110 protein-coding genes and 1 riboswitch (2 of these 111 running past the window's edge) are annotated in these 111821 nt (G+C 61.2%); of the genes, 55 read left to right on the top strand and 55 right to left on the bottom strand.

Going from position 1 to position 111821, the window contains the following annotated elements; all coding sequences use genetic code 11:
* Positions 1 to 1136, top strand: the 3' portion of a protein-coding gene (locus QRN61_RS00735) for a BaiN/RdsA family NAD(P)/FAD-dependent oxidoreductase (protein ID WP_115988727.1). It extends 43 nt beyond the left edge of the window; the window shows 1136 of its 1179 coding nt (coding positions 44-1179); its start codon lies off the left edge, out of view; its stop codon occupies positions 1134 to 1136.
* 229 nt (positions 1137 to 1365) lie between these two features.
* Entirely contained in the window at positions 1366 to 3558 is a 2193-nt protein-coding gene (yccS, locus tag QRN61_RS00740) for a YccS family putative transporter (RefSeq protein ID WP_103369178.1), read from the top strand.
* A 121-nt stretch (positions 3559 to 3679) separates the two neighbouring features.
* On the opposite strand, the gene QRN61_RS00745 is transcribed toward yccS, so the two are convergent.
* Positions 3680 to 4417: a substrate-binding periplasmic protein gene (locus QRN61_RS00745; RefSeq protein ID WP_027610632.1), complete on the bottom strand. Its 738-nt coding sequence runs from the start codon at positions 4415 to 4417 to the stop codon at positions 3680 to 3682.
* 256 nt (positions 4418 to 4673) lie between these two features.
* Here QRN61_RS00745 and QRN61_RS00750 point away from each other — a divergent pair, with 256 nt between their 5' ends.
* Positions 4674 to 5126, top strand: coding sequence for a GNAT family N-acetyltransferase (locus tag QRN61_RS00750; RefSeq protein ID WP_115988726.1), 453 nt, complete (start codon positions 4674 to 4676; stop codon positions 5124 to 5126).
* A gap of 96 nt (positions 5127 to 5222) precedes the next feature.
* On the opposite strand, the gene QRN61_RS00755 is transcribed toward QRN61_RS00750, so the two are convergent.
* The 3 genes from QRN61_RS00755 to QRN61_RS00765 are packed head-to-tail and all read right to left on the bottom strand — an operon-like array spanning position 5223 to position 8198.
* On the bottom strand, positions 5223 to 5519 hold the full coding sequence (locus QRN61_RS00755) for a winged helix-turn-helix domain-containing protein (RefSeq protein WP_027610630.1): 297 nt from the start codon (positions 5517 to 5519) through the stop codon (positions 5223 to 5225).
* A 20-nt stretch (positions 5520 to 5539) separates the two neighbouring features.
* Positions 5540 to 6031 carry a M48 metallopeptidase family protein gene (locus QRN61_RS00760; protein ID WP_285373006.1) on the bottom strand — a complete coding sequence of 164 codons (492 nt, stop codon included), beginning with the start codon at positions 6029 to 6031 and terminating at the stop codon, positions 5540 to 5542.
* A gap of 43 nt (positions 6032 to 6074) precedes the next feature.
* The gene (locus QRN61_RS00765; protein ID WP_285373007.1) at positions 6075 to 8198 is read right to left on the bottom strand and encodes a putative bifunctional diguanylate cyclase/phosphodiesterase; all 2124 of its coding nucleotides are present in this window, start codon (positions 8196 to 8198) and stop codon (positions 6075 to 6077) included.
* A gap of 333 nt (positions 8199 to 8531) precedes the next feature.
* Here QRN61_RS00765 and QRN61_RS00770 point away from each other — a divergent pair, with 333 nt between their 5' ends.
* Positions 8532 to 9200: a polysaccharide lyase family 7 protein gene (locus tag QRN61_RS00770; RefSeq protein WP_096795728.1), complete on the top strand. Its 669-nt coding sequence runs from the start codon at positions 8532 to 8534 to the stop codon at positions 9198 to 9200.
* 92 nt (positions 9201 to 9292) lie between these two features.
* Here the strand turns inward: QRN61_RS00770 and QRN61_RS00775 are convergent, their stop codons facing one another.
* The 8 genes from QRN61_RS00775 to tkt form a co-directional block, all read right to left on the bottom strand.
* Entirely contained in the window at positions 9293 to 9682 is a 390-nt protein-coding gene (locus tag QRN61_RS00775) for a hypothetical protein (RefSeq protein WP_285373008.1), read from the bottom strand.
* A gap of 319 nt (positions 9683 to 10001) precedes the next feature.
* Entirely contained in the window at positions 10002 to 10427 is a 426-nt protein-coding gene (locus tag QRN61_RS00780) for a hypothetical protein (RefSeq protein WP_183784874.1), read from the bottom strand.
* Positions 10428 to 11049: 622 nt separating this feature from the next.
* Positions 11050 to 12114, bottom strand: coding sequence for a class II fructose-bisphosphate aldolase (gene fba / locus QRN61_RS00785; RefSeq protein WP_003229012.1), 1065 nt, complete (start codon positions 12112 to 12114; stop codon positions 11050 to 11052).
* Between the two features lie 252 nt (positions 12115 to 12366).
* A complete protein-coding gene (locus tag QRN61_RS00790) occupies positions 12367 to 12699 on the bottom strand; it encodes an MliC family protein (protein WP_098966020.1) in 333 nt (110 codons plus the stop codon).
* 57 nt (positions 12700 to 12756) lie between these two features.
* On the bottom strand, positions 12757 to 12978 hold the full coding sequence (locus QRN61_RS00795) for a hypothetical protein (RefSeq protein WP_115988725.1): 222 nt from the start codon (positions 12976 to 12978) through the stop codon (positions 12757 to 12759).
* Between the two features lie 34 nt (positions 12979 to 13012).
* Positions 13013 to 14176, bottom strand: coding sequence for a phosphoglycerate kinase (locus tag QRN61_RS00800; RefSeq protein WP_027610625.1), 1164 nt, complete (start codon positions 14174 to 14176; stop codon positions 13013 to 13015).
* 26 nt (positions 14177 to 14202) lie between these two features.
* Positions 14203 to 15261: an erythrose-4-phosphate dehydrogenase gene (gene epd / locus QRN61_RS00805; protein ID WP_027610624.1), complete on the bottom strand. Its 1059-nt coding sequence runs from the start codon at positions 15259 to 15261 to the stop codon at positions 14203 to 14205.
* Positions 15262 to 15411: 150 nt separating this feature from the next.
* Entirely contained in the window at positions 15412 to 17409 is a 1998-nt protein-coding gene (tkt, locus tag QRN61_RS00810) for a transketolase (protein ID WP_285373011.1), read from the bottom strand.
* Positions 17410 to 17668: 259 nt separating this feature from the next.
* Here tkt and QRN61_RS00815 point away from each other — a divergent pair, with 259 nt between their 5' ends.
* The 4 genes from QRN61_RS00815 to QRN61_RS00830 all read left to right on the top strand — a co-directional run bounded on the left by QRN61_RS00815 (position 17669) and on the right by QRN61_RS00830 (position 22275).
* A complete protein-coding gene (locus tag QRN61_RS00815) occupies positions 17669 to 18664 on the top strand; it encodes an ArsR/SmtB family transcription factor (RefSeq protein ID WP_027610622.1) in 996 nt (331 codons plus the stop codon).
* A gap of 18 nt (positions 18665 to 18682) precedes the next feature.
* Positions 18683 to 19873, top strand: a complete 1191-nt coding sequence (gene metK / locus QRN61_RS00820; protein ID WP_003229025.1) for a methionine adenosyltransferase — start codon at positions 18683 to 18685, stop codon at positions 19871 to 19873.
* Positions 19874 to 20108: 235 nt separating this feature from the next.
* The gene (gene ligB / locus QRN61_RS00825; protein ID WP_285373012.1) at positions 20109 to 21785 is read left to right on the top strand and encodes an NAD-dependent DNA ligase LigB; all 1677 of its coding nucleotides are present in this window, start codon (positions 20109 to 20111) and stop codon (positions 21783 to 21785) included.
* 94 nt (positions 21786 to 21879) lie between these two features.
* Entirely contained in the window at positions 21880 to 22275 is a 396-nt protein-coding gene (locus tag QRN61_RS00830) for a DUF1090 domain-containing protein (protein ID WP_007961884.1), read from the top strand.
* A gap of 126 nt (positions 22276 to 22401) precedes the next feature.
* On the opposite strand, the gene QRN61_RS00835 is transcribed toward QRN61_RS00830, so the two are convergent.
* Positions 22402 to 22851, bottom strand: coding sequence for a c-type cytochrome (locus tag QRN61_RS00835; RefSeq protein WP_027610619.1), 450 nt, complete (start codon positions 22849 to 22851; stop codon positions 22402 to 22404).
* Between the two features lie 128 nt (positions 22852 to 22979).
* Here QRN61_RS00835 and mltA point away from each other — a divergent pair, with 128 nt between their 5' ends.
* Positions 22980 to 24164 (top strand): murein transglycosylase A, encoded by a 1185-nt coding sequence (gene mltA / locus QRN61_RS00840; protein WP_027610618.1) that lies wholly within the window; start codon positions 22980 to 22982, stop codon positions 24162 to 24164.
* 140 nt (positions 24165 to 24304) lie between these two features.
* On the opposite strand, the gene QRN61_RS00845 is transcribed toward mltA, so the two are convergent.
* Positions 24305 to 24688: an MAPEG family protein gene (locus QRN61_RS00845; RefSeq protein WP_027610617.1), complete on the bottom strand. Its 384-nt coding sequence runs from the start codon at positions 24686 to 24688 to the stop codon at positions 24305 to 24307.
* Positions 24689 to 24727: 39 nt separating this feature from the next.
* Positions 24728 to 25561, bottom strand: coding sequence for an EamA family transporter (locus tag QRN61_RS00850; RefSeq protein ID WP_285373014.1), 834 nt, complete (start codon positions 25559 to 25561; stop codon positions 24728 to 24730).
* Between the two features lie 155 nt (positions 25562 to 25716).
* Between QRN61_RS00850 and QRN61_RS00855 the strand changes: the two genes are divergently transcribed.
* Positions 25717 to 26979 carry a cation:proton antiporter gene (locus QRN61_RS00855; protein ID WP_027610615.1) on the top strand — a complete coding sequence of 421 codons (1263 nt, stop codon included), beginning with the start codon at positions 25717 to 25719 and terminating at the stop codon, positions 26977 to 26979.
* A 30-nt stretch (positions 26980 to 27009) separates the two neighbouring features.
* Here the strand turns inward: QRN61_RS00855 and QRN61_RS00860 are convergent, their stop codons facing one another.
* Complete coding sequence (locus QRN61_RS00860; RefSeq protein ID WP_285373017.1) at positions 27010 to 27873, bottom strand: LysR family transcriptional regulator; 864 nt, start codon at positions 27871 to 27873, stop codon at positions 27010 to 27012.
* Between the two features lie 91 nt (positions 27874 to 27964).
* On the opposite strand from QRN61_RS00860, the gene QRN61_RS00865 reads away from it, so the two are divergent.
* A complete protein-coding gene (locus QRN61_RS00865; protein WP_027610613.1) occupies positions 27965 to 28378 on the top strand; it encodes a VOC family protein in 414 nt (137 codons plus the stop codon).
* 39 nt (positions 28379 to 28417) lie between these two features.
* Positions 28418 to 29707 (top strand): cation:dicarboxylate symporter family transporter, encoded by a 1290-nt coding sequence (locus QRN61_RS00870; protein ID WP_256578457.1) that lies wholly within the window; start codon positions 28418 to 28420, stop codon positions 29705 to 29707.
* Between the two features lie 2 nt (positions 29708 to 29709).
* Here the strand turns inward: QRN61_RS00870 and QRN61_RS00875 are convergent, their stop codons facing one another.
* Together QRN61_RS00875 and QRN61_RS00880 are read right to left on the bottom strand one after the other, a co-directional pair.
* On the bottom strand, positions 29710 to 30606 hold the full coding sequence (locus tag QRN61_RS00875) for a formate/nitrite transporter family protein (protein WP_115988718.1): 897 nt from the start codon (positions 30604 to 30606) through the stop codon (positions 29710 to 29712).
* Positions 30607 to 30780: 174 nt separating this feature from the next.
* Positions 30781 to 31188 (bottom strand): acyl-CoA thioesterase, encoded by a 408-nt coding sequence (locus QRN61_RS00880; protein WP_003229043.1) that lies wholly within the window; start codon positions 31186 to 31188, stop codon positions 30781 to 30783.
* A 196-nt stretch (positions 31189 to 31384) separates the two neighbouring features.
* Positions 31385 to 31483, top strand: a riboswitch (S-adenosyl-L-homocysteine riboswitch).
* A 23-nt stretch (positions 31484 to 31506) separates the two neighbouring features.
* Here QRN61_RS00880 and ahcY point away from each other — a divergent pair.
* The 4 genes from ahcY to rhlE2 all read left to right on the top strand — a co-directional run bounded on the left by ahcY (position 31507) and on the right by rhlE2 (position 36968).
* Positions 31507 to 32916 carry an adenosylhomocysteinase gene (gene ahcY / locus QRN61_RS00885; protein WP_096795737.1) on the top strand — a complete coding sequence of 470 codons (1410 nt, stop codon included), beginning with the start codon at positions 31507 to 31509 and terminating at the stop codon, positions 32914 to 32916.
* Positions 32917 to 33076: 160 nt separating this feature from the next.
* Entirely contained in the window at positions 33077 to 33922 is an 846-nt protein-coding gene (gene metF / locus QRN61_RS00890) for a methylenetetrahydrofolate reductase [NAD(P)H] (protein WP_003229047.1), read from the top strand.
* Positions 33923 to 34068: 146 nt separating this feature from the next.
* Positions 34069 to 34881: a substrate-binding periplasmic protein gene (locus QRN61_RS00895; protein WP_115988717.1), complete on the top strand. Its 813-nt coding sequence runs from the start codon at positions 34069 to 34071 to the stop codon at positions 34879 to 34881.
* A 221-nt stretch (positions 34882 to 35102) separates the two neighbouring features.
* Entirely contained in the window at positions 35103 to 36968 is a 1866-nt protein-coding gene (rhlE2, locus tag QRN61_RS00900) for an RNA helicase RhlE2 (RefSeq protein ID WP_108591838.1), read from the top strand.
* Positions 36969 to 37219: 251 nt separating this feature from the next.
* Here rhlE2 and QRN61_RS00905 read toward each other — a convergent pair whose 3' ends face one another.
* From QRN61_RS00905 to QRN61_RS00915, 3 genes are all read right to left on the bottom strand, one after another.
* On the bottom strand, positions 37220 to 37813 hold the full coding sequence (locus QRN61_RS00905) for a YceI family protein (RefSeq protein ID WP_096795740.1): 594 nt from the start codon (positions 37811 to 37813) through the stop codon (positions 37220 to 37222).
* A 31-nt stretch (positions 37814 to 37844) separates the two neighbouring features.
* The gene (locus QRN61_RS00910) at positions 37845 to 38396 is read right to left on the bottom strand and encodes a cytochrome b (RefSeq protein ID WP_047596555.1); all 552 of its coding nucleotides are present in this window, start codon (positions 38394 to 38396) and stop codon (positions 37845 to 37847) included.
* Between the two features lie 339 nt (positions 38397 to 38735).
* The gene (locus QRN61_RS00915) at positions 38736 to 40517 is read right to left on the bottom strand and encodes a flavin monoamine oxidase family protein (protein WP_285373019.1); all 1782 of its coding nucleotides are present in this window, start codon (positions 40515 to 40517) and stop codon (positions 38736 to 38738) included.
* Between the two features lie 224 nt (positions 40518 to 40741).
* On the opposite strand from QRN61_RS00915, the gene QRN61_RS00920 reads away from it, so the two are divergent.
* Positions 40742 to 42148 (top strand): adenosylmethionine--8-amino-7-oxononanoate transaminase, encoded by a 1407-nt coding sequence (locus tag QRN61_RS00920; protein WP_096795743.1) that lies wholly within the window; start codon positions 40742 to 40744, stop codon positions 42146 to 42148.
* A 142-nt stretch (positions 42149 to 42290) separates the two neighbouring features.
* Positions 42291 to 43010: a 16S rRNA (uracil(1498)-N(3))-methyltransferase gene (locus QRN61_RS00925; protein WP_096795744.1), complete on the top strand. Its 720-nt coding sequence runs from the start codon at positions 42291 to 42293 to the stop codon at positions 43008 to 43010.
* Between the two features lie 121 nt (positions 43011 to 43131).
* Here QRN61_RS00925 and QRN61_RS00930 read toward each other — a convergent pair whose 3' ends face one another.
* Entirely contained in the window at positions 43132 to 44034 is a 903-nt protein-coding gene (locus QRN61_RS00930; RefSeq protein WP_027610600.1) for a transporter substrate-binding domain-containing protein, read from the bottom strand.
* Positions 44035 to 44075: 41 nt separating this feature from the next.
* Positions 44076 to 45317: a D-amino acid dehydrogenase gene (locus QRN61_RS00935; RefSeq protein WP_096795745.1), complete on the bottom strand. Its 1242-nt coding sequence runs from the start codon at positions 45315 to 45317 to the stop codon at positions 44076 to 44078.
* A 108-nt stretch (positions 45318 to 45425) separates the two neighbouring features.
* Between QRN61_RS00935 and QRN61_RS00940 the strand changes: the two genes are divergently transcribed.
* A complete protein-coding gene (locus QRN61_RS00940) occupies positions 45426 to 46343 on the top strand; it encodes a LysR family transcriptional regulator (RefSeq protein WP_027610598.1) in 918 nt (305 codons plus the stop codon).
* A gap of 43 nt (positions 46344 to 46386) precedes the next feature.
* Here QRN61_RS00940 and trhA read toward each other — a convergent pair whose 3' ends face one another.
* The gene (gene trhA, locus QRN61_RS00945; RefSeq protein ID WP_007964065.1) at positions 46387 to 47004 is read right to left on the bottom strand and encodes a PAQR family membrane homeostasis protein TrhA; all 618 of its coding nucleotides are present in this window, start codon (positions 47002 to 47004) and stop codon (positions 46387 to 46389) included.
* 142 nt (positions 47005 to 47146) lie between these two features.
* Here trhA and QRN61_RS00950 point away from each other — a divergent pair, with 142 nt between their 5' ends.
* A complete protein-coding gene (locus QRN61_RS00950; protein ID WP_285373020.1) occupies positions 47147 to 48061 on the top strand; it encodes a LysR family transcriptional regulator in 915 nt (304 codons plus the stop codon).
* Positions 48062 to 48171: 110 nt separating this feature from the next.
* On the opposite strand, the gene madM is transcribed toward QRN61_RS00950, so the two are convergent.
* From madM to pilG, 16 genes are all read right to left on the bottom strand, one after another.
* Positions 48172 to 48936 (bottom strand): malonate transporter subunit MadM, encoded by a 765-nt coding sequence (gene madM / locus QRN61_RS00955; protein ID WP_115988712.1) that lies wholly within the window; start codon positions 48934 to 48936, stop codon positions 48172 to 48174.
* A 1-nt stretch (position 48937) separates the two neighbouring features.
* Entirely contained in the window at positions 48938 to 49354 is a 417-nt protein-coding gene (madL, locus tag QRN61_RS00960) for a malonate transporter subunit MadL (protein ID WP_027610595.1), read from the bottom strand.
* Between the two features lie 66 nt (positions 49355 to 49420).
* Positions 49421 to 50341 carry a malonate decarboxylase subunit epsilon gene (mdcH, locus tag QRN61_RS00965; RefSeq protein ID WP_285373021.1) on the bottom strand — a complete coding sequence of 307 codons (921 nt, stop codon included), beginning with the start codon at positions 50339 to 50341 and terminating at the stop codon, positions 49421 to 49423.
* Entirely contained in the window at positions 50338 to 50958 is a 621-nt protein-coding gene (locus QRN61_RS00970; protein ID WP_285373022.1) for a malonate decarboxylase holo-ACP synthase, read from the bottom strand. Before QRN61_RS00970 ends, mdcH begins: the two co-directional genes overlap by 4 nt.
* Positions 50952 to 51737, bottom strand: a complete 786-nt coding sequence (gene mdcE / locus QRN61_RS00975; protein WP_285373023.1) for a biotin-independent malonate decarboxylase subunit gamma — start codon at positions 51735 to 51737, stop codon at positions 50952 to 50954. Before mdcE ends, QRN61_RS00970 begins: the two co-directional genes overlap by 7 nt.
* On the bottom strand, positions 51734 to 52585 hold the full coding sequence (locus QRN61_RS00980) for a biotin-independent malonate decarboxylase subunit beta (RefSeq protein WP_285373024.1): 852 nt from the start codon (positions 52583 to 52585) through the stop codon (positions 51734 to 51736). Before QRN61_RS00980 ends, mdcE begins: the two co-directional genes overlap by 4 nt.
* A complete protein-coding gene (locus QRN61_RS00985) occupies positions 52578 to 52877 on the bottom strand; it encodes a malonate decarboxylase subunit delta (protein WP_003229075.1) in 300 nt (99 codons plus the stop codon). The genes QRN61_RS00980 and QRN61_RS00985 overlap by 8 nt, the downstream gene beginning before the upstream one ends.
* Entirely contained in the window at positions 52877 to 53749 is an 873-nt protein-coding gene (locus tag QRN61_RS00990) for a triphosphoribosyl-dephospho-CoA synthase (protein WP_285373025.1), read from the bottom strand. The genes QRN61_RS00985 and QRN61_RS00990 overlap by 1 nt, the downstream gene beginning before the upstream one ends.
* The gene (gene mdcA, locus QRN61_RS00995; RefSeq protein ID WP_095137524.1) at positions 53749 to 55419 is read right to left on the bottom strand and encodes a malonate decarboxylase subunit alpha; all 1671 of its coding nucleotides are present in this window, start codon (positions 55417 to 55419) and stop codon (positions 53749 to 53751) included. The genes QRN61_RS00990 and mdcA overlap by 1 nt, the downstream gene beginning before the upstream one ends.
* Positions 55420 to 55647: 228 nt before the next feature.
* Positions 55648 to 56013 carry a DUF6124 family protein gene (locus tag QRN61_RS01000; protein ID WP_027610588.1) on the bottom strand — a complete coding sequence of 122 codons (366 nt, stop codon included), beginning with the start codon at positions 56011 to 56013 and terminating at the stop codon, positions 55648 to 55650.
* A 534-nt stretch (positions 56014 to 56547) separates the two neighbouring features.
* Positions 56548 to 57018: a chemotaxis protein CheW gene (locus QRN61_RS01005; protein ID WP_027610587.1), complete on the bottom strand. Its 471-nt coding sequence runs from the start codon at positions 57016 to 57018 to the stop codon at positions 56548 to 56550.
* Complete coding sequence (locus QRN61_RS01010) at positions 57011 to 62911, bottom strand: Hpt domain-containing protein (RefSeq protein ID WP_285373026.1); 5901 nt, start codon at positions 62909 to 62911, stop codon at positions 57011 to 57013. The genes QRN61_RS01005 and QRN61_RS01010 overlap by 8 nt, the downstream gene beginning before the upstream one ends.
* An 11-nt stretch (positions 62912 to 62922) precedes the next feature.
* On the bottom strand, positions 62923 to 64977 hold the full coding sequence (locus QRN61_RS01015) for a methyl-accepting chemotaxis protein (protein ID WP_027610585.1): 2055 nt from the start codon (positions 64975 to 64977) through the stop codon (positions 62923 to 62925).
* Between the two features lie 154 nt (positions 64978 to 65131).
* Positions 65132 to 65671 (bottom strand): chemotaxis protein CheW, encoded by a 540-nt coding sequence (locus QRN61_RS01020; RefSeq protein WP_007964098.1) that lies wholly within the window; start codon positions 65669 to 65671, stop codon positions 65132 to 65134.
* Positions 65672 to 65681: 10 nt separating this feature from the next.
* Positions 65682 to 66047, bottom strand: a complete 366-nt coding sequence (gene pilH / locus QRN61_RS01025; RefSeq protein ID WP_025109154.1) for a twitching motility response regulator PilH — start codon at positions 66045 to 66047, stop codon at positions 65682 to 65684.
* Positions 66048 to 66107: 60 nt separating this feature from the next.
* The gene (pilG, locus tag QRN61_RS01030) at positions 66108 to 66512 is read right to left on the bottom strand and encodes a twitching motility response regulator PilG (protein WP_003229093.1); all 405 of its coding nucleotides are present in this window, start codon (positions 66510 to 66512) and stop codon (positions 66108 to 66110) included.
* Positions 66513 to 66737: 225 nt separating this feature from the next.
* Here pilG and gshB point away from each other — a divergent pair, with 225 nt between their 5' ends.
* The 7 genes from gshB (at position 66738) to QRN61_RS01065 (ending at position 72787) form a co-directional block, all read left to right on the top strand.
* Positions 66738 to 67709, top strand: a complete 972-nt coding sequence (gshB, locus tag QRN61_RS01035) for a glutathione synthase (protein WP_027610584.1) — start codon at positions 66738 to 66740, stop codon at positions 67707 to 67709.
* A gap of 107 nt (positions 67710 to 67816) precedes the next feature.
* A complete protein-coding gene (locus QRN61_RS01040; protein ID WP_007964106.1) occupies positions 67817 to 68716 on the top strand; it encodes an energy transducer TonB in 900 nt (299 codons plus the stop codon).
* 172 nt (positions 68717 to 68888) lie between these two features.
* A complete protein-coding gene (locus tag QRN61_RS01045) occupies positions 68889 to 69461 on the top strand; it encodes a YqgE/AlgH family protein (protein ID WP_041063515.1) in 573 nt (190 codons plus the stop codon).
* Positions 69461 to 69898: a Holliday junction resolvase RuvX gene (ruvX, locus tag QRN61_RS01050; protein WP_096795757.1), complete on the top strand. Its 438-nt coding sequence runs from the start codon at positions 69461 to 69463 to the stop codon at positions 69896 to 69898. The genes QRN61_RS01045 and ruvX overlap by 1 nt, the downstream gene beginning before the upstream one ends.
* A gap of 81 nt (positions 69899 to 69979) precedes the next feature.
* The gene (pyrR, locus tag QRN61_RS01055; RefSeq protein WP_027610583.1) at positions 69980 to 70486 is read left to right on the top strand and encodes a bifunctional pyr operon transcriptional regulator/uracil phosphoribosyltransferase PyrR; all 507 of its coding nucleotides are present in this window, start codon (positions 69980 to 69982) and stop codon (positions 70484 to 70486) included.
* A gap of 28 nt (positions 70487 to 70514) precedes the next feature.
* Positions 70515 to 71519, top strand: a complete 1005-nt coding sequence (locus QRN61_RS01060) for an aspartate carbamoyltransferase catalytic subunit (RefSeq protein ID WP_003229107.1) — start codon at positions 70515 to 70517, stop codon at positions 71517 to 71519.
* A complete protein-coding gene (locus QRN61_RS01065; protein WP_258676952.1) occupies positions 71516 to 72787 on the top strand; it encodes a dihydroorotase in 1272 nt (423 codons plus the stop codon). Before QRN61_RS01060 ends, QRN61_RS01065 begins: the two co-directional genes overlap by 4 nt.
* Before the next feature lie 152 nt (positions 72788 to 72939).
* Here QRN61_RS01065 and QRN61_RS01070 read toward each other — a convergent pair whose 3' ends face one another.
* Positions 72940 to 73371 (bottom strand): NINE protein, encoded by a 432-nt coding sequence (locus tag QRN61_RS01070; protein ID WP_007964113.1) that lies wholly within the window; start codon positions 73369 to 73371, stop codon positions 72940 to 72942.
* Positions 73372 to 73619: 248 nt separating this feature from the next.
* Here QRN61_RS01070 and QRN61_RS01075 point away from each other — a divergent pair, with 248 nt between their 5' ends.
* Positions 73620 to 74246 (top strand): C40 family peptidase, encoded by a 627-nt coding sequence (locus QRN61_RS01075; protein ID WP_285373027.1) that lies wholly within the window; start codon positions 73620 to 73622, stop codon positions 74244 to 74246.
* Between the two features lie 143 nt (positions 74247 to 74389).
* On the opposite strand, the gene QRN61_RS01080 is transcribed toward QRN61_RS01075, so the two are convergent.
* Entirely contained in the window at positions 74390 to 75424 is a 1035-nt protein-coding gene (locus tag QRN61_RS01080; protein ID WP_003229114.1) for a type IV pilus twitching motility protein PilT, read from the bottom strand.
* A gap of 56 nt (positions 75425 to 75480) precedes the next feature.
* Between QRN61_RS01080 and QRN61_RS01085 the strand changes: the two genes are divergently transcribed.
* From QRN61_RS01085 to QRN61_RS01130, 10 genes are all read left to right on the top strand, one after another.
* Complete coding sequence (locus tag QRN61_RS01085; protein ID WP_096795759.1) at positions 75481 to 76167, top strand: YggS family pyridoxal phosphate-dependent enzyme; 687 nt, start codon at positions 75481 to 75483, stop codon at positions 76165 to 76167.
* A 28-nt stretch (positions 76168 to 76195) separates the two neighbouring features.
* Positions 76196 to 77014, top strand: coding sequence for a pyrroline-5-carboxylate reductase (gene proC, locus QRN61_RS01090; protein WP_183784819.1), 819 nt, complete (start codon positions 76196 to 76198; stop codon positions 77012 to 77014).
* A gap of 10 nt (positions 77015 to 77024) precedes the next feature.
* A complete protein-coding gene (locus QRN61_RS01095) occupies positions 77025 to 77615 on the top strand; it encodes a YggT family protein (RefSeq protein WP_027610578.1) in 591 nt (196 codons plus the stop codon).
* Positions 77612 to 77905 carry a DUF167 domain-containing protein gene (locus QRN61_RS01100; RefSeq protein ID WP_095137544.1) on the top strand — a complete coding sequence of 98 codons (294 nt, stop codon included), beginning with the start codon at positions 77612 to 77614 and terminating at the stop codon, positions 77903 to 77905. Before QRN61_RS01095 ends, QRN61_RS01100 begins: the two co-directional genes overlap by 4 nt.
* 187 nt (positions 77906 to 78092) lie before the next feature.
* Positions 78093 to 79232: a homoserine O-succinyltransferase MetX gene (metX, locus tag QRN61_RS01105; RefSeq protein WP_027610576.1), complete on the top strand. Its 1140-nt coding sequence runs from the start codon at positions 78093 to 78095 to the stop codon at positions 79230 to 79232.
* A gap of 7 nt (positions 79233 to 79239) precedes the next feature.
* A complete protein-coding gene (gene metW, locus QRN61_RS01110; RefSeq protein WP_003229126.1) occupies positions 79240 to 79860 on the top strand; it encodes a methionine biosynthesis protein MetW in 621 nt (206 codons plus the stop codon).
* A 26-nt stretch (positions 79861 to 79886) separates the two neighbouring features.
* Entirely contained in the window at positions 79887 to 80321 is a 435-nt protein-coding gene (locus QRN61_RS01115) for a DUF4426 domain-containing protein (protein ID WP_027610575.1), read from the top strand.
* A complete protein-coding gene (gene rdgB / locus QRN61_RS01120; protein WP_097088966.1) occupies positions 80318 to 80914 on the top strand; it encodes an RdgB/HAM1 family non-canonical purine NTP pyrophosphatase in 597 nt (198 codons plus the stop codon). The genes QRN61_RS01115 and rdgB overlap by 4 nt, the downstream gene beginning before the upstream one ends.
* A complete protein-coding gene (hemW, locus tag QRN61_RS01125; protein ID WP_285373028.1) occupies positions 80911 to 82116 on the top strand; it encodes a radical SAM family heme chaperone HemW in 1206 nt (401 codons plus the stop codon). Before rdgB ends, hemW begins: the two co-directional genes overlap by 4 nt.
* 29 nt (positions 82117 to 82145) lie before the next feature.
* The gene (locus QRN61_RS01130; RefSeq protein ID WP_003229134.1) at positions 82146 to 82469 is read left to right on the top strand and encodes a DUF3392 domain-containing protein; all 324 of its coding nucleotides are present in this window, start codon (positions 82146 to 82148) and stop codon (positions 82467 to 82469) included.
* A 238-nt stretch (positions 82470 to 82707) separates the two neighbouring features.
* Here QRN61_RS01130 and trmB read toward each other — a convergent pair whose 3' ends face one another.
* From trmB to QRN61_RS01150, 4 genes are all read right to left on the bottom strand, one after another.
* A complete protein-coding gene (gene trmB / locus QRN61_RS01135) occupies positions 82708 to 83433 on the bottom strand; it encodes a tRNA (guanosine(46)-N7)-methyltransferase TrmB (protein WP_027610572.1) in 726 nt (241 codons plus the stop codon).
* Between the two features lie 9 nt (positions 83434 to 83442).
* Positions 83443 to 84237 (bottom strand): thiazole synthase, encoded by a 795-nt coding sequence (locus tag QRN61_RS01140; RefSeq protein WP_007964131.1) that lies wholly within the window; start codon positions 84235 to 84237, stop codon positions 83443 to 83445.
* A 59-nt stretch (positions 84238 to 84296) separates the two neighbouring features.
* The gene (gene thiS / locus QRN61_RS01145) at positions 84297 to 84497 is read right to left on the bottom strand and encodes a sulfur carrier protein ThiS (RefSeq protein WP_027610571.1); all 201 of its coding nucleotides are present in this window, start codon (positions 84495 to 84497) and stop codon (positions 84297 to 84299) included.
* Between the two features lie 80 nt (positions 84498 to 84577).
* Entirely contained in the window at positions 84578 to 84949 is a 372-nt protein-coding gene (locus QRN61_RS01150; RefSeq protein ID WP_003229144.1) for a DUF423 domain-containing protein, read from the bottom strand.
* A 74-nt stretch (positions 84950 to 85023) separates the two neighbouring features.
* Between QRN61_RS01150 and mtgA the strand changes: the two genes are divergently transcribed.
* Entirely contained in the window at positions 85024 to 85746 is a 723-nt protein-coding gene (mtgA, locus tag QRN61_RS01155) for a monofunctional biosynthetic peptidoglycan transglycosylase (protein WP_096795764.1), read from the top strand.
* A gap of 206 nt (positions 85747 to 85952) precedes the next feature.
* Here the strand turns inward: mtgA and rpoH are convergent, their stop codons facing one another.
* The 4 genes from rpoH to ftsY form a co-directional block, all read right to left on the bottom strand.
* The gene (rpoH, locus tag QRN61_RS01160; protein ID WP_003229146.1) at positions 85953 to 86807 is read right to left on the bottom strand and encodes an RNA polymerase sigma factor RpoH; all 855 of its coding nucleotides are present in this window, start codon (positions 86805 to 86807) and stop codon (positions 85953 to 85955) included.
* Between the two features lie 115 nt (positions 86808 to 86922).
* The gene (gene ftsX / locus QRN61_RS01165) at positions 86923 to 87948 is read right to left on the bottom strand and encodes a permease-like cell division protein FtsX (protein WP_007964135.1); all 1026 of its coding nucleotides are present in this window, start codon (positions 87946 to 87948) and stop codon (positions 86923 to 86925) included.
* Complete coding sequence (ftsE, locus tag QRN61_RS01170) at positions 87945 to 88616, bottom strand: cell division ATP-binding protein FtsE (protein ID WP_003229148.1); 672 nt, start codon at positions 88614 to 88616, stop codon at positions 87945 to 87947. The genes ftsX and ftsE overlap by 4 nt, the downstream gene beginning before the upstream one ends.
* A complete protein-coding gene (ftsY, locus tag QRN61_RS01175) occupies positions 88613 to 90145 on the bottom strand; it encodes a signal recognition particle-docking protein FtsY (RefSeq protein ID WP_285373029.1) in 1533 nt (510 codons plus the stop codon). Before ftsY ends, ftsE begins: the two co-directional genes overlap by 4 nt.
* A 344-nt stretch (positions 90146 to 90489) precedes the next feature.
* Between ftsY and QRN61_RS01180 the strand changes: the two genes are divergently transcribed.
* The 5 genes from QRN61_RS01180 (at position 90490) to QRN61_RS01200 (ending at position 95877) form a co-directional block, all read left to right on the top strand.
* Entirely contained in the window at positions 90490 to 91845 is a 1356-nt protein-coding gene (locus QRN61_RS01180) for a M16 family metallopeptidase (RefSeq protein ID WP_025112091.1), read from the top strand.
* Positions 91838 to 93325 (top strand): M16 family metallopeptidase, encoded by a 1488-nt coding sequence (locus QRN61_RS01185; protein WP_285373030.1) that lies wholly within the window; start codon positions 91838 to 91840, stop codon positions 93323 to 93325. Before QRN61_RS01180 ends, QRN61_RS01185 begins: the two co-directional genes overlap by 8 nt.
* Positions 93325 to 93930 (top strand): 16S rRNA (guanine(966)-N(2))-methyltransferase RsmD, encoded by a 606-nt coding sequence (rsmD, locus tag QRN61_RS01190; RefSeq protein WP_097088957.1) that lies wholly within the window; start codon positions 93325 to 93327, stop codon positions 93928 to 93930. The genes QRN61_RS01185 and rsmD overlap by 1 nt, the downstream gene beginning before the upstream one ends.
* A gap of 112 nt (positions 93931 to 94042) precedes the next feature.
* Positions 94043 to 95041, top strand: a complete 999-nt coding sequence (locus QRN61_RS01195; RefSeq protein ID WP_285373031.1) for a hydrolase — start codon at positions 94043 to 94045, stop codon at positions 95039 to 95041.
* Positions 95038 to 95877 (top strand): AraC family transcriptional regulator, encoded by an 840-nt coding sequence (locus QRN61_RS01200; RefSeq protein ID WP_183784904.1) that lies wholly within the window; start codon positions 95038 to 95040, stop codon positions 95875 to 95877. Before QRN61_RS01195 ends, QRN61_RS01200 begins: the two co-directional genes overlap by 4 nt.
* A gap of 111 nt (positions 95878 to 95988) precedes the next feature.
* Here the strand turns inward: QRN61_RS01200 and QRN61_RS01205 are convergent, their stop codons facing one another.
* Positions 95989 to 96843: a sulfurtransferase gene (locus QRN61_RS01205; protein ID WP_285373032.1), complete on the bottom strand. Its 855-nt coding sequence runs from the start codon at positions 96841 to 96843 to the stop codon at positions 95989 to 95991.
* Between the two features lie 32 nt (positions 96844 to 96875).
* Positions 96876 to 97547, bottom strand: a complete 672-nt coding sequence (locus QRN61_RS01210) for a TetR/AcrR family transcriptional regulator (protein WP_027610562.1) — start codon at positions 97545 to 97547, stop codon at positions 96876 to 96878.
* Between the two features lie 145 nt (positions 97548 to 97692).
* Between QRN61_RS01210 and QRN61_RS01215 the strand changes: the two genes are divergently transcribed.
* From QRN61_RS01215 to QRN61_RS01235, 5 genes are all read left to right on the top strand, one after another.
* A complete protein-coding gene (locus tag QRN61_RS01215; protein WP_285373033.1) occupies positions 97693 to 99123 on the top strand; it encodes a coniferyl aldehyde dehydrogenase in 1431 nt (476 codons plus the stop codon).
* Positions 99124 to 99150: 27 nt separating this feature from the next.
* Positions 99151 to 99696, top strand: a complete 546-nt coding sequence (locus QRN61_RS01220) for a twin-arginine translocation pathway signal protein (RefSeq protein WP_285373034.1) — start codon at positions 99151 to 99153, stop codon at positions 99694 to 99696.
* 119 nt (positions 99697 to 99815) lie between these two features.
* Positions 99816 to 101411 (top strand): GMC family oxidoreductase, encoded by a 1596-nt coding sequence (locus QRN61_RS01225; RefSeq protein WP_285373035.1) that lies wholly within the window; start codon positions 99816 to 99818, stop codon positions 101409 to 101411.
* 115 nt (positions 101412 to 101526) lie between these two features.
* A complete protein-coding gene (gene coaD / locus QRN61_RS01230) occupies positions 101527 to 102006 on the top strand; it encodes a pantetheine-phosphate adenylyltransferase (protein ID WP_003229157.1) in 480 nt (159 codons plus the stop codon).
* Positions 102007 to 102108: 102 nt separating this feature from the next.
* On the top strand, positions 102109 to 102360 hold the full coding sequence (locus QRN61_RS01235; protein WP_003195146.1) for a YfhL family 4Fe-4S dicluster ferredoxin: 252 nt from the start codon (positions 102109 to 102111) through the stop codon (positions 102358 to 102360).
* A gap of 151 nt (positions 102361 to 102511) precedes the next feature.
* Here QRN61_RS01235 and QRN61_RS01240 read toward each other — a convergent pair whose 3' ends face one another.
* The 3 genes from QRN61_RS01240 to QRN61_RS01250 all read right to left on the bottom strand — a co-directional run bounded on the left by QRN61_RS01240 (position 102512) and on the right by QRN61_RS01250 (position 104542).
* Positions 102512 to 102835 (bottom strand): multidrug transporter, encoded by a 324-nt coding sequence (locus QRN61_RS01240; protein ID WP_115985931.1) that lies wholly within the window; start codon positions 102833 to 102835, stop codon positions 102512 to 102514.
* A gap of 69 nt (positions 102836 to 102904) precedes the next feature.
* Positions 102905 to 103717, bottom strand: coding sequence for a bifunctional DNA-formamidopyrimidine glycosylase/DNA-(apurinic or apyrimidinic site) lyase (gene mutM, locus QRN61_RS01245; protein WP_003229159.1), 813 nt, complete (start codon positions 103715 to 103717; stop codon positions 102905 to 102907).
* A 12-nt stretch (positions 103718 to 103729) separates the two neighbouring features.
* Positions 103730 to 104542: an HDOD domain-containing protein gene (locus tag QRN61_RS01250; protein WP_171061892.1), complete on the bottom strand. Its 813-nt coding sequence runs from the start codon at positions 104540 to 104542 to the stop codon at positions 103730 to 103732.
* Between the two features lie 228 nt (positions 104543 to 104770).
* Between QRN61_RS01250 and QRN61_RS01255 the strand changes: the two genes are divergently transcribed.
* The 6 genes from QRN61_RS01255 to ilvD all read left to right on the top strand — a co-directional run.
* Entirely contained in the window at positions 104771 to 105310 is a 540-nt protein-coding gene (locus QRN61_RS01255; RefSeq protein ID WP_095137562.1) for a type 1 glutamine amidotransferase domain-containing protein, read from the top strand.
* Positions 105311 to 105579: 269 nt separating this feature from the next.
* Positions 105580 to 106776 carry a class I SAM-dependent rRNA methyltransferase gene (locus tag QRN61_RS01260; RefSeq protein WP_047596614.1) on the top strand — a complete coding sequence of 399 codons (1197 nt, stop codon included), beginning with the start codon at positions 105580 to 105582 and terminating at the stop codon, positions 106774 to 106776.
* A 438-nt stretch (positions 106777 to 107214) separates the two neighbouring features.
* Positions 107215 to 108288, top strand: a complete 1074-nt coding sequence (locus QRN61_RS01265) for a SagB family peptide dehydrogenase (protein ID WP_115988692.1) — start codon at positions 107215 to 107217, stop codon at positions 108286 to 108288.
* The gene (locus QRN61_RS01270; protein WP_285373036.1) at positions 108285 to 109262 is read left to right on the top strand and encodes a diiron oxygenase; all 978 of its coding nucleotides are present in this window, start codon (positions 108285 to 108287) and stop codon (positions 109260 to 109262) included. Before QRN61_RS01265 ends, QRN61_RS01270 begins: the two co-directional genes overlap by 4 nt.
* Positions 109255 to 110487 carry an MFS transporter gene (locus tag QRN61_RS01275; protein ID WP_285373038.1) on the top strand — a complete coding sequence of 411 codons (1233 nt, stop codon included), beginning with the start codon at positions 109255 to 109257 and terminating at the stop codon, positions 110485 to 110487. Before QRN61_RS01270 ends, QRN61_RS01275 begins: the two co-directional genes overlap by 8 nt.
* A gap of 257 nt (positions 110488 to 110744) precedes the next feature.
* Positions 110745 to 111821 carry the 5' portion of a dihydroxy-acid dehydratase gene (gene ilvD, locus QRN61_RS01280; protein WP_007964170.1) on the top strand. Its footprint extends 765 nt past the window's final position, so the window shows 1077 of its 1842 coding nt (coding positions 1-1077); the start codon lies at positions 110745 to 110747; the stop codon falls past the right edge of the window.

Below are 111821 nucleotides of genomic sequence, written 5' to 3' on the forward strand. Positions count from 1 at the left end.
GGTTGATGTGTGCACTGACCGCCGCCGGGCGTGGGCGTCAGGTGTTGCTGCTCGATCATGCGAACAAGGCCGGCAAGAAAATCCTGATGTCCGGTGGTGGCCGCTGCAATTTCACCAACATGTACACCGAGCCGGGCAATTTCCTCTCGGGTAACCCGCATTTCTGCAAATCGGCTCTGGCGCGCTACACCCAGTGGGATTTCATCGGCATGGTCGCCAAGCACGGCGTGCCGTACCACGAGAAGAAACTCGGTCAGCTGTTCTGCGATAACAAATCCAGCGACATCCTCGGCATGCTGCTCGACGAGTGCGATCAGGTCGGCGTCGAGCTGCACCTCGACACCTCGATCCAGACCATCGAAAAGGTCGAAAGCGGCTACCTGCTCGACACCACCCTCGGCCAGGTTCAGTGCCAGTCGCTGGTGATCGCCACCGGCGGGCTGTCGATCCCGACGCTGGGGGCCACCGGTTTCGGTTACCAGGTCGCCAAGCAATTCGGCCATGAACTGCTGCCGACTCGCGCCGGACTGGTGCCGTTCACCATCACCGATCAGCTCAAGGAACTGTGTACCGAGCTGTCCGGGACCTCGGTGGATTGCCTGGTCAGCTGCAACGACCAGAGCTTTCGCGAAAACATCCTGTTCACCCATCGTGGCCTCAGCGGCCCGGCGATTCTGCAGATCTCGTCGTTCTGGGAGCCGGGCGACACCGTGGAGATCAACCTGCTGCCGGATCACGACACCGCGGCATGGCTGCAACAGCAAGTGGCCGAACGCCCGAACAGTGAACTGAAAACATTGCTCGGCGAGATCTTCACCAAGAAGATGGCCAACCTGCTGGCGGACAACTGGTTCGTGTCCAAACCGATGAAGCAATACACCCACGCCGAACTGGCGCAGATCGCCGACAAGCTCGGCAGTTGGAAAGTCGTCCCGGCCGGCACCGAAGGCTATCGCACCGCCGAGGTCACGCTGGGTGGCGTCGATACCCGCGAAGTGTCGTCCAAGACCATGGAGTCGCTGAAAAGCCCGGGGCTGTATTTCGTCGGCGAAGTGCTCGACGTCACCGGGCATCTGGGCGGTTTCAACTTCCAGTGGGCCTGGGCCTCGGGGTACGCGGCCGCGCAGTACGTCTGATCCAAAATCAAACGCAAGACCTGTGGGAGCGAGCCTGCTCGCGAATGCGGTGTATCAGTCGACATCAATGTTGAATGACGCTCCGCTTTCGCGAGCAGGCTCGCTCCCACAGTGGTTTGTGGTGTAAGTAAAAGGAACACTTTTTGCTGTCAGATGTGATCGGCGCCATTGCGTCGGCGTCATTACTGGCTCAATTTAGCGGCATCGCCTCGGAAGGCCTTCGCACTTCATGTCCTCGACCTCGTTTCGTCAGTCTTTGCGGCGCCTGTGGGCGCTGGATAAATTCAGCTACAGCGTGCGGGTGTTCATCGCCCTGACCGGCAGCATGGCGCTGTGTTGGTATCAGGATGAAATGGGCCTGCTGATCCCATTGTTCCTCGGGATCATCGCCAGCGCCCTGGCCGAGACCGACGACAGTTGGCAGGGGCGCCTCAACGCCCTCGCCGTGACGCTGGTATGTTTCAGTATCGCCGCGCTGTCGGTGGAACTGCTCTTCCCCTACCCCATCGTGTTCGCCATCGCCCTGGCCTTGGCCAGCTTCGGCCTGACCATGCTCGGCGCACTCGGCGAGCGTTATGGCGCGATTGCCTCGGCGACCTTGATTCTGTCGGTCTACACCATGATCGGCGTGGATCAGCGCGGCGGCGCGGTCACCGATTTCTGGCACGAACCGATGCTGCTGGTGGCCGGTGCCGCGTGGTACGGCCTGCTCTCGGTGCTGTGGCAAGCGATGTTTTCCAACCAGCCGGTCCAGCAGAGTCTGGCGCGGCTGTTCCGTGAACTGGGTTTCTACCTGAAGCTGAAAGCCTCGCTGTTCGAGCCGATCCGCCAACTGGATGTCGAAGGACGGCGGTTGGAACTGGCGCAGCAAAACGGTCGCGTGGTCGCCGCGCTGAACAGTGCCAAGGAAATCATTCTGCACCGGGTCGGCAACGGTCGCCCGGGGTCGAAAGTCAGCCGTTATCTGAAGCTGTATTTCCTCGCCCAGGACATCCACGAGCGCGCCAGCTCTTCGCACTATCCGTACAACGCGCTGGCCGATGCGTTCTTCCACAGCGACGTGCTGTTCCGCTGCCAGCGTTTGTTGCGCCAGCAGGGCAAGGCCTGCCGCGCGCTGGCCGAATCGATCCAGATGCGCCAGCCGTTCGTCTACGACGCCAGTTTTGCCGAAGCACTGACAGACCTCGATGCCTCCCTTGAACACCTGCGCATCCAGAGCAATCCGGCGTGGCGCGGCCTCCTGCGCTCGCTGCGTGCCTTGGCAGCCAACCTCGGCACCCTCGACCGTTTGCTCAGCGATGCGAGCAACCCCGACGCCCTGGCGGACGCCACCGACAGCAGCCTGCTCGACCGCTCGCCGCGCAACCTCAAGGACGTGTGGGTTCGCCTGCGTACGCAACTGACACCGACGTCCTTGCTGTTCCGTCACGCCCTGCGCCTGCCGCTGGCGCTGAGTATCGGCTATGGCATGGTGCACCTGATTCACCCGTCGCAGGGTTACTGGATCATCCTCACCACGCTGTTCGTCTGCCAACCGAACTACGGCGCGACCCGGCGCAAGCTCGGTCAGCGGATTCTCGGCACCGCCATCGGCCTGACCGTGGCGTGGGCGCTGTTCGATCTGTTCCCCAGCCCGCTGGTGCAGTCGTGCTTCGCGATCGCCGCCGGGGTGGTGTTCTTTACCAACCGCACCACGCGCTACACCCTGGCGACCGCCGCCATCACGATCATGGTGCTGTTCTGCTTCAACCAGATCGGCGATGGCTACGGGCTGTTCCTGCCGCGCCTGTTCGATACCCTGCTCGGCAGCCTGATCGCCGGCCTGACGGTGTTCCTGTTCCTGCCGGACTGGCAGGGCCGACGCCTGAACAAGGTGCTGGCCAACACCCTGACCTGCAACAGCATCTACCTGCGCCAGATCATGCAGCAATACGCCGCCGGCAAGAGCGACGACCTCGCCTATCGCCTGGCCCGACGCAACGCGCACAACGCCGATGCGGCGCTGTCGACAACGCTGGCGAACATGCTCATGGAGCCGGGGCATTTCCGAAAGGAAGCGGATGTCGGGTTCCGCTTTCTGGTGCTGTCGCACACCCTGCTCAGCTACCTCTCCGGGTTGGGCGCGCATCGCGAAACGCAGCTACCGGCAGACGTGCGTGAACAACTGATCGACGGCGCCGGAGTGAAACTGGCCGCGAGCATCGACGACATTGCCCAGGGCCTGGCGAACAAGCAACCGGTGGCGATTCAGAGTGACGAAGAAGAAGCGCTGGCCAATGAGCTGGAGCAGATGCCGGACGAGATCGATGAAGGACAGCGACTGGTGCAGACGCAACTGGCGCTGATCTGCCGGCAGTTGGGGCCATTGCGCACGTTGGCGGCGCATTTGATCAAAGACACTAATGAGATTAGCGCTGGCTGAAAGGACGCCTTCGCGAGCAGGCTCGCTCCCACAGTGAATGTGTGTACGAAGCAGAACCCATGTGGGAGCGAGCCTGCTCGCGAAGAGGCCATCAACCACACAAAAGATTCTGGATCAGCTCTCACATCCCATGCTGGCGCAGCAACTTGTCATAACTGCCATCCGCCTTCATCGCCGCAATCGCCTTATCAAACCCGGCCACAATCTGCTCATGCTGCGGATTCTTCAGGCTTACCAGAATATGCAGGCTGTTCTCGCTCAACGGCTTGGGCAGAAACTCCACGGCGTTGCGCACTTTGGCTGATTCGCGGGCCAGGTAATAGCGCGCGACGTACTCATCCTCCAGGGTCAGCTTGACCCGGTCCGCCGCCAGCATGCGCACGGCCATGGCGAAGTTATGCACAGGGACTTTCTCCAGTGCGGTATCGGCATCGAAGGCCTGCGAGTAGGCATAACCGCGCACCACCGCCACCGGGTAGGTGTGCAGTTGTTCCAGGCTGCCGTACTCCAGCGGCGTGTCCTTGCGCTTGAGAAAGCGGATGCGGTTGAGCAGGTATTCGCCAGAGAACTGGCCGATTTTGGTCCGTTCGTCGTTGTACCAGGCGTTGACCAGCACGTCGTATCGTCCTTCGCCCACCCCCAGCAGTGCCCGCGCCCACGGCACCTGCTCGTAGTCGCTGGCATAACCGGCCCGCGCCAGCGCGGTGCTGACAATGTCGGTGGCCAGACCACCGTTGACCAGCGTGTCGTCGGTAAAGGGCGGCCAGATATCAAACACCAGTCGCAACTTCTCCGCTGAGGCGGTTTGGGCCAGCAAGAGCAATCCGATCAAAGCAAAGGCTCGATGCAGTCGCGGCATGCTTGAAAATCCTTAGCGGGCGGGCTGCCCAGCGTGTTTTCAGTCAAAACCCCAAGGCCCCTTACCGGCGAAACCCAGGCCCTAACAGTAGCTCATTGAAGCCAGTGCACAGCGCTTTCCAGCAGATTACACAAAGCAGCCGCTATCGCGAGAAAGGAATGATGGCATTTTGACCTTTTTCACAGACTGTTCCGCCATACAGACATCCAGGGCCTGTGCGCTTAGTATCGGGCGACGGAGTTCAAGGAGTCGGAAGATGACAATCGAGTGGGTCTGCAAGCATCACAGTGATCTGGGCAAAGAAGAGTTGTACGCACTGCTGAAGCTACGCTCGGAAGTGTTCGTGGTCGAACAGAAATGCGCCTACCCGGACCTCGACGGCCAGGATCTGGGCGGCGACACCCATCACCTCATGGGTTGGGAAGATGATCAGTTGATGGCCTATCTGCGCCTGCTTGATCCCGAGTCCCAGAGCGGTGACGTGGTGATTGGCCGCGTGATCATCGCGCCGCAGGGCCGCGGCAAAGGGCTGGGGCATGTGATGATGGAACACGCGCTGAAACAGGCCGGGAAGCATTGGCCGCAGGTGCCGATCTATCTGTCGGCGCAGGCGCATTTGCAGGGGTATTACGGCAGGTACGGGTTTGTCGTGGCGGGTGAGGAGTATCTGGAGGATGACATTCCGCATATCGGGATGCGTCGCTCCTGAAGCCCTATCGCGAGCAGGCTCGCTCCCACATTTGGAATGCATGCCTCTGTGGGAGCGAGCCTGCTCGCGAAAGCGTCAGCTCAAACAACGCAAGACTCAGGGATACTCCAGCACAGCCTTGATCTGCCGCAGATTACGCTCGATCCACCCGCGATCTATCGCTCCCCACTCGCGAATCCGATAGCGCCCGGCATGATTGCGCGCGCCCTCTTCCTGCTCGAATTCACAGATGATATCCAGATCCGCCAGCGCGGCGATCGTGTCCTGCGCCGTGCGCCGGGGCATGCCGGTCACTTCGGTCAGCGCCGGGACGCTTGGGGCCAGGCCGCTGTCGATCAGGTAGGCCACGTACAGGCGCCGGTAAAAGCTGCTTTTGGTCTTGCTGACGTCCATCTACCCGCTCCTTGTTGCGGCTATTGCAGATCCCGCCACGTCAGGTATACCCGCAGATCGAACTCGATCTGGTGATACCCCGGCAGCATGTGTTCGCACAATTTATAGAAGGCCTTGTTGTGGTCCGATTCCTTGAAGTGCGCCAGTTCGTGCACGACGATCATCTTCAGGAACTCGGGGGCCGCCTCCTTGAACAACGAGGCGATGCGAATCTCTTTCTTGGCCTTGAGCTTGCCGCCCTGCACCCTTGAGACCGTGGTGTGCAGGCCCAGTGCGCGGTGCGTCAGATCGAGGCGGTTGTCGAACAGCACCTTGTCGATGGCCGGTGCGTTGCGCAGGTATTCCTGCTTCAGGTCCAGCGCGTAGCTGTACAGCGCCTTGTCGCTCTGCACATCGTGACGCCCCGGATAGCGTTGGCTCAGGTAGTCACCCAGACGCTGTTCGGCGAGCAGTTGGCGCACCTGATCCTGCAATTGCGCGGGATAGGCCTGGAGGTATTTCAACGCAGTCATGGGCACGGCAATACGGTTCGAAAAGAGCGCCAGTGTAACGAATTCAAACCGGCAGCGCGCTCCAGTCGAAGGGCTCGGCGAAGCTGGCGGCGTCTTCGGAGGTCAGCGGACGCGCCACCAGGAAACCCTGCACGTATTCGCAGCCATGCGCTTGCAGCCATTGATACTGTTCGATGGTTTCCACACCTTCGGCGATCACCAGCAAGCCGTACTGTTTACACAGATTGATCACGTTGCTGACCAGCGCCGCGTCGCGCGTCGAATCCGGCAGCCGCGCAATCAGGTGTCGATCAAGCTTGAGCGTGTCCAGCTCCAGATCACGCAGATGCGCCAGCGAACACGGCCCCGAACCAAAATCATCCAGCGCCACCCGCACCCCGAGATTGCGCAGCAGGCGCAGCTGTTTGCGGGTCTCGTCGGGGTTGTGCATCAGCGCGTCTTCGGTGATTTCCACCTCCAGTTGCCGTGGCTGCAGCGCGTGCCGCTCAAGCACCTGACGCAATTCGGTGACCAGGTTCGGCAGACCGAACTGGGTGTTGCTCAAACTCACGCCGAGCACCAGATCTTCGGCAAACAACGTTTCCCAGGCTTTGCGCTGGCCGGCGCCGCGATGATAGATCCAGCTGCCGAGCCGACTGATCAGCCGTGCCTCTTCCAGTAATGGCAGGAACAACCCCGGCGGCACATCGCCGACGCTCGGATGCTGCCAGCGCAGCAGCGCCTCGAAACCGCGGATCTGCCCGCTGTCGATCGCCACTTGCGGCTGATACACCAGATTGAAATCACGGTTCTCGATAGCGTTGCGCACGCTCTCTTCGAGCATCAGTCGCGAGCGGGCGCGGCCGTTCATTTCGTGATCATAAAAACGATATTGCTGCCGCCCGGCGCGCTTGGCTTCATACATGGCGATGTCGGAGGCGCGCAGCAAACCGTCGAGGTTCGCGCCGCAGTCCGGGTAAGTGGCGATGCCGATACTCGCGCCGAGGGCAATATCCAATCCCTCGATCTGCTGACAGATCGACACCCGCTCGATGAGCTTCTCGGCAATCTTCGCCGCCTGCTCGGGGAACTCCAGATCGAGCAACGCCGTGAACTCGTCACCGCCCATGCGCGCGAGAATATCGAACGGCCTTAAGCACGCCTTCAACTGCTCGGAGACCCAGCGCAGCACCCGGTCGCCGGCATCGTGGCCAAGGGAATCGTTGACCCGTTTAAAGCCATCGAGATCCAGATACAGCAGCACCCAACTGCTGTCGCTGCGTTCACCGCGCAGCAGCAGGTTTTCCACCGTCTGATAAAAGCCCCGGCGATTGAGCAGTCCGGTCAACGGATCGGTGACCGCTTGAAATTCCAGCTGCTGATGCAGGTGACGCACCACTGACATGTCCAGCACCGTCACCACCATCGCCCGCTGCTCGGCCGGCAACGGCGCGCAGGACAACGCCACCGGCACCTGTTGCCCCGGCGCCGTGCGTAACAACGCATCGTGCAGACGCAAGGTCTCACCGCGTTTATAGCCGGCCAACAGCTCGGAATCAGCCCACAGCGGGATGTGCGGTTTCTGCAGATAATCGAGAAATTCCTTGCCCTCCAGCTCTTTCACCGGCGCATTCAGCAGCCGCGAAATCGCCGGGTTGGCGAAGCGGATCAAGCCGTCCTCGCCGAGCACCAATATTCCTTCCGCCGCGTTATCCAGCACCGAGGCATTAAAGGCCCGCGCGACCTCCAGATCATGACTCAGGCGCTGCAAGGCGCGGCGGTTGCGCTGGTGTTCGAGCAACGCCTGGACTTTCGGTTTGAGGATCTGCGGATCGAACGGCTTGAACAGGTAATCCACCGCGCCACTGGCATAGCCCTTGATCACCGCGTCCTGGGACTGTTCGTTGGCGGTAAGGAAAATGATCGGCGTGAGGCGTGTGCGCTGGCTGCCGCGCATCAATCGCGCGACTTCAAAGCCGTCCATGCCCGGCATCTGCACATCCAGCAGCACCAGATCGACGTCGTGTTCAAGCAGCAAATTGAGCGCCTCGAAGCCGGAGGCGGCGGTCATGACGTGCCAATCCTGACGCTGCAGCAACGCGCGCATGCTGATCAGGTTTTCAGGGTAATCATCAACGATCAAAAGGACAGAGCTGCCTTCACCTGGCTGGGGTTGCGCGCATTCCATGCTGCTTCTCTTGTCGGGACATCTCTTGACGGACTATCGGCCGGTTCTTGGGAAAACCGTACAGTTACTGAGCCATCACTCTAGTCGCGGATCTGTGAAAGCAGAAGCTGTCACGCCGCCATCATTTAGCCAAAGCGGCGACTTACCGACTAACGGTCACCCCTGCAGCCCCCGAAAACCGGCACAGATGGCATTTCGACAGGATGTTGACGCCAATCATCTGCCAAACGGGCGTTAACAAAAAACTCCTCTACGCTTATAACTGCCGCCCGAAAAGGCGCGGGCTAGAGCTTCTGGCACTCGCGTTCAGGATGAATTGAGTGGAAAACCGACATGATCGATCTCGCAACCTGGAACCTCAGCGTTCCCGTCGGCAGTCCGCCGTACACCGTCGAAACCTCCAAACTGGTGAATGGCTTCAAGGATCAGTACTTCCATTCCGACACCGGCACCCTGTTTTTCTGGTCACCGGTGACCGGGTCAAAAACCGAAAACGCCATCTACCCGCGCACCGAACTGCGCGAAACCTTCAGCAACGGCACCCTGCGCAACTGGTATTACCCGGACGCCGACAACACCTTGCGCGCAACCCTCGCGGTGAACAAGGTGCCCAGCTCGGGCAAGATCGTCATCGGCCAGATCCACGCGTATGAAAGCCAGAAGCCGATGGTCAAGCTCGAATACCAGTACAAGACCAAGACCGAAACCGGCAACCTGGTGATCAAGGTGCGCATGCACCCCGATGACGACGAAAGCCGCGTCATCACCCTCGCCACCGGCATCAAACTCGACCGCGAATTCAACTACCTGATCCACCTCAGCCCCGGCGGTGCACTGGGTGTGAGCGCAGCGGGTTATCAGTGGGATTCACAAATCAGCGCGACGTGGCGCAACAAGCCGCTGTACTTCAAGGCTGGGGTGTATGTGCAGGACAACACCGGGTATACCAGTGAGGGTGGGCAGGTGACGTTTACCAAGCTGGATATTGATCACGATAAATAGTACTAACATCGCTCAACCATCGGACAATGCAAAGATCAATAAACCGGCAGACTCCAAGAGTCTGCCGTATTACTTAAGGCCAGTATCAAAAACTAACGCCTGAACGTAAACGTCCCCTTAGCTGACAACTTTCCTTCAACGAGGTCGAACTCGCCTACAGGATACGGGCTTACCTGTGTCAATCTCAACATACCGCTTGCATACTTATCATTTTCAATGCCATCAAATTCTAAATGCCCTCTCACGGGCTCATCTTTTCCGTCCAGCGTGTACACGTCAACCGCAAGATTATCTCTGAATTTAAGGTTCATATAATAACTATGTCCACCTAGCTCCCTTTGCTTCGTATTAATATAAAAAAACCCATCCCTGTGGGTTAGGTGGCCTCCGCCCTCAAATTTTTGCTCATCATGACCTTCATGCTTGAATGTAACCTCCATGAATTCAGGAATTTCTATTTTGATGCTTTTATTAGTGCTCATATTTTTCATCCGAAAAGTAAGTAAAACGGAAGAATAATCACCTACCAGCGGCAGTACACCTGTAATATCTGACAGGCGCTTATATCCGTTCGCATTTGGTAGCTGGCCTTGAACTACAAAAACCAAGCAAAGCCCTAACTTTCCATACTACCGACATCAACTATACGAGTGCTGGCGACTCAAACAGATCCGCCCCCGCTTCCTGCGTTTACCAAGCTGGATATTTATCACGATAAATAGAACTTACAGCCCTCAACTATCGGACAATGCAAAGCTTAATAAACCAGCAGACCGTCGGTACAGCTTTAACCGGTATCAACTAAGGCCACTTCTTGTACTCAAATTTACCTACTGCTGAAAAGACGCCTTCTTCAGAGATATCAAAGGTTCCCTCCGGATATTCGCCACTTCTTGACAAATTGAACTTACCGCTAGCGTACTGATCACCTTTTATATCATCAATCTCCAAGTGCGCGCGAACGGGTGCATCTTTTCCACCTAGCTCATAATTCTTTTGAACATCAAGGCCTGCCTTAAAGGACAATGACAAATAATACTTGTGACCTTCAAACTCTCGGTACTTTGGAGAAAGTTGAAAAGACTTTTCCCCCTTATATAAAAAACCATAATCTATAAATTTCATCGAATGCTCACCATATTTTTGATGCTTGTAGGTGATTTTCATAGAACCAAATAAGGAGTCGTCAACGCCAGCGTCACCTTTTATTTCTTTTTCGTTTTTCATTTCTATCTTTCCGAGGGACAAGTGAAACCCGATAGTAGGCGGCTCCATATTTCCGCACACCTGTAATATCTGACAGGTACTTATATCCCTTTGAAATAACAAATCCGCCTTTAACAAAGAAACCACTGGACAACCCGGACGTGCGACTTACCAATCACTCACCCATAAAAAACCCGCCTCTCGGCGGGTTTCTTATATGGACAGCTATTGCCTCAATCCATCACGAAGTAAAAAAGAAGTCACATGTCTGTGGATTTTAAAGCCAGGGGGCTTACTCTGGTTGCTTAGGGCGTGTGAAAGGAGCTGGCCCCTTGGAGTTTTTGAGGTCTTCCGTTTTTGGCTCAACTGGCTGGGTAGCCGGGGCCGGGCCTTTGGGGTTAACGTCCTTTGTAGTCATTGCTGTGTACTCCATTACGAGGTGGAGTCTTATCTTGTGAGTATCGCTTGAGATTGCCTACTGTCAGATCTGACAGTCATTGAGATCTATTGGAAATAAGCAGAACTCAGTTAGATCAACTTATCAGGCACTCCTCATGAACAGTGTCGCTACGCGAAAAAATTACCACCCACAAAAAACCCGCCTCTCGGCGGGTTTTTTATCAGCGCAGCTTAACGTTCAGGCTTAGTTCACCTTAGCGTTCAACTCACCCTTCAGATAACGCTGGAACATCGCTTCCAACGAGATCGGCTTGATCTTCGAAGCATTACCGGCAGTACCGAACGCTTCATAACGAGCGATACACACATCACGCATCGCAGTCACGGTTGCGCCGAAGAATTTACGTGGGTCGAATTCGCTCGGGTTGGTGGCCATCAGGCGACGCATCGCACCGGTGGATGCCAGGCGCAGGTCGGTGTCGATGTTGACCTTGCGCACGCCGTACTTGATGCCTTCGACGATTTCTTCAACCGGTACGCCGTAGGTTTCTTTGATGTCGCCGCCGTACTGGTTAATGATCGCCAGCCACTCTTGTGGCACGGACGAGGAACCGTGCATCACCAAGTGGGTGTTCGGGATGCGCTTGTGGATTTCCTTGATGCGGTCGATCGCCAGCACGTCGCCGGTAGGTGGCTTGGTGAACTTGTAGGCGCCGTGGCTGGTGCCGATGGCGATGGCCAGGGCATCCACCTGGGTCTTCTTGACGAAGTCAGCGGCTTCTTCCGGGTCGGTCAGCATCTGGCTGTGATCCAGAACGCCTTCGGCGCCGATGCCGTCTTCTTCACCGGCCATACCGGTTTCCAGCGAACCCAGGCAGCCCAGCTCGCCTTCTACCGAAACGCCGCAGGCGTGAGCCATGGCGACGGTTTGTTGGGTAACGCGGACGTTGTATTCGTAGTCGGTCGGGGTCTTGCCGTCTTCGCCCAGGGAGCCGTCCATCATCACCGAGCTGAAGCCCAGTTGAATGGAGCGCTGGCAGACGTCAGGGCTGGTGCCGTGGTCCTGGTGCATGCACACCGGGATGTGCGGGAATTCTTCGATCGCGGCCAGGATCAGGTGACGCAGGAACGGCGCGCCGGCGTATTTGCGAGCGCCGGCCGAAGCCTGGACGATCACCGGGGAGTCAGTCTTGTCAGCGGCTTCCATGATGGCGCGCATCTGCTCAAGGTTGTTGACGTTGAAGGCTGGAACGCCGTAGCCGAACTCGGCTGCGTGGTCCAGCATCTGGCGCATGCTGATAAGTGCCATTGTGTGTGTCTCTCCCGGTTGAGGGTCGTTAATCGTGCCAGCCTGCCGGAGCGGCGGCGGCTATTCAAGTGATTGCAGATCGGGGGTCGAAGCCCGGTCTGGTGATTCGATAAAGCAAAATCCTGAGAACTGCACAGATCCCCTGTAGGAGCGAGCCTGCTCGCGAAAGCAATCTCGCAGTCACTGATGCAATGCCTGTCAAACCGCTTTCGCGAGCAGGCTCGCTCCCACATTAGAATCGCAGTGCTTCAATTACTCGGCTTTGCAGCCGCGGCCAATCAGGTCATTGGTGGCGACCCAGTACACCAGGCCTTCGTCACCCTTGACGTGAAACGCCAGCATGCCGTCGCTGTACAGCACGCCCGAGGCGCCCGGCTCTTCTTTCAGGCGATAGACCTGATCACCGCCACCCAGCCGAACATCGACTTCCTTCTGGCCGGCATTGGCGTAGCGCCATAGCACTTTGGCCTGGCTGTCGCAGGTCCAGGTGGTCCAGCTGTCCGCAGGTGCGGACGACTGAAACAGGTTCAACTGCGCGCAACCGCCCAACAATGCCAACGCCGCAATGGCGATCAAGCCTTTCATCCGTGTTCCTCGACTGACAGCCAACGCCGCCAGCCCTGAGTTAAAGAGTCAGACCGGTCAAGGACAACCATGTTCCTTGGCCGGGGTTTGCGTCTCGTATTTGTCCAGACCGTCCGGCCCCGAGCGCTTGTTCAGCACCGGGTTGGTTTCGGCCTGCCAGTCGGCCTGATAGCAGCCTTTCTGTGCCGCATTCGGCGCAGGCGTCGCCTCGGCCTTCGGGTTACTCCCGCAGGCCGCCAGCGTACCGGTCAGCAACAACAGCGCTAACGACTTGACCATCTGAACACTCCTTTGCCTGGCCAAACGGGCGGCCTCAGGCCTTGGCCCGACTTTCCAGGACTTCAACGGCCGGCAGCACCTTGCCTTCGACGAATTCGAGGAACGCGCCGCCACCGGTGGAAATGTAGGAGATTTGCTCGGCCACGCCATATTTATCGATGGCCGCCAGGGTGTCGCCACCGCCGGCGATGGAGAACGCGGCGCTGTCAGCGATGGCCTGGGCCAGCACCTTGGTGCCGTTGCCGAACTGGTCGAATTCAAACACGCCGACCGGGCCGTTCCACAGAATGGTTTTCGACGATTTCAGCAGTTCGGCGAAGTTGGCCGCGGTTTGCGGGCCGATGTCCAGAATCATGTCGTCAGCGGCAACGTCAGCGATCAGCTTGACGGTGGCTTCGGCGCTTTCCGCGAACTCCTTGGCAACCACCACGTCCACCGGCAGCGGTACGCTGACCTTGGCGGCGATGGCGCGCGCGGTGTCCAGCAGGTCCGGCTCGTACAGCGACTTGCCGACCGGGTGACCGGCGGCAGCCAGGAAAGTGTTGGCGATGCCGCCACCGACGATCAGCTGATCGCAGATCTGGCTCAGGCTGTTGAGTACGTCGAGTTTGGTCGACACCTTGGAGCCGGCAACGATCGCAGCCATTGGCTTGGCCGGTGCGCCCAGTGCCTTGCCCAGTGCGTCCAGCTCAGCGGCCAGCAACGGGCCGGCAGCGGCGACTTTGGCGAACTTGGCCACGCCGTGGGTCGAACCCTCTGCGCGGTGCGCGGTGCCGAAGGCGTCCATCACGAACACGTCGCACAGGGCGGCGTATTGCTGGGCCAGCTCGTCAGCGTTCTTTTTCTCGCCCTTGTTGAAGCGCACGTTTTCGAACAGCACGATGTCGCCGGCCTTGACGTCAACGCCGCCCAGGTAATCGGCCACCAGCGGCACGTCGCGGCCCAGGGCCTTGCTCAGGTAGTCAGCGACTGGCTTGAGGCTGTTCTCGGCGGAGAACTCGCCTTCGGTCGGACGGCCCAGGTGTGAGCACACCATCACCGCCGCACCTTTTTCCAGGGCCAGCTTGATGGTCGGCAGCGAAGCCAGGATACGCGCATCGCTGGTGACAACACCGTCCTTGACTGGGACGTTGAGGTCTTCGCGAATCAATACGCGCTTACCTTGCAGATCGAGGTCGGACATCTTCAACACGGTCATGGGTCGCACTTCCTGAGTAGCTGTTCTTAGAGAGCAGGTTTTTTTGAAATCGCTGTTTGCAGATAGTGGTCTGCAACGTCCAGCATTCGGTTGGCAAAACCCCATTCGTTGTCGAACCAGGCCAGGATGTTCACCAGTTTGGGGCCGGAAACACGGGTCTGACTGGCATCGACGATGGCCGAATGTGGGTCATGGTTGAAATCACAACTGGCGTGCGGCAACTCGGTATAGGCCAACAGGCCTTTGAGCGGGCCGTTGGTGGCGGCCTCGCGCAGGATCCGGTTGACCTCGTTGGCATCGGTCGCGGTGGCGGTCTGCATCGTGATGTCGAGGCAGGACACGTTGACCGTCGGCACGCGTACGGCTTTGGCCTGAATTCGCCCGGCAAGTTCCGGCAGCAGACGCTCGATGCCACGTGCCAGACCAGTGGACACCGGGATCACCGACTGAAACGCCGAACGGGTGCGGCGCAGGTCTTCGTGGTGATAGGCGTCGATCACCGGCTGATCGTTCATCGCCGAGTGAATCGTGGTGATCGACACGTAATCCAGGCCGATCGCCTTGTCCAGCAGACGCAACAGCGGCACACCGCAGTTGGTGGTGCAGGAGGCGTTGGACACCAGCAGTTCATCGCCAGTCAGGCAATCCTGATTGACGCCGAAGACAATGGTGGCGTCGACATCCGCCTCGCTGGCCATCGGTTGCGAGAACAGCACGCGTGGCGCGCCGGCGTCGAGGAAACGCTGGCCGTCTTCGCGGGTGTGGTAGGCGCCGGAGCACTCCAGCACCAGGTCGACGCCCAGCGCCGCCCAGTCGATGCCTTCGGGGGTGGCACTGCGCAGGACCTTCACGCAGTCGCCATTAATATGCAGACAATCGCCGTCTACTCGCACTTCGCCGGGAAAGCGGCCGTGGGTGGAGTCGAAGCGTGTCAGGTATTCGATGCTGGCCATGTCCGCCAGATCGTTGATCGCGACAATTTCAAACCCGGCCTTCTCGCCACGCTCGAACAACGCACGCAAGACGCAACGACCAATCCGGCCGTAGCCGTTGAGTGCAACTTTGTAGGGACGCGGTTGAGGCATGGGGTTCTCGATTACCGTGTTGAATCGGGTAGTGCGATGTTGCCTGAACCAACGCCTTCGCGAGCAGGCTCGCTCCCACAGGGAAATACATTCCAATGTGGGAGCGAGCCTGCTCGCGAAGGCGTCAGCTCAGACGACATCTTTTCCAGATCAGTCTTCCAGCAGCTCTTCAGCCTGACCCAGGATGTTTTCCAGGGTGAAGCCGAACTCTTCGAACAGTGCCGAAGCCGGAGCCGATTCGCCGTAAGTGGTCATGCCGATCACGCGACCTTCCAGACCCACGTACTTGAACCAGAAGTCGGCGTGAGCCGCTTCGATCGCAATACGTGCGCTGACCTGCAGCGGCAGAACCGATTGCTTGTAGCCGGCGTCCTGCGCATCGAACACGCTGGTGCAAGGCATGGAAACCACGCGCACCTTGCGGCCTTGCTCGGTCAGCTTGTCGTAGGCCTGAACGGCCAGACCGACTTCCGAACCGGTGGAAATCAGGATCAGCTCAGGCTCGCCTGCGCAGTCCTTCAACACGTAACCACCGCGGCTGATGTCGGCGATCTGACCGGCATCGCGTTCCTGGTGCTGCAGGTTCTGACGCGAGAAGATCAGCGCCGAAGGGCCGTCCTTACGCTCCAGCGCGTTTTTCCAGGCCACTGCCGATTCAACGGCATCGGCTGGACGCCAGGTGTCGAGGTTCGGCGTGGTCCGCAGGCTGGTCAGTTGCTCGATCGGCTGGTGCGTCGGGCCGTCTTCGCCCAGACCGATGGAGTCGTGGGTGTAGACGTGGATCACACGCTTCTTCATCAGCGCCGACATGCGCACCGCGTTGCGCGCATATTCCATGAACATCAGGAAGGTCGCGCCGTAAGGCACCAGGCCACCGTGCAGGGACACGCCGTTCATGATCGCGGTCATGCCAAATTCGCGCACGCCGTAGTACATGTAGTTGCCGCTGGCGTCTTCAGCGCTGACGCCTTTGCAACCTTTCCACAGGGTCAGGTTGGAACCGGCCAGGTCAGCCGAACCGCCGAGCAGTTCCGGCAGCAGCGGGCCGAACGCGTTCAGGGTGTTCTGGCTGGCTTTACGGCTGGCGATGGTTTCGCCTTTGGCCGCCACTTCAGCAATGTAGGCCGAGGCTTTTTCCGCGAAGTCAGCCGGCAGTTCGCCGCTCAGACGACGGATCAGCTCGTTGGCTTCGGTCGGGAACGCCGCGGAGTAGGCAGCGAAACGCTGATCCCACTCGGCTTCGGCAGCGCGACCTTTTTCCTTGGCATCCCACTCGGCATAAATGTCTGCAGGGATTTCGAACGGGCCGTAGTTCCAGTTCAGCGCCTGGCGGGTCAGAGCGATTTCCGCGTCACCCAGTGGGGCGCCGTGGCAGTCTTCCTTGCCCTGCTTGTTCGGCGAACCGAAACCGATGGTGGTCTTGCAGCAGATCAGGGTCGGCAGCGGGCTCTTGCGCGCGGTTTCGATGGCGGTCTTGATCTCTTCCGGATCGTGACCGTCGACGTTGCGGATCACCTGCCAGTTGTAGGATTCGAAACGCTTCGGGGTGTCATCGGTGAACCAGCCTTCGACTTCACCGTCGATGGAGATGCCGTTGTCATCGTAGAAGGCGATCAGCTTGCCCAGGCCCAGCGTACCGGCCAGGGAAGCGACTTCGTGGGAAATGCCTTCCATCATGCAGCCATCACCGAGGAACACGTAGGTGTGGTGATCAACGATGTTGTGGCCAGGACGGTTGAACTGCGCGCCCAGGACTTTTTCAGCCAGGGCGAAGCCGACGGCGTTGGCCAGACCCTGACCCAGCGGGCCGGTGGTGGTCTCGACGCCCGGGGTGTAACCGAATTCCGGGTGACCTGGGGTGCGGCTGTGCAGTTGACGGAACTGCTTGAGGTCGTCGATCGACAGGTCGTAACCGGTCAGGTGCAGCAGCGAGTAGATCAACATCGAGCCGTGGCCGTTGGACAGCACGAAGCGGTCACGGTCGGCGAACGATGGATTGCTCGGGTTGTGCTTGAGGTAGTCGCGCCAAAGTACTTCGGCGATATCTGCCATACCCATAGGGGCACCGGGATGGCCGCTGTTGGCTTTTTGCACGGCATCCATGCTGAGGGCACGAATGGCGCTGGCACGCTCACGACGGCTAGGCATCGCTGATCTCCTGGGTGTGAATAGATTGAAACGGAAAAAAGGAGGGCATTTTCCCTCACCGGAGCGCCTCGGGGCAATGACAGATAGTCATCCGAGGGCGTTTTTCCCGTGCTGGACGGCGGTTTCGTCTGGTGAAACCTTTCCGCTGTTCGTTTGTAGAGTTAACCAGCCAGTGAGAAGTGCCATCTATCGAGCAATATCAAAACTTTTTGATATTGCCCTTGCAGCGATTTCCCACCGTCACTAGACTGCTGGCCCTATGAACTTACGCGTGCCTTCCATTCGCCATGACGATTGCGACGAGCTGGCGGCCCTGTGCAAGGCCGGTGGCGATCCGCTGCGCCTGAATGTATTGCGCGCGCTGGCCAACGACTCGTTCGGCGTACTGGAGCTGGCGCAGATTTTCGGCATCGGTCAGTCCGGCATGAGCCACCACCTCAAGGTGCTGGCCCAGGCCGACCTGGTGGCGACACGCCGCGAAGGCAACGCGATTTTCTATCGCCGCGCCCTGCCCCACACCGAATTGCTGGGCGGCAAGTTGCACGCCGCATTGTTAGAAGAAGTCGACAATCTGGCGCTGCCGGACGACGTGCAGGCACGCATCGCCCAGGTCCACGGACAACGCGAAGCCGCCAGTCAGGACTTTTTCACCCGGGTTGCGGAGAAATTCCGCGCCCAGCAAGACTTGATCGCAGGCCTGCCGCAGTACCGTGACAGTGTGCTGGCCCTGCTCGACAAACTGAACTTCAATGGTGCTGCCACGGCCATTGAAGTCGGCCCCGGCGATGGTGCTTTCCTGCCGGAACTGGCCCGCCGCTTCGGCACCGTAACCGCGCTGGACAACAGCCCGGCGATGCTCGAACTGGCGCGTCAGGTATGTGAACGTGAACGGCTGGCTAACGTCAGCCTGCAATTGGCCGATGCATTGAATGGCACCAGCCTTCAGGCCGATTGCGTGGTACTGAACATGGTGTTGCACCATTTCGCCGCGCCGGCCGAAGCGCTCAAGCACATGGCCGGCCTGCTGCAACCGGGCGGTAGCCTGCTCGTGACAGAGTTATGTAGCCACAACCAGAGTTGGGCCAGGGAGGCCTGCGGTGATCTGTGGTTGGGGTTTGAACAGGACGATTTGGCCCGTTGGGCCACCGCTGCGGGACTCGTTCCCGGGGACAGCCTCTATGTAGGCTTACGTAATGGTTTCCAGATCCAGGTTCGCCACTTTCAGCGACCGGCTGGCGACACTCACCATCGGTAAATTCAGGAAAACATCGAGATGAGCGAATACTCCCTCTTCACCTCCGAGTCCGTGTCTGAAGGACATCCGGACAAAATCGCCGACCAGATTTCCGATGCGGTGCTGGACGCCATTATCGCCCAGGACAAACACGCACGCGTTGCCGTGGAAACCCTGGTCAAGACCGGCGTGGCTATCGTTGCCGGTGAAGTGACCACCAGCGCCTGGGTCGACCTGGAGCAGATCGTTCGTGACGTGATCTGCGACATCGGCTACACCAGCTCCGAAGTCGGCTTCGACGGCGCGACCTGCGGCGTGATGAACATCATCGGCAAGCAGTCCCCTGACATCAACCAGGGTGTTGACCGTGCCAAGCCTGAAGATCAGGGCGCCGGCGACCAGGGCCTGATGTTCGGCTACGCCAGCAACGAAACCGACGTGCTGATGCCAGCGCCGATCACCTTCTCGCACCAGCTGGTGCAGCGCCAGGCCGAAGCCCGCAAATCGGGTCTGCTGCCGTGGCTGCGTCCGGACGCCAAGTCGCAAGTGACGTGCCGTTACGAAGGCGGCAAGGTTGTCGGTATCGACGCCGTTGTTCTGTCGACCCAGCACAACCCTGAAGTGTCCTACAAAGACCTGCGCGAAGGCGTGATGGAGCTGATCGTCAAGCACGTGCTGCCTGCAGAACTGCTGAGCAAAGACACCCAGTTCCACATCAACCCGACCGGCCAGTTCATCATTGGCGGCCCGGTAGGTGACTGCGGTCTGACCGGTCGCAAGATCATCGTCGACAGCTACGGCGGCATGGCCCGTCACGGCGGTGGCGCGTTCTCCGGTAAAGATCCATCGAAGGTTGACCGTTCGGCTGCCTACGCTGGCCGTTATGTTGCCAAGAACATCGTCGCTGCCGGCCTGGCCGAGCGTTGCGAGATCCAGGTGTCCTACGCCATCGGTGTCGCTCAGCCGACTTCGATCTCGCTGAACACCTTCGGTACCGGCAAGATCAGCGATGACAAGATCATCAAGCTGGTGCGTGAAGTGTTCGACCTGCGTCCATACGCAATCACCACCATGCTCGATCTGCTGCACCCGATGTACCAGGAAACTGCAGCCTACGGCCACTTCGGTCGTGCTCCGCAGACCAAGACGGTTGGCGAAGACACCTTCACCACCTTCACCTGGGAAAAAACCGACCGCGCCGACGCTCTGCGTTCCGCTGCTGGTCTGTAAGCCCTCCCCGGCTGCAAAAAAAGCCCCGCACGGTTCACGCCGTGCGGGGCTTTTTCATGCCTGAAATACCCTTCCAATATCAATAAAGAACACTGTGGGAGCGGGCTTGCCCGCGAAGAGGCCGGCCCATGCGCCCCCTGTTTGGGCACGGAAACACGATGCAAAACACCCACCCGGTGCCTCTTTGAATCCTCGCCTAGCCTTAAAGCATTCCCCCTGAGCAAGGACGCTCAAAATGCTTGTCACGCTGCGCCTGTTTTCAGTTCTTTTGCTGAGTTTCACCCCTCTGATCGCCCATGCAGCCTGCCCCGACTGGCCATTCGGCAAAGCGCAAGTTGAAATTTCGGCTCTGCAACAGCAGATCGACCAATGGGACGACGCCTACCACCGCGAAGGCCGCTCGCTGATTGCCGACGAACTCTACGATCAATCGCGCGTGCGGCTCATCGAATGGCGCCAGTGCTTCCAGCAGCCCGCAGCGCCCGAACCGTTGCGCAGCGCGTCTGGCTCCGTCGCGCATCCAATCGCCCACACCGGTCTGGACAAGCTTCACCAAGCCGCCGCCGTTCAAGCATGGTTAAAGGATCGGCAGGATGTCTGGGCACAACCCAAGGTCGATGGCGTCGCAGTGACACTGATTTACCGCCGGGGCCTGTTGCAGCAAGCGATCAGTCGCGGCGACGGGGTCAGTGGTCAGGACTGGACAGCGTCGGCGCAAAAGATCGCTGCCATTCCGCAACAACTGACCCAACCGCTGGACCTGCTGGTGCAGGGCGAGCTCTACCGGCGCCTGAATCAGCATGTGCAAGCCAGCGCCGGCAGCGTCAACGCCCGCGCCACCGTTGCCGGGCTGATGAGCCGTAAAACCTTGAGCGCAGAACAGGCGTCCGGGATCGGTCTGTTCGTCTGGGACTGGCCGCAGGGTCCGGCGAATCTGCCTGAAAGAATAGCGACGCTAGCGACGTTGGGCTTCGCCACGACAGCGCCATTCAGTCAGGTCATCGCCAACCTTGCCGACGCGCAAAAATGGCGCGAGCACTGGTATCGATCGCCCCTGCCCTTCGCCACCGACGGCATTGTCTTGCGCCAGAGCCAGCGCCCACCGGCTGAGCGCTGGCAGGCGAGCGCGCCCTACTGGGCTATCGCCTGGAAATACCCGTTTGCCCGAGCGCTGGCCGAAGTGCGCAAAGTGAATTTCAAAGTCGGCCGCAGCGGACGCATCACGCCGGTATTGGAGTTGTCGCCGGTGATGCTCGATGACCGCGAGATCAGACGCGTCAGTGCCGGTTCACTCAAGCGCTGGCAGACGCTGGATATCCGCCCCGGCGATCAAGTGGCAATCAGCCTGGCCGGGTTGACGATTCCACGACTCGACAGTGTGGTGTTGCGCACCACCGAACGGGCCGCCCTCGACATTCCCGACACGCGCGACTTCCACGCCTTGAGCTGCTGGCAACCGACACCCGGTTGCGAAAGCCAGTTTCTCGCGCGCCTGACCTGGCTCAGTGGCAAGCAGGGGCTGGCGCTGCAGAATGTCGGGCGCGGCACCTGGGAGAAACTTCTGGAAACAGGCCGCCTGAACAACCTGCTGGATTGGTTGACCCTCGACGAGCCAGAGCTTGCTAACATTGCCGGCTTCGGCGAACGCAGCAGCGCACGTCTGATCAACAGTTTTCACAGCGCCCGCCAACGGCCGTTCACGCAGTGGCTCAAAGCATTGGGTTTACCGCCGACGGGGCAGGCACAACTGGCCGACTCGTGGCAGGCGTTGGCACAACGCGACACCGAACAATGGCAGGCAGAAGCCGGAATCGGCCCGGGCCGCGCGGCGCAATTGAGCGCATTCTTCCGCGACCCGCAGGTGCTGGCCTTGAGTGACACATTACGCGCCGCCGGAATCGACGGTTTCTGATCACGCAATCCCCGGCAGCCGGGAACCCAAGGGCCGTCAGACGCTCAAACAGCGCAGTGCCCCCGACCCGACTGCCTTTGCACATGGAGCTTTTATGAAATTTCTTGCACCCCTTGCCTTGCTGACTCTCTGTGGCGTCCTGGCCGCGCCTGTGATGGCTGACGAAGATGCACCGGGCCTGACCGGTTGCGCCGCGAAGAAGCAGGGCATCATCAATCAGCTCGAGCAGGCGAAATCCCGGGGCAACACCGATCAGCAGGCCGGTCTGCAAACCGCTCTGGATGAAGTGACGAAGAACTGCACCGATGCCGGCCTGAAGAAAGAACGCGAAAACAAGGTGCTGGAAGCCAAGCACGAAGTGAGCAAGCGTCAGGCGGATCTCGACAAGGCGATGAAGAAAGGCGATCCGGAGAAGATCAACAAGCGCAAGGACAAGCTCGCCGAGTCGCGCAAGGAACTGCAGGATGCGCTGGACCAGATCGACAAGTAACCGTTAATGCGGGGAGTTTGATGCCCTCTTCGCGAGCAAGCCCGCTCCCACATTTGATTTGTGAACGACACAGATCCAGTGTGGGAGCGGGCTTGCTCGCGAAGGCGTCAGCTCAAACAACAGAAATCAATGATCGCGAAACTCTTTATGGCAAGCGCTGCAGGCATCCTCAACCTTCTGCACCGCAGGCCCGAGGTTACTGGCCTTGTACGGCTGAACCTTGCTGGCGATTACCAGTTCACCGGTGGCCGCCTCAAGGTTACGGGCCAATTCCTGAAAGCGGGCCTGACGCAGCCAGACATCATCCTTGGCGCTGGTGTGATCTTCTTCACGAACCTGCGGGAAATGCTTCCACGGTTCATGCGACAACGCATCGAGCTTCACCGCGCCTTCGGCGAATTTCGGCCCGTCGAAAGGAATGCGTCCGCGCAACATGCCACCCAGGTCTTCGCCGGTCTTGAGCATTTGTTTGAAGATCGCCTTGCGTTGCCCCAGTGGAGAATTCGGATCGACGCCGCCACAGGCGGACAAGGTCAGACAGGCCAGCAATACAACAGAAATTCTTTTAAGAGTCATGGTGGCTTCAGGTCACGGAATTCGGCGGCCAGTATCCTCGCGTCGCCGACAAACACCAATAGCCCTATTAAAAATACGGGTTGCCGGAGCGCATGGAGCACTTGGGCAACCGGCACAGGAATCACTCCATGAACAGCCGTTTCAAGGCCTGGCGTCACCCACTGATCGCAACCCTGCCACTGCTGGCAATCCTTGCCGGCTGCACCGGTGGCGACACTGCCAAACCGAAAACCCATGCCTTGGCCACTTATTCCAGCGCCACTTGGGAAGCCTTGCCGGCGGTGTCCGACAGCGATCTGGTCGCCGGTTTCGGTTCATGGCGCAGCGCCTGCACCCGACTCAAGGCTGATCCGGTCTGGGGCGGCACCTGCGCGGCAGCCGCCAACGTGCCGCAAAGCGCCAACGAGATTCGCGCGTTCCTCAAGCAGAACCTCGACGTGTTCGGACTGCGCGCCGAGCATGACAACCCCAACGGTCTGATCACCGGTTACTACGAACCGGTCTACCCCGGCAGCCTGACGCCCACCGAGGTGGCGAACGTGCCGGTGTACGGCGTGCCGGAAGACATGATCATCGTCTCGCTGGACAGCATTTACCCGGAACTGAAGGGCAAGCGCCTGCGTGGCCGTCTCGAAGGCCGAGTGCTCAAGCCGTATGACGACGCGGCGACCATCGAGTCCAAAGGCGTCAAAGCGCCGGTAGTGGCGTACCTGACCGATCCAATGAACCTGCAGTTTTTGCAGATCCAGGGTTCCGGGCGGATTCAGACGCCGGATGGCAAACAACTGCGCATCGCCTACGCCGACCAGAACGGCCACCCGTATCGACCGATTGGTCGCTGGCTGGTCGAGCAAGGCGAGCTGAAGAAAGAAGACGTGACCATGAGCGCGATCAGCAACTGGGCCAAGGCCAATCCGTCGCGCATTCCGGAACTGCTGGGCAGCAACCCGAGCTACGTGTTTTTCACTCGCAACCCGGACAGCAACGAAGGCCCACGCGGCTCGCTCAATGTGCCGCTGACCGCCGGCTACAGCGCAGCGGTGGATCGCAAGGTGATTCCGTTGGGCAGCCTGCTGTGGCTGTCGACCACCCGTCCGGACGGCAGCGCTTTGGTTCGCCCGGTCGCGGCGCAGGACACCGGTGGCGCGATTGCCGGCGAGGTGCGTGCGGATCTGTTCTGGGGCACCGGCGATGCTGCCGGGCAACTGGCCGGGGACATGAAGCAGCAGGGGCAGATCTGGATGCTCTGGCCTAAGGGTGCGGCGTTGCCGCAAGTACCGCAGGTGGCCGATACGGTTAAGGACAAGCCTTAAGCGCCTCGGCGCCAGAGCTACCGCCTTCGCGGGCAAGCCCGCTCCCACAGGGTTCTTTGGTGTACACAGGATTTGTGCTCGCCATTGATACCTGTGGGAGCGGGCTTGCTCGCGAAGAGGCCAGCTGCAACACCCGAGATTCAGACCGACACAAAGAAGAACGCAGCAATCAACCCCATCCCGACAAACCACACCAGCGACCGCAAGATCGCCCAATCCGCCAGGTAGCAGATGATGTACAGCAGGCGACTGGTGATAAACAGCACCGCCAGCACATTCACTGTCACCAGCTGCGCCGTGCCCACCAGATGGGCAACAATCACTGCGGCAGCAAATGCCGGCATCACCTCGAAGCTGTTCAACTGCGCCGCATGCGCCCGTCGGGCGACACCGCCCACGCTATCGAGAAAATCCCGAGGATCATGATTGTCACTGAGCCTGAAACCGCCCGAGACCTTGGCCACAATCGTGCACACATACGGCAGGAAAATCGCGATCAATACACACCACAGAGCCACCGTCATAACGCCGTCCTTCTTCGAGTGATAGAGAGTTGCGGGCAGTCAGAACTTCATCACCAGCATGCCGATCAATACCAGCCCACAGGCTAAGAGCCGCGGCCTGCCGAAAGGTTCTTTCAGGTAGCGCATGCCGAACAGCACCACCAGGATCACGCTGATCTCACGCAAGGCCGCCGCCTCGGCAATCGAGCCCAACTGCATCGCCCACAGCACCAGAGCGTAGCTGAACAACACGCAGAACCCGACCGCCAGGCCCAGCTTCCATTGCTCGCGCCAGAACACCATAAACGCCGGGCGTTTCGCCACCCACGCCAGCAACGGAAACGGCCAGGCGCTGAACAGCGTGACCCAGACCAGGTAATCCAGTGGATGCGACCAGCGCCGCAAGGCCTGACCATCGATGTAGGTGTAGCAACCGATGCACAAGCCGATCAGCGCCACCACCGGTAGCATCGACCAAGGGAGATGTTTGCCACCACCGCCCTGCCAGAGCAGGCAGGCCATGCCCAGCGGAATCAGCATGATCCCGAAGATCTGCTGCGCAGTGAGCACTTCGCCGGCGAAGATCAGGGTCAGCGCCAGCACCACCAACGGCGACAAGCCACGCATCAGCGGGTAGACCAGCCCGAGGTCGCCGACCCGATAAGCTTGAATCAGCAGATAGCGATACAGCAGTTCGAATGCCGCAGAAGCCAGAATCCACGGCCAGACTTCCGTCGGCGGCAGGCTGATGAATGGAAATGCCAGCGCCACGAACAGCAGCGCCACCGTGTCCATGCACGCCACCACCAGCAACCGTTCGGCACTGAACTTGATCAGGGTATTCCACGTCGCGTGCAACAGCGCCGCCATTAACACCAGAACTGTCGCCGCCACGTCCCACTCCTTGATTTTTTTGTTGACCCTACACCAATGTCTGCGGCTGACCAACCGAGGGGGCATGATTGTGTCCCCACCCCGAAACAGCCCATCCAACCTTTGCACCGAAGAATCGGGGCGCTGTCTTTCCACCCCCATCCAATGGAGCCCGGATGCTAGAACTTGTCGCCGCTTTTATCTGCCTCACCACCCTTCTCACCTTCGTCAATTACCGCTTCATCGGCCTGCCGCCGACTATCGGCGTGATGGTCACCGCGCTGATGTTCTCCCTGTTGCTGCAAGGCCTGAGCGTGCTCGGCTATCCCGGCCTCGAAGAACGCGTGCAGCAACTGATCGGCCAGATCGACTTCGGCGATCTGCTGATGAACTGGATGCTGTCGTTCCTGCTGTTCGCCGGCGCCCTGCACGTCAACCTCAACGACCTGCGCAGCTATCGCTGGCCCATCGGCCTGTTGGCCACTTTCGGCGTGCTGATTGCCACCGTCGTGATCGGCAGCCTCGCTTTTTACATCTTTGCCCTGTTCGGCTGGCACGTGAGCTTCCTCTACTGCCTGCTGTTCGGCGCGCTGATTTCGCCTACAGACCCGATCGCAGTGCTCGGCGTACTGCGTACCGCCAATGCTTCGAAACCGCTGAAAACCACCATCGTCGGCGAGTCGCTGTTCAACGACGGCACTGCCGTTGTGGTGTTCACCGTACTGCTGGGCATCGCCCAATTGGGCGAGACGCCGACCCTCAGCGCCACGGCCATGCTGTTCGTGCACGAAGCCATTGGCGGTGTGCTGTTCGGCGGGCTGATCGGTTATGGGGTGTACCGGATGATCAAGAGCGTCCAGCAGCATCAGATCACGGTGATGCTGACCCTGGCGCTGGTGATCGGCGGTTCGGCGATGGCCACCGAGCTGCACGTCTCGGCACCGATTGCGATGGTGGTCGCCGGTCTGATCATCGGCAACCTGGGGCGCAACCTGGCGATGAACGACATGACCCGCAAGTACCTCGACGGCTTCTGGGAGCTGCTCGATGACATGCTCAACGCCCTGCTGTTCGCGCTGATCGGCATGGAGCTGTTGTTGCTGCCGTTCAACTGGGCGCACGTGGCGGCGGCCAGTTTGCTGGCGCTGGCGATCCTGCTGTCGCGCCTGCTCACCGTGGCCCCGGCCATTGTCCTGCTGCGGCGCTGGCGCACAGTGCCGCGCGGCACCATCCGCATTCTGACCTGGGGCGGTTTGCGCGGCGGCGTCTCGGTGGCACTGGCGCTGGCCCTGCCGCTGGGCCCGGAGCGCGATTTGCTGCTGAGCATCACCTATATCGTGGTGTTGTCGTCGATCCTGTTGCAGGGTCTGACCATCGGCAAGCTGGTCAAGCACGCCACCCGTGACGAGCCGACGACCGTGGCTGAACCCGCACACTGATGTATCACCGCAGCGCCGTCGTGAAGCCCTTCACGACGGCGCGCACAGCAAATCAAGCAGATGCCGCATCGCCAATGGGCGATGCGGCGTCGAGCCATGCATCACCACCAACTCGCGCGCATGACGCTGCCCGTCCTCGACCGGTAACACGTACATCCCTTCCAGCCTCATCCCGGCCCACTGCGGCACCAGCGATACCCCCATCCCCTGCGCGACCAGCATGACGATCGTTTCCAGCGCATCCAGTTCGCACAGCACGTTGGGCTCGATGGCGTGTTCATCGAGGTAGCGCTGAGCAATCTGCCCACCCCACGAGCGTGCGTCATAACGAATGAACGGATGAACGCGCAACAGCGTTTCCAGCGACTGCCCGGCGTACGCGGCTGGAGCCACCAGAATCAGCGGCTCTACCTTGAGTACGACCAGTGCCAATGCCTTGGGCGGCTGGAATGGAGGCCTGACCAGAATCGCTGCGTCCAACTCCCCTGCAAGCACCTTCTCGTAAAGACTTTTCGAGTCACCCGGGGTGATCTTCAGCTTCAAATCAGGTGCTGTAAGCGCCAATCGTTCGATCAAGGTGGGTAACACGCCGGTCAGCGCTGTGGAAATTGCACCGATTGTCAGTTCACCGGCCACCCCATCGGGATGCAGATCGCTCTGTAGATCCTGGGCCAATTCGATGATCGCCCTGATCTTCGGCAGAATCAGCAGGCACTGGTCCGAGGGCCGGGCAGCGTGCGCGGTACGCAGCAGTAACGTGCAACCCAGCAACCTCTCGAGCGCCTGGACGCGCTGACTGATAGCCGCCGCAGTGCGACTCTCGCGCCGTGCCGCTGCCGCAATCGAACCGGTCTCGACCACCGCCACCAGACTTTTCAGAAACCGTACATCCATAAGTTTTCCTTTCGCTCAGAACAAGGCGAAGTCGTTATGCCCCGCCGCACGGTCTGTTTACCCTGAGCGCTCCTTCACTTGGGGACATCGCATGAACAGACCTTTTCACGCTGCATACCATGTTTGCGACCTGGAACAGGCGCGGACTTTTTATCGAGATGTGTTGGGCTGCACCGAAGGCCGCAGTACCGAGACATGGGTCGACTTCGACTTTTTCGGCAATCAGCTCTCGCTTCATGTGGGCACGCCCTTCACCACGACCCGTACCGGCCAGGTTGGCGATCACAAAGTATTGATGCCGCACATTGGCGTCGTCCTGCCGCTGGAGGAGTGGCTGGAGCTGGCCGATCGTTTGAGCCGCCTCGGCACAACGTTTGAAATCCCTCCGGTGATCCGCTTCGCCGGCGAACCCGGCGAGCAGCGCACAATGTTCTTTCTCGATCCCAGCGGCAATCCGATCGAGGTCAAGGGTTTCAAGGACTTCGACGGTCTCTTCGCACACTGAGCTTCACCCCAACAAACACAACAACAAAAGGGGCACATCATGACTACCAGGAAACCCACCAGTCTGGTCACCCGCATCATGCTCGGGCTGGCAGCCGGAATAATCGTCGGCATCCTTCTCAACCAGTTTCCCGAACACAAGATCTGGTTCATCGACAATCTGCTGCAACCGGCCGGTGATCTGTTCATCAGGCTGATGAAAATGATCGTCGTACCGTTGGTCTTTGCGTGCATGGTCGTCGGCATCGCCGGGGCAGGCAGCACCAGGGCATTGGGCCGGGTCGGGATAAAGACGCTGGTTTATTTCTTTACCATCACCAGCATTGCCATCGTCTTCGGACTGATCGTCGGCAATGTTTTTCAGCCCGGCGCCGGCGCGGACTTCAGCAGCACCCTGCAATCACCGGCCATTGGTCTGGCGAATACGGGGGACACACAGAACCTGGGCCGAACCCTGGTGAACATCGTGCCGGACAACATCGTCCTGGCAATGTCTCAGGGCAAGCTGCTCTCCGTGCTGTTTTTCGCGATCCTGTTCGGCTGTGCCCTGTCGATGCTGCCCGAGCCGCAGAAGGCGCCATTGATCGCCGTGATTCAGGCGGTATCGGACACCATGTTCAAGGTCACGCACCTGGTCATGCACTATTCACCCATCGGCATCTTCGGCCTGATCGGGGTCACCGTGGCCAGCTTCGGCCTTAGTGCATTACTGCCGCTGGCGAAGCTGATCGGCATCACTTACGTCGCGGTGTTGCTCTTCGCGTTGGGCGTGCTGGGGCTGGTGGCGCGGATGGCCGGCATTCGCTTTTTCCACCTGATTCGGGAAATACGCAGTGAATTGATCCTGGCTTACAGCAGTGCTGCGTCGGCCACAGTGATGCCACAACTGATCGAGAAAATGGAGAAGTATGGCGCTCCGCGCCCGATCACCAGCATGGTCATTCCACTGGGGTACTCGTTCAACCTTGATGGCGCCTCGCTGTTCGCGGGACTGGGCACGCTGTTTATCGCCCAGGCGTACGGGATTGATCTGGGTCTGGCGGATCAGGCCATGCTGGTGCTGATCATGGTGTTGACGTCAAAGGGCGCGGCGGGAGTGCCGGGTTTCATGTTCATCATACTCACAGCGACCCTGACCACCGCCGGTTTGCCAGTGGAAGGCGTGGCAATCATCGCCGGCGTCTACCGCTTGATGGACATGCCGGTCACCGCGCTCAATGTGTTGGGCAATGCACTGGCACCGCTGGTCATCGCGCGCTGGGAGGGACAGCTCAAGGCACCTGAAAGCGAACCGACGACAGACCCGGTCAGCCCGCCGCTCAAGGCCTGAAACTATCGGGGCTTGCTGTCGGATTCATCTTCGCGGGGTTTGCCGGAGTTCGGTTTATCCGTCTTGGGCGCCCCGCTTTCGCTGCGGATCTGCGCATGGCTGATCAGGGCGAAGATGAAACTGCCGCCGATGATATTCCCCGCCAGCGTGGGCCCGGCAAACACCATCCAGAAATCACTCCACGGCAGCTCGCCGGCAAACACCAGATACGACACTTCCGCCGAACCGACCACGATGTGGGTGAAGTCACCCAGCGCCATCAGGTAGGTGATGAGGATGATGATCCACATCTTCGCGCTCTCCATGGACGGGATCATCCAGACCATGGTGGCGATCATCCAGCCTGAGACGATGCCCTTGGCGAACATCTGACTGGCGTGGTTTTCCATGACCTTGCGGCCGATTTCAAGGAAGGCGTGATCAGTCTTGGTGTCGAAGATCGGCAGCTCGAGCATCACGTACGCCACCAGAATCGTCCCGCACAAATTGCCGAACAGGACAACGCCCCACAAGCGTATCAGCCGACCGAAATTGGCCAGGGTCGGTTTGGTCATCACCGGCAGAACGGCGGTCAGGGTGTTTTCGGTGAACAGTTGCTGGCGGGCGAGAATCACCGCGAGGAAACCGGCGCAGTAGCCGAAACTGGCGATGACCTTGAACTCGTCACCTTCGGGCAGTCGCGAATTGAGCAGGCCCATGCCCATCAATGACAGGCCCATGGTCAGCCCGGCGGCGAGCGCCGACCACCACAATGCAGCGATGCTGCGCTCCAGTTCCTGATCGCCCTGAGTGCGGATGATTTCATGCAGAACCGCCGCGCGGGGCGGCTGGTTTTTCTCGACTTCGTGTTGTTCGTCGGTCGAGAGGTTGGGGGTCTTGCCGTCTGTCGGGGTGGTCATGGCGTGGGAACCGGGTGGGGGGCTTTTAGCTACGACCCCTGCGGTTCCTGGCTGTTCAGTGACCGGATAAATCTTCGGTGCATGCACAACCGCATTCGCGAGCAGGCTCGCTCCCACAGGTACAACGCAATCCATGTGGGAGCGAGCCTGCTCGCGATGAAGCCACCGCCAATGTCACTTGGTAACGAGTTCATCTTCCTTGAACTGGTCTTTGACGTACTTGATCTCGGTGCGACCGTGCGGCGCCGGCAGGCCGTCTTCGCCGAGGTTGACGAAGACCATCTTCTCGACCGTGAGGATGCTCTTGCGGGTGATCTTGTTGCGCACTTCACAGGTCAGGGTGATCGAGGTACGACCGAACTCGGTGGCGGTGATGCCCAGCTCGATGATGTCGCCCTGGCGCGAGGCGCTGACGAAATTGATCTCGGAAATGTACTTGGTCACCACGCGCTGATTGCCCAACTGGACGATCGCGTAAATCGCCGCTTCTTCGTCGATCCAGCGCAGCAGGCTGCCGCCGAACAGGGTGCCGTTGGGGTTCAGGTCTTCGGGTTTTACCCATTTGCGGGTGTGGAAATTCATGTTCACTCCTGAGCGTTTGCCGAAAGATGGCGCCATCTTGGCAGACCGAGCGGTCAGGCTCCATGAGCCTTCTACTATGGTCGCTATTAGCGATCTTCATCTGGCCGACAGAAACCCTTTGGAAGATCAGTCTAGACGGCTATAATCGCCCCCGTTTCAAAACGGTAACCTTCACTTGCTACCGTTTTCCCGCCACCTGTCCGAGGGGCGCTGCAGCAGGATCAACCTGTCAGGCTCGGATGGGGCGTTGACTGGCCACGGCCGGACACTAAACGCACAACGGCGCCCATTCGCATACATTACGAATGGAGGCTCTTCATGAGCGCTGTTATCACGCCTGCAGATTTTAACGATTACAAAGTTGCCGACATGTCCCTGGCTGCCTGGGGCCGTCGCGAAACCATCATCGCCGAGTCGGAAATGCCGGCCCTGATGGGTCTGCGCCGCAAGTACGCCTCCGAGCAGCCGCTCAAGGGCGCGAAAATCCTCGGCTGCATCCACATGACCATTCAGACTGCCGTGCTGATCGAAACCCTGGTTGCCCTGGGTGCCGAAGTACGCTGGTCGTCCTGCAACATATTCTCGACTCAGGATCAGGCCGCTGCGTCCATCGCTGCCGCCGGCATCCCGGTTTTCGCCTGGAAAGGCGAGACTGAAGAAGAGTACGAGTGGTGCCTGGAGCAGACCATCCTGAAAGATGGCCAGCCATGGGACGCCAACATGATCCTCGACGACGGCGGCGACCTGACTCAGCTGCTGCACGACAAGTACCCACAGGTGCTGGACCGCGTTCACGGCGTGACCGAAGAAACCACCACCGGCGTTCACCGCCTGCTGGACATGCTGGCCAAGGGCGAGCTGAAGATCCCGGCGATCAACGTCAACGACTCGGTGACCAAGTCCAAGAACGACAACAAGTACGGCTGCCGTCACAGCCTGAACGATGCGATCAAGCGTGGTACCGACCACCTGCTGTCCGGCAAGCAAGCGCTGGTCATCGGTTACGGTGACGTGGGCAAGGGTTCGGCCCAGTCCCTGCGTCAGGAAGGCATGATCGTCAAGGTCTCCGAAGTTGACCCGATCTGCGCCATGCAGGCCTGCATGGACGGTTTCGAACTGGTTTCGCCGTTCATCGACGGTATCAACGACGGCACCGAAGCGAGCATCGACAAGGCACTGCTGGGCAAGATCGACCTGATCGTGACCACCACCGGCAACGTCAACGTTTGCGACGCGAACATGCTCAAAGCCCTGAAGAAGCGCGCTGTTGTCTGCAACATCGGTCACTTCGACAACGAAATCGACACCGCTTTCATGCGCAAGAACTGGGCATGGGAAGAAGTGAAGCCACAGGTACACAAGATCCACCGTACCGGCCCGGGCGCTTTCGACGCACAGAACGACGACTACCTGATCCTGCTGGCCGAAGGCCGTCTGGTGAACCTGGGCAACGCCACCGGTCACCCGAGCCGCATCATGGACGGTTCGTTCGCCAACCAGGTACTGGCGCAGATCTTCCTGTTCGGCCAGAAGTACGCCGACCTGTCGCCAGCCGAGAAAGCCGAGCGTCTGACCGTTGAAGTACTGCCGAAGAAACTCGACGAAGAAGTGGCCCTGGAAATGGTGCGCGGCTTCGGCGGCGTGGTCACTCAACTGACCAAGCAACAGGCTGACTACATCGGCGTCACCGTCGAAGGCCCGTTCAAGCCGCACGCTTACCGCTACTGATTGACGCGGCGGCCTGCTCTCCCTGTGGGAGCGGGCTTGCTCGCGAAAGCGGTCTGTCATTCAGCATTGATGTTGCCTGACCCGCCGCTTTCGCGAGCAAGCCCGCTCCCACATGGGCGGTGCAAGCCTCACAGGCTTCGTGTTTCCAAGGGTATTTCCCATGTCCCAAGACCGTCGCTACAGCTTCGAGTTCTTCCCGACCAAGACCGATGCTGGGCATGAAAAACTGCTCAACGTTGCCCGTCAGTTGGCAACGTACAACCCCGACTTCTTCTCCTGCACCTATGGCGCTGGTGGTTCGACCCGTGATCGCACCCTCAACACCGTTCTGCAACTGGAAAGCGAAGTCAAAGTACCGGCCGCCCCGCACCTGTCGTGCGTCGGCGACAGCAAGGACGACCTGCGCGGCCTGCTGAACGAGTACAAGGCGGCCGGCATCAAGCGCATCGTTGCGCTGCGCGGTGACCTGCCGTCCGGCATGGGCATGACCAGCGGCGAGCTGCGTCACGCCAACGAACTGGTTGAATTCATTCGTGAAGAAACCGGCGATCATTTCCACATCGAAGTTGCCGCTTACCCGGAGATGCATCCGCAAGCGCGTAATTACGAAGACGATCTCGCCAACTTCGTGCGCAAGGCCCGCGCCGGTGCCGACAGCGCGATCACCCAGTACTTCTTCAACGCCGACAGCTACTTCTACTTCGTCGACCGTTTGCAGGCGCTGGGCGTGGATATTCCAGTCGTGCCGGGGATCATGCCGATCACCAACTACAGCAAGCTGGCGCGTTTCTCCGATGCCTGCGGTGCGGAAATTCCGCGCTGGATCCGCAAGCAACTGGAAGCCTATGGCGATGACAGCCAAAGCATTCAGCGCTTCGGCGAGCAAGTTGTCAGCGAAATGTGCGAACGCCTGCTGCAAGGTGGCGCACCAGGGCTGCACTTCTATTCCATGAACCAGGCTGAGCCTAGTCTGGCGATCTGGAATAACCTGAAGCTGCCACGTTAAGCACTAAAAGAAAGATCAAAAGATCGCAGCCTTCGGCAGCTCCTACAGGGGTGTCGTTGCTGCGATTTTTTGCTTTTGAATCCCCGAATTAGAGCTTGTGCAGGCACTTTCTGGCTCTTTCGCGTTTCTCGTCGTAATCTCAAGCCATGCCTTTTTTCGCGCAGTTACTCACCGTGCTGGTTTTTGCTTGCCTGAGCTTTGCCGCTCGGGGCGAGAAATTGCGTATTGTCACCGAGCCGTGGGCACCTTACGTCTACGAAGAGGGCGGCAAGAACCTCGGACTGGACTACGAAACCACCGCCATTGTGTTCAAGCGCCTGGGGATTGAGGTCGAATGGCAGTTCCTGCCGTGGAAGCGCTGCCTGTCGATGCTCGAGACCGGCCAGGCCGACGGCGCACTGGACATCTTTCACAGCGACGAGCGCGATGCCACCCTGCTCTACCCCATCGAACCGCTGTCGGACGTCGAGTTCGTGATGTTCTACGCCAACGACCGTCCCCATCCGTTCCGCCAGCTCGAAGACCTCAAAGGCCTGACCATCGGCACTTCGCCGGGCTATCTGTACAGCCCGGATTTCAGTCAGTCGACACTGTTTACCCGTGAACCGGCACCGACCCACGAAGCCAACTTCGGCAAACTGCTGCGCGGACGCATCGACTTGCTGATCACCGATCGCCGCGTGGGTCAGCATTTGCTCGATCAACTGAATATTCGCGATCAAATCACCGAAAACCCCACGGTCATCAGCCGTCAGAGCCAATATCTGGCGGTTCGACGCAATGCCGGGATGGACTTGCTGGTGGCGCGTTTCGGTGCCGAACTCAAGCGTTTCAAGCGCGAACCGGCCTACGCCGAGCTCAGCGCACGCTATGGCGCAGCACCGGTCGATGCCGTGCCGCTGGGCAATGCTTCGGCCAGCCGCAAAACCGTTGAGCAGCAGGAAAGCAGCGCGCAGTGATTGCTCTGTTATACTCCGGCGTTCCCGCCAGGCTCACGCCCGGACGCCCGGAACCGTAACAGGCCTCTCGACCCGCTACAGCGCAGCTTTCAGCCCGCGCGAGCGCTCCTGACGTGCCTTCGGAACCGCAGCAGGACCGGACGGGATCGCGTCCTCTTAAACGCGATTCGCGCCAGGCAAGACTCCCATTGGGCCAAGCCCTAACTAAAACAGGATTACTCATGTCCTTTGCTTCCCTCGGTCTCTCCGAGGCTTTAGTCCGTGCCATCGAAGATGCGGGCTATACCGAGCCTACTCCGGTGCAACAGCGGGCCATTCCCGCCGTGTTGCAAGGTCGCGACCTGATGGTTGCGGCACAGACAGGTACCGGTAAAACCGGCGGTTTCGCCCTTCCGATCCTGGAGCGGTTGTTCCCCAACGGTCACCCGGACAAATCCCAGCGTCATGGCCCGCGCCAACCGCGCGTACTGGTCCTGACCCCGACCCGCGAACTCGCGGCCCAGGTTCACGAGAGCTTCAAGATCTACGCCCGTGACCTGAAATTCGTCAGCGCCTGCATCTTCGGCGGCGTCGGCATGAACCCGCAAGTCCAGGCCATGTCCCGTGGCGTTGACGTCCTCGTCGCGTGCCCGGGTCGTCTGCTCGACCTCGCAGGCCAGGGCAGTGTCGATCTGTCCCACGTCGAAATCCTCGTCCTCGACGAAGCCGACCGCATGCTCGACATGGGCTTCGTTCACGACGTGAAAAAAGTCCTCGCGCGTCTGCCGGCCAAGCGTCAGAACCTGTTGTTCTCGGCGACGTTCTCCAAAGACATCACCGATCTTGCCGGCAAACTGCTGCACAACCCGGAACGCATCGAAGTCACGCCGCCGAACACCACGGTCGAGCGCATCGAGCAACGCGTGTTCCGTCTGCCGGCCAGCCACAAGCGTGCCCTGCTGGCGCACCTGATCACCGCCGGCGCCTGGGAACAAGTGCTGGTGTTCACCCGTACCAAGCACGGCGCCAACCGTCTGGCCGAGTACCTGGACAAACACGGCCTGCCGGCTGTGGCGATCCACGGTAACAAGAGCCAAAACGCCCGCACCAAAGCCCTGGCCGACTTCAAGGCCGGTGAAGTGCGCATCCTGGTCGCTACCGACATCGCCGCGCGCGGTCTGGACATCGATCAGTTGCCACACGTGGTCAACTTCGAACTGCCGAACGTCGATGAAGACTATGTGCACCGTATCGGCCGTACTGGCCGTGCCGGTCGTTCGGGCGAAGCGATCTCGCTGGTGGCCCCGGACGAAGAAAAACTGCTGAAAAGCATCGAACGCATGACCAAGCAGAAAATCGCCGACGGCGACCTGATGGGCTTCGATGCCAGCACCATCGAGGCCGAGAAGCCTGAAGTGCGCGAGCGCCCGGACATGCGCAACCCGCGCAACTCCCGTGGCCCGCGCGGCGACGGTCCGAATGGCGGCGGCGGTGGCGGCGGTCGTAAAGACAAAGGCAAAGACAAGGGCAAGGAAAAACCCGCCGGCGAACGCGGCGAGCGCCCTGCCCGTCAGCAGAAACCACGTGAAGGCACCCCGGCCCGCGAACAGCGTCCGAGCCAGCCACCACGCGCTGCGGCTGATCGTGCACCGGACGAGTTCCTCGACGACGATATCGATAACTTCGGTAACCGCGTTGATTACGTGCCAAAAGCTGCTCCTGCCGGTGGCCGTGGTCGCCGTCCAGGCGCGCCAGCTCAGGGCGCAGGTGCAGGCGCTCCACGCGGCGGTCAGTCGCAAGGTCGCCAGAACGGCCCGCGTAACAGCAACGGTTCGAGCACCGGCACCCCACCGGGCAAACGCAACGGCCCGCGCAACGGTGCTCCGCGTGATGGCCAGGGCCGTCGTGACGAGTCCTCGCGCAACCGCCGCCCGGCTCGCGATGATCAGCAACGCGCCGAACCGGCCGTGCAGAACCCGCGCAGCACCGGGCCTAAGATCATGCACAAGGAGTCCAAGGCAGACCGCTTCCCGACACCTGAGCAGCTCGATCAACTGCCGACCCGTCCGCGCGGTGAAAAACCAGCCTTGCTGACCCGCAATCGCTGAGTTATCGCGGCAATGAAAAATGCCCCGGTTCGAAAGAGCCGGGGCATTTTTTTATGCCGTCACGAATATCCCTGAATCACTGCATATCCCCTGTGGGAGCGAGCCTGCTCGCGAAGGCGGCGGATCAGTCAGCAATGATGTTGACTGAATGACCGCTTTCGCGAGCAGGCTCGCTTCCACAAGGGGCGTGGCAGGCAATAAAAAACGCCCCCGGCCTTACGACCGGGGGCGTTTTTGTATGGCGGCGAAAATTACTTCGCTTTCACACCTTCGAACGAGATGTACAGGTCGACCTTGTCGGACTGTGGACCCAGATCCATCATCTTGCCGAAATCAGAGCGCTTGATGCTGGTGGTGCCTTCAAAGCCGGCACGGTAGCCGCCCCATGGATCCTTGCCTTCGCCAAGGAACACAGCCTTGACCACGATTGGCTTGGTCACGCCGTGCAGGGTCAGGTCGCCGGTCACGTCGGCAGTGTCTTTGCCATCGGCGTTCTTGCCGGTGGATTTGACGCTGGTGGAGACGAACTTGGCGTCAGCGTATTTGCCCACGTCCAGGAAGTCTTTGCTGGAGATGTGCTTGTCGCGCTCGGCGTGGTTGGTGAACACGCTGGCGGTTTTCACGTTGAATTCGATTTTGCTGTCTTCAGGCTTGGCGGCGTCGAAGCTGAACTTGCCGTCGATGTCCTTGAAGGTACCGGTGATGTAGCTGTAGCCCAGGTGGCTGATCTTGAAGTCGACGAAAGCGTGCTGGCCTTCCTTGTCGACGGTGTAATCAGCAGCCATCACGTTCGCGGACAGTACGGCCGAACCGATTGCCAGAGCGGCCAGAGTCTTTTTCAACATGCTTTCTTTTCCTTTGAGTCGAGGTTGAATTTCAGGCTTTGCGACCGAGCATTCGAGTGAGGGTCGCATCACGATCGATAAAGTGGTGCTTCAATGCTGCCAACGCATGGAGACCGGAAAAAATTACCAGCGCCCATGCCAGCCAGAGATGAATCACCCCAGCGGTGTCTGCCTGATCCGGTAGCCCGGAAACCAGTGCAGGAACTTCAAACAGGCCAAACACCGGGATCCCGACACCGTCTGCGGTGGAAATCAGGTAACCGGCAAGCATCACAGCGAACAGCCCGACGTACAGAAACCCGTGGCCGAATTTGGCGCCGATGCGGGTCATGCGGCTGTAGCTTTGCAGCGTCGGTGGCGGTGGGCTGATAAAGCGCCACAACACCCGCAACACCATCACACCCAGCAGCACCAGACCGATGCTCTTGTGCAGATCCGGCGCGTCTTTGCGCCAGCTGCTGTAGTAATCCAGCCCCACCATCCACAGACCCAGCGCGAACAGCCCGAAGACCGCCAGCGCCACGCCCCAGTGCATGAAGATGCTGACCCAACCATAGCGTGAAGCAGAGTTACGTAGCTGCATTGCCCAAATCCTGTGAGAACTGCGAACCAAGACTAGCGAGTTATCTATCGAATTAAAGCGGAAAATTTTGCTTTGAAATATCGAGAAATACGATCAAGAGTCTGTAAGTGGCTTGTTAAGGAAAGATTAAACGGGAAAAGTGTGGCGGGATGTTGTTGCCAGACAATGGAATTGCGTTGTCTGAGCGAGCCCTTCGCGAGCAGGCTCGCTCCCACAGGTGATCGCATTCTCTCTGAAAGCGCTCGGTCAAATGTGGGAGCGAGCCTGCTCGCGAAAGCGATCTGACAGGCAAAAAAAAGCGCGGCATAAACGCCGCGCTTTTTTCATTCACCGCAAGGCTTACTGCGCCTTGGTCTCGGTCGTTGCCGCCGGAGCTGCTGCGGGTTTGGCCGCAGGTTTCGCCGCTGGCTTCTTCGCCGGCTCAGCCTTCTTCGCTGCAGGTTTCTTCGCGTCGGTTTTCGCTGCAGGCTTCTTCGCCGCAGACTTGGCTGGCGCTTTCTTCGCTGGTTCGGCTTTCACCGGAGCGGCGGGTTTCGGCGCTTCCACCGGAGCTGGCGCAGGTGCCGGAGCCGGTGCAGGCGCTGGAGTCACTGGCGCTGGAGCCGGTTCAGGCGCCTTCACAGGTTCTGGCTTCTTCTCGTCATCCGAACCGCCAAACAGGTTGCTGAAGAAGTTGCCCTTCTTCGCCGCCACGGCACCCGCCGCGCCTGCCGCTGCTGCGGCCGGAACCACTTTGACCGGTTCAAACGACTTGCCGGCAGCCAGGTCTTCAACCTGACTGGCCGCACGCTGACCGGTGCGCAGCGCGCCTTCCAGAGTGCCCGGATACAGGGTGTCGGTGTGTTCGCCGGCAAACGCTACGCGTTGCAGTGGGCGCTCCCACATGCGCCAGAACTTGCTGATCTGGCCCGGGCCGTAAGCCAGGTAGGCGCCGCCCATCGACGGGTCAGTGCTGTAGCGACGGATTTCATAGCCGGTGAACGAGCCACGGGCCTGTGGATAAAACGCGTGCAGACGGATCAGCACCTGATCGACCATCTGCTTGTCGCCGAACGCCTGCATCACGCGGGCATTGTCGCCGGACAGGTTGATCACCACGTTGGCGCCACCCTTCAGCGCCGGTTCGATCCAGAGCATGCCCAGACCTGCGTTGCTGTAGATCTCGCCGGACATGCGCGCCTTGCTTTCCCACACAGGCGTCTTGAACTTCAACATGATCTGGTCACGCCAGCCGTAGTTGGTGCCCTTGATCGCGGCCAGGTGCTGAGCGTCCAGTGCCGGGGTCAGCGCAATCTTGTTCAGTGCACGCAGCGGCACGGCCAGCACCACGTAGTCAGCCTGGTAGCCAACACTGCCGACCTTGACGGTCACGCCGTCCTTGTCCTGAGTGATCGCGGAAACCGGTGAGTTGGTCTTGATGGTCTTGATCTGTTTGACGAAAGCCTGGGCCAATACCTGGCTGCCGCCGACCAGACGCGAGGCGCGCAGGTCACGGTCGGAGACGCCGCGATAAACGCGGTTCTGCTGGGCAAAATACAGCAGCGACAGCCGCGAAGGCTCGTCGTAGTGGGTGCGGATGTCCTGGTTGATCAGCTGACGCGCGGTGGCCGGCAGGTTCTGCTTGTCGAGCCAGCTCGAGACGTTGATCTGGTCCAGTGCATGCAGGGTGTTGGTCGCGGCCGGGTTCTGCGGGTCGTCGATCGAACGGGCCAGATCGTCGAGGGTTTTCTGGTAGCGCTTCAAGGCATCGGCGGTGGCCGGTTGCTTGGTCGCCAGATCGGCTGCGGAGAAATACTCGCCGTCGATCAGATAACCGGGGGTACGCACGAATTCAGGGGCTGGCGTGGTGCTCAGCTTGAAGGTCGAGACGTATTTGTTCAGCACCGGCTGGGTCTTGTCGTTGCCGATCCACTCGCTGGTGGCCATGCCCGAGCGACCGCCCAGGCTCGGCTTGGCTTCGAGCAGCGTGACCTGCCAGCCCTTGTTCTGCAGCTCGTAAGCCGCGGTCAGGCCCGACAGGCCGCCGCCGATCACGATTGCGGTTTTATCCTTGGCCAGCGCCGTAACGCTGAACAGCCCCAACATCACCAGCGCACAGGCGCGCAGCCAACCGACAGACATTCAGCGAACTCCGGAAATACACGTAGGAAAAAAGCAGTTTTGCGGGTCAGACGACCCAAAGAACCGCGAAGAATACGTCAGCCATCAAAACGCCGCCAGCGACGTCTATCGGCCCATACAAAGTAGCTCAATCGACGCAATGGGTTGTCCCGGCGCGATGCATTGCATAGGCTTGCGCGATTGTTTGCCCGCGCCTGACGCGAGCCGCCTCGAGGAGACTGTAAATGGGCCTGAATAACCAGTGGATGCAACGCGACCTCGCGGTGCTGTGGCATCCCTGCACCCAGATGAAAGACCACGAACAGCTGCCGCTGATCCCGATCAAGCGCGGTGAAGGCGTCTGGCTCGAAGACTTCGAAGGCAAGCGCTACCTCGACGCCGTCAGCTCCTGGTGGGTCAACGTGTTCGGCCACGCCAACCCGCGCATCAACCAGCGCATCAAGGATCAGGTCGATCAGCTGGAGCACGTGATTCTCGCCGGTTTCAGCCATCAACCGGTGATCGAACTGTCCGAGCGTTTGGTGAAGATGACCCCGGAAGGCCTGAACCGGGTGTTCTACGCCGATAACGGTTCGTCCTGCATCGAAGTCGCGCTGAAAATGAGCTTTCACTACTGGCTCAACCGCGGCCAGCCGAACAAGAAACGCTTCGTCACCCTGACCAACAGCTACCACGGCGAAACCATGGCAGCGATGGCAGTCGGCGACGTGCCGCTGTTCACCGAAACCTACAAAGCGCTGCTGATGGACACCATCAAGGTGCCCAGCCCGGATTGCTACCTGCGCCCCGAAGGCATGAGCTGGGAGGAACATTCGCGCAACCTGTTCGCCGCCATGGAACAAACCTTGGCAGAACATCATGACAGCGTTGCGGCAGTCATCGTCGAGCCGTTGATTCAGGGCGCCGGCGGCATGCGCATGTATCACCCGGTGTACCTCAAGCTGCTGCGCGAGGCCTGCGACCGCTACGGCGTGCACCTGATCCACGACGAAATCGCCGTCGGCTTCGGCCGCACCGGCACCATGTTCGCCTGTGAGCAGGCCGGCATCCGCCCGGACTTCCTCTGCCTGTCCAAGGCCCTGACCGGCGGCTACCTGCCACTGGCGGCGTGCCTGACCACCGATGAGGTCTACAGCGCGTTCTACGACGACTACCCGACCCTGCGCGCCTTCCTGCATTCGCACAGCTACACCGGCAACCCGCTGGCCTGTGCAGCCGCGTTGGCGACGCTGGATATCTTCGAACAGGACAACGTCATCGAGAACAACAAGGCGCTCGCCCAACGCATGGCGTCGGCCACCGCGCATCTGGTCGATCACCCGAATGTCAGCGAAGTGCGGCAGACCGGCATGGTGCTGGCGATCGAAATGGTCAAGGATAAAGCCACCAAAGAGGCCTACCCTTGGCAGGAACGCCGTGGCCTGAAGGTGTTCCAGCATGCGCTGGAGCGTGGCGCGCTGCTGCGGCCGCTGGGCAGCGTGGTGTATTTCCTGCCGCCGTACGTGATTACCCCGGAGCAGATCGACTTCCTCGCCGAAGTCGCCAGCGAAGGCATCGACATCGCCACCCGGGACAGCGTCAGCGTCGCGGTGCCGAAGGATTTCCACCCGGGTTTCCGTGATCCGGGCTGATTGAGAATTTGTGGCGCCTGAACTGCCGCTTTCGCGAGCAGGCTCGCTCCCACCCTGGAATGCATTTCCCTGTGGGAGCGAGCCTGCTCGCGAATGAAGTCGACACCGATCCAACTGATCCACATCTTTCCAGAGACCCGAAATGAGACTGTCCCGCTTCTTTATCGACGCCCCCCTGAGCACCGGCGAACACGAACTGCCGGAAGCCCAGGCGCATTACATCAGCCGCGTGCTGCGCATGGCCGAGGGCGATGCGGTGCAGTTGTTCGACGGCTCCGGCCATGAGTTTCGCGGCTCGCTGGTGGAGGTCGGCAAGAAACGCGTCGTCGTGCAGATCGACGAGCAGTTAGCCGGGCAGATTGAATCGCCGCTGCAGATCCACCTCGGCCAGGGCCTGTCCCGGGGCGAACGGATGGATTGGGCGATCCAGAAAGCCACCGAGCTGGGCGTGACGGAAATCACCCCGATCTTCAGCGACCGCTGCGAAGTGCGCCTGAAGGACGAACGCGCCGACAAACGCCTGCTGCACTGGCGTCAGGTGGCGATCAGCGCTTGCGAGCAGTGCGGGCGCTCGCGGGTGCCGGTGATTCATCCGCCGGTGCTGCTGGCCGACTGGCTGAAACAAACCCAGGCCGAGTTGAAATTGGTGCTGCACCCGGTGGCCGAGCCGTTGGTCAGCCATGCCAAGCCGGCGACCCTGGCGTTCCTGATCGGCCCCGAGGGCGGCTTGTCCGACGCCGAAGTCGAGCAAGCCAAGGGCAACGGTTTCCACGCCGCCCGCCTCGGCCCACGTGTGCTGCGTACCGAGACTGCGCCAGTGGTTGCACTGGCGGTGGCTCAGCAGCTTTGGGGTGACTTCTAGGGCCTCTTCGCGAGCAAGCCCGCTCCCACATTGGATTTCCAGTGAGCACAAATTTTGTGTACACCCGAGAACTACTGTGGGAGCGGGCTTGCTCGCGAAAAGCTTCCCCTCGGTCTGACTGTCACTCCACCGGATCACTGACTGGCCTGGCAATGATCGCCTTCAACTCGCTGGTCATCGGAAACTCCAGGTTCAACCCCTTTGGCGGGATCGGCTGTTCGAACCACTTACGGTAGATCCCGTTGATCTCCCCCGAGCTGTACAGATCGGCCAGCGCGTCGTTCACCAGCGCGAGGAATGGCGGATCATCCTTGCGCACCATGCAGCTGTAGATTTCCCGCGATTGTTCCTCCCCCACCACGACCCAGTTGTGCGGGTCCCGCGCCTTGGCCCGCTCGCCGTAGAGCAATGCGTCGTCCATGTAGAAGGCCGCTGCCCGTCCCGACTGCAGCATCTGGAACGCCTCGCCGTGATCCTTGGCGCTGATCACGAACATGTTCAGTTTGTGGTCGAGGTTGTAGCTCTTCAGATAGCGCTCGTTGGTGGTGCCGGCGGTGGTCACCACGTTCTTGCCGCGCAGGTCATCGAAGCTGTGAATGCCGCTGTCCTTTGCGGTCAGCAACTGCCCTTTTACGTAGATGAAACCGTAGGAGAACGCGACCTGTTTCTGCCGCTCGGCCGTCACCCCGGTGGAGCCGCACTCAAGATCAACCGTGCCGTTCTGCACCAGCGGAATCCGCGTCTGCGACGTCACCAGGTTGTACTTCACCTTCAGCTCCGGCAACGCCAGTTGCTGCTTGATCCGCTCGACAATCTTGCCCGCCAGCTCCACCGAATACCCCATCGGCTGCCCGGTGTGATCGCCCACATACGAGAACGGCACCGACGCATCGCGATAGCCCAGGGTGATGCTGTTGGCGCTGGCGATCTTGCCAAGCGCGCCGGTCAGCGGCACTTCATTGGCCTGCGCCTGGGCGCCGATGAACAGCGCCAGTGTGCAGCCGAGCAACGTGATTTTTTGCATTGTTATTCTCCGTTGTGGTTGGGGTGTTTTAGCAGAAACCGTCACGCCGCACGGGGATTGAAGCCGTGCAGATCAATGGATGTACGCCGCTGTCCGATCAGTTCGCTGAGCAACTGCCCGCTGCCGCAGGCCAGGGTGAAACCGAGCGCGCCGTGGCCGAGGTTGAGCCACAGATTGCGATACGCCGTGGCGCCCAGCAGCGGTACGCCGGTGGGGGTGGCCGGGCGCATGCCCGCCCACTCCACAGCCGCGTCGTAATTCCCGGCATCGGGAAAGGTGTCGCGGGCCTGGCGCTTGATCAGTGCCAGCCGCTCGGGATCTACCGCCGGGTCGAAACCGACGATGTCCACCATCGCCGCCACCCGTAACTGTTCGCCGATGCGCGCGTAGACGATCTTGCGGTCGTAGTCGGTGATGCTCACGTCCGGCGCCCGATGCCCGTTGCCGATCGGCACGGTCAGGCTGTAACCCTTCAGCGGATACAGCGGCACGTGCAGGCCGGGCAGCGCCAGCAAAGAGCTTCGGTGCCCGGCGGCGATCACCAGTTGGTCGACCGGCAGGGTTTCGTCGCCAAGCTCAATGGCGGTGACGGCGCCGTGGCTGTGACGAATGCCGCTGACTGCCTGACCGAAACGAAACTCGCAGCGGCCCGACGCCTTCAATCGCACCGCCAACTGCTGGCAAAAGGCGTGACAGTCGCCGACTTCTTCATCCGGCGTGTAGATCGCGCCCACAAACGGCGCCTTGGCCAAGGCCGGTTCCAGTTGCGCACATTCGGTGGCGGACAACACCTGTTGTTGCTGCGGATCGGCCAGGCCCTTGCGCGCATGGTCGAAGCTGACGGCATTGCGGAAGGTCACCAGTTTGCCGTTGCGCCGCCAGTTGAAACCGGTGAGTCCGTCATCCTCGCGCCAGCGTTTCAGGGTGCTCTGGCTGAACAGCGCCAGACGCAACAGATGCGCCGCGTTTTCGCGGTTGACCGAGGTGCGGCAGGCGGCGAGAAACGACGCCATCCAGCGCCATTGCGCCGGGTCCAGACGCGGGCGCAGCTTGAGGGGTGAGTCGCCGCGCAGCATCCAGCCGATCGCCTGCAACGGCACGCCGGCATCGGCCAGCGGCGCCACATAGCGGTAGGACAACTGGCCGCCGTTGGCGAAGCTGGTTTCGCTGCCCAAGGACTGCCGCGCCTCGACCACTGTCACTTCGAAACCGTCGCGCACCAGCGCATAGGCCGTTGCCAACCCGATCACGCCGCCGCCGATGATGCACACACGCTGAGCCATGTCCGTCCCTATTTCTATGTGAAGGCGAGGCTGAGGTTAGGGTGAGGTGACAAGCGCCGAACAATGAATAAAGATGCCAGACCTATAAACAAAGGTTATGGACTCGCCATGCGCCTTCGCCACATCGAGATTTTCCAGGCCATTCGCCAGACCGGCTCGGTCAGCGCCGCTGCGCAATTGCTGCACGTCTCGCAACCGGCGGTGACCAAAGTGCTGCAGCACGCCGAGCAGCAGTTGGGCTTTCCGTTGTTTCTGCGGGTGCGCGGTAAATTGCAGGCGACCCCGGAAGCGCTGGAGCTGGAGCGCGAAGTCGACAAGGTCACGGAAAGTCTGCAGGGCGTGCGGCGCCTGGCACAGAGCCTGCGCCGCGAACCCGGCCACAGCCTGCGGATCGGCGCGACTCCTGCGCTGGCCCTGTCGTTGCTGCCACCGGCGATCCGGCAATGGACGGCGCAGTTCCCGGACATCGCCTGCGAACTGTCCAGTGCCCACAGCCGCGAGTTGATGCAGAACCTGCTGATGCGCGAAGTGGACGTGGCCCTGACGTTGCAGTTGCCGGATCACCCGGGGCTGAAAGCGCAGCCGCTGGCGGCGGGGGTGCTGGTGGCGTTGGCGCCAAAGGACTTCTGGCCGCCGGCAGACGTCGGCAAACCGCTGCCACTGATGGCGCTTGCGGATGTGCCGCTGATTGGTTTATCCAGCGCCGATCCATTGGCGGCAAGGCTCGACAGCTATCTGGAAGCGGTGGAGCCACCGCCACGGGTGCGGATTGCCGTGCAGACCTATTCGCTGGCACGGGCGATGGTCGAGTCCGGCGCCGGCGTCGCGGTGATCGATCCGTTCACCGCACTGGGCGCCTCTGTGGCAACCACCACCCTCCGCCCCCTCGCCCCGCCACTGCCGATCACTTTGTACGCCGTGACCCGCGCCAGCGAGCCACCACCGCATACGCTCAACGATCTGCTGCAGATTTTCAGTCAGCGAGCTGAACAACAACTCAATAACCTGCACTCGGCACAAGTCTGATGTGGGAACACAATCTAATGTGGGAGATTGGGGACAATTTCAGTTAGAGGACATAAAACAGAATCGCCACAAAGTGCAGCAGACTCCCGGCGATCACGAACAGATGCCAGATCCCGTGCGCATGCCGTAACCGGTGATCCAGGGCAAAAAAGATGATGCCCACGGTATACAACACCCCGCCCGACGCCAGCCAGGCAAAGCCTGCCGTGCCCAACGCCGCAATCAACGGTTTGACCGCCACCAGCACGATCCAGCCCATCACCGCATAAATCACGATCGACAGGATCCGCGCCTCCGAGCGTGGTTTGATCTCCTGCAGGATGCCGATCAGCGCCAGCCCCCAGACAATCCCGAACAACGTCCAGCCCCACGGCCCGCGCAGCGTCACCAGGCAGAACGGCGTGTAGCTGCCGGCGATCAGCAGGTAGATCGAAAAGTGATCGACCTTCTTCATGATCGCTTTCTTGCGCCCGCGCACGCTGTGGTACACGGTCGAGGCGCTGTAGAGCACCAGCAAGGTAAAGGCGTAGATCGCCACGCTGACAATTTTCCACGGACTGCCGTCGAGGCTGGCAATCACCAGCATCCACACGCCGCCGATAAATGCGGCCACTGCCCCGACCAGGTGCGTCCAGGCGTTGAGTTTTTCCCCGTGATACATGTGTCGCTCACCTCGTTATTCGTTACCGCAGCGCGCAAGGCTCGGGCCTTGAGCGTAAAAGCGCAATGTTTCTGTTCAACGCGGACCTGCGCACTCCACGGTAATTGGGCACAATCGGTCGATACCAAAAAGAGTCCGCGCCATGCTGATCGACGAAGAATTGACCCTGAAAAAACTCGAGGTGTTCCTCGCCTTCATGCGCACCGGCAACCTGGCGCGCGCCGCCGCCGAATTGCAGACCAGCAACGTCAGCGTGCACCGGGCGATCCATTCGCTGGAAAGCGCCCTGCGCTGCCCGCTGTTCAAGCACGAAGGACGCAACCTGACGCCGCTGGAAAGCGCCTACGTGCTCGAAGAACGCGCACAGAAGTTGATCAACGACGTCGTCGAAAGCGTGCGCCTGACTCGCGAAGCCGCCGGGTTCTCCGCTGAACGCTTCAAGCTCGGCTCGCTGTATTCGCTGACAGTGAAAACCGTACCGCAACTGATCATGGGCCTGAAGATCCGTCGCAGCGAACTCAACATCGACCTGATCCTCGGCTCGAATATCGACCTGCTCTACAAGCTGAAGAACATGGAAGTCGACGCGATTCTGGTGTCGCTGGACGACACAGTCAGCGACCCGGACTGCGAGCAGATCCCGCTGTTCTCCGACGACATTTTCCTCGCCACGCCGGCAGATTCAAGATTCGCTCAACGCAGTGAAGTCGATCTGGCCGAGGTGCGCGATGAAACCTTCATCACCCTGACCCAAGGCTTCGCCACCCATCAGGACGGCATTCGGGTGTTCAAGCAGGCGGGGTTCGAGCCGAAGGTGGCGATGCAGGTCAACGACATCTTCACCCTGCTGAGCATGGTCAGCTCGGGGGTGGGTTATGCGTTGCTGCCAGGAAGGATTGCGGCGGTGTACGAGAACCGGGTGAAGCTGATTGCGTTGCAGGAGAAGTATCGGTTGCAGCAGCACATTGGCGTGGTGTTCCTGAAGGCCAAGGAGCGCGATCCGAATCTGCTGGCGTTGCTGGCGGAGTGTCGGATGTATGCCAATCGCCAGGCTTGAGGCCGAGTCGCGCCCTTCGCGAGCAGGCTCGCTCCCACATTGGAATGCATTTCCCTGTGGGCGCGAGCCTGCTCGCGAAAGCGTCAGCCCAGACAACTCAAATTCCGTATCTAGCCAACAATCCCGCGAACAATGAAGAACAACAGAGAAGGCCCGAGCAAACAGCCAAGCCCGGTGTGAAACGTCGCCGTCAACGCCCCATAAGGCACCAAGCGCCGATCCGTCGCCGCCAGCCCCGCCGTCACCCCACTCACCGTCCCGGCCAGGCCACCAAACACCATCGCCGAACGCGGGTTATCCAGGCCCATCCAGCGCGCCGCGACCGGCGTGCCGACCATCACCAGAATCGCCTTGATCAACCCGGTGGCAATCGACAGCGCCATCACATCCGAGGTCGCGCCAATCGCTGCACCGGTCACCGGGCCGACGATGTAGGTCACCGCGCCCGCGCCGATGGTGGTCATGCTCACCGCATCGCGATAGCCGAAGGCCCAGGCCATGCACGCGCCAACAATGAACGGCAGGATGGTTCCGAGCAGCAGCGCAATCACACCAATCATCCCGGCCTTCTTCGCCTCGGTCGCCTGCACTTCGAACGCGGTGGCGACGATCGCAAAATCACGCAGCATTGCACCGCCCATCAAGCCGATGCCGGAGAACAGCGTCAGATCCGCCAGGCCTTTCTGGCCACCCGTCAGGGTGCCGCCGACCCAGGCCAGCACCAGACCGATGACGATGGCAATCGCCGAGCCGTGAATGCGCCCGAAGGTCAGGCGTTTCGAGAGAATCACCGAGACCCACATGATCACGCCGACGAAAGCGAACGCGGTGATCAGGCCGTTGTGTTCCAGACCGTTTTCAATGAGTGCCCACATGTCAGCGACCTCCTACCGGGGTGCCGACCGGAGTGACTTCCACCGGTTCGTCGGGCAACGGTTCGCCTTTATGGGTGCGGCTGATCAGGGCAATCGTGCAGCCACACACCAGCACCGAACCGATGGCCGCCAGCACCGCCACCGGGCCGCCGTGCAGGGCGGTGACGACGTTCTGTTGCGCGGCCATCGCCACCACCACCGGAATGTACATCGCGCCCCAGAAGCCGACGCCCATCTCGCAATCCTTGGTCATGCCGCCGCGTTTCTGCATCCACAACCGCGCGCAGATCAACAGGATCATGGCGATGCCGACCCCGCCGACGTTGGATTTGACGCCCAGCAACACGCCGAGCATGTCGCCCATGATCACCCCTGCCAGCGTACAGATCGCCAACAGCGCCACACCGTAAATAATCATTGTTGTAGTCCTCAAAGTGCATCGTCGAATGTTGTTTTTGTTGTTCGAAGCCTGAGTCGCGGCGGTTTATGGTCGGCGGCCACCCTCCTCTCGCAACAGCGCCTGCAAGGTGTCCAGACGCGCACTGTCGAAGGCAGTGACCGTGCCCGATTCAAACACCCGGCGCGCCAGACCGGTCAGCACCGCACCGGGCGGCAGTTCGATTTGTAAACGTACACCGCGCTCGTAAGCGCTTTGCACGGTGCCGCGCCAGTCCACCACGCGGCACATGTTGAAAGCGAGGTCATCACGCAACGCATCAGGCTTGATCAGCGGACGCGCGCGACTGCCACTCAGATAAGCGATTTTCGGGATTTGCAGTTCCACTTTGGCGAAGGCCTCGGCGAGGATTCGCGCAGGCTGATCCAGCAACGGACAGTGCGACGGCACGCTCACCGCCAGGCGTTTCGCCAGACCGGCGCCACGACTGCGCGCCAGCTCCGCCACCGCTTGCATCGCCGCGTCGCTGCCGGCAATCACCACCTGGTTATCGGCGTTGATGTTGGCCAGGTACACCGGCGACTCCGCGCTGTGCACCTGCGCCAGCAGCGTTTCGACGGTGGATAATTGCAGACCGATGATCGCGGTCATGCCATTGCCCTGTGGATAAGCCTGCTGCATCAACTCGCCACGCAGGCTGACCAGATTTAACGCATCGCTGAAGTTCAAGGCCCCGGCAACTACTGCTGCCGGGTACGCACCGATGGACAGGCCGGCGACGTAATCCGCCGTGAGTCCGTCCTGCAGCAACTGCCGCGAAGCAGCGACCCCGGCGATCAACAGGCACAGCTGAACCGCCCGGGTGCTGCGCAACGCATCGGCAGAATCGAGCCGCGCGACATCTTCACCGAGCACGTCGCTGGCCTCGGTCAAGGTCTCCCGAGGCAAATGCTGGAGCATGCCCGGTTGTTGCGCACCCTGGCCGGGGAACACCAACAGGCTGCTCACGCTGCCTGCTCCTGCGGGTTCCACGGGTCAGCGACCAGACACGCTTGATGGGCGTTTTTCAGCAGCACCCGTGCAGACCCGCCGGCCCATTCGCGCAAAGCCACTGCACCGAACGGCGTCTGCAATTGCATGTCCACTCGACACACGGCTTGATCAAAGAGCTCGACCAGTTTGCGTGCCTGATTGCGGGTAATCAGCTGCGGTGTACGCAGAATCAGATCGAGATCGCTGGCCGCGTGCATCGCCCTAAAACCACTGGCCAATTCAAACCCGACACTACCGCTGATACCCCAGACCCAACCGCAATCATCGAGCATCGGCCGCAGTTGTTTGAGTGCCTGCATCACCGGTAAATCACGCTCGCACTCAACATGACACAGCGCCTCAGGACTAACGCGACAGGCAATCGAATCGACCGGCATGAACGCCGCCAGCCGCTGCTCACGGAACACACCGCGCACGCCCACCGCGATCAAACCTTCAGCGCTCACCGCGCGCCGCACCACCACCGGTTGCCCGGCAGCCAGCGACTCGATCGCCCACTGCGGCGCATCCGCCGGCAACTGCGCCGGGGTCATGCCCCACAGCAGATCGTGGGCCAGTGGCATGTTCACCACTGCGCCCTCAGCAGTTCACGCACGCGACTGGATGCCTCACGGTTTTTCGCGCCGAGACGCTTGCGCAAGTCAGTGCTGGAGATATCGTCGATGGCCTGTTTCAGGCACTCGGTCACCCGCGCCAGATCTTCTACAGTCGGCTGCTCGATCTGCTGCACCGACAAGGTTTCCCAGAGCAATCCGAGGCTGGCATAGCTGTCGATGTCGTAGGCCATTGGCGGCACGCTGGCGGCCAGTGCTTCCAGTTCCTCGACACTGCGCAGCGTCACTCGCGCCGCCGAGGCCTTGCCCATCGCATGCACCATCACCCCGGGATCGCGCAGGGCAATCAAACGGTTGGCCTGATAACCATGAGCAAGAAACGCCCCTGACATGGCCTTGCCCACCAGCAGCGCAATCACCGGATGCCCGGCCAGACGGGCGCGGGCATAACTGTCCGCCGCACCGGCCAGTGCCTGATGAATGCCGAGGGCTTCTTCGCGACGACCGTATGCCTGGCTCGGGACGTCGACGATGGCGATGATCGGGCGTTTCTGCGCTTTGTCGCGATCTGCCGTGATCACGTCATCCACAGCCTTGGCCAGACCCCAGCCTTCGAGCAAGCCAACTTCACCGTTGCGAGCCCGTGGGAAACGGTTGTCCGGGTCAGCGACCACCGCGATAAACCGCCCAAGTTCGCCGTCGGCGACCTTCAACGATGGCGGCAAACCTTCGACCGCTTTCGCACCAGCGCTCAGGGCGTTGAACCAGTTCAAACCGCGCACGGAATAACCACTCATGAGCGCTCTCCTTGATACAGATCGCGAACCACCGACGGCTCGATTTGCTTGTCGGTGTCCAGGCTCGCCAGCGTTTGCAGGAACCATTCGGCGCGCTGACTGCGCGGCTGAGCAGGCAAGCCTTGTTGCAACAACTCGCCCACCTGCTGACGAATCTGCGCCACATCATCGGCGACATAACGATCTACCAGACCACTGGCAAACCGCTGCTCGCCACCGGTCAGGCTCCAGATGAAAGGCCGGTCACGGGAGTCGTATTCCTCGATCCCGGCTTCCTGCTCGATCACTTGCGGCCCGTTCAAACCGAGACGTGCTTCCTGGGTCACCAGCAAATAGCTGCACAGTGCGGCGGCAATCGACATGCCGCCGAAACAACCCACGCTGCCCGCCACCACCCCGACCACCGGTTGGTACTGCTGCAAGTCGACAATCGCTGCGTGAATATCGGCAATCGCCGCCAGCCCGAGGTTGGCTTCCTGCAAACGCACGCCACCGGTTTCCAGCAGCAGAATGGCGCGAGTCGCGATGCCTTTGCGATTGTCTTCGACGGCCAGTTCCAGCGCACCGGCAATCTTCGCCCCGCCGACTTCGCCGAGGCTGCCGCCCTGAAACGCGCCTTCGATGGCGGCGATCACCACCGGCAGGCCGTCGAGGCTGCCTTTGGCAATCACCACGCCGTCATCGGCTTGCGGCACCACGCCCTGGCGTTCGAGCCACGGCGACATGACCCGTTGAAACGGGTCGAGCAATTCGCGGAAGGTCCCGGCGTCGAGCAAGGCTTTCGCCCGTTGCCGCGCCCCGAGTTCGACGAAGCTGTGCTTGTGCAACAGCGCTGCGCTGTCAGTCATGGCCGATCTCCTCGAAACCTTGTTCCAGACGCAGCCGCACCACCCCCGGCGTGGCGCCGAAATCGTGGATATCGATGGCCATCGCCGGTGGGGTGGTGCCGTCGAACATCCGCGCAAACAGATGCTGCCAGCGCTGCTGCGCACCGTTGACCGAGGTCTGCACATTGATCGTCAGCTTGCCGGCCAGCCCCGGTTCGATCAGCACCTCCAGATCGCCCGAGCCGACACAACCGACCAGCGCCCGCCCGCGTGGCGGCTGCCCGGCGGGGAATTCAAAGGATAAGGTTTCCATCAAAACGCTCCCTGAAGGATGCCGTCGCGCTCGATTCGATCGAGCAGCAGCGTGGCGGCGAGCAAGTCGGCGGCGCCACCGGGCGAGGCATTCAATGCGATGAGTTGTTGATCCAGTTCGTGCAGGCGCCGACGCCCGCCGAGGCTGGCGCTGCCGCCGGCGTCGAGCACCGCTTGCGCGCCGTGTTGCATGGCGTGCAGGCCTTGTTCACCGGCGCGGTAGAGCACGCAGGTGTCGGCCAGATCGGTCATGATCGCCAGCAGCGCATCGAGCCGGGCGTTCTGTTCGCCGTGGCCGCTGGCGCGGCTGCGTTTGAGTTGCGGCAGGCCGCGTTGCAGCACGGACGGAAAGCCGAGTTGCGCTTCCTCACGGGCACCGCGTGCGCCGTAACGCAGGGCGACCTGGGCGCCGTGGCTCAGCGGTTTTGGTGCGTAGCGGTCATCGAGTAATGCCAGACGTGCGGCTCGCAAGGTGACGGCGTTGGCGCTGGAGGATTTCGGTTCGAGTGCAGCGGCGGTCACCAGTAACCCCAGTGCCCAAATGGCGCCGCGATGGGTATTCACCCCGTTGGTGGTCGCGAGCATCGCTTGCTCGCCTTCGCGACCGATGCGACCAATCGCTTCGCGTAACGGCAAACCGACTTCGCCCATCGCGATGGCGGCCTCGGCCATTTCCTTGAACGCCGGCCACAACGACAACGCCGAGGCGTGCATCAGGCCCAAGTGCAGATCGGTGTGCGCGCCATTGCCGCGCCGGTCGACCAGCGCCGGTTTCGGCGACAGATCGGCTTCGTCGATCAGCGCATCCACCGCCAGATCGGCCAGGCGTTCGCTCAGGCTCAGGGGTTTCGCTTGCAGGTTGAGTGCGTGCATTACCAGCTCCTGAACTTGGCGGGCGGGTTGTACAGGCCGCCGGACCACTCGACCAGATCGGCCACACTTTTCGCCGCCAGCAGTTCGCGGGTGGCGTCGGTGCGGCGGATGCCGAGGTCTTCGGGCAAGGCAATCAGGCCTTCGCGGCGCATGCGTTCGGTGTCTTTCGGGTTGTGGCGCAGGCCGATGGCAGTCACGCCCGCAACCGCAGCGATCATCGCTTGGCGTTCTTCCAGCGAGCGCGCCTTGTACAGGTAGGCGATGCCTTCCTCGGTGAGCAGGTGGGTGACATCGTCGCCGTAGATCATGATCGGCGCCAGCGGCATGCCGCTTTTCTTCGCCACTTCCACCGCGTCGAGGGTTTCGACGAAGGTCGGTTTGCCGCCCTCCTGGAAGGTCTCGACCATTTGCACCACGAGTTTCTTGCCGCGTTCGAGCATCGGTTGCTGTGAATCGTCGTGGCGCATGTCGAGCCACGCCGGGGTGCCGTGACGCCGACCACGCGGGTCGTGGCCCATGTTCGGCGCACCGCCGAAACCGGCGAGACGACCACGGGTCACGGTCGAGGAATGCCCGTCGCCATCGACCTGCAACGTCGCGCCGATAAACAGATCCACCGCGTACTGCCCGGCGAGTTGGCAGAACATCCGGTTGGAACGCAGCGAGCCGTCGCGCCCGGTGAAGAACACGTCGGGGCGGGCGGCGATGTAGTTTTCCATACCGAGTTCGGTGCCGAAGCAATGCACGCTTTCGACCCAGCCGCTCTCGATCGCCGGGATCAGCGTCGGGTGCGGGTTGAGGGTCCAGTTGCGGCAGATCTTGCCCTTGAGGCCGAGGGATTCGCCGTAGGTCGGCAGGATCAATTCGATGGCAGCGGTGTTGAAGCCGATGCCGTGGTTGAGCGACTGCACGTTGTGTTTTTCGTAGATCCCGCGAATCGCCATCATCGCCATCAACACGTGCACAGGCTTGATGTGCCGCGGGTCGCGGGTGAACAGCGGTTCGATGTAGAACGGCTTGTCGGCCACCACCACGAAATCCACCCATGACGCCGGAATATCCACGCGCGGCAGTTCGCTGACGTCGTCGACCAATTGGTTGACCTGGACGATGACGATGCCATCGCTGAACGCCGCCGGTTCGATCAGTGCCGGGGTGTCTTCGGTGCTGGGGCCGGTGTAAATGTTGCCGGCGCGGTCGGCCATGAACCCGGCCGAGAGCACGACGTTGGGGATCAGGTCCACCACCAGCCGCGCGTAGAGTTCGATGTAGGTGTGAATCGCGCCGATTTCCAGCAGGCCGTCTTCGAGCAACTGGCTGATGCGCAGGCTCTGGGTGCCGGCGAAGGAGAAATCGAGCTTGCGGGCGATGCCGCGTTCGAACAGATCGAGGTGCTCGGAGCGACCGACGCTCGGCATGATCATGTGCAGATCATGCAGCTTGGCCGGATCGGCTTTGGCCAGCGAACGGGAAAGGAAATCCGCCTGCTTCTGGTTGTTGCCCTCCAGCACCACCCGGTCGCCGGGATGGATTAGCGCTTCGAGCGCGGCGACGATCTTGTCGCTGGGCAACACCACACCGTCGGCCAGCCCGCGCACCTTGTCGAGACGCCGCTGCTTCTCGTCACGCCGCCGCGTCCAGCGCGAGTCGGGGGAAATTGTTGTTGTCATGCTCACTCCACGGGGTTCGCTGTCGTGGAGCTACGTTAGGCGTGTGGGGTGGGGGCATCAATCAAGCGCAGAGGTGAATCATTACGCTGAGCGTAACGTTCACTGCCGCATTCGCGAGCAGGCTCGCTCCCACAGGGGTTCTGTGTCGTGCTCAAAATCCCGGATCACTGAAGATCCAATGTGGGAGCGAGCCTGCTCGCGAAGAGGCCAGTCGGAACACCGCATCAATCAGTCCGTGGGCACCAATTTGTCCAACACCCGATTCACCGCCATCTCCGCCACCATCACCACCTGAGCAATGCCCTGCAGGGTCTTGCGGTGCGTGCCTTGCACCAGCGCCGCATGGTTGTTGAGCATGACCGTAGCGGAGCCAAGGGATTCGCTGGCGTCGGCCAGCAGGGATTCGCTGTCGGCGTCGGGGTTGGCCATGTACAGCGTGTTGGGGGTGTAGGGCGTGGCCATGAGGTCGGGTTTTGGCGGGCCGAGGTAATGGTCGAGGGCGCGCTCGGCGGCTTCGTGGAATTTCTTTGATTCGGGGGCTTCGTAGGGGGATGCCGTGTCGGTGACCGGCGGGTTAGGTGTTACTTTGAACATCGGAATGTACCTCTGTGAGGCCGCACCATCTCGCTGCTAAACGGTAGGGTGGCGGCTGTGCGCAAGTTAGCAGACCGGTCATTCCGGAACCCGGCGCACCCGAAGGTGCCATGCACACAGCCACCATCAAGCGCAGGCGAATGCCTGACCGGATGAGACTTGTACGACCGGAATAAAACGAAGCCGGGCTGCTAAACCCGATCACTGGGAATCAGTGACGCAATCAAGTTACGCAGCCTGCCGAGGGCGCACAAGCCGGCGGATTCTGGTGCATGCGTAGGCAGCGGCGCAAGGATTTGTAGGCCGGTGAGGCGTAACACTGAGTGTCTTTAAACAGCTGTGCTGGAAAGTGTTTATTGCGCTACAGAAATCGGACTTTATTTGTAGGAATCGGGTGAAGCGACTGGCGCCTTCGCGAGCAGGCTCGCTCCCACAGGGGATCTGTGTCGTGTCCAAAATCTGTGTTCACTGAAGATTCAATGTGGGAGCGAGCCTGCTCGCGAAGAGGCCAGCAAGATCACCACAAACTCTGGATCAGTGAACCAGCCCAGCCTCCACCAACAACTGCTCCAACCCCAACAAATCCGGCACCTTGGCCACCTGCTCCCCGACCTGCACCGCCGCCTGCTCCAGCGCACACAACGGCACATCGACATAACTCAACTGACTGTCGAGCTTGTACGAACGCGGAATCCCCTGCACCAGCAGCGCAATGAATTTCAGCTGCGGCAAGCCGCCGAGAGCATTGAGGATGACGATCCGCGCGCGTTCGCCGATGACAATTTTCTGCCCGCAGGCCGACTCGAAACTCAGCAGCGGAATCTGCCGCTCACGCCAGCTCACCCGCCCCAGGTACCACGGCGGTGTGTCCAGATCGAAGGCGCTGGCCTGGTAGTCGATCAGCTCGGCGACGGCGACGTTGGGCAGGATCAGGTTGCGATCGGCCAGTGGCAGCAACAGACCGGTGAGTTGGCTGGTGCGCGCGTTGTGGCGGCGCTCATGCATGTTTCTTGCTCCAGTGGGCAATGCTTTCGAGCAGCACCGATTCCTGATACGGCTTGCCGAGGTAGTCGTTGACGCCGATGGCCATCGCGCGGTCGCGGTGTTTCTGCCCGGTGCGCGAGGTGATCATGATGATCGGCAGGTGCTGCAGGCGTTCGTCGTGGCGCACTTGAGTGGCGACTTCGAAGCCGTCCATGCGCGGCATTTCGATGTCGAGCAGCATCAGGTCGGGCATGTGTTCTTCGAGCAGCAGCATCGCGTCGACACCGTCCTTGGCGGTCAGCACGTTCATGCCGTGGCGTTCGAGCAAACGGCTGGTGACCTTGCGCACGGTCACCGAGTCGTCGACCACCATAACCAGCAGTGGCTTCTGCGGTTCGCTGTCGATTTCCGCCTGCGCCGGACGCTGTGCAACCCGCGCCTGCATCGCGCGGATCGGCGCGAGCAAATCAAGAATCAGCACCACCCGGCCATCGCCGAGAATCGTCGCCCCGGACACCCCCTGCACCGCCGCAAACTGCGGGCCGAGGCTCTTGACTACGATCTCGCGAGTGCCGGCCATCGCATCGACCTGCACCGCGATGTGCCGGTCATTGCACTGCACCAGCAGCACCGGCAACGGCAGGCTCTGGCCGAGCAGTTTCGGGCGCGGCGCGGTTTTCAGCAGCTCGCCCAGATAGCACAGTTCGTAGCGCTGGCCGGCGTAGTGGTAGCTCGGCGGATCGTTGCGGTAGTGCGCTTCCAGATCATTCGGCAACACGCGGACGATGCCTTCGATGGTGTTCAGCGGAATCGCGTATTGATCCTCGCCGCATTGCACCATCAGCGCGCGGTTGACCGACACGGTGAACGGCAGACGAATGCGGAAGTGCACGCCCTGCCCCGGCACCGAGTCGATGCTCATGGTGCCGCCGAGCTGCCGGACTTCCTCATGAACCACGTCCATGCCGACGCCGCGCCCGGAAATCTGGGTGATCTTTTCCGCCGTGGAGAACCCCGGCTGCAGGATGAATTGCAGCACGTCGCGGTCGCTGAGTTCGGCGTCCGGTGCCAGCAGGCCGCGCTTGATCGCCTTGCGCCGCACCGCTTCCAGCGGCACCCCGGCGCCGTCGTCGCGAATATCGAAAACGATGTCGCCACCCTCGCGGGTCAGGTCCAGGGTGATCGTGCCCTGCGCCGGTTTGCCCGCCGCCAGCCGCACTTCGGCCGACTCCAGACCATGGTCGACGGCGTTGCGCAGCATGTGCTCCAGCGGCGCGGCCATGCGCTCCAGCACGTTGCGATCCATCTCGCCTTCGGCGTTGCCGATGATGAACGCGACGTCTTTGTTCAGCTCTTCGGCGACCTGCCGCACGATACGTTTCAGGCGCGGCAGCATGCGTTCGAACGGCACCATGCGCGTACGCATCAGGCCTTCCTGCAACTCGGTGTTGATCCGCCCCTGTTGCTGCAACAGGTTCTCGGCGTCGTGGTTGCGGCGCTCAAGGGTTTCCTTGAGATCGAGCAAGTCGGAGGCGGATTCGAACAGCGCCCGCGACAGTTGCTGCAACTGCGAATGGCGGTCCATTTCCAGCGGGTCGAACTCTTCGTAACCGAGGCGTTCGGCATCGACTTGCTGACGGCTGAGGATCCGCCCCTGGGTTTCAGTGTCGAGCCGGCGCAACTGATCGCGCATGCGTTCGATGGTGGTTTCCATCTCGTTCAGCGCGGTTTGCGCATCGCTGACTTGCTGCTCGATACGTCCACGGAAAATCGAGGTTTCCCCGGCCAGATTGACCAGCTCATCGAGCAGTTCGGCGGAGACCTTGACCATGTCCGCGCCGGCATCAGCGGCGGGTGCTGCAGGCTCGGTCTTGGTCGGAATCGGCAACGGCGACGGTGTGTCAGGAGTCGCCGGGTGGCTGAAATTCTGGATCGCGTTGATCAGCCGATCCGCCGGCGGGCATGGCTGCCCGGCGCGCACGCCATCGAGCATTTGCGCCAGGCGGTCATGCCCGCGCTGCACCAGCGCGAACAGTTCGGCGGACGGTTGCAGCACGCCGGTGGCGAGGCTTTCGTAAAGGTATTCGAGCTCATGGGCGAGGTCGCCGATCGGGCCGATCTCGACCATCCGCGCGCCGCCCTTGAGGGTGTGCAGATCGCGCAGCAGGGTTTCCACTTCCTGCCGATTGCCCGGCTCGGCCTGCCAGCGCAACAACGCCGCGCCGGAGCTTTCGATGATGTCGAAACCTTCTTCGAGGAAGATTTCCAGCAGTTCCGGATCATGCGCGGCGCTGTCGGGCTCAGCTGTCGGCTGCGCCGTTTCGGCACTGCCGGACTGGCCCTGACGGAACTGGCGGATCGACTCGATCAGGTCTTGCGCCGGGGTCAGTGGCTGATGGTTGTGCAACTGTTCAAGCAACTGCGCCAAGCGGTCGTGGCTCTTGTGCAGCAAGCGTCCGAGCAGCTCGCTGTAACTGTGGCGACGATCCACCAGACCTTCGTAAAGACTTTCCAGCTCATGGGCCAGATCGCTGATGGCATCGACCTCGGCCATCCGTGCGCCACCCTTGAGGGTGTGCAAATCGCGTTGCAACGACGACAGCGGCGCAGCGTTGTCCGGGTCGCTCAACCAGCGTTGCAGGGCTTGCCCGGCACTGTCGAGGATGTCCACCGCTTCTTCGAGAAAGATCTCGACGATCTCGTCGTCCTGCGCCGTGTCGGCATTGGCGTGGGCGAGTTCGGCGGTCGCGGCGCCCAGTTCGCTGATGCTCAAGGTCCTGCTGCCGTCGCTTCGAATCAGCCCCATCGCCGTCGGGTCGAGGCTTTCATCGAGCAGTTCGTGCAGGGCGCGAATGCGCTGCGGCTGTGGGGTGATTTCCTGACCGGCGGCCAGTTCGTCGAGCATGTTGATCAGCGCTTCGTGAGCGTTCTGCGCTTCGTGGAAGAACCTGTCGCTGACCGCCAGGCTGCTTTCTTCGACGGCGCCATAGAGGTCGAGCAAGGCTTCGCAGAGCACGTCCACCGGCAGCAGGTCGGCGAGGTGTGCGCCTTCGCCGAGGGTGGTCAGTTCATCGAGCAGCGCGCTGAGTTCCTGACGCTCGCCGGGATGTTGCTGCCAGCGCTGCAACAGGCTTTCGGCGTCGAGCAGGATGTCCATGCCCTGGGCGAGGAAGTTGTTGATCAGTTGCGGATCGCGCTTGATCCGCAGGCCGGTGGTCGGCGCGTTGAGGATCGCTTCCAGGCGTTCGGCCAGCAGCGTTTCGGTGCGTTTGATCAGCGACTGCGCACCGACAATCGGCGCCAGCGGATCGTGCTTGAGCTGGCGCAAACCGACGCGGAACAGACCTTCGGCTTCGAGGAGCAATTCCACTTCATCCAGATCCAGCGGCAACTGATGCGCCTTGAACTCGCGCGCCAGTTTATCCAGCGGCGCGGCCAGTTCGGCAATCGGCAACACGCCGGCCATCGACGCACTGCCCTTGAGCGTGTGCAAGGCGCGCTGCAATTCGTCGCTGGCCGGCAGCGGCACATGCTCGGCAGCCTGATCGAGGAAGCGGTTGAGGCTGGCGAGGTGGGTCTCGGCCTCGTTGCGGAAAATCTCCAGCAACAGCGGATCGAGGGCCGCCACGTCGGCGACGTCTTCGGCCGCCAGCGGCTCGACGCCTTTGGCCAGCGCATGCGCACGGGCCGCCAGTTGATCGACATCGTTGCGCTGACGCTGGCGCTGAGTGGCGAATTCGCTGATCAGTTCCGGCAGCAGCAACACGGTGTCGGTGAGCAACTGCTGCACCTGCGCGCCGGGTTCTACGCTGTGTTCCAGCACGCGGTTGAGCAGGTTTTCCACCGCCCAGGCCAGCTCGCCAAGGATCAACGCGCGCACCATGCGCCCGCTGCCCTTCAAGGTGTGAAAGGCGCGGCGCAATTCAGTCAGTGCGGCGCGGTCATGGGTGTCGGCCGACCAGCGCGGCAGGTATTCGTGCAGAACCTCAAGCACCTCGTCGGTCTCTTCGAGGAACACTTCGCGCAGTTCATCGTCCACCGGTTCTTCATCGGCCGGCGGCGGCATCAGGTTGCCGGGGGTGATCAAGGCCGGCGGGTTGACCGCCGACACCGGGCTGGCCAGCACCTCGGCCAGCGACTTCACGGTCTCGGGGTCATCCAGTGCCTGCAGGTCCTGCATCACCAGCGCTTCGCTGGGGCTGAGTACATCGTCGAGCACCGGCACGTGCTGCTCATGTGGAAAGAAACCGAGGCTGGCGAGGCTTTTCTGTGCGACATCCAGCAGTTGTTCATTCGGTGCCTGCGGGTCGTCGCTCAGGCGCTCGAGGTAATACTCGAGGCTGGTGATGACGTCGGCGAGGTGATCCAGTTGCTGCCAGCCCGGCTCGTGCGGATCGAGCAGCAAATGCTCGCGAATGAAGCTGTTGCAGGCTTCGACCAGACTCGCCGCCCGGCTCAACGGAATCATCGCCAGCGCGCCGCGCACCTGGGTCAGCAGTTCCGGCAACGGTTGCAGTTGCTGGCGATCCCAGTCGGCGTCGATGTAATCGACGATCATGTCCTTGGCCTGTTGCAGGCAGATGCGTGCTTCCTTGATCACGATCTGATGAATCTGCGTCAGGTCGGTGGTCGGCAGGCGCGCGTCTTCGGGGCTTTCCGGCTCGACGGTGCCGACCATCCCGGCGAGGTTGGCTTCGACGTAAAGCAGCGCGCCGGCAACGTCCATCAGGGTCGCGTCATTCGGTTCGCGCTGGCCCTGAGCGAGGCTGAGGACCACCGCCAGTTGATCGATGATGACTTTGCGCGGCTGGCCGAAACCGAGCACCGCGAGGGTGTCGGCGATCTGCCGCAGCGGCGCCAGCAGGCTCTCCAGGTCGGAGGTGTGCTGACGGTCGCTGCGCACGAACAGGTCGAGACGCTCCTTGACCCGCACCAGCTCTTCGCACAGCGCCGCCAGCACCGAGCGCATCGCATCGCGGTCGGGGCCGGCCAGACGCGCACGTTCTTCGTCGACCATCGCGCTGTCGGGCAACGCGTCGTCCAGGGAGTAGCGATCTTTCATGGTCAGCATCTGCCCGGTGGGATGTTCGGCTTTGGCAATATAGAACAGCAGGCTTTTCAGCAGCTCCGGCGGGGGCGGCTGATTGAGGCCGCGCGGGCCTTGTTCGAGCAGGCGTTTGAGTTCCTTGTCGGCGTCCTTGAACAGGCTGCGCAACGCCGGGCTGTTGGCGATGGCGCCTTCGCGCATGCCTTCGACCAGCGCGGAAGCGACCTGCCACAGCGGGCTCAGGGGCGCATCGGCGCTGAGCGCTTCGAGGCGCTGGAAAACTTTCGCCAGGTATTCGAGGTGGGTCTGGTCATCCTGCTCGCGCAGCAACCCGACCAGCGCCATTTGCAGCATCTGACGCAACTTGCGCAGCACGTTGGGCCACTCGACCGGCTCCAGCGCGGCCAGCGCTTCTGCGCTCAACGCCGGCAAGTCCGGCAAGGGCGGGCTGAACAGGCTGGTTTCCGAGAGCAGGCTGTCGCCGCGCGCGCTGCGCAGGTCGTTGATCAGCGGCAGCACCACCAGCGGCAAGTCGCGGCGGGCGCTCTGCACCCGATCGAGGTAGATCGGCAATTGCCCGAGGGCTTGCAGCAGCAAGTGCAGGGCTTCATCGCGATGGGCGACGCGCCCGTGCTGCAAGGCTTCGACCAGATGCTCCATCTCTTCGGCGAGCAACGCGGCGCCGTAGAACTCGACCATCTGCAAACTGCCATGCACCTGATGGATATACGCCAGACACTCATCCAGCCCCGGCGCGGCCTGCGGGTCATCGAGCACGGTTTCAATCGCCTGATGCGCCTGTTTCAGCGTTTCGGCAATTTCACCCTTGACCCATTCGAGGGCCACGTAGTCGTGCCGGTCACCCATAACCACTCCACTCAAGCCTTATCCGTCGCGGACGCCGACGGCAAGGTGAAACCGGATACCGAACGGCGCAGCTGACTGGCCATTTTCGCCAGGTTGCCGATGCTCTCAGCGGTGGCGGTCGAGCCGGACGAGGTCTGCGTGGTGATCTGCTGGATCACGTTCATCGTCAGCGAGATCTGCCCGGCCGACGAGGTCTGCTGCTGCGCCGCGTTGGAGATGCTCTGAATCAGCGCGGCAAGGGTCTTCGATACACCTTCGATTTCTTCCAGGGCCACACCGGCATCCTGCGCCAGACGCGCGCCGCGCACCACCTCGGTGGTGGTCTGCTCCATGGAAATCACCGCTTCGTTGGTGTCGGTCTGAATCGCCCGCACCAGGGTTTCAATCTGCCGGGTGGCGGCGGACGAACGTTCGGCCAACCGCTGCACTTCGTCGGCGACCACGGCAAAGCCGCGCCCGGCATCCCCGGCCATCGAGGCCTGAATCGCCGCGTTGAGCGCGAGGATGTTGGTCTGGTCGGCAATGTCGTCGATCAGGCTGACGATGTCGCCGATTTCCTGTGACGACTCGCCCAGACGCTTGATGCGCTTGGCGGTGTCCTGAATCTGTTCGCGGATGTTGTCCATGCCGTGGATGGTGTTGTGCACCACCTCGTTGCCCTTGTTGGCGATTTCCACCGAACGCTCGGCCACCGCCGAGGATTCAGCGGCGTTGGCCGAGACCTGATCGATCGACTGAGCCATGTCGCTGATTGCGGTCGAGGCTTCGGAAATCTGCTGCGCCTGATGTTCCGAGGCCTGGGCCAGGTGCATGGCGGTGGCCTGGGTTTCCTGCACGGCGGCGGCGACCTGGCCGGCGGTGAGGTTGATGGTCGCAACCAGATCGCGCAGTTGGTCGACCGAGTAGTTGATCGAATCGGCGATGGTCCCGGTGAAGTCTTCGGTCACCGAGGCGGTCACGGTCAGGTCACCGTCGGCGAGGTCTTCGATCTCATCGAGCAGGCGCATGATCGCGTTCTGATTGCGTTCGTTCTTCTCGGCGGTCTCGCGCAACTGACGGTTGGTTTCACGAACCATGACCATGCCGATCAGGATGATCGAAGCCAGCGCCAGCAAGCCCAGCACGTAGCCGCCAATGGTGTCGGTGTTGCGCCCGCCGGCAAGGTTTTCGAAACCGCTGGCGAGGTGTGAGGCTTCGTCGAGCAGGGTCTGCGACAGGCTGAAGATATTGCTCGCCGACTCCCGGACCTTGAACAGCTCCGGCGAGGTTTCGAGGATTTCATCCACGGAGCCGGAGACGAACTGGAACAGCTCGGAAATTTCACTCAGCCGCGCACGGGCATCACGGTCTTCGACCTGGCTGATTTTCAGGGTCGGGTTGCCCTGCAACATGCCGTTGAGGACTTGGCCGAAACGGGTGGCGTCGCGGCCAAACGCATCGGCAGCCTGCTGCGAATTCTCGTCGCCAGCGAGCACGGTGTTAACCGCGCCGAGAATGCGTTCAGCCAGCAGCGATTGGCGCTGGGCCATCGCCACCTGCGCAGCTGGCGCACCGCGCTGCAGGAGGATCTCGACGACTTTTTCGTATTCGATCTGCAACTGCGGCACGGTTTCAGCCAGGGTCGCGGCGACCTGATGCAGCGAGAGCACGGTCTGCTCGCTGGAGAGAATCGCGTCGGTGTTTTTCAGCAGGCGTTCCCAATCCAGCTGCACCGCGCGCATTTCCGGGCGCACGGTGGCCGGCGCGGGCGGCAGGCCGGTGGCCGGATCGCCCTTCTTCAGGTAACCCCAGCGCTGGGCAAAATCGTTGCGCGCATCGCTCAGCAGCTTGAACGCTGCCGACTTCCCGGCAGCCGCTTCGGTGGCGTTCTTGGCGATGCGTTGCGACAGCACGCGCAGCTCACCGGCGTGGCCGATGTACTGCTTGTCGTAGTTGGCCTGGGTGTTGAGGTAGGCGAAGTTGGCGAACAGCAGCATGATGAACACGATCAGTGCGATGAACAGCACGATGATCTGCGAGCGACTGCGCGATCCTTCTGCCGACTTGCCTGTTTTTGCTTTTGTCATCGGTCCTCGCCTATTCCCGCGCCATTTAAAGCTCACCGAAAACCCTGTGGGAGCGGGCTTGCCCGCGATGAGGCCGGCACATCCGACATCTATGGCGACTGATCTGACGCCATCGCGGGCAAGCCCGCTCCCACAGGTTTGGGTGGTGTTTCGACTAAATTGCGACGCTCATGAACACTGGCGATTTGGCCAGCGCAAACAGGCTGAACACCCGCCAGTTCTGCTCACGCCGGAAATAGCCTTTGACGAACTCGGCCTTGGAACCCTGGCGTTTGCTGATCGAGATCGGTTCGAAGCTGTCCTGCTCGAAGTGCTGCAGACCGAACACCTCATCAACCAGCAGCCCGGCGAACACGTCGTTGTGCTCCACCACCAATACCCGCCGCTGTTTGCGCAGCGGCGACAGCTCATGGCCGAAGAAGCCGCACAGGTCCATGATCGGCAGCAAGCGCCCACGCAGGTTAGCCACCCCTTTGACCCACGGCTTGACCCCGGGCAACTGCGTGCAACGCGGTTCGTGCAGCACTTCGCTGACTTCGCCCATCGGCGTCACGTACCAATGCTCGCCGAGGCGAAAACCGATGCCGCTCCAGCGATCCTGACGGCCGGGCTGCGACGGCAGGTCCGCCGCCAGCAGACGGCAGCGCTGGTCGATCTGCCACAGCAGCTCGAACGCGGTCAGCGACTGGTTCATGGCCGCGCGATCAACCGGCCAGCACGTTGTTCAGGGTCTTGATCAGCATGTCTTCTTCGACCGGTTTGGTCAGGTAATCCTTCGCGCCCTGGCGCGTGCCCCAGACCTTGTCGGTTTCCTGATCCTTGGTGGTGATGATGATCACCGGGATGTGGCTGGTCTCGGCATCCTTGGTCAGTTGCCGGGTAGCCTGGAAGCCGTTGAGGCCGGGCATGACGATGTCCATCAAGACCGCGTCAGGCTTTTCCTGACGGGCCAGGGCCACGCCGTCGGCGCCGTTTTCGGCCTTGAGCACTTCATGGCCGTGCTTTTCCAGCATGCCGGTGAGTTTGTACATTTCAGTCGGCGAATCATCGACGATCAGGATACGTGCCATGGTCTTCCCCATTTTTCTTGTCGACACCCGGCCCGCTGGCCGAGCGTCACTGTACGTGTCTTACTGCGGCAAAACGGCGGCGAAGCCCGGAACATGGGCCTGAATCGCGTCGAGCAGTTCTTCCTTGCTGAAAGGCTTGGTCAAAAATTGATCAGAACCGACAATCCGCCCCTTGGCCTTGTCGAACAGCCCGTCACGCGACGACAGCATGATCACCGGCGTGGCCTTGAACGCACTGTTGTTCTTGATTAAAGCGCAGGTCTGATAACCATCCAGACGCGGCATCATGATGTCGACAAAAATGATCCCGGGGTGGTGGTCGGCGATCTTCGCCAAAGCGTCGAAGCCATCGATCGCCGTGATGACTTCGCAGCCCACATTTTTCAACAGCGTTTCGGCGGTGCGACGAATCGTTTTCGAGTCATCGATCACCATGACCTTCAAGGCGCTGGACTGCTGTTCCATAAGAGGGCTCTACCGTCGCCTTTGCGAATCAAATTGTCCGTTTTGCGATGAGTAATGGCTGGAAACCCTTGATGCTCAAGGGCCAGCACGCTATGCCAGCCTTTTTAGCACAGTCTCCAGATGCAATCTATCGACGGGTTTTTCCTTGACCGAAAACCCTGCCAGCGCCACTCTGGCGGCACTTTTTCAATACCGATCCGGTAGCCAATTGTCGAGGAAAACCCAATGAGCGTTCGCGTCGGGATTGTCATGGACCCTATCGCCAGCATTTCCTATAAAAAGGATAGCTCGCTGGCCATGCTGCTGGCCGCGCAGAAACGTGGCTGGGAACTGTTCTACATGGAGCAGCGCGACCTGTATCAGGCCGAAGGTCAGGCCCGGGCGCGCATGAAGCCGCTGAAAGTCTTCGCCAACCCGGAAAAATGGTTCGAACTGGACGCCGAGCAGGACAACCTGCTGAGCGACCTCGACGTGATCCTGATGCGCAAGGATCCGCCGTTCGACATGGAGTTCGTCTACTCCACCTATTTGCTGGAACAGGCCGAAACCGCTGGCGTGCTGGTGGTCAACAAGCCGCAGAGCCTGCGCGACTGCAACGAAAAACTGTTCGCCACGCTGTTCCCGCAGTGCACGCCGCCAACTATCGTCAGCCGCCGCGCCGATGTGCTGCGTGAATTCGCCGCCAAGCATGGCGACGTAATCCTCAAGCCGCTGGACGGCATGGGCGGCACTTCGATTTTCCGTCACCGCGTCGGCGACCCGAACCTGTCGGTGATTCTGGAAACCCTGACCGCCCTCGGCAATCAGCAGATCATGGGCCAGGCCTACCTGCCGGCAATCAAGGACGGCGACAAACGCATCCTGATGATCGACGGTGAGCCGGTGGATTACTGCCTGGCGCGAATTCCGGCGCAAGGCGAAACCCGTGGCAACCTCGCGGCCGGTGGTCGTGGTGAAGCAAGGCCGTTGACCGACAAGGATCGCTGGATTGCCGCCCAGGTCGGCCCGACCCTGCGCGAGAAAGGTCTGCTGTTCGTCGGTCTGGACGTGATCGGTGAAAACCTCACCGAAATCAACGTCACCAGCCCGACCTGCATCCGCGAAATCGACAACGCTTTCGGTACCGATATCGGCGGCATGCTGATGGACGCGATCGACAAGAAGCTGCAAGCCGCCGGCAAAAAGCCGCAAGCTTGACGTGTGTCACATGCAGCTTGTCGCTTGAAGCGTGAAGCCCAAGGCGCGAAACCAACATTGCGTTATCATGCGCAGCCTCTGAAAAACGCGATGTTGGTTTTCTTGTCATGACCCTCCCGTCCGATCTGCCCGCAGAACTCGCCCACCGTGGCGTGCGCCCGGCCGATCGCCTCGGATTTACCCTGTTTCTCGCGGCGCTGATTCATTTGGCGCTGCTGCTCGGCGTCGGCTTTACCATGGTCGAACCCAAGCAGATCAGCAAAACCCTGGAAATCACCCTCGCCACCTTCAAGAGCGAAACCAAGCCGAAAAAGGCTGATTTCCTCGCTCAGGAAAACCAGGAAGGCAGCGGCACCCTGGACAAGAAGGCGATTCCCAAGACCACCGAGGTCGCGCCGTTCCAGGACAATCAGGTCAAGAAGGTCACCCCGCCCCCGGCCGCCAAACCGGAAGTACGCGAAGCGGCGCCCAAGGCTGCGGTGACCACCGTGGCGCCGAAACAGCAAAAGGCGCCGACCAAGAAAGAAGAAACCAAAACCGAGACCAAACCTGCGGTCAACGCGCCGACGTTCGACAGTTCACAGCTGTCCAGCGACATCGCCAGCCTCGAAGCGGAACTGGCCAACGAACAACAGTTGTACGCCAAGCGCCCGCGGATTCACCGCTTGAGCGCGGCCTCGACCATGCGCGACAAGGGCGCCTGGTACAAGGATGACTGGCGCAAGAAGGTTGAGCGCATCGGCAACCTCAATTACCCCGAGGAAGCTCGGCGCAAGCAGATCTACGGCAACCTGCGGCTGATGGTCTCGATCAACCGCGACGGCTCGCTGTATGAAGTGCTGGTGCTGGAATCGTCCGGCCAGCCGTTGCTGGATCAGGCGGCGCAGCGCATCGTCCGACTGGCGGCACCGTTTGCGCCGTTTACCGGCGATCTGTCGGATATCGACCGACTGGAAATCATCCGCACCTGGAAATTCGCCCGGGGCGACAAGCTCTCCAGCAATTAAGAACACCGCAAAACCCCTGTGGGAGCGAGCCTGCTCGCGAATGCGGCGGATCAGCTACATCAATATTGAATGACACACCGCTTTCGCGAGCAGGCTCGCTCCCACATTGCATCGGTGTGTCACCTGCATCTCCAGCTTGTCAGTTCGCCCCTTGAACGCCACACTATCGCTCATGAAAAACGTCAGCCCCAGCTACCTCAAGCATCACTTCCTGATCGCCATGCCGCACATGGCCGACCCGAACTTTGCCCACACCTTGACCTACATCGTCGAGCACACGGCCAATGGCGCCATGGGGCTGGTGGTCAATCGACCGCAAGAGCTGAATCTGGCTGACATTCTCGAGCAATTGCGCCCGGACATCGATCCGCCAGCGCTGTGCCAGCATGTGCCGATCTTCATTGGTGGCCCGGTGCAGACTGATCGCGGTTTCGTCCTGCACCCGTCGGGCAAGACCTTTCAGGCCACCGTCGAACTGGACGGTGATCTGGCGCTGTCCACCTCGCAGGACGTGCTGTTCGCCATCGCCGACGGCGTAGGCCCGGCGAAAAGCGTAATCACCCTTGGTTATGCCGGTTGGGAAGCCGGGCAACTGGAGGCTGAACTGGCCGACAACGCCTGGCTGACCTGCCCGTACGACGCCGACATCCTGTTCAACACCAGCAGCGAGCTGCGTCTGGAAGCGGCGGCACGGCATCTGGGGATCAACCTCAGCCTGCTGACCAGTCAGGCGGGGCACGCCTGATGGCCCTGCGCCTGATTCTCGGCTTCGACTACGGCACCAAACAGATCGGCGTTGCGGTCGGCCAGGTGATTACCGGCCAGGCCCGTGAGCTGTGCACCCTGAAAGCGCAGAACGGCGTGCCCGACTGGAATCAGGTCGAAGCGCTGTTCAAGGAATGGAAACCCGACGCCGTGGTGGTCGGCCTGCCGCTGAACATGGACGGTACGCCCAGCGAGATGTGCCTGCGCGCGGAGAAATTCGCCCGACGCCTCAATGGCCGCTTCAATGTGCCCTTCTATACCCACGACGAACGCCTGACCACCTTTGAGGCCAAGGGTGAGCGACTGGTGCGCGGCGGGCAGAAAGGCAGTTACCGCGACAACCCGGTGGACGCCATCGCCGCCGCCCTGCTGCTGCAGGGCTGGCTCGACGAAAACACTGGATTGTTTGAATCCTGACAAGCGCTTCGGCGCTTTTCTTTTGGTTATAAACCCAGCCACGTCCGGCAGGACGCGGCTCGGAATCACGAAGGAGCAACCATGAGCCTGCCCAATCCCGCCGATCTGATCAGCCAGATGGCGACCCGCCTCAAGGCGCACCTTGCACAGCGTGATATCAGCGAACCGCGTTACATCGGCATCCGCACTGGCGGCATCTGGGTCGCGCAGGCCTTGCTCAAGGAATTGGCCAGCGACGCGCCATTGGGCACGCTGGATGTTTCCTTCTACCGCGACGACTTCAGCCAGAACGGCCTGCACCCGCAAGTGCGCCCCTCGGCCCTGCCCTTCGAGATCGAAGGCCAGCATCTGGTGCTGATCGATGACGTATTGATGAGCGGCCGGACCATCCGCGCCGCCATGAACGAACTGTTCGACTACGGCCGCCCGGCCAGCGTGACCCTGGTCTGCCTGCTCGACCTGGACGCCGGCGAGCTGCCGATCCGCCCGAACGTGGTCGGCGCGACGCTGTCGCTGGCCGCCAATGAGCGGGTCAAGCTGTCCGGCCCGGAGCCGCTGACGCTCGAACTGCAAGACCTGAATTCCTAACCCGCCCTTATTGAGAGTCCCCCTCGCGATGACGCCTCTAGATACCAAGCGCCCGCTGCAGCTCAATGATCAGGGCCAGCTGCGCCACTTCCTCTCGCTCGACGGCCTGCGCCGCGAGTTGCTGACGGAAATCCTCGACACTGCCGACTCGTTCCTCGAAGTCGGTGCCCGGGCGGTGAAGAAGGTCCCGTTGCTGCGCGGCAAGACCGTGTGCAACGTGTTCTTCGAAAACTCCACCCGCACCCGCACCACCTTCGAACTGGCGGCCCAGCGGCTGTCGGCGGACGTGATCACCCTGAACGTGTCGACCTCGTCGGCCAGCAAAGGTGAAACCCTGCTCGACACCCTGCGCAACCTCGAAGCGATGGCCGCCGACATGTTCGTCGTGCGCCACGGTGATTCCGGCGCCGCACACTTCATCGCCGAGCATGTCTGCCCGCAGGTGGCGATCATCAACGGCGGCGACGGCCGGCACGCGCACCCGACCCAGGGCATGCTCGACATGCTCACCATCCGTCGGCACAAGGGCGGTTTCGAAAACCTCTCGGTGGCGATCGTCGGCGACATCCTGCACTCGCGTGTGGCGCGTTCGAACATGCTCGCCCTGAAGACCCTCGGTTGCCCGGACATCCGCGTGATCGCGCCGAAGACCCTGCTGCCGATCGGCATCGAGCAGTACGGCGTCAAGGTCTACACCGACATGAACGAAGGCCTGAAGGACGTCGACGTGGTGATCATGCTGCGCCTGCAGCGTGAGCGCATGACCGGCGGCCTGCTGCCGAGCGAAGGCGAGTTCTACCGCCTGTTCGGCCTGACCACCGCGCGTCTGGCCGGGGCCAAACCCGATTGCATCGTCATGCACCCAGGGCCGATCAACCGTGGGGTAGAGATTGAGTCCGCGGTGGCCGACGGCCCGCACTCGGTGATTCTCAATCAAGTCACCTACGGCATCGCCATCCGCATGGCCGTGCTGTCGATGGCCATGAGCGGGCAAACAGCGCAACGTCAATTCGAGCAGGAGAACGCCCAGTGAAGCTCAGCATTCTCGGCGCCCGCGTCATCGATCCAAGCAGTGGTCTGGATCAAATCACCGACATTCACGTTGAAGCCTGCAAGATCGTCGCCCTCGGCGCCGCACCGGCCGGTTTCACCGCTGTGGAAACCATCGACGCCAACGGTCTGGTTGCAGCACCGGGCCTGGTCGACCTTAACGTGGCTCTGCGCGAGCCGGGCTACAGCCGCAAAGGCAGCATCGCCAGCGAAACCCGCGCCGCGGCGGCTGGCGGCGTGACCAGCCTGTGCTGCCCGCCGAAAACCAAACCGGTGCTCGACACCTCGGCGGTGGCCGAACTGATCCTCGACCGCGCCCGTGAGGCCGGCAACACCAAGGTGTTTCCGATTGGCGCGCTGAGCAAAGGTCTGGACGGCGAGCAGCTTGCTGAACTGGTGGCGCTGCGTGACGCCGGATGTGTGGCGTTCGGCAACGGTCTGGAGAGTTTCCGCAACACCCGCACCCTGTGCCGGGCATTGGAATACGCGGCGACCTTCGACCTGACGGTGATTTTCAATTCGCAGGATCACGATCTGGCCGATGGCGGTCTGGCCCATGAAGGCGCGGTCGCCAGTTTCCTCGGCCTGCCGGGGATTCCGGAAACCGCGGAAACCGTGGCTCTGGCCCGCGATCTGCTGCTGGTCGAGCAGACCGGCGTGCGCGCGCACTTCAGCCAACTGACCAGCGCACGCGGCGTGGCCCTGATCGCTCAGGCGCAGGCCCGTGGTTTGAAGGTCACGGCGGATGTCGCTCTGTATCAGTTGATCCTCACCGATGAAGCGCTGATCGACTTCAGCAGCCTGTATCACGTGCAACCGCCGCTGCGCACCCGCGCCGACCGCGACGGCCTGCGTGAAGCGGTGAAGTCCGGGGTGATTTCGGCGATCTCCAGCCATCACCAGCCGCATGAGCGCGACGCCAAACTGGCGCCGTTCGGCGCGACTGAGCCGGGCATCAGCAGTGTGGAGTTGCTGCTGCCGCTGGCGATGACGCTGGTTGAGGATGGTTTGCTGGATCTGCCGACCCTGCTGGCGCGCCTGAGTGCCGGGCCTGCGGATGCACTGCGTCTGCCGGCGGGCAAACTGGCGGTGGGCGGTGCGGCGGATATCGTACTGTTCGATCCGAAGGCGTCCACCGTGGCCGGTGAAGGCTGGCTGTCGAAGGGCGAGAACTGTCCGTTCCTCGGTCACACCCTGCCGGGTGTGGTGCGCTATACGCTGGTGGACGGGCGGATCAGTCACCAGGCGTAACCGGCTGCTGAGGGACATTGTGGCGAGGGGATTTATCCCCGATGGGCTGCGCAGCAGCCCTCAATCTACAACCGCGGTGATTCAGTTCCTCCGCGGTTGAATGTTTTAGGGCCGCTACGCGCCCCATCGGGGATAAATCCCCTCGCCACAGGTTACTGAAAGGCGCCGCGATTCTGCGCGTTACGCACCGAAACCTGATCATTCAGCGTCCAGAAGTCATACAGCACACCAATAAAGAACAACCCGCCGGTCAGCAGATACAGCAACCCGCTGATCCACTTGCCCTGGTACATCCGGTGCACGCCGAACACGCCCAGGAACGTCAGCAGAATCCACGCCACGTTGTATTCGATCGGCCCTGCGGTGAAACGCAGATCCGCCTCGCGATCCATTGCCGGGATCAGGAACACGTCGATCAGCCAGCCAATGCCCAGCAGACCGAAGGTGAAGAACCAGATCGTCCCGGTCACCGGTTTGCCGTAATAGAAGCGGTGAGCGCCGGTGAAACCAAAAATCCACAGCAGATAACCGATGATTTTGCTGTGCGTATCCTGCGGTGCAGCGACCTGCTGATAGCGGTTCATGAAGACCTCGATTCACACGATAGATAAATTTTCTTTAATTCTTTGTGACTTTTTTACATGTAGCCGACGTACGGCAAATGTTACCGTGTCGTCCGTCAAAGCCTTATAGCACCGGACTTCTGTCCGACAATTGCGTCCGTTTGCCGCTTGTTTGGTTCCGTTGCCCTCCGATGGAATCGACCAACGGCCTCGGAAGGGACAAAAAAGCTGTTATAAAGTTGCGCGCCAACACATAAGAGCCACGCCTAATGCGACCATTTTTCAAGACATGGCTAACTATTTGCCTATTAATGCCACTGGCCGCCCACGCCACCAATCGTGAGCAACGTCTTCCCAACGTTAACGGTTTCACCCCTAAATCCCATGCTTCGGCTCCTTCGAGCAAGAGCAGCAAACAAACGAAACACACCACGCTCTCCAGCAAGAATCACGGCAAGCTGGTGCCACCGATGGCCAACAAGGAAAGCAGCAACGTCCTGAGCCGTGCGGTGAACGTCCTCGGTACTCCTTACCGTTGGGGCGGCAGCAGCCCAAGTAAAGGCTTCGACTGCAGCGGGCTGGTGAAATATGCGTTCAACGACGCCACATTCGACCTGCCGCGCACTTCCAACGCGATGGCCAGCGGGCATGGCGAGAAAGTCGAACGCAAGGATCTGAAGCCGGGCGACCTGATTTTCTTCAACATCAAGAGCCGTCGGGTCAACCACGTTGCCATCTACCTGGGCAACGACCGCTTCATCCACGCACCACGCCGTGGCAAAGCGGTGAGCATCGATACGCTGAACAAGCCGTACTGGGAACAGCATTACGTAGTTGCCAAGCGCGTGCTGCCGAAAGAACCGGCTGGCAAGCAGATGCGTGTAGTTCAGCGCTGAGTCGACTGATCCGGAATCTGCTCAAGCAGTACTGACCCCTTCGCGAGCAAGCCCGCTCCCACATTTGATTTGTGAACGACACAGATCCAATGTGGGAGCGGGCTTGCTCGCGAAGAGGCCAGTGAAAGCAACACAAGCCTCTCTCAGAAATTATCCGGCGTACGCGCCTTTTCCCGCGCATGCTCGCGACTGATCAAGCCCTTGGTCACCAGTTCCTTCAGGCACATGTCGAGTGTCTGCATCCCCAACGACCCTCCGGTCTGAATCGCCGAATACATTTGCGCCACCTTGTCTTCGCGGATCAGGTTCCGGATCGCCGATGTTCCCAGCATGATTTCGTGCGCCGCGACCCGCCCGCCGCCGATCTTCTTGATCAGCGTCTGCGACACCACGGCCAGCAGCGACTCCGACAGCATCGAACGGACCATGGACTTCTCGTCGCCGGGGAACACATCGACAACACGGTCGATGGTCTTGGCGGCTGACGTCGTGTGCAGCGTGCCGAACACCAGATGCCCGGTCTCGGCAGCGGTCAGTGCGAGGCGAATGGTTTCCAGGTCGCGCATCTCACCCACCAGGATCACATCCGGATCTTCGCGCAGCGCCGAGCGCAACGCCGTGGCGAAGCTGCGGGTATCGCGATGGACTTCGCGCTGATTGATCAGGCATTTGCGCGATTCGTGGACGAATTCGATCGGGTCTTCGATGGTGAGGATATGGTGATGGCGATGGGTATTGAGGTAATCGATCATCGCCGCCAGCGTGGTCGATTTGCCGGACCCGGTCGGCCCGGTCACCAGCACCAGCCCGCGCGGCGCATCGGTGATCTTGCGAAAGACGTCGCCCATGCCGAGGTCTTCCATGCTCAGCACTTTCGAGGGAATGGTGCGGAACACCGCGCCGGCGCCCCGGTTCTGGTTGAACGCATTAACCCGAAAGCGCGCCACGCCGGGGACTTCGAACGAGAAATCCGTTTCCAGGTGTTTCTCGAAGTCGACCCGCTGGGTGTCGTTCATGATGTCGTAGATCAATTCGTGCACTTGCTTGTGATCCAGCGCCGGCAGATTGATCCGCCGCACATCGCCATCGACGCGGATCATCGGCGGCAGACCGGCCGACAGGTGCAGGTCGGAAGCGCCCTGTTTGGCGCTGAACGCCAGCAGTTCAGTGATATCCATAGCGTCCCTCAATTCCAGTAGAATGCCGCGAACCTTCAGACCGCCGGCGCCTCTTGATGTCCACGATAGCAGACAACATTCTTCAGGTTAGTTCGCGTATCCAGGCAGCGGCCAAAGCTGCAAACCGCGATGAACACAGCATCCAGTTGCTGGCCGTGAGCAAGACCAAACCGGCGCAGGACCTGCGTGAAGCCTACGCCGCCGGCCTGCGTGACTTTGGCGAGAACTATCTGCAGGAAGCCCTGGGCAAACAGCTCGAACTGGCCGACCTGCCCTTGATCTGGCACTTCATCGGCCCCATTCAATCGAACAAGACTCGCGCCATCGCCGAGCATTTCGACTGGGTGCACTCCGTGGATCGCCTGAAAATCGCCCAACGCCTGTCCGAGCAGCGCCCGACCGAGCTGCCGCCGCTGAACATCTGCATTCAGGTCAACGTCAGTGGTGAGGCCAGCAAGTCCGGCTGCACCCCGGCCGACCTGCCGGCGCTGGCCGAGGCCATCAGCGCCCTGCCCCGGCTGAAACTGCGCGGGCTGATGGCGATTCCCGAGCCGACCGAAGATCGCGCCGAACAAGATGCCGCTTTTGCTGCCGTGCAACGTTTGCAGGCCAGCCTGAATCTGCCGCTCGACACACTTTCCATGGGCATGAGCCACGACCTCGAGTCGGCCATCGCTCAAGGCGCCACGTGGGTGCGGATCGGTACCGCGCTGTTTGGCGCCAGAGATTACGGTCAGCAATGACCGACAGCCATCTGAAAAAGGACCTGACATGAGCAACACACGCATTGCCTTTATCGGTGCCGGCAACATGGCCGCCAGCCTGATCGGCGGCCTGCGGGCCAAGGGTCTGCAAGCCAGCCAGATTCGCGCCAGCGATCCGGGCGAAGAGACCCGCCAACGCGTCGGCGCCGAACACGGCATCGAAACCTTCGCCGACAACGCCCAGGCCATCGACGGCGTCGACGTGATCGTACTGGCGGTCAAGCCACAGGCGATGAAAGCTGTGTGCGAAGCCATCCGCCCAAGTCTGAAACCGCAGCAACTGGTGGTGTCGATCGCCGCCGGCATCACCTGCGCGAGCATGACCGCATGGCTTGGCGAGCAGCCGATCGTGCGCTGCATGCCCAACACCCCGGCGCTGTTGCGTCAGGGCGTCAGCGGTCTGTATGCCACCAGCGAAGTGACCGCCGAGCAGCGTCAGCAGGCTGAAGAGCTGCTGTCCGCTGTGGGCATCGCGCTGTGGCTGAACGAAGAACAGCAACTCGATGCGGTGACCGCCGTCTCCGGCTCCGGCCCGGCGTACTTCTTCCTGCTGATCGAAGCGATGACCGCTGCCGGCGTCAAACTCGGCCTGCCCAAGGAAATCGCCGAGCAACTGACCCTGCAAACGGCGCTGGGCGCCGCGCACATGGCGGTATCCAGCGATGTCGACGCTGCCGAACTGCGCCGCCGCGTGACGTCGCCAAATGGCACCACAGAGGCCGCGATCAAATCATTCCAGGCTAACGGCTTCGAAGCCCTGGTAGAAAAAGCACTCGGCGCCGCCGCGCACCGCTCGGCCGAAATGGCCGAACAACTGGGCAAATAAGGAGCCTTACATGATTGGATTGAACACCGCAGCGGTTTACGTGCTGCAAACCCTCGGCAGCCTGTACCTGCTGATCGTGCTGTTGCGCTTCGTCCTGCAACTGGTGCGCGCGAACTTCTACAACCCGCTGTGCCAGTTCGTGGTCAAGGCTACCCAGCCGCTGCTCAAGCCGCTGCGCCGGATCATCCCGAGCATCTTCGGCCTCGACATGTCTTCGCTGGTGCTGGCGATTCTGGTGCAACTGGCCCTGATGGCCCTGACCCTGCTGCTGACCTACGGCACCACCGGCAACCCGCTGCAACTGTTCATCTGGTCGATCATCGGCGTGACCGCGCTGTTCCTGAAGATTTTCTTCTTCGCCCTGATCATCAGCGTGATCCTGTCGTGGGTCGCTCCGGGCAGCCACAACCCGGGTGCTGAACTGGTGAACCAGATCTGCGAGCCGGCGCTGGCACCGTTCCGCAAGATTCTGCCGAACCTCGGCGGTCTGGACCTGTCGCCGATTTTCGCCTTCCTGGCGCTGAAGCTGATCGACATGCTGGTGATCAACAATCTGGCGGCGATGACGATGATGCCGGAAATCCTGCGCCTGCTGATGTGAGCTGGTTTCGCTGGGACGGGGACGATCTGATCCTCGAATGTCATCTGCAACCGGCAGCCCGCAGCGATGATTTCGCTGGGCTGCACGGTGACCGCCTGAAGATCCGCCTCACCGCGCCGCCGGTCGAGGGCAAGGCCAATGCGTATCTGATGGGCTTTCTGGCCAAGGCGTTTGGGGTTTCCAAAAGCCAGGTCAGTTTGCTCAGCGGCGAGTTGAACCGGCAGAAACGGGTGAAGATCTGTGCGCCGAAGAAGCTGCCGGAGTTGCCTGATCTGGTGCGTCCAGCCTGATCCACCGAGTCGCCCCCATTCGCGAGCAGGCTCGCTCCCACACTGGAATGCAATCCCCTGTGGGAGCGAGCCTGCTCGCGAATGGCTGCACCTCGGCCCAGAGCGAAGACATCTGAGCCCCAACGTTGCTTGCCGCTAACCCCCCCGGTCTTTAGACTTACGCCTCATTTCAACGAGAGCAGGGTCGATGCCAGCTGCCTTTCCCCCCGATTCTGTTGGTCTGGTGACGCCGCAAACGGCGCACTTCAGTGAACCTCTGGCCCTGGCCTGTGGCCGTTCGCTGCCCGCCTACGACCTGATCTACGAAACCTATGGCACGCTGAACGCGCAGGCGAGCAACGCCGTGCTGATCTGCCACGCGTTGTCCGGGCACCACCATGCCGCCGGCTATCACAGCGCCGAAGACCGCAAGCCCGGTTGGTGGGACAGTTGCATCGGCCCGGGCAAACCGATCGACACCAACAAGTTCTTCGTGGTCAGCCTGAACAATCTGGGCGGCTGCAACGGCTCCACCGGCCCGAGCAGTATCAACCCGGAGACCGGCAAGCCGTTCGGCGCGGACTTCCCGGTGCTCACCGTGGAAGACTGGGTGCACAGTCAGGCGCGTCTGGCGGACCTGCTCGGCATTCGTCAGTTCGCCGCCGTCATCGGCGGCAGCCTGGGCGGCATGCAGGCGCTGCAGTGGACCATCACCTACCCGGATCGCGTGCGCCACTGCCTGGCCATCGCCTCGGCCCCCAAGCTGTCGGCGCAGAACATCGCCTTCAACGAAGTGGCGCGCCAGGCGATCCTCACCGACCCGGAGTTCCACGGTGGTTCGTTCCAGGAACAAGGTGTGATCCCCAAGCGCGGGCTGATGCTGGCGCGGATGGTCGGACACATCACCTACCTGTCCGACGACTCCATGGGCGAGAAATTCGGCCGTGGCCTGAAGAGTGAAAAGCTCAACTACGACTTCCATAGCGTCGAGTTCCAGGTCGAGAGCTACCTGCGCTATCAGGGCGAAGAATTCTCCGGGCGTTTCGACGCCAATACCTATCTGTTGATGACCAAGGCACTGGACTACTTCGATCCGGCGGCGAACTTCGACGATAACCTGGCGAAAACTTTCGAAAACGCCACCGCCAAGTTCTGCGTGATGTCGTTCACCACCGACTGGCGCTTCTCCCCGGCCCGCTCGCGGGAGCTGGTGGACGCGCTGATGGCGGCACGCAAAGACGTCAGCTATCTGGAAATCGACGCGCCACAGGGCCACGACGCCTTCCTGATTCCGATCCCGCGCTATTTGCAGGCGTTCGGCAATTACATGAACCGAATTACGGTGTGAACAAGCCATGAGAGCTGATCTGGAAATCATCCAGGAATGGATCCCCGCTGGCAGCCGCGTGCTCGACCTCGGTTGCGGCGACGGCGAGTTGCTGACCTGGCTGCGCGACAACAAGAACGTCACCGGTTATGGCCTGGAAAACGACGCCGACAACATCGCCGAGTGCGTGGCCAAGGGCATCAACGTCATCGAGCAGGACCTGGACAAGGGGCTGGGCAACTTCGCCAGCAACAGTTTCGACATCGTCGTCATGACCCAGGCCCTGCAAGCCGTGCACTACCCGGACAAGATCCTCGACGAGATGCTGCGGGTCGGTCGTCAGTGCATCATCACCTTCCCCAACTTCGGGCACTGGCGCTGCCGCTGGTATCTGGCAAGCAAGGGCCGGATGCCGGTGTCGGAGTTTCTGCCGTACACCTGGTACAACACGCCGAACATTCACTTCTGCACCTTCGAAGACTTTGAAGAACTTTGTCGCGAACGTGATGCGAAGGTCATTGATCGGCTTGCCGTGGATCAACAGCACCGTCACGGGTGGGCCAGTAAGCTATGGCCTAATCTGTTAGGTGAGATTGGTATCTACCGCGTCAGCAGCCCGGTGCTTGCAGATCATCGGGTCGCGGTCTGAACCACGACATTTCGAGGAGAACGATCATGGGTCGCTTGATTACTGTGCTATTGGCCGCCTGCCTGAGTCTGTCGGCGGTGGCCGCCGATGCCATCAAGGGCGAACGCAAGGAAGTGTTCGGCGACGTTACCGTGCACTACAACACTTTCAACTCGACCTTCCTGACACCCGACATCGCCAAAGCAGCCGAGCTGATCCGCAGCAAGAACCAGGGCGTGATCAACGTCTCGGTGATCAAGGACGGCAAACCGCTGATCGCCAACGTCACCGGCACGGTCAAAGACCTGACCAGCCAGAGCGTGCCGCTGAACTTCCGCCAGGTCACCGAACAGGGCGCGATCTACTACATCGCCCAGTACCCGGTGGAGCAGCAGGAAACCCGCACCTTTGAAATCAAGGTGCAGAACGGTGACAAGATCAACACCATCAACTTCAACCAAGAACTCTTTCCCGGCGAATGATGAACCTCACGCAACTCGTACTGGCCAGCCATAACGCCGGCAAACTCAAGGAACTCCAGGCCATGCTCGGCGACTCGGTGCAACTGCGCTCGATCGGCGAATGGAGCAAGGTCGAACCGGAGGAAACCGGTCTGTCGTTCGTCGAGAACGCGATCCTCAAGGCGCGCAATGCCGCGCGCATCTCCGGCCTGCCGGCGCTGGCCGACGATTCCGGTCTGGCGGTGGATTTCCTCGGCGGTGCACCGGGCATCTACTCGGCGCGCTATGCCGACGGCAAGGGCGATGCGGCGAACAACGCCAAACTGCTCGAGGCCCTCAAAGACGTGCCGCAAGCCGAGCGCGGCGCGCAGTTCGTCTGCGTGCTGGCACTGGTGCGGCATGCCGATGATCCGCTGCCGATCCTCTGCGAAGGCCTGTGGCACGGGCGCATCCTGACCGCCGCCAGCGGCGAGCACGGTTTCGGCTACGACCCGCTGTTCTGGGTGCCGGAGCGTGAAATGTCCAGCGCCGAACTGAGCCCGGCCGACAAGAACCAGATCAGCCACCGCGCCCGTGCAATGGATCTGCTGCGCCAGCGTCTGGGCCTGAAATGACCGACAGCCACCCCGCGTCGTCGCTGATCATCGGCGGCGCCGCCTCTTCGCCTCGGGCGCCGCTGCCTGTGCTGCCGCCTCTGGCGCTGTACATCCACATTCCGTGGTGTGTGCGCAAATGCCCGTATTGCGATTTCAACTCGCACACCGCCAGCCCGGTGCTACCGGAAGAGGAATACGTCGACGCGTTGCTGGCCGATCTCGATCAGGACCTGCACGCGGTGTATGGCCGTGAAATCAGTTCGATCTTCTTCGGTGGCGGTACGCCGAGCCTGTTCAGCGCGCAAGCCCTCGGGCGCTTGCTCAAAGGCGTCGAGCAGCGCATCCCGTTCGCCCACGACATCGAGATCACCCTGGAAGCCAATCCCGGCACCTTCGAGCAAGAGAAGTTCGTTGCGTATCGCAAGCTCGGGATCAATCGCCTGTCGATCGGCATTCAGAGCTTCCAGCAGCAGAAACTCGAAGCCCTCGGGCGCATCCATAACGGCGACGAAGCGGTGCGCGCGGCGGGAATGGCGCGTCAGGCCGGGTTCGACAACTTCAACCTCGACTTGATGCACGGCTTGCCCGATCAGTCGCTGGACGATGCTTTGAGCGACCTGCGTCAGGCCATCGAACTGAAACCGACGCACATCTCCTGGTATCAGCTGACACTGGAGCCGAACACGGTGTTCTGGAACCAGCCGCCGGTGCTGCCGGAAGACGACACGTTGTGGGACATTCAGGAAGCCGGGCAAGCGCTGCTCGCCGCGCACGGTTACGCGCAATACGAAGTCTCGGCCTATGCCCAGCCCGGGCGGCCGGCGCGGCACAACCTCAATTACTGGAGTTTCGGCGACTTTATCGGCATCGGTGCTGGCGCCCACGGCAAGCTCAGTCATCCGGACGGGCGCATTGTGCGCACCTGGAAGACGCGCTTGCCGAAGGACTATCTCAACCCGGCCAAGAGTTTCCAGGCCGGCGAGAAAGCCCTGAGCAATGACGAGATGCCGTTCGAGTTCCTGATGAACGCCCTGCGCCTGACTGCCGGGGTGGAATCACGCCTGTATCCCGAACGCACCGGCCTGCCGCTGGAAAGTCTCGCCGAACACCGCCGCGAGGCCGAACAAAGTGGCCTGATGCAGGTCGAACCGTCACGTCTGGCGGCCACCGATCGCGGACAACTGTTTCTCAACGACTTGCTGCAGAAATTTCTGAGCTGAGCCCTAACGGCCGCTCCAAGGAAAACCGCATGGATTTGATACTCGATCTGCTCGCCACCGTGTCCCGCTGGAGCCGCAGCAACCTCTCGGAAATCGCCCTGGCGCTGGTGGGCTGCCTGCTGGTGCTGTTCGGCGCCGACTTCAAAGGCTGGGTCGAGCAACGCCTGGGCAGCATCGCCGGCGCCCTGCGCGTACCGCTGATGGCCCTGCTTTGCGTGATCGGCAGCGGCGCTGCGCTGATCTATGCGACGCCATGGGTGGTCAAGGGCCTGAGCCAGTTCAACAACTACAGCCTGGCGCCGGTGTTGCTGGTGGTGCTGGTGCTTATCGGCGTAGTCGCTGACCGCCGCTGATCTTTCAGCACACCCAAAACAACTGTAGGAGCTGCGGCACGCTGCGATCTTTTGATCTTAAAAAATCAAAATCAAAAGATCGCAGCGTGCCGCAGCTCCTACACCGCTTGCACCGTAGACCTAAAACAACTGTGGGAGCGAGCCTGCTCGCGAAGACGTCTTAACATTCAACCTCATCGTTGAATGTCAGACCGCTTTCGCGAGCAGGCTCGCTCCCACCGTTTTTATTGCATGTTGCTTAAGCGATTTTCTCGAACTTCAGATCCCACACGCCATGCCCAAGACGTTCGCCGCGGCGTTCGAACTTGGTGATCGGGCGTTCGGCCGGGCGTGGTACGCATTTGCCGTCTTCGGCGAGGTTGCGGTAGCCCGGGGCGACGTTCATCACTTCCAGCATGTACTCGGCGTACGGCTCCCAGTCGGTGGCCATGTGCAGGATGCCGCCAACCTTCAGCTTACTGCGCACCAGTTCGGCGAAGGACGCCTGAACGATACGACGCTTGTGGTGACGGCTCTTGTGCCATGGATCCGGGAAGAACAGCATCAGGCGATCGAGGCTGTTGTCGGCGATGCAGCGGTTGAGCACTTCAATCGCGTCGCAATCGTAGACCCGCAGGTTGGTCAGGCCCTGAGTCAGCACGCCGTTGAGCAGCGCGCCGACACCCGGACGGTGCACTTCAACACCGATGAAGTCCTGATCCGGCGCCGCCGCAGCCATTTCCAACAGCGAGTGGCCCATGCCGAAACCGATCTCCAGCGAGCGCGGTGCCGAACGGCCGAACACTTGATCGTAATCCACCGGCGCGTCGGCCAGCGGCAGCACGTACAGCGGCGCGCCCTGGTCCAGACCCCGTTGCTGGCCTTCGGTCATGCGCCCGGCGCGCATCACGAAGCTCTTGATGCGGCGGTGTTGGCGCTCGTCGCCCTCTTCCGTCTGGATAGGCGTGTCGTTCGATTCAGTCATCAATGGCTCTTACTTGATCAGACCATCCAGCGGCGAAGAGGCGCTGGCATAGAGTTTTTTCGGCATGCGGCCGGCGAGGTAGGCCAAGCGGCCTGCGACGATCGCGTGTTGCATGGCTTGGGCCATCATCACCGGTTGCTGAGCATGGGCGATGGCCGAGTTCATCAGCACCGCGTCACAGCCCAGTTCCATGGCGATGGTGGCGTCGGAGGCGGTACCGACACCGGCATCCACCAGCACCGGAATCTTGGCTTCTTCGAGGATGATCTGCAGGTTGTACGGGTTGCAGATCCCCAGACCGGAACCGATCAGACCGGCCAGCGGCATGACCGCTATGCAGCCGATTTCCGCCAGTTGGCGAGCGATGATCGGGTCATCACTGGTGTAAACCATCACGTCGAAGCCTTCCTTGACCAGCGTTTCGGCGGCCTTGAGGGTTTCGATCACGTTGGGGAACAGGGTTTTCTGGTCGGCCAGCACTTCCAGCTTCACCAGGTTGTGACCATCAAGCAGCTCACGGGCCAGGCGGCAGGTGCGCACGGCCTCGATAGCGTCGTAGCAACCGGCGGTGTTCGGCAGGAAGGTGTAGCGATCGGGCGACAGCACTTCGAGCAGGTTCGGCTCGCCTTCGATCTGGCCGAGGTTGGTACGGCGCACGGCGAAGGTGACGATCTCGGCACCCGAGGCTTCGATGGCCTGACGGGTTTCTTCCATGTCACGGTACTTGCCGGTACCGACCAGCAAACGCGACTGGTAAGTACGACCGGCCAGAACAAAAGGCTTGTCGCTGCGAACGATGCTCATGGGGAATCCTCTTTAGGGGTGAGGGTCTTGCAGAATTCTGTGCCCTTGCGGGCCGGCGATCAGCCGCCGCCGATGGCGTGCACCACTTCGACGTTGTCGCCGTCGTTGAGCACGGTGTCGGCATGCTGGCTGCGCGGGACGATATCCAGATTGAGTTCGACTGCCACCCGGCGACCGGTCAGGTCCATACGGGCAATCAGGGCCGCAACGGTTTCACCGTCGGGCAGTTCAAGGGATTCGCCGTTCAACTGAATGCGCATGCGCCTGGCCGCCATCATTTTTAGGGGGTGGCATTCTAGCCCGATCATGACCTAAAGGTCAGCACCAAGCGTCAAGCGGTTTACTGCAGGCGCCAGGCGGCAAGTCCAAGACACAGCCAGCCAACCAGAAACGCCAGACCGCCGAACGGAGTGATGATGCCGAGCTTGCTGATACCTGTGGTGGTCAGCACATACAGGCTCCCGGAGAACAGCAGAATGCCGACGGCGAACGAAATGCCGGCCCAGGTCACCAGCCGCCCCTGAATCTGCGTGGCCAGCAGCGCCACACCGAACAGCGCCAGGGTGTGCACCAATTGATAGGTCACGCCGGTGTGGAAAATCGCCAGATACTCGGGGGTCAGGCGGCTCTTCAGGCCATGCGCGGCGAAGGCGCCAAGGCCCACACCGGTAAAACCAAAGAAAGCGGCCAGCATCAGAAAGCCACGCAGCATGTGGAACTCCAGTCAGACTCGTTCGGCAGGGTCTGTATAATGGCCCGCTCTATCGGTTCGGCCAAGCCATCTCTATGCTGCGTTCACTTTTGCGTCGTCTCACGAAGGCCCTGCTCTGGTTCGCGGGCGGCAGTGTATTGCTGGTGTTGCTGTTTCGCTTCGTGCCACCGCCGGGCACGGCGCTGATGGTCGAGCGCAAGATCGAATCCTGGGTCGACGGCGAGCCGATTGACCTGCAGCGCACCTGGAAGCCGTGGGACGAGATCTCCGACGACCTCAAGGTCGCGGTCATGGCCGGCGAAGATCAGAAGTTTCCCGAGCACTGGGGTTTTGACTTCGGCGCGATTCAGGCTGCGCTGGCCCACAACGAACTCGGCGGTTCGATTCGCGGTGCCAGCACCTTGAGCCAACAAGTGTCGAAGAACCTGTTTCTGTGGTCGGGGCGCAGCTATCTGCGCAAAGGCCTGGAGGCCTGGTTTACTGCACTGATCGAGGTGTTGTGGCCCAAGCAGCGGATTCTTGAGGTTTACCTGAACAGCGTCGAGTGGGATGACGGGGTGTTTGGTGCCGAAGCCGCAGCACGCCATCACTTTGGTGTCAGCGCCAAGTCACTGTCGCGTCAGCAGGCGAGTTATCTGGCGGCGGTGCTGCCTAACCCGCGAGTGTGGAGCGCCAGCCATCCGACGGCCTATGTATCGCGCCGGGCCGGGTGGATTCGCCAGCAGATGAGCCAGCTGGGTGGGACCAGTTACCTGCTGGGGCTTGATGATTCGCGCCGGGCGCCGTGGTCTCGATAGCCCTCACTGTTCTTGTAGACACTGAAAATCCCTGTGGGAGCGGGCTTGCCCGCGATAGCGGTGGTTCAGCCACCATCTACATGACTGACTCGACGCCATCGCTGGCAAGCCAGCTCCCACAGGGATTAATGCTGCCCTGACATAGGCGCATAAAAAAACGCCCCGATCATCGCTGATCGGGGCGTTTTTGTTTGCCTGAGCGCCGGTTATGCGGCGATCGACAACTTGAGCTTGTTCATCGCGCTCTTCTCGAGCTGACGGATCCGCTCGGCCGACACGTTGTACTTCTGCGCCAGGTCGTGCAGCGTGGCTTTCTCTTCTGCCAGCCAGCGCTGGTAGAGGATGTCGCGGCTACGCTCGTCCAGCACTTCCAGCGCTTCGTGCAGGTTGTGGTTGGAGTTGTCGCTCCAGTCGGCATCTTCCAGTTGACGCGCCGGGTCGTACCGGTGGTCTTCCAGGTAGTTGGCCGGCGACTGGAAAGCGCTGTCGTCGTCAGCTTCTGCAGCCGGGTCGAAGGCCATGTCATGGCCGGTCAGGCGACTTTCCATCTCACGCACTTCACGTGGTTCGACGCCGAGGCTTTCCGCCACACGGTGGACTTCCTCGTTGTTCAGCCACGCCAGACGTTTCTTCTGGCTGCGCAGGTTGAAGAACAGCTTGCGCTGGGCCTTGGTGGTCGCGACCTTCACAATGCGCCAGTTGCGCAGGATGAACTCGTGAATTTCCGCCTTGATCCAGTGCACGGCGAACGACACCAGACGCACACCCATTTCCGGGTTGAAGCGTTTTACCGCCTTCATCAGACCGACGTTGCCTTCCTGGATCAGGTCAGCCTGAGCCAGACCGTAGCCGGAATAGCTACGGGCAATGTGTACGACAAATCGCAGGTGGGCGAGCACCATCTGCCGAGCCGCCCCCAAATCCTGCTCATAGTAGAGACTCTCGGCCAGTTCACGCTCCTGCTCCGGCGTCAGCAATGGAATGCTGTTGACGGTGTGCACATAGGCTTCCAGGTTCGCACCCGGAACCAACGCGTACGCAGGTTGCAAAGAATTGGTCATGCGAAAAAACCTCCCACTTACATACTCGTGCCTCTCGGCACTGCGAAAAATTGACCGGGAATTCAAGTACAAGTTCCCAAAAAAACCGCAAGGTCAATCACGCGCAAAAAAGATTCTACTTCGGCGCCAGCTCCCTGAGATGACGTGCGACTGCAATCCATGCACCGATATAACCCAACAGCACCGCGCCAAGCAAGAGCGACAGACCGTCGGCAACTGGCACTCCGGCCAGCGCGAAATCACTGCCGTACAAGCCGGCCAGTCCAACCACCGCGTCGTTCAGCCAGTTCAGGCCGAACGCCAGCACACCCCAGGACAGAACCCCCGCACCGAAGCCATACAACGCGCCCATATAAAGGAAGGGGCGCCGTACATAGCTGTCAGTGCCGCCGACGAGTTTAATCACTTCTATCTCTGTGCGGCGGTTTTCAATATGAAGACGAATGGTATTGCCTATCACCAAAAGTAATGCAGACACCAAAAGCACCGTCAGACCGAAGACGAAACGATCACCGAGCTTGAGGATGGCGGCCAGACGCTCGACCCAGACTAGATCAAGTTGCGCCTGTTGTACCTTCGGCAGCTCGGAAAGTTTTTGTCTTAATGCTTCCAGAGTCGGCTTGTCGACCTCGTTCGGGGTCACCAGCACCACGCCCGGCAGCGGGTTCTCCGGCAGCTCGCGCAGGGCTTCGCCCAGACCGGACTGCTGCTGAAACTCTTCCAGCGCCTGATCACGACCGACATATTCGGCATCAGCGACGCCGGGCATGCCTTTGATCTGCTCGCGCAACGATTCACCCTGCGCGGGCGTGGCATCCAGCTGCAGGTACAGCGAAATCTGCGCCGCACGCTGCCACGAACCGCCGAGACGCTCGACGTTGTTGATCAGCAGTGACAAACCCATCGGCAGGCTCAGCGCCACAGCCATCACCATGCAGGTGAAGAAGCTGCCGATCGGCTGCTTGCCGAGGCGCCGCAGGCTGTCGAGCAGGCTGGCACGGTGACTTTCGATCCACGAACGCAACAGGGTGGAAAAGTCCGGGCCGTCGTCATCGTCGTGTTTTTTCTTCTTTGGCGGTTGCGGGTCGGCGGCTTTCGGGGCCACGCGCTCGGAAACCTTTGGACTGCGTGTCGCACTCATACGCCGGCCTCCCCGTCGCCGATCAGTCGGCCGCGTTGCAGAGTCAGCATGCGGTGGCGCATGCGCGCAATCAGGGCTAGGTCGTGACTGGCGATCAGCACGCTGGTGCCCAAGCGGTTGATGTCTTCGAACACGCCCATGATCTCGGCCGCCAGACGCGGGTCGAGGTTACCGGTCGGTTCGTCCGCCAGCAGCAGGGCCGGACGGTGGACGATGGCGCGGGCGATGCCGACGCGCTGTTGCTGACCGGTGGACAGGTCGCCCGGGTACAGATCGGTTTTATCCGACAGCGCCACGCGCTCCAGCGCCGAATCGACGCGCTTGGCGATTTCGGCCTTGGACAAGCCGAGAATCTGCAGCGGCAGCGCGACGTTGTTGAACACCGTGCGATCGAACAGCAACTGGTGATTCTGGAACACCACGCCGATCTGCCGACGCAGGAACGGAATCTGCGCGTTGCTGATGGTGCTCAGATCCTGCCCGGCCAGCAGCAGTTTGCCGCTGGTCGGACGCTCCATCGCCAGCAACAGGCGCAACAGCGTGGACTTACCGGCACCGGAGTGACCGGTGACAAACAGAAACTCGCCACGACGGACTCGAAAGCTCAGCTCATGCAAGCCGACGTGACCGTTCGGGTAGCGTTTACCGACCTGTTCGAAACGAATCATGAACGCTCCCGTTCGGCAAACAGTGCCTGGACAAAGGGTTCGGCTTCAAAGGTACGCAGATCGTCGATGCCTTCACCGACACCGATGTAGCGGATCGGCAGACCAAACTGCTTGGCCAGGGCGAAAATCACCCCGCCCTTGGCGGTACCGTCGAGCTTGGTCAGCGCCAGGCCGGTCAGTTCGACGGTCTGGTTGAATTGCTTGGCCTGGTTGATCGCGTTCTGACCGGTGCCGGCATCAAGTACCAGCAGCACTTCGTGCGGTGCGTCGGCGTCGAGCTTGCCGATCACCCGGCGAACTTTCTTCAGCTCTTCCATCAGGTTGTCTTTGGTGTGCAGACGACCGGCGGTGTCGGCGATCAACACGTCGATGCCACGGGCCTTGGCGGCTTGCACGGCGTCGAAGATCACCGAAGCAGAGTCGGCGCCGGTGTGCTGGGCGATCACCGGGATCTTGTTGCGCTCGCCCCAGACCTGCAGCTGCTCAACGGCAGCGGCGCGGAAGGTGTCACCGGCGGCGAGCATGACTTTCTTGCCTTCCAGTTGCAGCTTCTTCGCCAGTTTTCCGATGGTGGTGGTCTTGCCAGCGCCATTGACGCCGACCACCAGAATCACGAACGGCTTGTTCTGCGAGGCAATTTTCAGCGGCTGCTCGACCGGCTTGAGCATCGCCGCCAGCTCGGCCTGCAACGACTTGTACAGCGCGTCGGCGTCGGCCAGTTCTTTGCGGGCGACCTTCTGGGTCAGGCGCTGGATGATCTGCGTGGTGGCTTCGACACCGACGTCGGCGGTCAGCAGACGGGTTTCCAGCTCATCGAGCAGGTCGTCATCAATGGTTTTACGGCCGAGAAACAGGCTGGCCATGCCCTCGCCGATGCTGGCGCTGGTTTTCGACAGGCCTTGCTTGAGGCGGGCGAAGAAGCCGACTTTGGTTTCTTCGCTGCGCGGGGCTTCCACTGGCGCTTCAGCAACCACTTCTGCCGGCACCACCGGAGCAACGACGACCGGTGCAGGTGCAGGTGCAGGTGCAGGTGCAGGTGCAGGCTCGGGCTGCTGAACGACCGGCGCAACAGGGGCAACGAACACCGGGGCCTCTGGCTCGGGAACAACCGGCGCAGGCTCGACAACCGGCTCAACCAATGGCGCCGGAGCGACTTCAGGGACGAACGCGGCAGGTGCAGGAATCGGCGGCGTCACATGCGGCGCAGCCTCTTCGACCAAGGCCACCGGCTCTTCCGCCACCGGCAAGGTCAGCCACGGCTCGGCCGCCGGCGTCAGTGGCAGCTCGGCCGCTACCGGGGTTTCAGGTTCTGGCTCGGGCTCGACCGGTTGCAGCACCGGCTCGGCAATCGGCAGCACAATCGGCGCCGGCTCTTCTTCTATAGCAGGCGCTGGCGTCGGAGCCGGTTCAGGAATCGCGGGCGGCTGTTCGACGACGGGTTCCTGCGGTTTCTTACGCAGCCATCCGAACAGGCTTTTCTTCTCGCCAGCCGCAGCTGGGGTCTTCTTGTCGTCGTTGGAACCAAACATGGAGGACGGCTATCTCACGGTAGCGACGCGCCATAAGGGCGCCCCGGCAAATAAATATTCGATGCAGAACAGACTGTGTTTCATCCAGCTTGTTCACGCGCAACATTTTGTCGAGGCGCCAGCGGCACCCCAAAGATTCGTATTAACGAAGGACTAAACCGGCAAAATCGGCGAAAAAGCGAAGTCTAGTCGATAAACCGCAGCTTTCTGCCGCCAACCTATACAACCGCATCAGGCCTGAAAACCTGATAGGCGTGGTCGCCGGTAAAACGGATCAGTATCCTAGCACCCTCTCGCCCGCCGACGCTAAGACCAAGCGGGCAGCCCAACAGGTTAAAAAACGAATGAATGCTCTAGCCCGCCGCGCTGCAGGCCTGCTGCTCAGCACAGTCTGCCTGCCCCTTTCGGCCCTGGCGGCCGACCCGCAACCGACCCACGAATTCACCCTCGACAATGGCCTGAAGGTCGTCGTGCGCGAAGACCATCGCGCGCCGGTGGTGGTGTCGCAGGTCTGGTACAAGGTCGGTTCCAGCTACGAAACTCCGGGCCAGACCGGCCTGTCCCACGCGCTTGAGCACATGATGTTCAAGGGCAGCGAGAAAGTCGGTCCCGGCGAAGCCTCGCTGATCCTGCGCGACCTGGGCGCCGAAGAAAACGCCTTCACCAGCGACGATTTCACCGCTTATTACCAAGTGCTGGCCCGCGACCGTCTGGGCGTAGCGTTCGAACTGGAAGCCGACCGCATGGCCAATCTGCGCCTGCCGGCTGACGAGTTCGCCAAGGAAATCGAAGTCATCAAGGAAGAGCGTCGCCTGCGCACTGACGATAAGCCGATGTCCAAGGCTTACGAGCGTTACAAGGCGATGGCTTACCCGGCCAGCGGCTACCACACACCGACCATCGGCTGGATGGCCGACCTGGACCGGATGAAGGTCGAAGAGCTGCGCCACTGGTATCAGTCCTGGTATGTGCCAAACAACGCCACGCTGGTAGTGGTCGGCGACGTCACCCCCGATGAAGTGAAGACCCTCGCCCAACGCTACTTCGGGCCGATTGCCAAGCGCGACGTGCCACCGGCGAAGAAACCGCTGGAACTGGCCGAGCCGGGTGAGCGCCAGATCACCCTGCATGTGCAGACCCAACTTCCCAGCCTGATGCTCGGCTTCAACGTGCCAAGCATTGCCACTGCTGAAGACAAGCGCTCGGTCAACGCCCTGCGCCTGATCTCGGCGCTGCTCGACGGCGGTTACAGCGGGCGCATCCCGACGCAACTGGAGCGCGGTGAAGAGTTGGTCTCGGGCGGTTCGTCGAGCTACGACGCCTACACCCGTGGCGACAGCCTGTTCACCCTGTCGGCGACGCCGAACACCCAGAAGAAAAAGACCATGGCGCAAGCTGAAGCCGGTCTGTGGAAACTGCTGGAACAGCTGAAAACCACCGCACCGTCCGCCGAAGAACTCGAGCGCGTGCGGGCACAAGTGATTGCCGGCCTGGTGTTCGAACGTGATTCGATCACCAGTCAGGCCACCGCCATCGGCCAACTGGAAACGGTCGGTCTGTCGTGGAAGTTGATGGACACCGAACTCGCCGACCTGGAAAGCGTGACCCCGCAAGACATCCAGAACGCCGCCAAGCTGTATTTCACCCGCGAACGTCTCAGCGTCGCCCACGTCCTGCCACTGGAGACGACTCATGAGTGAGCGCAAATCCCCACGCCTGTTGCTCGGCCTGATCGCCATTGCAGTGATCGGCTCTGCCGCGTTCTATCTGATGCCCGGTGTCAAAACCGACGCCAGCGAAGCACTGGACAACGCCAAGACCAGCCAGAAGCTGCAATCGCTGGCCGAACTCGATGGCAAGGCCCCTGCCAGCCGCAAGCTCGACGTGCAGACCTGGAACACCGCCGAAGGCGCCAAGGTGCTGTTCGTCGAAGCCCATGAGCTGCCGATGTTCGACATGCGCCTGATCTTCGCCGCCGGCAGCAGTCAGGACGGCAATGCACCGGGCCTGGCAGTCCTGACCAACGCCATGCTCAACGAAGGCGTGGCCGGCAAGGACGTTGGCGCCATCGCCCAAGGCTTCGAAGGCCTCGGTGCGGATTTCGGCAACGGCGCCTACAAGGACATGGCGCTGGCTTCGCTGCGCAGTCTGAGCGCCGCCGACAAGCGCGAGCCGGCGCTGAAGCTGTTCTCCGAAGTGGTGGGCAAACCGACCTTCCCGGCCGACTCCTTTGCGCGCATCAAGAACCAGATGCTCGCCGGTTTCGAATACCAGAAACAGAACCCCGGCAAACTCGCCAGCCTCGAGCTGATGAAGCGTTTGTACGGCGATCACCCATACGCGCACTCCAGTGACGGCAATGCGCAGAGCGTGCCGAAGATCACTCTGGCGCAACTGCGTGAATTCCACGCCAAGGCCTACGCGGCCGGCAACGTGGTGATCGCGCTGGTCGGTGACTTGTCTCGCGCCGAGGCCGAGGCGATTGCCAATCAGGTCTCCGGCGCCCTGCCCAAAGGCCCGGCGCTGGCGAAAATCGCCCAGCCGCAGGAACCGAAGGCCAGCGTCAATCACATCGAGTTCCCGTCGAAGCAGACCAACCTGTTGCTCGCGCAGCTGGGCATCGACCGTGACGACCCGGATTACGCGGCGCTGTCGATGGGTAACCAGATCCTCGGTGGCGGCGGTTTCGGTACGCGCCTGATGAGCGAAGTGCGCGAGAAGCGTGGCCTGACCTACGGCGTGTACTCGGGTTTCAGCCCGATGCAGGCTCGCGGCCCGTTCATGATCAACCTGCAAACCCGCGCGGAAATGAGCGAAGGCACCCTGAAACTGGTGCAGGACGTGCTCGCCGATTATCTGAAGACCGGCCCGACCCAGAAAGAACTCGACGACGCCAAGCGCGAGCTGGCCGGCAGCTTCCCGCTGTCCACCGCAAGCAACGCCGATATCGTCGGCCAACTGGGCGCCATGGGCTTCTATAATCTGCCGTTGAGCTATCTGGATGACTTCATGCGTCAGTCCCAGAGCCTGACGGTCGAGCAGGTCAAAGACGCGATGAACAAACACCTGAGCACGGACAAACTGGTCATCGTCAGCGCTGGCCCGACCGTGCCGCAAAAGCCGTTACCGGCCCCATCTGATAAACCTGCCGAGCAACCGCTCGGGGTTCCGGAGCATTAATGGCTACTCGTCCTAAAAAACCTGCGCAGAACGTTCACAACGGTGTGAACCAGCTGCGCATCATCGGCGGCGAATGGCGCAGCCGCAAACTGAGCTTCCCCGATGCGCCGGGCCTGCGCCCGACGCCGGATCGCGTGCGCGAAACCCTGTTCAACTGGCTCGCGCCGTATGTGGCCGGGGCCAAGGTGCTGGACCCGTTCGCCGGCAGCGGCGCGCTGTTTCTCGAGGCTCTGTCCCGTGGCGCGGCCATGGGCCAGGCGCTGGATGCCAGCCACGTAGCGGTATCGAGCCTGAAGGAACACCTCGGCACCCTGCGCTGCACCAACGGCCAGGTGCAGACCGCCGACGCGCTGCGTTATTTGGAAACCCAGGTCGCCACGCCGTTTGATCTGGTGTTCCTCGATCCGCCGTTCAACCAGAACCTGCTTCCGGCCGTCTGCACCCTGCTGGAAGAGCGCCAATGGCTGGCGCCGGATTCGTGGATCTACACTGAAAGCGAGACCGCGCCTTCGACGCTGGGCCTGCCGGGCAACTGGCGCCTGCACCGCGAGCAGAAATCCGGGCGGGTGTACTACGCGTTGTGGCAACGTATGGCAGCTAACTGAACATATTGAACAACCTGTGGCGAGGGAGCTTGCTCCCGCTGGACTGCGCAGCAGTCCCAAAAAAGGGCCGCTTCGCGCCCCAGCGGGAGCAAGCTCCCTCGCCACAAAAGGTGTGTGCCCTCTGGAAACTGAACGCTTCACCCCCGCCTTCGGCCTCGGCAATCCGCACCTGCAAACCTTGTGGGGGCCGCTCTGGCGCAAAACCGTCCACCTTGATCGCGAGCGTGAACGCTTGTGGCTGGACGACGGGGATTTCCTCGATCTCGACTGGCATGGCCCGCACAGCGCCGAGGCGCCGCTGGTGCTGGTATTGCACGGGCTGACCGGCTCTTCAAATTCACCCTACGTCGCCGGAATTCAGGCCGCCCTCGCCGCACAAGGCTGGGCCAGCGTCGCGCTGAACTGGCGCGGTTGCTCCGGCGAACCCAACCTGCTGCCGCGCAGTTACCACTCCGGCGCCAGCGAAGACCTCGCCGAAGCCATCAGACACCTGCGCGCCAAGCGCCCGCTGGCGCCGCTGTATGCGGTCGGTTATTCCCTCGGCGGCAATGTGTTGCTCAAGCATCTGGGCGAGACCGGCAGCGACAGCGGCGTGCTCGGTGCAGTGGCGGTGTCGGTGCCGTTTCGTCTTGATCAGTGTGCAGACCGCATTGGCAAGGGATTTTCCAAGGTTTATCAGGCGCACTTCATGCGCGAGATGGTCGCCTACATCAAGAACAAGCAACGCCAGTTCCAGCATGACGGACGCGAGGATGGCCTGGCGGCTCTGGCGGCGCTCGGCTCGCTGGAGAACATGCGGACTTTCTGGGACTTCGACGGCCGGGTCACCGCGCCGCTGCACGGCTTTACCGATGCCGAGGATTACTATCGCCGGGCGTCGAGTCGCTACTTTCTCGGCGAGATCCGCACCCCGACCCTGATCATTCAGGCCGCTGACGATCCGTTCGTGTTTCCCCACAGCCTGCCGACGCCCGAGGAGCTGTCCACCAGCACCCGGTTCGAGCTGCAGGCCAAGGGTGGGCATGTCGGCTTCGTCGATGGCACGTTGCGCCAGCCCGGTTACTACCTGGAACGGCGCATCCCGCAATGGCTGGCCCGTGTGACGTCATGAGCGATCAGGGCGAGTCGATCCGGTTCTGGCAAACCGCGCCGCTGGCCGGGGTCGAGTTGCTGTCGGCGCGCTACATCGAGCATCGCTTCGCCCCGCATGTCCACGACGGTTATGTGATCGGCATGATCATGGCCGGTGCCCAGCGTTATCGCTATCGCGGCGCCGAGCACCTGGCCGGCAGCGGCACCCTGGTGTTGATCAACCCGGACGAATTGCACACCGGCCACAAGGGCACCGAGGACGGCTGGCTGTACCGGGCGTTTTATCCCGATACCGGACAGATCGTTTCACTGCTCGAAGAACTGGAACTGCCCACCGCGCCGATGCCGGCCTTCGGCGCAACGCTGTACCGCGACCCGGATCTGGTCAACGGTTTCTGTCAGTTGCATCGCTTGCTGGAAAGCCCCGCCACCGCGCTGCAACAGCAAACGGTATGGCGCGAGATGATGATGCTGCTGTTGCAGCGGCATGCGGCGGTGCAGATCAACGGCAAACCGGGAAAAGAACACCGTGCGGTGGTAATGGCCAAGGAACTGCTGCATGCGCAACTCGCTGCGCCGCCGTCGCTGGAAGAGCTGGCGGCCGCAGTGAATCTGTCGCCCTTCCACTTCGCCCGGGTGTTCCGCCGCGCCACCGGCATGCCGCCGCACACCTGGCTGATGCAGCAACGCATCGCCACGGCCCGGGGTTTATTGCAGAGTGGTTGTCTGCCGGTGGAAGTCGCCATGCAGTTGGGTTTTGCCGACCAGAGTCATCTGAGCCGGCAGTTCAAGCAGGTGTATGGCGTGGGGCCGGCGGCGTATCGCAGTGCCCGACAATCTATCGGCGACGATTAACCCCTGTGGGAGCGGGCTTGCTCGCGAAAGCGATGTTTCAGCAGACATCATGGTTGACTGACAAACCGCTTTCGCGAGCAAGCCCGCTCCCACATTGGGGGTATGGTGACTTTATTCGCCCGTGGCGATACCTCTGGAAGGCTCGTTGATCCACTCACTCCACGACCCGGCATACAACGAACCCAGCGGATACCCCGCCAGGCACAACGCGAACAGATTGTGACACGCCGTCACCCCGGAGCCGCAGTAAGCGACCAGCTCCGAAGGCGAACGCTCGCCGAGTTTCGCAGCAAAGCGTTGCTTGAGCTGCTCTGCTGGCAGGAAGCGTCCGTCGCTGCCGAGGTTTTCGGTAAACGCTGCGCATTGCGCGCCGGGAATGTGCCCGGCAATCGGATCGATCGGCTCCACCTCACCCTTGAAGCGCGGCAAGGCCCGGGCGTCGAGCAACGTCAGCGCTGACTGGCCGAGGCGCTTGTGCAATTGCTCGGCGCTCAGCAGCAGCTTCATGTCCGGCTGACCACTGAAGTTGCCCCGGCTGACCGACGGCGCATCCAGACTCAGCGGCAGACCCGCCGCGTGCCAGGCCTTCAGCCCGCCGTCGAGAATGAACACGCCATCGCGCTTGCCCAGCCACGCCAGCAACCACCAGGCGCGAGCCGCATAGGCACCGGGGCCGTCGTCGTACAAAACCACATCGCTGTCGGCATGGATGCCCCAGGCTTGCAGACGTTCGATCAGCGCCGCAGGCTCAGGCAACGGGTGACGTCCGGTGACGCCTTTGACCACCTTGCCACTGAGGTCGCGCTCAAGGTCGGCGAAGTGGGCGCCGGCGATGTGCCCTTCGGCATAGCTGCGCTGCCCGTAGTCCGGGTCTTCGAGGGCAAAACGACAATCGAGAATCACCAGCCCCGGCTGCTCCTTGCGGGCATCCAGTGCATTCGGGCTGAGCAGTTGCGCAATCGGCATAGCGGACTCCTGTGAGCGATTTCGAAATGGGTTTAGCGCCCTTCCTCGAGGGCCTGGGCCAGCGGCACGTAGAACTCGTCGAACAAGGCATTCACCTCTTCGCGGGCCTGATCGGTGACGAATCCGGCTTCCAGCACCAGCACCTGATACACGCCACGCTTGATGGCCTGTTCGCTGAGGTGGTTGGAGTTTTCCCGGGTGGTGCACAGAAAGCGCACCCACGAGGTGAGGATGATCCAGGCATTGATCGTCAGGGATTCGATCTGCACCCGATCCATCTTGAGAATGCCGGCGGCGACGAAGCCCTCGTAGATCGCCATGCCCTGAATCACGCAGCGCTGAGAGAAACGCCGGTAGCGCGCGGCCAGGTCCGGATCGCTGTCGAGCAGGTGTTCGAGATCGCGATGCAGAAAGCGGTAGCCCCACATCGCCGACAGCAGCTCCTTGAGGTAATAGCGCTTGTCTTCGACGGTGGCGGCACGCCCCTGCGGCGGGCGCAGAAAGCTGTCCACAAGCGTCTCGTACTCACTGAACAGCACGGCGATGATCGCCTGCTTGTTCGGGAAGTGGTAGTACAGATTGCCCGGAGAAATCTCCATGTGCGCGGCGATGTGATTAGTGCTGATGCTGCGCTCGCCCTGCTGATTGAACAGTTCAAGGCTGTTCTGCACGATGCGCTCGCTGGTTTTTATTCGTGGGGCCATGGCTTGAGCTTTAATTCAGAGTGCGGTGAGGGGCATCTTACGACCTAACCGGAACTGGATAAAACAAAGCTGTGTCGGGAAGTCATTTGACTTTCTAGAGCATAGACTCTAGAACGTCATCACTACAATAAATCCGGAGCCGACGATGACTGCCGACATTGCTTATCTGCAAACGCTGCAACAGCCCCTGGAAGAGCTGGATCGGCTGTTCGCGGCACAGCGCGCCGCCTATGCCGCCAACCCGATGCCAGCGGCAGATCAGCGCCAGCAATGGCTCAAGGCGTTGCGCGAGTTGCTCAGCGATGAGCGCCAGGCCCTGATTGACGCTATCAGCGCAGATTTCAGTCATCGCAGTGCCGATGAAACCCTGCTCGCCGAACTGATGCCCAGCCTGCACGGCATTCATTACGCCAGCCGCCATCTCAAGGGCTGGATGAAGTCGTCGCGACGCAAAGTCGGCATGGCCTTTCAACCGGCGTCGGCGAAAGTCGTGTATCAGCCGCTCGGCGTAATCGGCATCATCGTCCCGTGGAACTACCCGTTGTACCTGGCCATCGGCCCGCTGGTCGGCGCACTGGCGGCGGGTAACCGGGTGATGCTCAAGCTCAGCGAATCGACCCCGGCCACCGGCCAGTTGCTCAAAACCCTGCTGGGGCGAATTTTCCCCGAAGATCTGGTCTGCGTGGTGCTTGGCGAGGCCGATGTCGGCGTGGCGTTTTCCCGTCTGCGCTTTGATCACCTGCTGTTCACCGGCGCCACCAGCATCGGCAAACACGTGATGCGCGCCGCAGCGGAAAACCTGACCCCGGTGACCCTCGAACTCGGCGGCAAGTCCCCGGCCATCGTCTCCCGCGACGTGCCGCTCAAGGACGCCGCCGAACGCATCGCCTTCGGTAAAACCCTGAATGCCGGGCAGACCTGCGTCGCCCCCGATTACGTGCTGGTGCCGCAAGACCGCGTCGGCGCGTTCGTCGAGGCCTATCGTCAGGTGGTCAAAAGTTTCTATCCAACCCTCGCCGACAACCCGGACTACACCGCGATCATCAACGAGCGCCAACTGGCCCGGCTCAACGGTTATGTCAGCGACGCCACGAGCAAGGGCGCGCTGCTGATCCCGCTGTTCGAACAGGGCCAGGGCCGGCGCATGCCGCACAGCCTGCTGCTCAATGTCACTGACGAGATGACCGTGATGCAGGACGAAATCTTCGGCCCGTTGCTGCCGATCGTGCCATATCAGGATCTCGATCAGGCGTTTGCTTACATCAATCAGCGCCCGCGTCCTCTGGCGCTTTACTACTTTGGCTACGACAAGCGTGAGCAAAACCGCGTGCTGCACGAAACCCACTCCGGCGGCGTGTGCCTGAACGACACCCTGCTGCACGTGGCGCAGGACGACATGCCGTTCGGCGGCATCGGCCCTTCGGGCATGGGCCACTATCACGGCCACGAAGGCTTCCTGACCTTCAGCAAGGCCAAGGGTGTGCTGATCAAACAGCGCTTCAATGCAGCGAAGCTGATTTACCCGCCTTACGGCAAGTCAATTCAGAAACTGATCCAGAAGCTGTTCATCCGCTAATCTCGTCACCGCCGGGTAATAACAACAATGCACCCAAGCCTGACCGAAACACCTGCCCTGTCGCGCCGTGGCCTGCTGAAATTCAGCCTCGGCGCCACAGCATTTCTCGCCACCGCCGGCCTCGGCGCCAGCCTCAGTGGTTGTTCATCGAGTGTCGCAGCCAATGGCTTCGTCACTTTGCGTGACGGCGACCTGCTGTTTCTGCGCGCGCTGATTCCGGTGATGCTCGAAGGCGCCGTGGCCGCCGAAAAAATGCCCGGCGCCGTCGATGGCACCCTCAAATCGCTGGACTACAGCCTCGATCACCTGTCGCCGGAAATGCTCAAACTCACCCGGCAATTGTTCGATGTGCTGGCCATGGCGGTCACCCGCGGGCCGCTCACGGGCATTTGGGGCAGTTGGGAAAACGCCAGCCCCGAGGCAATGCGCCACTTCCTCGAGCGCTGGCAGAACAGTTCATTGAGCCTGCTGCGCATGGGCCACAGCTCATTGCAGCAGATGGTGATGATGGCCTGGTACACCCGCGCCGAGTCCTGGGGCCATTGCGGCTACCCCGGCCCGCCTACTGTTTGAAACCGAGTCGCGCCCTTCGCGAGCAGGCTCGCTCCCACAGGGGGCTGCGGTGCAAATGTGGGAGCGAGCCTGCTCGCGAAGGGACCCGCAAGAACAACAAGAACAAGAGAACCTGATCAATGCCCGTACCCGACCCGTTCCGCGAAGGCCTCGCCCGTGGCTGGAAAACCTACAACGGCGCACAGCTGACCGCCGACCTGACGCTGCAAGCCGATGTGGCGATCATCGGCAGCGGTGCCGGTGGCGGCACCACGGCAGAAATCCTCAGCGCCGCCGGCTACAAAGTGCTGCTGATCGAAGAAGGCCCGCTCAAGACCAGTTCCGACTTCAAGATGCTCGAAGACCAGGCCTACAGCAGCCTCTATCAGGAAGGCATCGGCCGCATGAGCAAGGACGGCGCGATCACCATCCTCCAGGGTCGTGCGGTCGGTGGCACCACGCTGATCAACTGGACCTCGAGTTTCCGCACGCCCGAGCCGACCCTCGAGCACTGGGCCAAGGAGCACAACGTCAAAGGCCACAGCCCGGCCGAGATGGCGCCGTGGTTCGAAAAAATGGAACAGCGTCTTGGCGTCGCGCCGTGGATGGTCCCGCCCAACGCCAACAACGACGTGATCCGCAAGGGCTGCGAACAGCTCGGCTACAGCTGGCACGTGATCCCGCGCAACGTGCGTGGCTGCTGGAACATCGGCTACTGCGGCATGGGCTGCCCGACCAACGCCAAGCAGTCGATGCTGGTCACCACCATCCCGGCGACGCTGGAAAAGGGCGGCGAGTTGCTGTACCTGGCCCGCGCGGAAAAACTACTGATCAGTGGCGACAAGATCACTGGCCTGCAATGCGTGGCGATGGACGAGCGTTGCGTCGCGCCGACCGGCCATACCATCACGGTCAAGGCCCGGCATTACGTGCTGGCCGGCGGTGGCATCAACAGCCCGGCACTGCTGCTGCGCTCGGATGCACCGGATCCGCATCAGCGCCTCGGCAAACGCACGTTCCTGCATCTGGTGAACATGTCCGCCGGGCGTTTCGACGAGGTGATCAACCCGTTCTACGGCGCGCCGCAGTCGATCTACTCGGATCATTTCCAGTGGAAGGACGGCACCAGTGGGCCGATGGGCTACAAACTCGAAGTGCCACCGCTGCAACCGGCACTGGCCGCGACCTTGCTCGGCGGTTTCGGCCAGCAGAATGCCGAACACATGGCCGACCTGCCGCACACCCACGCGATGCTCGCGTTGCTGCGCGACGGTTTCCACCCGGACAGCCCCGGCGGCAGTGTCGAACTGCGCGGTGATGGCTCGCCGGTGCTCGACTATCAAGTCTCGCCTTATGCCTGGGAGGGCCTGCGCCGCGCCTTTCACAGCATGGCCGAGATCCAGTTTGCCGGCGGCGCCAAAGCCGTAATGCCGATGCACGCCGATGCGCGCTACGTGAAAACCCTGGCCGAAGCCCGCACGCTGATCAACGGTCTGAGCCTTGAGCTGTATCGCACGCGCTTGGGCAGTGCCCACGTGATGGGCGGTTGTGCGATGGGCGAAGAGCCGAAAAACGCAGTTACCGACAGCCTTGGCCGGCATCATCAACTGAGCAATCTGTCGATTCACGATGGCTCGCTGTTCCCCACCAGTATTGGCGCCAACCCGCAATTGTCGGTGTATGGGCTGACAGCACAATTGGCGACTGCCCTCGCCGATCGGCTGAGAAATCCGTGAAAAAACCGGTTTATCGCGTCGTCTATAGTGCTTTCTTACCCAACAGGCGACTTGGCCGACCGGGACGGCTGCGATACCATCCGACTCCCCAACGGACTCCCGCCAGGACGACGCGATGAACCGAGTGTTGTACCCAGGTACCTTCGACCCTATTACCAAAGGGCATGGCGATCTGGTCGAACGCGCCTCGCGCCTGTTCGATCACGTGATCATTGCGGTCGCCGCCAGCCCGAAGAAAAACCCGCTGTTCCCGCTGGAACAACGGGTTGAGCTGGCTCGCGAGGTCACCAAACACCTGCCCAACGTCGAAGTGGTCGGCTTCTCGACGCTGCTGGCGCATTTCGCCAAGGAACAGAACGCCAATGTGTTCCTGCGTGGCCTGCGTGCGGTGTCGGACTTCGAATACGAATTCCAGCTGGCCAACATGAACCGCCAGTTGGCCCCGGACGTCGAGAGTCTGTTTCTCACCCCGTCCGAGCGTTATTCGTTCATTTCCTCGACGCTGGTGCGGGAAATCGCCGCGCTGGGCGGCGATATCAGCAAGTTCGTGCACCCGGCCGTGGCCGATGCCCTGACCCTGCGCTTCAAGAAGTAACGACCGTTCAAACGGCGCCCGCGTGCACTGCGGGCGCCAATGCGGCACAATTGCGCGCATTGATTTATTGCGCCCGGGCCTGCCGCCCCGGCTGGAGTTAGCATGTCCCTGATCATCACCGACGATTGCATCAACTGCGACGTCTGCGAACCCGAGTGCCCGAACGCCGCCATTTCTCAAGGCGAAGAGATCTACGTGATCGACCCGAACCTGTGCACCCAGTGCGTCGGCCACTACGACGAGCCGCAGTGCCAGCAGGTCTGCCCGGTGGATTGCATTCCGCTGGACGAGGCGCATCCGGAAACTGAAGAACAGTTGATGGAGAAGTACCGCAAGATTACCGGCAAGGCCTGAGTCCTTCAGCGCCTGTTCCGACGCCATCGCGGGCAAGCCCGCTCCCACAGGGTTGTGTGGTGATACACAAATCGTGTGAACACCGAAATCCTTGTGGGAGCGGGCTTGCCCGCGATGAGGCCATCAATAACACCGCTGATCTCGGATCAGCTCACTCACGCTGCTCAAACCCCTCCCCCGTACACCCCAGACACCGCACAAACGCCGCTTTCGCCGGATCCACCACCAGCGCCTGCCCCGCATCGCCGACCCCGCCACCCAGCGCGGTAAACGGCAATGACACCACAAACACCCCCGCACCCAGCACCGTTGCCACCACCAATAAAGGTCGGGCAATCAGCAAATCGCCGATCATGGCGTAGGCGGGAGGGTTCTGGATGGTGTAGCGCGGATCACCGCTGCCATGCTCCGCGGCCTGAACGGCCAGGCTGGAACACAGCAGCAGTGCGGCAAACAGGACTTGCAAGGACTTCATGGCACGATCCTTCGGGCTGAACAGTGAGACAACTCACTATAGACCGTAGGACTTTTTCAGATTTTTGCCTCAGGTCTGGCAGCGCGGACAGAACACACTGGCCCGTTGCCCCAGCTTCACTTCCCGCAGGCCAGTACCGCAGACCTTGCAGTGTTCACCACCGCGACCATAGACAAACAGTTCCTGCTGGAAGTAGCCGGGCTGCCCGTCACCGCCGATGAAATCCCGCAACGTGGTGCCGCCGCGCTCGATGGCTGCGGCGAGGATGCGTTTGATCTCGATCGCCAGCTTCAGATACCGCGCGCGGGAGATGCTCTTGGCTTCGCGGCGCGGATCGATCCCGGCGGCGAACAGCGCTTCGGTCGCGTAAATATTGCCGACGCCTACCACCACCGCGTTGTCCATGATGAACGGCTTGACCGCCATCGAACGCCCACGCGACAGCTGGAACAGGCGCTCGCCGTCGAACAGATCGGTCAACGGCTCCGGCCCGAGGCGAATCAGCAGTTCGTGATTGAGCGGATCGGTACTCCACAGCATCGCACCGAAGCGGCGCGGATCGGTGTAGCGCAACGCCAGACCGGATTCCAGTTCGATATCGACGTGCTCATGCTTGAGCGCCGGCAACCCGACTTCGACCAGCCGCAAGTTGCCCGACATGCCCAGGTGGCTGATCAACGTGCCGACTTCGGCATTGATCAACAAATACTTGGCCCGCCGCTCGACCAGCACGATGCGCTGCCCGGACAGGCGCACATCGAGGTCTTCGGGGATCGGCCAGCGCAGCCGACGATCCCGCACGATCACCCGGCTGACGCGCTGGCCTTCCAGGTGCGGAGCAATGCCCCGGCGGGTGGTTTCGACTTCCGGCAATTCAGGCATGACGTTCTCGAATCAATGCGCGCCGAGGTCGCGGATCGTCTGTTTGAGGGTTTCGAAATCGTAGTCCGACAGACCGACGTAATCGAGAATCAGCGGGCCGATGCTGTTCCACTCGTGGTCTTCGGTCTGATTGCCCAGTACCCGGTAAGACGCACAGATGTGCTCGGCCATCTTCAGGATCGCCAGCAGATTCTTCATCTGGCTGTTGCGCGAGGATTCGTCGCTGAAGATCGCCAGCGCATTGTGGTGATTGGCGATCGCCGTGCTGACGTGTTCCGGCAGGCGCCACGACTTGGCGGTGTAGTAGCCGACCACGGCGTGGTTGGTATTGAACTCGGCGTTCTCGGTGTCCACCACCCGGCATTCGGCGCTGGCATTGGCGTAAGCCTTTTCCAGTACCGACATGTAGTTGGGGAAGCGCTGCAGCATCAACGGCACGCCGCAGTCGTGGAACAGCCCCAAGGCATAAGCTTCGTCGCCGGCCTGGGTGCCGATGCGCTTGGCCAGGGTCAGGCAGGTCATCGCCACGTCCTGGGCAGTGTCCCAGAAACGGTTGAGGGTGACGATGGTGTCATCGTTCATCTCGCCTTTGATCGACTGCGCGTTGATCAGGTTGATGATCGAACGGCTGCCCAACAGATTCACCGCACGCTGGATCGAAGTGATCTTGTTGCTCAGGCCGTAATACGGCGAGTTGACGATTTTCAGCAGAGAACCGGACAGGCCGGGATCCTGGGCGATCAGCTTGGCGATCACCTCCAGGTCCGGGTCGGGCATGTACTGCTCCATCTGCAGATCCACCATGATCTGCGGCTGCGCGGGCACGCTGATGCCTTGCAGGGATTGTTGAATCTGTTCGGTGGTCAGCTCTTGGGACATAAGTACACACTCTGGGACAGGCGGCGATTCTAACCTCTAAAAACCGCAGGACGACACACCAGTGGGCAATTGTCAGGAACTTTCATTCACGCTCAGGCTTCGGAATCTGTAATGCCCATGGGATGACTCAGCTCCCGTGCGGCGGCAAACGTCCACAGACTCAGGAGCTTAGCGATGGCCACTACTCTCAACGGCAAACGCGTCGCCATTTTAGTAACAGACGGTTTCGAACAGGTCGAACTGACCGGGCCCAAGCAAGCACTGGAGCAGGCCGGCGCCCAGGTCGACATCCTTTCGGCCGAGGCCGGCAAGGTCAAAGGCTGGAACCACGACAAACCGGCGGATGACTTCAAGGTCGATCAGACCTTTCAAGGCGCCAGCAGCGAGCAGTACGACGCGATCGTCCTGCCGGGTGGCGTGCAGAACTCCGACACCATTCGCATCGATCAGGATGCCCAGCATCTGGTCAAGACCGGCGCCTCCGCCGGCAAACCGATTGCAGTGATCTGCCATGGCGGCTGGCTGCTGATTTCCGCCGGGCTGGTCAATGGCAAGACCATGACCAGTTTCAAGACACTCAAGGATGACCTGGTCAATGCCGGGGCCAACTGGGTGGATAAAGAAGTGGTCAAAGACGGCCACCTGATCAGCAGCCGTCAGCCGGATGATATTCCGGCGTTCAACAAGGAGTTGATCGACGCGCTCTCTGCCTGATCTGGGGGGTTGTGAGTTTATGTGGTGAGGGGATTTATCTGTGGCGAGGGGATTTATCCCCGATGGACAGCGCAACTGTCCCAAATTGACTCACGCGGTCAGTCAGAAAACTGCGTTGGGGGTTTGCGGCTGCTGCGCAGCCGATCGGGGATAAATCCCCTCGCCACAGGTAATGTCTTCCACCGGCAATGACTTGCCACATGTCCACTCACCAGCCAATCAGGCCGAGCAACACGGTATACTCCCGCTCTTTTTTCCGGAGCGACGTCATGTCCCTGCCTAGCCTGCGCCTCAAAGCCAACGCCGACCGTCGCCTGCGCAACGGCCACTTGTGGGTCTACAGCAACGAAATCGATGTGGCTGCCACGCCACTGCACGGCTTCAAGGCCGGCGATCAGGCGATCCTCGAAGCCGCCGGTGGCAAGCCGCTGGGCATCGTCGCGATGAGCCCGAACAACTTGATCTGCGCGCGCCTGTTGTCGCGCGACATCAAGCTGGCGCTGGACAAGTCGCTGCTGGTGCACCGCCTGAACGTGGCCCTGTCGCTGCGCGAGCGCCTGTTCGACAAACCGTTCTACCGCCTGGTCTACGGCGACTCCGATCTGCTGCCGGGTCTGGTGGTCGACCGTTTCGGCGACATCCTCGTGGTGCAGATCGCCTCGGCGACCATGGAAGCGCATAAAGATGACGTGATCGCTGCACTGACTCAAGTGCTCAAGCCAAGCGGCATTCTGTTCAAGAACGACTCCGCCGCTCGTGATGCCGAAGGCCTCAACCGTTACGTCGAAACCGTGTTCGGCCTGGTGCCGGAGTGGGTCGCCCTGGAAGAGAACGGCGTGAAATTCGAAGCACCGGTCATCGGCGGCCAGAAAACCGGCTGGTTCTACGACCACCGCATGAACCGCGCCCGTCTGGCCCCCTACGCCAAAGGCAAACGCGTCCTCGACCTCTATAGCTACATCGGTGGCTGGGGCGTGCAGGCTGCGGCGTTCGGTGCCAGCGAAGTGTTCTGCGTCGACGCGTCGGGCTTCGCCCTCGACGGCGTCGAGCGTAACGCCGCGCTGAACGGTTTCGCCGACAAGATGACCTGCATCGAAGGCGACGTCTTCGAAGCGTTGAAGGAACTCAAGGCCAGCGAAGAACGTTTCGACGTGATCGTTGCCGACCCGCCAGCGTTCATCAAGCGCAAGAAAGACATGAAGAACGGTGAAGGCGCCTACCGTCGTCTGAACGAGCAAGCCATGCGCCTGCTGACCAAGGACGGCATTCTGGTCAGCGCTTCGTGCTCCATGCACCTGCCAGAGGACGATCTGCAAAACATCCTGCTGACCAGCGCCCGTCACCTGGACCGCAACATCCAGATGCTCGAGCGCGGCGGTCAGGGCCCGGACCACCCGGTACACCCGGCCATCGCCGAGACTCGCTACATCAAGAGCATCACCTGCCGCCTGCTGCCTAACAGCTGATCGGCCCATGAAACGGGGAGCCTGCGGGCTTCCCGTTGGCTTTACGGCGATGCAATGTCGTCGAATTTCTTCCTCTTTCCTACAACTAACTTCCTACATGCATGCAGGACATTTCCCTGCGCATTACATTTCAACATCTAATACTTACAATTTTGCCCTTGCACCACGCCCACTCCGACAAAATTAATAGAAATTTCCTACCCAAGTATCGCTTGCCAATAATTCATTACAACCTATTATTAAGTTGTCACCACGACGGTGACATTCACTCTCAATGAACAAGGAGTTCATACTTATGAAAGCAATTACTCTGGAAACCAACCAAATCGCAAACCTGGCCTTCCTGGTTGCACCTAAAGCCCGCTAAGTGAGCCAGAACGCTGGGGAGTGCCGGCACCCCAGCGTTCTTCCGACCCGTTCCAGAGCGATGAACACAACATGCATATCAATCCCTATTTATTCATATTGCCGCGCACGCCCGGACAAATAGTCTGGAACTATAAAGACCACACCCAACATGAACTTGACCTGACTTACTCTTGTCGACTTGCACAACTTATCAATAACCCGGAACAGTTCGACAGACGCAACATAATAGACTCACAACTTCTGAACGCGGGCATATTAACCGTTGCAAAAATAGACAGTCCGCCATGGGGCTGGGATGAATTGTCGAAGATTTATCATATTGGCACCCAGAACATTCCCTGCGAACAGACACCCCAGAATATTCACGAGTGGTCCAGGCAATACCTGAACCATTGCAGCGCCGTGCTGACCACACCGGCACCCGCGCAAGATCGCCCGATCCATCAAGACAAACCACTGATCACCCTGCCCGCCTCTGCGGCCCTGACCGTCGCCAGCCTGGGCAATGTCCTGCGCCTGAGAAAAACCTGCCGCTCCTTTACTGGCGAAGCGATCACGCTCAATGACGTCGGCACGTTGATGTATCTCTCGCTGGGTTTTCTCCGTCATCGCGACGATAACCGCGACGAGAGCATCGCCGAAGGACTCGGCGCCCGTCGCAGCAGTCCTTCAGGTGGCGGGTTGAATGCCTGTGAAGGATTTCTTCTGGCACGCAATATCGAGGGCCTGGAACCGGGCATTTACGCCTATCACCCTGCAGAACATGCACTCAGCCGGGTCAATCCATTGCCCGAACCCGCGCTCGGCCATTTGCTGGCGGGTCAGCACTTCATCAATAACCTGCCACTGGGTCTGTTCATCACCGCTCGTTTCGACAAGCTCTGGTGGAAGTATGAACACTCACGCGCCTATCGCATGGCGTTTGTCGAGGCGGGTCATCTGTCGCAAACCTTTCAACTGGTGGCCACAGCGCTGGGCCTGGGAACGTGGCTGACCGGGGCATTCGCCGACCGCCAGGTCGAAGCCCTGCTCAAACTCGAAGGCAGCGCTGAACAACCGTTGTTCTTTGTCGGCTGCGGCGCCAGCGACGGTCAGGCGATGTGTCAGGAAATGCGCGACCTGTTGCAGGAGACGCGCAAATGAGCGCATCAACCGTGGATCAGCCCGAAGCGCCAGAGTCCTGGGCGCTTCAATTCACCCTCGGCGACTGGAACAACCACGCTTCGGTACGCACCAGCCGGCACGACTACCAGTTGCCGGCGGACCTGCAGTTGCAACTGCAAACCCGCTTCTGGTTTCCGCCGGCATTCCTGCCGTATCTGTCCCACCCGGCGATCGAAGCCGCAGGCAGCAAGGTCATGCATCGGCTGGCTGCCAACCACCTGGTGCACTTTCTCGACTACACCACGCTGCTGGAACACCGCATCGTCAACCGCGCCGTGGAAACCATCGTCCACGGTGAGTTGCCCGCGCACATTCCGTCAAGGATGAAAACCGCCGCGCTGCAGCTCTATACCGACGAGGGTTATCACGCATTGTTCTCCCATCATCTGGCCGAACAGATCGCCGAACTGCATGGTTTCACCGGTCGTCCACAGATGCCGCTGCGCATCACCCGCCTGACCGGTCAGATCGCCCGAACGCCGGAGAGCAAACGCCCGCTGGCATGGTTTCTGCTCGGCTTCGTCTCCGAAACCATCATTGCCCGGGAGTTGCTGGATGTGTGTCGGGAAACGCTGGTCAGCAGCGTGAACGACATGCTGCGCGACCACCTCGCGGATGAAGCGCGCCACAGCCGTTTTTTTTCCGAGGTCTTTCACTACCTCTGGTTGACCCTGAACAGCCGCCAGCGCGCCTTTGCGGCCAGAACCTTGCTGGAGACCCTGGCGACCTTCTTCGAAGTCGACGAGCAATGGCTGCACCAGAGCCTGCGCCGCGCCGGCATTGGCGAAGGTGCGATCAAGGAAATCCTCGACAGCCTGACCAACGAACAGGCCAGCCGCCAGCGTGCCCGATCCGGAGCGACGGCTACGCTTGCTGCACTCGAAAAAGCCGGATTCTTCGCGTTACCCAACAACCGCAAACTTTTCGCCAAGGCAGGACTGATCGATGCTTGAAGGAAGAACGGTGGTAACGACCCGACAACGACGCGGGGCGATCAGCCTGCTTTTGGCCATGGTGCTGCTGGGGGTGTTTCCGCTGGACGTCCTGCTGCCGTCGTTCCCGGCGCTGGCCGAACACTTCGCCAGCACTCCGACCGACATCGCCCTGTCGATCAGCCTGTTCGCGGTGGGCATCGCCTTTGCCCAACTGCTGATCGGGCCGTTGTCCGACGTCATCGGGCGCAAGGGCTTGCTGCTCGCCGGCATGGCTGTCTCAATCCTCGGCGCTATCGGCTGCGTAATGACCAGCGACTACACATTGTTCATGACTTTTCGCATCGTGCAGGCCATCGGTTGTGGCTGTTTCGTCCTGTCACAGGCGCTGGTGCAGGATCTGTTCGAGGGCGCAGAGCGCGATCGCCTGCGGATCCTGATGGTGACCGCCACCGGGATCTTCATCTCCATATCACCGCTGGCCGGAACCTTTCTGCAGGCGACCCTGGGCTGGCGTGGCAGCTTCTGGCTGTTCATCGCACTGGCGGCGGTGGTGTTGCTCAAGGCCTGGCTGTTTCTGGACGGCGGTCGGCCAGTCGCCAAGGGCACACCGCTCAACTTTCTCAGCGCCTATCGACGGGTGCTGGGGGATTTCGAGTTCGTCGGCTACTGGCTGATTTCGGCTTTCGCGTTCGCCTGCCACTTCTCGTTCATCGTCATTTCGCCGTTGATCTTCATGGATCAGTTGCAGCTCTCAGCCTACGACTTCTCGCTGATCCTGCTGATCTACGGTGCGGCGTATGTGACCGGCGGGATTGCCGCCACGCTGTTGAGCCGGCGCATCAGCTCTGCGCAACAGATCGTGGCCGGGTTGAGCCTGATTCTGCTGGCAGGGCTGGTGATGCTATTACTGTCGCAGTACTTCGCACTCTCGCCCGTCACGGTATTGATCCCGATGCTGATCTGCACCGCCGGCACCACCATTGCACGCCCGGCCGCCACCTCACGCGCCATGGGCCTGTTTCCGGAGAACGCCGGTACTTCGGCCTCGGCCGGTAGCACGATCATCTTCATTTGCGGCGGGTTGATCAGTGCGCTGATCAGCCTGAGTCCAGGCAACCTGCAGGCCACTCTCGGCTACTGTTTTGTCCTGCTCAGTTGCATCGCGCTGGCGCTGAACAAGAGGATCAGCCATCGCGCCAGTATTATCGAGAACGGCGCCGTCACGCCCTCTGGCAGCGATTGAGCCTGCCGGTCGTCATGCCATACGCACCGTCGGCACTGGAACAACACTTTGCGCCATTCCCTCCAGACGCCAGCGGTGTAGAATCGGCTGATTCATCGCCATTCATCCCCCGGCGGGTTTATGAGCTCAGGCTGAGGCAAGCGGCGATCCCGCAAAGTCATCGGCAACATCCAGGACACACGGCCATTTCTGAGTGTTCCAGACGTCAATAGAAGCTCACTCCCTTTTGATACCTGATTAGCCGCCCGGAGTGCTCCATGCCAGATTACCGCTCGAAAACATCCACCCACGGCCGCAACATGGCCGGCGCCCGCGCACTGTGGCGCGCCACCGGGATGAAAGATGACGACTTCAAGAAGCCGATCATCGCCATTGCCAACTCCTTCACCCAGTTCGTGCCGGGCCACGTGCACCTCAAAGACCTCGGTCAACTGGTTGCCCGGGAAATCGAACGCGCCGGTGGCGTAGCGAAAGAATTCAACACCATCGCCGTGGATGACGGCATCGCCATGGGTCACGACGGCATGCTCTATTCGCTGCCGAGCCGCGAGATCATCGCCGACTCCGTCGAGTACATGGTCAACGCCCACTGCGCCGACGCCATCGTCTGCATCTCCAACTGCGACAAGATCACCCCGGGCATGTTGATGGCCGCTTTGCGCCTGAACATTCCGGTGATCTTCGTTTCCGGCGGCCCGATGGAAGCCGGCAAGACCAAACTCGCTTCCCACGGCCTCGACCTCGTCGACGCCATGGTGATCGCCGCCGACTCCAGCGCTTCTGACGAGAAGGTTGCCGAGTACGAGCGCAGCGCCTGCCCGACCTGCGGTTCGTGCTCCGGCATGTTCACCGCCAACTCGATGAACTGCCTGACTGAAGCCCTGGGCCTGGCATTGCCGGGCAACGGTTCGACCCTCGCGACCCACAGCGACCGCGAGCAGCTGTTCCTGCAGGCCGGCCGCACCATCGTCGAGCTGTGCAAGCGTTACTACGGCGAAAACGACGAATCCGTGCTGCCGCGCAACATCGCCAACTTCAAGGCGTTCGAGAACGCGATGATGCTCGACATCGCCATGGGCGGTTCGACCAACACCATCCTGCACTTGCTGGCTGCCGCCCAGGAAGCCGAGATCGATTTCGACCTGCGCGACATCGACCGCCTCTCGCGCAGCGTGCCGCAACTGTGCAAGGTCGCGCCGAACATCCAGAAGTACCACATGGAAGACGTGCACCGCGCTGGCGGCATCTTCAGCATTCTCGGTTCGCTGGCCCGTGGCGGCCTGCTGCACACCGACCTGCCGACCGTGCACAGCCGCAGCATGGAAGAAGCCATC

The sequence above is a fragment of the Pseudomonas sp. lyk4-TYG-107 genome, assembly GCF_030209055.1.
GTDB classification, from domain to species: Bacteria; Pseudomonadota; Gammaproteobacteria; order Pseudomonadales; family Pseudomonadaceae; genus Aquipseudomonas; species Aquipseudomonas putida_A.

Excerpts from the sequence above, each read along its gene's own strand:
- QRN61_RS01235 (WP_003195146.1), top strand. The coding sequence starts at position 102,109 with ATGTCCCTGATCATCACCGACGATTGCATCAACTGCGACGTCTGCGAA.
- trhA (WP_007964065.1), bottom strand. The coding sequence starts at position 47,004 with ATGTATCACGGGGAAAAACTCAACGCCTGGACGCACCTGGTCGGGGCA.
- mdcE (WP_285373023.1), bottom strand. The coding sequence starts at position 51,737 with ATGAGTGGTTATTCCGTGCGCGGTTTGAACTGGTTCAACGCCCTGAGC.
- QRN61_RS01115 (WP_027610575.1), top strand. The coding sequence starts at position 79,887 with ATGGGTCGCTTGATTACTGTGCTATTGGCCGCCTGCCTGAGTCTGTCG.
- QRN61_RS01200 (WP_183784904.1), top strand. The coding sequence starts at position 95,038 with ATGAGCGATCAGGGCGAGTCGATCCGGTTCTGGCAAACCGCGCCGCTG.
- ligB (WP_285373012.1), top strand. The coding sequence starts at position 20,109 with ATGCTTGTCACGCTGCGCCTGTTTTCAGTTCTTTTGCTGAGTTTCACC.
- QRN61_RS00835 (WP_027610619.1), bottom strand. The coding sequence starts at position 22,851 with ATGACTCTTAAAAGAATTTCTGTTGTATTGCTGGCCTGTCTGACCTTG.
- QRN61_RS00815 (WP_027610622.1), top strand. The coding sequence starts at position 17,669 with ATGAACTTACGCGTGCCTTCCATTCGCCATGACGATTGCGACGAGCTG.
- QRN61_RS00950 (WP_285373020.1), top strand. The coding sequence starts at position 47,147 with ATGCTGATCGACGAAGAATTGACCCTGAAAAAACTCGAGGTGTTCCTC.
- rhlE2 (WP_108591838.1), top strand. The coding sequence starts at position 35,103 with ATGTCCTTTGCTTCCCTCGGTCTCTCCGAGGCTTTAGTCCGTGCCATC.
- metF (WP_003229047.1), top strand. The coding sequence starts at position 33,077 with ATGTCCCAAGACCGTCGCTACAGCTTCGAGTTCTTCCCGACCAAGACC.
- QRN61_RS01010 (WP_285373026.1), bottom strand. The coding sequence starts at position 62,911 with ATGGGTGACCGGCACGACTACGTGGCCCTCGAATGGGTCAAGGGTGAA.
- epd (WP_027610624.1), bottom strand. The coding sequence starts at position 15,261 with ATGCCTCAACCGCGTCCCTACAAAGTTGCACTCAACGGCTACGGCCGG.
- QRN61_RS00745 (WP_027610632.1), bottom strand. The coding sequence starts at position 4,417 with ATGCCGCGACTGCATCGAGCCTTTGCTTTGATCGGATTGCTCTTGCTG.
- QRN61_RS01080 (WP_003229114.1), bottom strand. The coding sequence starts at position 75,424 with ATGGATATCACTGAACTGCTGGCGTTCAGCGCCAAACAGGGCGCTTCC.
- QRN61_RS01140 (WP_007964131.1), bottom strand. The coding sequence starts at position 84,237 with ATGAGCATCGTTCGCAGCGACAAGCCTTTTGTTCTGGCCGGTCGTACT.
- QRN61_RS00930 (WP_027610600.1), bottom strand. The coding sequence starts at position 44,034 with ATGCAAAAAATCACGTTGCTCGGCTGCACACTGGCGCTGTTCATCGGC.
- QRN61_RS01180 (WP_025112091.1), top strand. The coding sequence starts at position 90,490 with ATGAATGCTCTAGCCCGCCGCGCTGCAGGCCTGCTGCTCAGCACAGTC.
- trmB (WP_027610572.1), bottom strand. The coding sequence starts at position 83,433 with ATGACTGAATCGAACGACACGCCTATCCAGACGGAAGAGGGCGACGAG.
- QRN61_RS01060 (WP_003229107.1), top strand. The coding sequence starts at position 70,515 with ATGACGCCTCTAGATACCAAGCGCCCGCTGCAGCTCAATGATCAGGGC.
- mtgA (WP_096795764.1), top strand. The coding sequence starts at position 85,024 with ATGCTGCGTTCACTTTTGCGTCGTCTCACGAAGGCCCTGCTCTGGTTC.
- gshB (WP_027610584.1), top strand. The coding sequence starts at position 66,738 with ATGAGCGTTCGCGTCGGGATTGTCATGGACCCTATCGCCAGCATTTCC.
- QRN61_RS00910 (WP_047596555.1), bottom strand. The coding sequence starts at position 38,396 with ATGCAGCTACGTAACTCTGCTTCACGCTATGGTTGGGTCAGCATCTTC.
- metK (WP_003229025.1), top strand. The coding sequence starts at position 18,683 with ATGAGCGAATACTCCCTCTTCACCTCCGAGTCCGTGTCTGAAGGACAT.
- QRN61_RS00845 (WP_027610617.1), bottom strand. The coding sequence starts at position 24,688 with ATGACGGTGGCTCTGTGGTGTGTATTGATCGCGATTTTCCTGCCGTAT.
- QRN61_RS00770 (WP_096795728.1), top strand. The coding sequence starts at position 8,532 with ATGATCGATCTCGCAACCTGGAACCTCAGCGTTCCCGTCGGCAGTCCG.
- QRN61_RS01005 (WP_027610587.1), bottom strand. The coding sequence starts at position 57,018 with ATGCATGAGCGCCGCCACAACGCGCGCACCAGCCAACTCACCGGTCTG.
- coaD (WP_003229157.1), top strand. The coding sequence starts at position 101,527 with ATGAACCGAGTGTTGTACCCAGGTACCTTCGACCCTATTACCAAAGGG.
- QRN61_RS01260 (WP_047596614.1), top strand. The coding sequence starts at position 105,580 with ATGTCCCTGCCTAGCCTGCGCCTCAAAGCCAACGCCGACCGTCGCCTG.
- QRN61_RS00940 (WP_027610598.1), top strand. The coding sequence starts at position 45,426 with ATGCGCCTTCGCCACATCGAGATTTTCCAGGCCATTCGCCAGACCGGC.
- QRN61_RS00985 (WP_003229075.1), bottom strand. The coding sequence starts at position 52,877 with ATGGAAACCTTATCCTTTGAATTCCCCGCCGGGCAGCCGCCACGCGGG.
- QRN61_RS01045 (WP_041063515.1), top strand. The coding sequence starts at position 68,889 with ATGAAAAACGTCAGCCCCAGCTACCTCAAGCATCACTTCCTGATCGCC.
- QRN61_RS01210 (WP_027610562.1), bottom strand. The coding sequence starts at position 97,547 with ATGGCCCCACGAATAAAAACCAGCGAGCGCATCGTGCAGAACAGCCTT.
- QRN61_RS01185 (WP_285373030.1), top strand. The coding sequence starts at position 91,838 with ATGAGTGAGCGCAAATCCCCACGCCTGTTGCTCGGCCTGATCGCCATT.
- QRN61_RS01205 (WP_285373032.1), bottom strand. The coding sequence starts at position 96,843 with ATGCCGATTGCGCAACTGCTCAGCCCGAATGCACTGGATGCCCGCAAG.
- QRN61_RS00990 (WP_285373025.1), bottom strand. The coding sequence starts at position 53,749 with ATGCACGCACTCAACCTGCAAGCGAAACCCCTGAGCCTGAGCGAACGC.
- QRN61_RS01085 (WP_096795759.1), top strand. The coding sequence starts at position 75,481 with ATGTCCACGATAGCAGACAACATTCTTCAGGTTAGTTCGCGTATCCAG.
- proC (WP_183784819.1), top strand. The coding sequence starts at position 76,196 with ATGAGCAACACACGCATTGCCTTTATCGGTGCCGGCAACATGGCCGCC.
- QRN61_RS01070 (WP_007964113.1), bottom strand. The coding sequence starts at position 73,371 with ATGAACCGCTATCAGCAGGTCGCTGCACCGCAGGATACGCACAGCAAA.
- pilH (WP_025109154.1), bottom strand. The coding sequence starts at position 66,047 with ATGGCACGTATCCTGATCGTCGATGATTCGCCGACTGAAATGTACAAA.
- QRN61_RS00895 (WP_115988717.1), top strand. The coding sequence starts at position 34,069 with ATGCCTTTTTTCGCGCAGTTACTCACCGTGCTGGTTTTTGCTTGCCTG.
- ftsX (WP_007964135.1), bottom strand. The coding sequence starts at position 87,948 with ATGAGTGCGACACGCAGTCCAAAGGTTTCCGAGCGCGTGGCCCCGAAA.
- yccS (WP_103369178.1), top strand. The coding sequence starts at position 1,366 with ATGTCCTCGACCTCGTTTCGTCAGTCTTTGCGGCGCCTGTGGGCGCTG.
- hemW (WP_285373028.1), top strand. The coding sequence starts at position 80,911 with ATGACCGACAGCCACCCCGCGTCGTCGCTGATCATCGGCGGCGCCGCC.
- QRN61_RS00755 (WP_027610630.1), bottom strand. The coding sequence starts at position 5,519 with ATGGACGTCAGCAAGACCAAAAGCAGCTTTTACCGGCGCCTGTACGTG.
- QRN61_RS00870 (WP_256578457.1), top strand. The coding sequence starts at position 28,418 with ATGACTACCAGGAAACCCACCAGTCTGGTCACCCGCATCATGCTCGGG.
- QRN61_RS01015 (WP_027610585.1), bottom strand. The coding sequence starts at position 64,977 with ATGACAAAAGCAAAAACAGGCAAGTCGGCAGAAGGATCGCGCAGTCGC.
- QRN61_RS00800 (WP_027610625.1), bottom strand. The coding sequence starts at position 14,176 with ATGACCGTGTTGAAGATGTCCGACCTCGATCTGCAAGGTAAGCGCGTA.
- QRN61_RS00750 (WP_115988726.1), top strand. The coding sequence starts at position 4,674 with ATGACAATCGAGTGGGTCTGCAAGCATCACAGTGATCTGGGCAAAGAA.
- QRN61_RS01240 (WP_115985931.1), bottom strand. The coding sequence starts at position 102,835 with ATGAAGTCCTTGCAAGTCCTGTTTGCCGCACTGCTGCTGTGTTCCAGC.
- rpoH (WP_003229146.1), bottom strand. The coding sequence starts at position 86,807 with ATGACCAATTCTTTGCAACCTGCGTACGCGTTGGTTCCGGGTGCGAAC.
- QRN61_RS00925 (WP_096795744.1), top strand. The coding sequence starts at position 42,291 with ATGAGACTGTCCCGCTTCTTTATCGACGCCCCCCTGAGCACCGGCGAA.
- QRN61_RS00880 (WP_003229043.1), bottom strand. The coding sequence starts at position 31,188 with ATGAATTTCCACACCCGCAAATGGGTAAAACCCGAAGACCTGAACCCC.
- QRN61_RS01075 (WP_285373027.1), top strand. The coding sequence starts at position 73,620 with ATGCGACCATTTTTCAAGACATGGCTAACTATTTGCCTATTAATGCCA.
- madM (WP_115988712.1), bottom strand. The coding sequence starts at position 48,936 with ATGTGGGCACTCATTGAAAACGGTCTGGAACACAACGGCCTGATCACC.
- fba (WP_003229012.1), bottom strand. The coding sequence starts at position 12,114 with ATGGCACTTATCAGCATGCGCCAGATGCTGGACCACGCAGCCGAGTTC.
- metW (WP_003229126.1), top strand. The coding sequence starts at position 79,240 with ATGAGAGCTGATCTGGAAATCATCCAGGAATGGATCCCCGCTGGCAGC.
- mutM (WP_003229159.1), bottom strand. The coding sequence starts at position 103,717 with ATGCCTGAATTGCCGGAAGTCGAAACCACCCGCCGGGGCATTGCTCCG.
- QRN61_RS01040 (WP_007964106.1), top strand. The coding sequence starts at position 67,817 with ATGACCCTCCCGTCCGATCTGCCCGCAGAACTCGCCCACCGTGGCGTG.
- QRN61_RS00830 (WP_007961884.1), top strand. The coding sequence starts at position 21,880 with ATGAAATTTCTTGCACCCCTTGCCTTGCTGACTCTCTGTGGCGTCCTG.
- QRN61_RS01255 (WP_095137562.1), top strand. The coding sequence starts at position 104,771 with ATGGCCACTACTCTCAACGGCAAACGCGTCGCCATTTTAGTAACAGAC.
- QRN61_RS01265 (WP_115988692.1), top strand. The coding sequence starts at position 107,215 with ATGCATATCAATCCCTATTTATTCATATTGCCGCGCACGCCCGGACAA.
- QRN61_RS00935 (WP_096795745.1), bottom strand. The coding sequence starts at position 45,317 with ATGGCTCAGCGTGTGTGCATCATCGGCGGCGGCGTGATCGGGTTGGCA.
- metX (WP_027610576.1), top strand. The coding sequence starts at position 78,093 with ATGCCAGCTGCCTTTCCCCCCGATTCTGTTGGTCTGGTGACGCCGCAA.
- QRN61_RS00775 (WP_285373008.1), bottom strand. The coding sequence starts at position 9,682 with ATGAGCACTAATAAAAGCATCAAAATAGAAATTCCTGAATTCATGGAG.
- QRN61_RS00920 (WP_096795743.1), top strand. The coding sequence starts at position 40,742 with ATGGGCCTGAATAACCAGTGGATGCAACGCGACCTCGCGGTGCTGTGG.
- QRN61_RS00855 (WP_027610615.1), top strand. The coding sequence starts at position 25,717 with ATGCTAGAACTTGTCGCCGCTTTTATCTGCCTCACCACCCTTCTCACC.
- rdgB (WP_097088966.1), top strand. The coding sequence starts at position 80,318 with ATGATGAACCTCACGCAACTCGTACTGGCCAGCCATAACGCCGGCAAA.
- thiS (WP_027610571.1), bottom strand. The coding sequence starts at position 84,497 with ATGCGCATTCAGTTGAACGGCGAATCCCTTGAACTGCCCGACGGTGAA.
- mltA (WP_027610618.1), top strand. The coding sequence starts at position 22,980 with ATGAACAGCCGTTTCAAGGCCTGGCGTCACCCACTGATCGCAACCCTG.
- QRN61_RS00760 (WP_285373006.1), bottom strand. The coding sequence starts at position 6,031 with ATGACTGCGTTGAAATACCTCCAGGCCTATCCCGCGCAATTGCAGGAT.
- ftsY (WP_285373029.1), bottom strand. The coding sequence starts at position 90,145 with ATGTTTGGTTCCAACGACGACAAGAAGACCCCAGCTGCGGCTGGCGAG.
- tkt (WP_285373011.1), bottom strand. The coding sequence starts at position 17,409 with ATGCCTAGCCGTCGTGAGCGTGCCAGCGCCATTCGTGCCCTCAGCATG.
- QRN61_RS00780 (WP_183784874.1), bottom strand. The coding sequence starts at position 10,427 with ATGAAAAACGAAAAAGAAATAAAAGGTGACGCTGGCGTTGACGACTCC.
- QRN61_RS00860 (WP_285373017.1), bottom strand. The coding sequence starts at position 27,873 with ATGGATGTACGGTTTCTGAAAAGTCTGGTGGCGGTGGTCGAGACCGGT.
- ftsE (WP_003229148.1), bottom strand. The coding sequence starts at position 88,616 with ATGATTCGTTTCGAACAGGTCGGTAAACGCTACCCGAACGGTCACGTC.
- QRN61_RS01020 (WP_007964098.1), bottom strand. The coding sequence starts at position 65,671 with ATGAACCAGTCGCTGACCGCGTTCGAGCTGCTGTGGCAGATCGACCAG.
- ahcY (WP_096795737.1), top strand. The coding sequence starts at position 31,507 with ATGAGCGCTGTTATCACGCCTGCAGATTTTAACGATTACAAAGTTGCC.
- QRN61_RS01095 (WP_027610578.1), top strand. The coding sequence starts at position 77,025 with ATGATTGGATTGAACACCGCAGCGGTTTACGTGCTGCAAACCCTCGGC.
- QRN61_RS01150 (WP_003229144.1), bottom strand. The coding sequence starts at position 84,949 with ATGCTGCGTGGCTTTCTGATGCTGGCCGCTTTCTTTGGTTTTACCGGT.
- QRN61_RS00790 (WP_098966020.1), bottom strand. The coding sequence starts at position 12,699 with ATGAAAGGCTTGATCGCCATTGCGGCGTTGGCATTGTTGGGCGGTTGC.
- rsmD (WP_097088957.1), top strand. The coding sequence starts at position 93,325 with ATGGCTACTCGTCCTAAAAAACCTGCGCAGAACGTTCACAACGGTGTG.
- QRN61_RS01130 (WP_003229134.1), top strand. The coding sequence starts at position 82,146 with ATGGATTTGATACTCGATCTGCTCGCCACCGTGTCCCGCTGGAGCCGC.
- QRN61_RS00905 (WP_096795740.1), bottom strand. The coding sequence starts at position 37,813 with ATGTTGAAAAAGACTCTGGCCGCTCTGGCAATCGGTTCGGCCGTACTG.
- QRN61_RS00980 (WP_285373024.1), bottom strand. The coding sequence starts at position 52,585 with ATGACTGACAGCGCAGCGCTGTTGCACAAGCACAGCTTCGTCGAACTC.
- mdcA (WP_095137524.1), bottom strand. The coding sequence starts at position 55,419 with ATGACAACAACAATTTCCCCCGACTCGCGCTGGACGCGGCGGCGTGAC.
- QRN61_RS01000 (WP_027610588.1), bottom strand. The coding sequence starts at position 56,013 with ATGTTCAAAGTAACACCTAACCCGCCGGTCACCGACACGGCATCCCCC.
- pilG (WP_003229093.1), bottom strand. The coding sequence starts at position 66,512 with ATGGAACAGCAGTCCAGCGCCTTGAAGGTCATGGTGATCGATGACTCG.
- QRN61_RS00765 (WP_285373007.1), bottom strand. The coding sequence starts at position 8,198 with ATGGAATGCGCGCAACCCCAGCCAGGTGAAGGCAGCTCTGTCCTTTTG.
- QRN61_RS01270 (WP_285373036.1), top strand. The coding sequence starts at position 108,285 with ATGAGCGCATCAACCGTGGATCAGCCCGAAGCGCCAGAGTCCTGGGCG.
- QRN61_RS00915 (WP_285373019.1), bottom strand. The coding sequence starts at position 40,517 with ATGTCTGTCGGTTGGCTGCGCGCCTGTGCGCTGGTGATGTTGGGGCTG.
- QRN61_RS01215 (WP_285373033.1), top strand. The coding sequence starts at position 97,693 with ATGACTGCCGACATTGCTTATCTGCAAACGCTGCAACAGCCCCTGGAA.
- madL (WP_027610595.1), bottom strand. The coding sequence starts at position 49,354 with ATGATTATTTACGGTGTGGCGCTGTTGGCGATCTGTACGCTGGCAGGG.
- QRN61_RS00865 (WP_027610613.1), top strand. The coding sequence starts at position 27,965 with ATGAACAGACCTTTTCACGCTGCATACCATGTTTGCGACCTGGAACAG.
- pyrR (WP_027610583.1), top strand. The coding sequence starts at position 69,980 with ATGAGCCTGCCCAATCCCGCCGATCTGATCAGCCAGATGGCGACCCGC.
- QRN61_RS01220 (WP_285373034.1), top strand. The coding sequence starts at position 99,151 with ATGCACCCAAGCCTGACCGAAACACCTGCCCTGTCGCGCCGTGGCCTG.
- QRN61_RS01225 (WP_285373035.1), top strand. The coding sequence starts at position 99,816 with ATGCCCGTACCCGACCCGTTCCGCGAAGGCCTCGCCCGTGGCTGGAAA.
- QRN61_RS00875 (WP_115988718.1), bottom strand. The coding sequence starts at position 30,606 with ATGACCACCCCGACAGACGGCAAGACCCCCAACCTCTCGACCGACGAA.
- QRN61_RS00795 (WP_115988725.1), bottom strand. The coding sequence starts at position 12,978 with ATGGTCAAGTCGTTAGCGCTGTTGTTGCTGACCGGTACGCTGGCGGCC.
- ruvX (WP_096795757.1), top strand. The coding sequence starts at position 69,461 with ATGGCCCTGCGCCTGATTCTCGGCTTCGACTACGGCACCAAACAGATC.
- QRN61_RS01275 (WP_285373038.1), top strand. The coding sequence starts at position 109,255 with ATGCTTGAAGGAAGAACGGTGGTAACGACCCGACAACGACGCGGGGCG.